Below are 83,088 nucleotides of genomic sequence, written 5' to 3'. Positions count from 1 at the left end.
ATACCCGCGGTCAGGGGCCTGCCGGTGCTGGGCGACATGTCCGTGCCGAGCGGCATCCCCGCACCCATGGACATGTCCGTGCCGAGCGGCATTCCCGCACCGAGGGACATGTCCGCGGTCAGGGGCATGCCGGTGCTGGGCGACATGTCCGTGCCGAGCGGCATCCCCGCGCCCATGGACATGTCCGCGCCGAGCGGCATCCCGGTACCGAGGGACATGTCCGGGCCGAGTGCGGCCGACCGCTGTCGCTGCCACTCCTCCGCGGCCTGGCGGCGAGCCTGATCCTCCGGGGCGGGCCAGACACTCTCGGCCGGACGTGACTCGATCGCCGCGGGCCCGGGGTTCCACCGTGCGGCGTGCTTGGACACCAGCTCACGGGCCAGCGCCAGTTTCCGCTGGATCTTCTCCTTGGACGTCTTCAACGAGGACTGGGCCGGCCCGGCGGCCAGCGCGGGCAGCAGGGCCGTGGCGGCCTCCTGCGCAGGTTGCGGCGCAGGCTCCGGCGCGGCCGGCAGCGCGGCGACGGCCCTGGCCGTCAACTCGGCCACGGGCCCGGCGGCCGCCTCGGCGGAGGGGCCTGCGGTCAACTCCAGAACGGGGCGGGCGGTCAACTCCCGGCCGCGGTTGGCGAGTCCGTCCTCCGGCCGCTTCGCCGGGCCGGTGGGCCGTGCCTCGACCGCGGGCTTCGGCATCCGGTCGGCCGGCAGCCTGGCCGGCGCGGAGGGACCCAGCTGCGTGCGCGCCGCGTCGAACCAGGTCTTGGTGATGTCGTCGAGTGCGGGGTCGCGGCGCCTGCGCGCGGTTTCCGGCGCCGGGTTGACGCGGCCTCGGCTCCCTGTGGCCATCGCGCGGGTTCCGTTGACGAACCCGACGGCGTTCTCGGCCTGGTCGTAGAGGGAGCTGATCCGCTGCTGCACCTCCTCGCGGCTCGGACCGTCCGCGCCACTGAGGGCGGCCGTCGCGCGTGCGGAGTCGGGCATGCCAGGGAGGCTGCCGCCTCCAGGGCGCGGGGTTCGTTCCGGCGCCATGGGAGCCGTACTCCTTCCGTGCTCCGCCTACCGGGTCGGCCGTCGGGTTCGGGCGGAAGATTCCGGAAGGCATGCCCTACGGCCCTTGCCCGGTTGGGCAGTTGGGCCGATTCACCCCAAGGTCGGTTGGGTCCCGGTTCCGGTTGCCACAGGGGCACCGGATTCGGCGGAGGTCGCGCGACCCGGCGAGGTTCGCCGGAGGGAGTCGTGCGGCCTGCCGCCAACTTAGCCAATTTGTGTGCCTGGTGTGAAGATTGGAGCGCGAACTGTCCGATATGTAATTGTGACCTTCGTCTACGTGTCCCGCCTGCGACCAGGATGTCGTACGACCGCCGTTCGCCCCATGGTCGCTGCGAGCGTGCGCAACCGGCGCCAGTCCAAGGGGGGTTGGGAATCGGGCACACCGGGTCGCTCCTTGGGGACGCGGACGCGCAGGGCGCCGGGTTCGACGCGGCAGTGCACCGGGGCGGGCAGGACCAGGGCCTCGCCGTCGATGCCGGCCTCGATCTCCGCGCGGTCGGCGTCGATGACCACCTCGCGGGCGGTCAGGACCGCGAGTCCGTCCGGCGCGGGGTCCAGTACGAGCGCGGCGGCCTCGGCCGCGCTGTCCACCGTGATGCCGAGGACACCGAGCAGCCCGGAGTCGAGCCGTTCGCGGCGGCCGAGACCGGCCGGATCGTTGGTGCGGTAGGGGTTGTTGCTCACCAGTACGGCCTGCGGGGCGTCGAGCGTCGTGTCCGCGGCGTGGGCGGTCAGCCGCGGCCCGCGCTGGCGGGTGAGCAGGTCGGGCAGGAGGTCCAGGATGGTGCCGATCTTGTCGTCGCGGTACGCGGGGCTCTGGACGACGGCCGCGTACGCGCCGAAGGAGGCGTTGTTGACGAACGGGTGGCCGCCGGCGAAGCCGAGGTCCACGCGGAGTTCGACGCCGTCGGTGAGGGCGTCGAGGCAGGTCGCCGGGTCGTCGCGGTCGAGGCCGAGGTCCATGGCGAAGTGATTGCGGGTGCCGGCGCAGACCACCAGGAACGGCAGACCGTGTTCGGCGGCGACGGCCGCGACCAGCGCCTGGGTACCGTCACCGCCGGCGACGCCCAGCAGATCCGCGCCGTCCGCGACGGCGGCCCGGGCCAGCGCGGTGACGTCCTGGTGCTTCTCCGGGTCGAGGAGCACGACCTGCGCGCCGAGCCGCTCCGCCTTCTCCCGCAGTCCGAACTTCGCCACCTTGCCGCCGCCGGAGTGCGGGTTCATGAGGAGGAAGGGGCGCCTCGGCGGCGGTGCCCTGCGTTCCTTCGGCCGCGGGGCGCGCGTCCGGTCGCTCCGCAGGGCGTACCGGCCGCTCCAGACGGCCACGGTCCACAGCGCCAGGGACACGGGGACGGCCCAGAGCAGGCGGGCCACGGCGAACAGGGTGATCACGGCGCCGGGCGCGACGGCGGCCAGCACGGCCGCCACCCAGCGGAGTGGCCCGCGCCGGGTCAGCGCCCACCACAGCGCCGCCGCCGTGACGGCCACGCCGAGGAGCGCGGCCAGGAGCAGCAGTACGCCGTCCACGCCTCCGTATCCGAGCGGCACCAGCACCGCCAGCGCCGCCGCGACCAGCGCGGCCCTGGCCGCCCACCGTTTCCCGTGGCCGACCTGCCCGCTTCCATCCACACCCATCGACACAGTCGTATGCAACCGCCGGGTCAGGCCCCGCGCAACCGCCACGCTCCGCGAGGGCACGCGCCAACCGGGGCCGGCCTGGGCGATTCACCGAACCCTTGGTCCACCCCTCGGGGCCGGGACCGTCGCGGCTGATGCACGATGGGCGGCGGCGAGCCCCGGCAGTGGCCGGGGCGTGGCGGGGAGGGACAGTGGTGATGAGTGGGCAGCGCGGCCGTGTCCTGGTCGTGGACGACGACGCGGCGATCCGCCGCTCGCTGGAGCGCGGACTGAGGCTCGGCGGATTTACCGTGGACCTGGCCGACGGGGGCCGGCCGGCCCTGGCGGTGGCCCGGCGGACGCCACCCGATGTGGTCGTGCTGGACATCTCGATGCCCGACCTCAGCGGCATCGAGGTGTGCAGGACCCTGCGGGACGAGGACAACGACGTACCCGTGCTGATGCTCTCCGCGCTCGACGAGACCGCCGACCGGATCGCGGGCCTGCAGGCGGGCGGCGACGACTACCTCGTCAAGCCCTTCGCCCTGCAGGAGCTGGTCCTGCGCCTGGAGGCACTGCTGCGGCGCAGGCCGCCACGGGACAGCGGCACCGTACGGGCCGGCGGGCTGCTCCTGGATGCCGCCGCCCGCAGGGTGAGCCTCGACGGGCGGCCGGTGGACCTGACCCGACGCGAGTTCGAACTCCTCCACGTCCTCGCCCGCAACGCAGGCATCGTGCTCAGCCGCGACCAGCTCCTCGATCGCGTATGGGGCTACGACTTCGAGGTGCGCACCGACGCGGTGGACACCTTCGTCAGCTATCTGCGCCGCAAACTGGAGACGTCGGGGCGCTCCCGGATCATCCACACCGTACGAGGCGTGGGCTTCGTCCTGCGCGACGACGACGCGGGGGAGCGGCCGTGAGACTGTCCACGCGGATCGCCCTGGCCGTCGGCGCCACCGTGCCCGTACTGGTACTGGCCACCGGCTGGCTGCTGCTGCGGCTGGTCGCCGCGGATCTGCACGACCAGCAGGACGCGCATCTGCGTGAGCGCGCGGTGGCCGTAGCCACGGACGCCCGGGGGCTGCTGCGTGCGAGCGCCGCCGACCGGCCGGCGGCGGTGGAGCAGGCCCGCGAACGCCGGCTGTTCACCTCGGCCCTGGACGTGGGCGTACGGCTGATCGGCCCCGAGGGGACCTTCACGGGCGGCCCGCAACCGGCGGCCGACGTGGTGCTGCCCGCCAGGGCGCCCGTCCCGGTCACCCTCCGTGCCGACGGCAGGAGCTGGCGGATCCTGTCGACCCGGGTGACCGGGTCGCGCCCCGGTGTGCGCGGCACCCTGTGGCTGTTCGCGTCCGACACCGCCGCCGACACCCAGGTGCGCCTGGTCCGACGGCGCGCGGTGACCGTCGCCCTGCTCGCCGCACCGCTGTCCGGGCTGCTCGCCTGGGCCGTCGCCACCCGGGCGAGCACACCGCTGCGCCGGCTGCAACGCCGGGCGAGCGGCCTGGACCCCCGCTCCAGTCCCACCCGCCTGGACCACACTCCGACGCGGATCGCCGAGGTCGACGACCTCGCACACACCCTGCAGACCGTCCTGGCCCGCTACGACGAGCAGGCGGCCAGGACCGCCGAGGCACTGGCCACCGCCCGCTCCTTCGCCTCGGCGGCCTCGCACGAACTGCGCACCCCGCTGATGAGCATGCAGACCAATCTGGAGATCCTCACCGAGCATCCGGAACTCGCCGGATCCGACCGCGACGAAGTGCTGCACGACCTGAGCCGCGAACACGCACGCCTCCTCGGGGTCCTCGTCATGCTGCGCGACCTCGGCCGCGGAGACCTCGTCGAGGCGGACGCCTTCGGTCCGGTCGACCTCGCCGACCTCGTCGAAGCGAGCACGGAGGAACATCGGCGACGCCATCCGCACGCACGGGTGGCCGGCCACTGCGCACCGGGGCTGCGTGTGCACGGCTGGGAGGCGGGACTGCGGAGCCTGGTGGACAACCTGCTCGTCAACGCCCTGGTCCACGGACATACGGACGGGCAGCCCCCGCAGGTCGAGGTGACCTTGCGCGCGAGCGGTGCCGACGCGCTCCTCGTCGTCGACGACCGGGGTCCGGGCATCCCGCCCGCGCTGCGCACCGAGGTCTTCGAACGCTTCCGCCGCCGACCGGACAGCCCCGGCTCCGGCCTCGGACTGACCCTGGTCGCCCAGCAGATCGCCCTGCACCGGGGCGGGATCCGGGTACTGGACCGGCCCACGGGTCCGGGCACCCGCGTCGAGGTCACCCTGCCGCTGAGCGACGGCACGGCGGACGCGGGGGCCACGCTTCCGCTCCAGCGCAACTGGATGGTCACGACCGCCGACCGGCCACAAGAATTCCACAAAGACGGCTCCTAGCTTTCCCGGCGAGGGGGCAGCAGTCGCCCGTGAACGCGGAGGAGTTCGTCATGCCAAGCACCAGGAAGACCGTGATCTCGGTCGTCTCGTTGGTCGCCGCCGGGTCGCTGTTCGGCGCCGCCGGCGCCGCCACGGCCGACGCCGCGACCCCCGTGCCGTCCGGCACCCCCACGGGCGACGGCGCGGCGGCGCTCTGCAAGCGCGCACCGAAGATCGACCGGCGGATCGACCGGATCCTCACCCGGCTGCGCGCGGACGCTTCCCAGCGTGGCTCCATCGCCCGTCTCGAGCAGCGGGTGGCGAACGCCAAGTCCGCGGGACACACCCAGATCGAGACCTACCTGAACGACCGGCTCACCTTCCGGCGTTCCCTGGTCCCCACCCTGGAGACCCGCCAGAAGGACCTGGCCGACGTCCAGAAGTGGTGCGGCGCCCACGACAACGGTCGTACGAACTGATGCGCGCGCGCCACACCGTGCCGGCCGTACTGGCCGCCTTGCTGTTCTTGGCCGGCTGCGGCCATGGCGGGAACGCGCAGAGTGCACAGAGCACGCGGGGCACGCACGGCCCGCGGTCCGCACAGGGCATGCAGACCACTCGGCAGCCCCCGCCCACCTCCTCCGCTGACCTCGGTCACCTGCGGAAACTCGTCGACGACGCCGATTCCGCGGCGAGCGCGGCGGAGTCGGACATGGACCGGGAGTGAGGTCAGCGTTCCGCCGACGGGGGCGATCCGCTGGCGTGAAGCCGGTGGTGGCCGTCGACGGGATGGGCGGTGAAGTGCGGTCGATGCGGGTGGTGGGAGGCGGTGCGCTCGATGATCAGGAGGGCGGCGTCGTCGCCGGGGTGGTCGCCGACGTGTGCGAGGAGGTCGTCGTGGACGTGCCGCAGCAGGGCGTCGGGGCTGGAGACGGAAAAGGCGGCGACCCGCTCGGCGAGCGGGTAGAAGACGCCGGACGGTGAGCGGGCTTCGATGACGCCATCGGTGTAGAGCAGGAGGATGTCACCGGTTTCGAAGGTGAACGGGTCGGGGCGGTGGCTCGCGGCGGGCAGCTCGCACATGCCCAGCGGGGGGACGGGGTGGCGCGCGTACAGGACCGTGACCTCGCCGTCGCGCAGCAGGAGAGGCGGTGGATGACCACAGTTGATCATCCAGGCCTCCGGCCCCTCGTCGGGGAGGTCGAGCACGAGCGCTGTGGTGAAGTGCTCGCCCGGGTCGTGCTCGGTGTCGGCCACGTCCTCCAGGTCGCGGCACACGCTGACCTCCAGTGCCGCCGTGAGCTCGGGCAGGGTGGCGTACCGGTGAGCGCCCTCACGGAACGACCCCAGCACCACCGAGGCCTCGCCGATGGAGGCCAGTCCCTTGCCGCGTACGTCCCCGATGATCACCCGCGTGGAGGACTGGGCGGCGCGGGCGACCGCGAACAGGTCGCCGCCGATCTGCGTCTCGTCCTCGGCGGCCAGATACAGCCAGGCCACACGCAGGGGCCCGATCCGGCGGGGCGGCGGTCGAAGCAGGACCCGCTGCGCCGTCTCTGCCACCGACCGCGCCCGGCTCAGCTCTCGGGCACGCCGCTCGCGTACATGGCAGACGAAGACCACCAGCGCGGAGAGCACGGTCAGGGCGATGATCTGCGAGATGTGGTTGGCGGTCATCAGCCCGCCGTGGAAGACCGCGATGAAGACCTGGGCGGCCACGGCAAGCGCCCCGACCGCGGCGGTCAGCCGGGGCCCGGCCAGAGAGGCGGTGAGGGCGGGGGCGATGACCAGCAGCGGACCGAGGTGGACACTGGTCGGGGAGTGGAGGTCCACGATGGTGATCACTACGATCAGCGCGAACGGGATTGCCACCAGTCCGCGGCCCGACGGCTGCTCCACGAGGCGGTCCACTGACACACGCCGGACACCCACATGTCCCATTTTGCCCCCGATTATGAAGGCCGTGCTCCCTGGCGACCAGTCATAAGATCGGTTTATGAGGTCATAGATCCAGCCCGACTACTGACTAAGGTTTGCCTTAGTTTAGGCTTCCCGACGAGCCACCCTGCCGTCGTTCGAAGGGAACCTGATCATGCCTCGCCCTCTGCGGGTAGCCATTGTCGGAGCCGGCCCCGCCGGGATCTACGCTGCCGACGCGCTGCTGAAGTCCGCGGTTGCGGTCGAGCCCGGTGTGTCCATCGACCTCTTCGAACGGATGCCGGCCCCCTTCGGTCTGATCCGCTACGGCGTGGCCCCCGACCACCCTCGGATCAAGGGCATCATCACGGCTCTGCACCAGGTGCTCGACAAGCCTCAGATACGTCTCTTCGGCAATGTCGACTACCCGGGGGACATCAACCTCGACGACCTGCGCACCTTCTACGACGCCGTGATCTTCTCCACGGGGGCGACGGCCGACCGGGCCCTCGACATACCCGGCATCGGCCTCGACGGCTCGTACGGCGCCGCGGACTTCGTCTCCTGGTACGACGGCCACCCGGACGCGGCGCGGACCTGGCCGCTCGAAGCGGAGAAGGTCGCCGTCCTCGGCGTCGGCAACGTCGCGCTCGACGTCGCCCGCATCCTCGCCAAGACCGCCGACGAACTGCTGCCGACCGAGATCCCGCGGAACGTCCACGACGGCCTCAAGGCCAACAAGGCCCTGGAGGTCCACGTCTTCGGCCGCCGCGGTCCGGCGCAGGCGAAGTTCAGCCCGATGGAACTGCGGGAACTGGACCACTCCCCGAACATCGAGGTCATCGTCGACCCCGAGGACATCGACTACGACGAGGGCTCGATCGCGACCCGGCGCGGCAACAAGCAGGCCGACATGGTCGCCAAGACCTTGGAGAACTGGGCCATCCGCGACACCGGTGACCGCCCGCACAAGCTGTTCCTGCACTTCTTCGAGTCCCCGACCGAGATCCTCGGCGAGAACGGCCAGGTCGTCGGCCTGCGCACCGAGCGCACCGCCCTCGACGGCACCGGCAACGTCAAGGGAACCGGCGAGTACAAGGACTGGGACCTCGGTGCGGTCTACCGCGCCGTGGGCTACCTGTCCGACGAACTGCCCAAGCTCCCCTGGGACGCCGAGTCGGGCACGGTCCCGGACCAGGGCGGCCGGGTGATCGAGGAGACCGGCGAGCACCTGCAGTCGACGTACGTCACCGGCTGGATCCGACGCGGCCCCGTCGGTCTGATCGGCCACACCAAGGGCGACGCCAACGAGACCGTCGCGAGCCTGCTCGACGACCACGCGAACGGACGTCTGCACACGCCCGGCTCGCCCGACCCGGAGGCCGTGGACGCGTTCCTCGGCGAGCGGGACGTCCGCTTCACCACCTGGGAGGGCTGGTACCGCCTGGACGCCGCGGAGAAGGCGCTGGGCGAACCGCAGGGCCGGGAACGCGTGAAGATCGTCGAGCGCGAGGACATGCTCGACGCGAGCGGCGCATAGGCCCGGCAGCGTGTGGTCGCCCTCGACGGCGACCGCACGCTGCCGCGTCACGTCACGTCACGTCACGTCGGCGTCGGTCGTCAAGGGTCCGTCGACGTAGTCGGCGACCAGAGTCGCGAACTCGTCGGGGGTGACCAGCCGGATGCCGAGGTCCTCGGCCTTGGCGCGCTTGGATCCGGCGCCCTCGCCGGCGACGACCAGCGTGGTCCTCTTGGAGACGCTGGAGGAGGAGCGGCCGCCGGCGCGCTCGATGAGTTCGTTCATCTCGTTGCGGCTGAGCTTCTCCAGCGGCCCGGTCATGGCTCCGGTGACGACGACCGCCATCCCGGTCAGCGGCCCTCCCGCCGGCTCAGCGACCTGGGTGCCGGCGTCGGCGTCGGTGTCGTCGGCGATGACGGGCGGAGTGGCGCCCGGCTCGGTCATGTTGACCCCGGCCGCGGCGAGCTTGTCGATGAGCGGGGCGAGTTCGGCGACTTCGGCCACGATGGACGGGGCCTTCTCCGTGCCGATGCCCTCGACCCGCTGCATCGCTTCGGCGTCGGCGGCGCGGATGTGATCCATGGTGGCGAAGTACCGGGCGATCCGACGGGACATGGAGCGCCCCGTACCGCGGACGCCGAGCGCGCACAGCACCCGCGACAACGGCTGCCCCTTGGCCGCGCCGATCGCCGCGAGGAGATTGTCGGTGCTGGTCTCACCCATCCGTTCCAGGCCGAGGAGCTGGTCGCGGGTGAGGGCGAACACGTCGGCCAGATCGGTGACCAGACCGGCCTCCACGAGCTGGACGACACGGGTGTGGCCCAGGCCCTCGATGTCGAGCTGGTCGCGGCCGGCGGCGTACGAGAGGGCGGCGACCAGGTGACAGTTGCGGCCGTTCTCGCAGCGCCAGCGCTGCTCGCTGGTGTCGATGGCGGAGCCGCACCGCGGGCACGCCTCGGGGAAGACGATCGGCCGCTCCTCCCCGGTGCGCAGATGAGCGACGGGGGCCTCGACGCGGGGAATCACGTCCCCGGCGCGGTGGACCATCACATGGTCGCCCAGACGCAGGTCGCGACGGGTGATGTCGGCAGGGTTGTGGAGGGTGGCGTAGGTGATGGTGGAGCCGTCGATCTCGACCGGTTCGAGGACCGCGCGCGGAGCGATGATGCCGGTGCGGCCCACGTTCCACTCCACCTCCAGCAGCCGGGTGATCTTCTCCACGGCCGGCAGCTTGTAGGCGATCGCCCAGCGCGGTGCACGTGAACCGGACCCGGCGGCCTGCTGATCGGCGGCGAGGTCGGCCTTGATGACGATCCCGTCGATGCCGAACGGCAACTCCGCCCGCAGCGCGGCGATCTCCTTCACCCGGGCCAGGACCTGCTCGGCGGTCTCCGCCGTGGTCCCGGGCACGGCGGTGGCGGCGGTGGTGTTCACGCCGAGCTCGCCGCACCGCGCCATCAGCTCGCTGTGCGCGCCCTCACCCAGCCGCGCCGCGAGGGCCTCCTCGGTGCCGGGCAGCGGCAGCAGGGCGTAGCCGAAGAAGGTCATCGGCACGGTGTAGGCGCGGTCCTTGGCGCGCAGAGTGCCCGCCGCGGCGTTGCGCGGGTTCGCGAACGGCTGCCCGCCGTGCGCGGTGCGCACCTCGTTGGCGTGCTCGAACTGGGCGGTGGTCATCAGGACTTCGCCGCGCACCTCCACCGTGACCGGCTCGGCGAGTTCGGCCGGGAGGCCTTCGACGGTGCCGATGGCGTGTGAGACGTCCTCCCCGGCCGTCCCGTCGCCACGGGTGATCAGCCGGGTGAGGCGGCCATGGGTGTACCGGGCGGCGATCGCGAGCCCGTCGAGCTTCGGCTCGACACCGAACCGTGTGACGTCATGGCCGATCCGCCGGGCCAGCGACGCGGTCCAGGCGGTGAACTCCTCCGGCGAGAACACGTTGTCCAGGCTCAGCATGGGCACCGTGTGCGGGACATCGCCCTCTATGGCGCCACCGGCGACCTTTCCGGTCGGTGAGTCGGGCAGCACCTCGTCGGGATGAGCGGACTCCCACGCCGCGATGCCCCGCACGAGCCGGTCGTAGGTGTCGTCGTCCAGTACTGACGTGCCGCCCGCGTAGTAGGCGGCCGAAGCCTTCACGGCGTCCTCGACCGCCTGTGCGTAGGCGGCGGCATCCACGATCACTGCGGCTGGTGTTGTCATACCCGCCATCCTGCACGCCACCACTGACAACGCCCCGTCACGCGTCTGCCGCGCACCGGAAACCAGGTGACCGCGACGGCGGTGACCACTACGGTGAACTCGTTCAGGTGCGAAGGTTTCGGCTACTTCTCCTGTCAAGAGAGAGACGCGGGTTCGAATCCCGTCGCCCGCCCCGGCGGGTGTCGTCCAGCGGCCCAGGACACTTACGTCGCCGACACCGAACCAGATCTCTGAACACCACGGCACGAGCCGTCCGCCACGGGGGAGTACTCCGCCCGCCGGCCGCGGATCAGCTCACTCCGGCGGCGCGGCGCCCGGTGCGCCCACCCGTAGACCGTCCATCACGAGGTCCAGAAGGCGGGTGGCGCGCGGCTGCCAGTCGCCGTCCGCGTCGATCTGCCAGAGACCGGCGATGAAGAGGAAGAAGTCCTCGGGGGTCACGCCGGGGCGGATGCTGCCCGCCTTGTCGTTCGCGGCCAGGAGCAGCGCGGCGGCCGAGGACATCGCGCCCTGTCCCAGCCGGGTCAGGGTGCCGTGCGCGAGGGTGCTCGCGCGCAGGGCCTCGGCCAGGCCGACCTTGGTCATGGCGAACTGGGCGAGACGGTCCATCCACTCCCGCAGGGCCCGGTCCGGCGCACGCGTCTCGAGCAGCTGGGCCGCGGTGTCGGCGACCTGCTGCACCTCGTGGCGGTAGATCTCCAGGAGGAGCGCCTCGCGATTGGGGAAGTTGCGGTAGAACGTCCCCTGTCCGACCCCCGCCTTCTTGGCGATCGCGCTGAGCGGGGTGTCCGCCGACCGCGTCAGCTCGGCCAGGGCCACATCGAGGATGCGCTCGCGATTGCGTTGCGCGTCCGAGCGCAGCGGGGTGGCCTTCTTCTGCTGCACTCGGGCCTCCTTCGTCCCCCGCCCTGCCAGGCGAGTACCTTGCTAAGCGGACAGCTGTCCGATAGGTTCGGGATGAGCGGACAGCTGTCCGCTTAGGGGTTCACCATACCGCCGGATCCGGCCAGTGTGGACCATCGGTATTCCCTTTTCCCGGCCCTCTCGCGACTTCCTTTCCCCCATCAGACAGGCGAAAGAAGGCTGATCATGGCCCCCACGACGTCCGGCGCCACGACCTCGACGTCCAGCGCCGTCACCCTGCACGTCAACGGCGAGAAATACACGCTGTCCGTCGACCACCGCACCACCCTGCTCGACGCGCTGCGGGAGCGTCTCGACCTCACCGGTACCAAGAAGGGCTGTGATCAGGGCCAGTGCGGCGCGTGCACGGTGCTGCTCGACGGGCGCCGGGCCGTCTCCTGTCTGCAACTCGCGGTCGCCGCCGAGGGACGCGAGATCACCACCATCGAAGGGGTGGCGGACGGTGATCGGCTGCATCCCGTGCAACAGGCCTTCCTCGAACTCGACGGCTACCAGTGCGGCTACTGCACGCCCGGCCAGATCTGTTCGGCCCTCGCGGTGATCGAGGAGCACGCGGCGGGCTGGCCGAGCGCGGTGACCGCCGACGTGCGGCCCGAAGCGGGGGTTGCGCAGCTCACGCCCGAGGAGATCCGTGAGCGGATGAGCGGCAACCTGTGCCGGTGCGGCGCGTATGTGTCGATCGTCGAGGCCGTCGCGCGGGCGGCGCAGTCGTCCGATATGCGGTCGTCCGAGACCAAGGAGGCGGCGGCATGAAGGAGTTCGACTACGAGCGTGCCCACGACGTCACCGGCGCGGTCGCGCTGCTGGGTGCCGACCCAGACGCGCGCTTTCTCGGCGGTGGTACCAATCTCGTCGACCTGATGAAGTGCGGGGTGGAGCGGCCCGCCCGCCTCGTCGACGTGCGTGAACTCCCCCTCGACCGCGTCCGGTTCACAGAGAGCGGCGGTCTGCGGATCGGCGCGACCGTGACCAACAGCGATCTCGCCGCCCATCCCGACGTGCGGCGCCACTACCCGGCGCTGACCCAGGCCGTGCTGGCCGGGGCCTCCGGTCAGCTGCGCAACATGGCCACGGTCGGCGGAAACCTGCTCCAGCGCACCCGCTGCGGCTACTTCACCGACCTGGCGAAGCCCTGCAACAAGCGGGTCCCCGGCAGCGGCTGCCCGGCCGTCGAGGGCGAGCACCACAACCACGCCATCCTCGGCGCCTCCGCGCACTGCGTGGCCACGCACCCCTCGGACATGGCCGTGGCCCTCACCGCCTTCGACGCCGCCGTCTCATACGAAACGGCGGACGGGCCAGGGGAGTTGCCGCTCGCGGAGTTCTATCTGCCGGTGGGTGACACCCCGCATCTGGAGACCGCCCTGCCGCCCGGCGCGCTGATCACCGGCGTCACCCTGCCGGCCGCCCCGGTCGCCGCCCGCTCCCGCTACCGCAAGGTGCGCGAGCGCGCCTCGTACGCGTTCGCGATCGGCTCGATCGCCGCCGCGCTCGACGTCCACGACGGTGTCGTACGCGAAGTGCGCCTCGCCTTCGGGGCGGTGGCCTCCCGGCCGTGGCGGGCCCGGACGGCCGAGCGGGCGCTGACCGGGGGACCGGCGAACGCCGAGGCCTTCGCCGCCGCCGCGGACGCCGAACTCGCGGGCGCCCGGCCGCTGCCCCACAACGGATACAAGGTGCCCCTGATGCGCAACCTCGTCGTGGCGATGCTGACCGAACTCACCGAGGAGGCGGCCCGATGACCAGCACGACCGCGACCACGACCGCGACGTCGGCGGCGACCGCGACGTCCGGAGCCGTCGGCGCCGCGCACACCCGTATCGAGGGCGTGGCCAAGGTCACCGGGGCGGCGCGCTACGCGGGCGAGGTCCCGTATCCCGAACTCGCCCATGGATGGCTGGTGTTGTCCACCATTGCCCGTGGCCGGATCCGCGCGGTGGAGTCCGCGCCCGTCCTCGCGATGCCGGGCGTCGTCGCCGTCCTGCACCACGAGAACGCCCCGCGTCTCAACGGCGACTACACGAACGCCTTCGGGGCGCCCGACCCGATCGCCCAGATCTTCCAGCACGACCGGGTCCCGTTCGTCGGCTGGCCGGTGGCGCTGGTCGTCGCCGAGACGCCCGAGCAGGCCAGGGAGGCCGCCGAGTCCCTCGTCGTCGCGTACGACGAGGAGCCGCACGACGTCGTGTTCGCCGCCGGGCTGCCCGGGGTGTACGCGCCGGAGAGCGCCCCCGCCGCGCAAAAGGGCGACCTGGAGGCCGAACTCGCCGCGTCCGCCGTGGTCGTGGACGCCGAGTACAGCACTCCGGAGGAGCACCACAGCCCCATGGAGCCGCACGCGGCGATCGCGCGCTGGGACGGCGGGCGGCTCGAGGTCGTCGACTCCAACCAGGGCAGCAGGTTCGTGGCGGACGAGCTCGCGAAGCTGTTCTCGCTCGATCCCCAGTCGGTGCGGGTGCGCTCGGAACACGTCGGCGGCGGCTTCGGCTCCAAGAGCACCCGCCCGCACTCGGTCGCCGCCGCGATGGCCGCGACCGTGCTGCAGCGCCCCGTCCGCGTCGTACTGACCCGCCGTCAGATGTTCTCGCTCGTCGGCTACCGCAGCCCCACGGCCCAGCGGGTCAGGCTCGGCGCCGACGCGGACGGCCGGCTGCGCGCGTTCGACCACCGGGCCGAGTCCCTCACCTCGACTGTGTACGAGTTCGTCGAGCGGAGCGCCGAGTTCGGGCGTGCGATGTACGCCTGCGACGCGCACTACTCGCAGAGCCGTGTCGTCCCGCTCGACGTGCCGACCCCGAGCTGGATGCGGGCGCCGGGCGAGGCACCTGGCTCCTTCGCCCTGGAGTCCGCGATCGACGAACTCGCCGAGAAGTGCGGTCTCGACCCGATCGCGCTGCGCGCCCGTAACGAACCGGCCGTCGGCCCCGTCTCCGGGCTGCCGTTCAGCGGCCGCAACCTGCTCGCGTGTTTCGAGGAGGGGGCCCGCCGGTTCGGCTGGGCGGACCGTGACCCGCGTCCCGGTATCCGCCGCGAGGGCCGCTGGCTGCTCGGGACCGGCACGGCCGCGTCCACGTTCCCCGTGCTGTCCGCCCCGTCCACGGCGGCCGTGACGGCCGAGCCGGACGGCACCTTCACCGTACGGATCACCGCGTCCGACATCGGGACCGGGGCCCGGACCGCGCTCACCCTGATCGCCGCGGACGCGCTGGAGGTGGCGCCGGAGCGCATCCGGATGCGGATCGCGGACAGCGACTTCGGCTTCGCGATGATCGCCGGCGGCTCGATGGGCACCCGCTCCTGGGCCTGGGCGATCAGGGTCGCGGCGGACGAACTGCGCGAGCGGCTGGCCCTGGGCGGCGGCATTCCGCCGGAGGGGATCACCGCACGCTCGGACACCTCACAGGCGGTCGGCGCGCTGGAGCAGAAGGAACGGCACTCCTTCGGTGCCCAGTTCGCCGAGGTCGCCGTCGATGTCACCAGCGGGGAGGTGCGGGTGCGGCGGATGCTCGGCATCTTCGCGGCCGGCCGGATCGTCAACCCGCTGACCGCGCGCGGCCAGTTCGTCGGAGGCATGATCTGGGGCCTGTCCATGGCCCTGCACGAGGAGGCTCACCGGGACCGGGCCGGCGGCGGCCATGTCGGCGCCGACCTCGCCGGCTACCACTTCTCCGCGCACGCCGACGTACCCGACATCGAGGCGGACTGGGTGGACGACCCCGACCCCGGGGACCCGGTCGGCATCAAGGGCATCGGCGAGATCGGGGTCGTCGGCGCGGCGGCGGCGATCGCCAACGCGGTCTGGCACGCGACGGGTGTACGTCACCGGAATCTGCCGATCCGCCCGGACCGGGTACTGCTGGCCGGCGCGGGAGGGGACCGGGATGCTTGACATCGCCGACGAGCTGAACCGGTGGGCCGAGGAGGGCAGGGACTTCGCCGTCGCCACCGTCGTGAGCGTCGGCGGCAGTGCCCCGCGCGGTCCCGGCGCCGCCCTCGCGGTCGACAGCGACGGCACGGCCATCGGCTCGGTCTCCGGCGGCTGCGTGGAAGGCGCCGTGTACGACCTGTGCGTCCAGGCGCTCCAGGACGGCCGGACGGTGCTGGAGCGGTTCGGCTACAGCGACGAGGACGCCTTCGCGGTGGGTCTGACCTGCGGCGGGGTCATCGAGGTCCTGGTCACCCCGGTGCGCGCGGACGCGCCTGAGCGGCCGGTGTACGCGGCGGCGCTGGCGGCCGCGTCCCGGGGCGAGGCGGCGGCCGTGGCCCGGGTGGCCCGGGGACCGGTGGAACTGCTGGGGAGGGTGCTGCTCGTCCGCCCCGACGGCTCGTCCGACTCCCCCGGGGCGTCCACGTCGTACGCGGGAGGCCCGGGCGTCTCCCACGAGGGAAGCCTCGGCGGTCGTCCGGAGCTGGACCGCACGGCGGTGGCCGAGGCACGTGCCCAGCTGGCGGCGGGCCGCACCGGCACCCTCGAACTGTCGGAGGACGGCGCGCGCTGCCCGGGCGGCGTGACCCTGCTCGTCGAGTCGAGCGTGCCGCCGCCCCGAATGATCGTCTTCGGCGCCGTGGACTTCGCGACGGCGCTGGTACGGGTGGGCAAGTTCCTCGGCTACCACGTGACCGTGTGCGACGCCCGCCCGGTCTTCGCCACCCGGGTCCGCTTCCCCGACGCGGACGACATCGTGGTCGACTGGCCGCACCGCTATCTCCGGCGCACCGCGACCGACGACCGCACGGTCCTGTGCGTGCTCACCCACGACGCCAAGTTCGACGTACCGCTGCTGGAGGCGGCCCTGCGGATGCCGGTGGCGTTCGTCGGCGCCATGGGGTCGCGCCGCACCCACGAGGACCGTGCGCGTCGGCTGCGCGAAGTCGGCCTCGGCGAGGGGGAGTTGGCCCGCCTGAGATCCCCGATCGGGCTCGACCTCGGAGCCCGTACGCCCGAGGAGACCGCCCTGTCCATCGCAGCGGAGATCGTCGCGGCACGGGAGGGCGGGACGGGCGCTCCTCTCACCGGCTCCGGTACACCGATCCACCGCGACGGGGGCGGCCGGGGGACCGGTGCGGTGGGGGCGAGGGAGGCTGCCTGAGAAAGACGCGGGCGGTCGAACGACTCAAGCGCACGCGGTGCGCGGCCACCGCCGGGGCAAGATCGTGCCGCACGCCTCCTGAGCCGACGCCGGACATCGCACGTCATCGAGGCGTGGCCGCGGTTCAGGAAGACATCGCGAGGCGGCCCGCGACTCAGGAAGCCGAGGCCGAGCGCGTGAGCCAGTCGTACGCGGCCTGCGCGGTGAACTCGCCCTGACCGCCGCGCAGCAGCAGCCCCGCCGTGGCGAACGCCGGGTCGTCGGCCTGCGCGGCGACGTAAGGGATGGCGACGCAGCGCATCCCGGCCGCGTGCGCGGCGGCGGCGCCCGGAGCGGCGTCCTCCAGGACCACGCAGTCCGCCGGGCCGGCCCCCAGACGGCGCGCCGCTTCGAGGAAGACGTCCGGGGCGGGCTTGCCGTGCGCGACCTCGTCGGCCGAGACGACGGTCGTCAGCTGGGCGGCCAGACCGGTGCCCGTCAGGATCGCCTCGATGGCGGCGGGCGCGGAGCCCGAGGCCACGGCCATCGGAACGCCCTCGGCGGCCAGCAGTTCCACGAACTTCCGCATCTCCGGGTACACGTGCGTGGCGGCGCGGGCCAGTTCCAGATAGCGGCGGTTCATGTCGGCGAGCAGGGCGTCGAGCGGGGACCGCACGTCGTAGCGTTCCTTCCAGAGCGCCACCGTCTCCCGGGTGCTGATGCCGACGTACCGCTCGTGCTCGGCCCAGGTGAAGTCCGTGACGCCCTGCTCGGCGAGCGTCCGGCGGCCGGCCTCGAAATAGTTCGGCTCGCTGTCCACAAGTGTGCCGTCGAGATCGAAGATGACCGAAGTGCGGCCGAGAGTGCTCATGGGGTCCAGGATGCCAAGCGGGCCGAGCGCGGTCGATCACCCCTGGGCCACCGGTCAGCTTCTGGTGGCCCGCCCGATCGACTCCACCAGCGGCAGCACCCGGTGCGGAACCCGCTCGCGCAGTGCCACCTCGGTGCGGGTGCGCACGACGCCGGGCATGCTGATGAGCGCCTGGATCACGTCCTCCAGGTGGGCGTTGTCGCGCGCCACGACCCGGGTGAGCAGATCGCCGCCGCCCGTGATCGAGAACGCCTCGATGATCTCCGGTACGGCGGCCAGCGCGTCGCCGACCTCGTCGAGGTGGCCCTGCGTGACCTCGATGTGCACGAAGGCGAGGACGGGGTGGCCGAGCGCCGCGGGGGACAGCGAGGGGCCCGTGCCGGTGATCACCCCGTCCCGTTCCAGCCGGTCGAGGCGCGCCTGGAGCGTGCCGCGGGCGACACCGAGCATGCGGGCGTACTCGCGCACGCTGGTACGCGGCTGCTCGAGCAGTAGCCGCAGGATACGGGTGTCGAGTTCGTCCACGGCCATGATCCACCGGCCTCCCTGCCGCCTGGGGTGATCTTCGTCGACCGTACCAATGGCTCAGCCCGCCGTGAGCCCGGTGGGCCGGTGCACCCCTCCTGCTCACATGGTCCGCCGCGCCGCGTTTGCCGGTGCGGCGCCCACCGCGTTACCTGGAGGGGTGGCGCAAGGCTCGAGGAGCGGCGAGGAGCGACGATGATCACGCAAGAGCAGGTCGACCGAATTCTCCGGCTCGGCGGGAACGGGCTCCCGTTGGTCTCCCTCTACCTTCCGGTGGAACCGGACCAGCCCGGCCGTCGTGCCTACCGGACCCGGCTGGCCAGTCTGCTGGAGCGCATCGGACCGCTCGCGGACGACCACTCCCTGGAGCACGCCGTACGGCTCTCGCTGCGCGACGACATCGCGAAGATCGAGCAGAGGCTCGGCGAGGAACCCCAGCGGCCCGGGACCGTCGTCGTCTTCTCCTGCAGCGGCAACGGCGTCTACGAGGAGGTGTGGCTGCCGCGCGCCACCCACGAACGCGTCGTGGTGGACGCGGACCCCTACGTCCGTCCGATGCTCGCGGTGCTCGACGAGTACGACCGCACCTGCGCGGTCGTCGTGGACGAGGCCACCGCCCAGATCTGGGAGTACCACCTCGACGAGGTCCAGGAGCTGGAGGCGATCCGCGACCGAACGCTGCGGGGGGCCAGGCACGTCGCGGGGATCGACGAGGACCGGGTCCGCAACAAGGCCGACGAACTGAGCAAAAAGCACTATCGGCGGCTCATCGGCGAGCTCAAGCGCCTGTTCAAGGACGGGGGCTTCGATCTGCTGGCCGTCGGCGGGCATTCCCACCAGGTACCGGCCTTCATCGAGTTCCTCCCCCGTGACCTGCACGACCGGCTCGTCGGTCGCTTCACCGTCGACCGCGACACCGCGACCGCCGCCGACATCCGGGACAAGGTACGGGTCCTTGTCGCCGACCGCGCGCACCAGGAGCAGGAGCGGCTGGTCGGCGAGATCCTCGAGGCCGTCGCGACCAAGCATCACGCGACGGTCGGACTCGACGACACCCTGTGGGCGGGGTCGCTGGCCGCGATCCGGACGCTGGCCGTGGACACCGAGGCCGTGGCCCCAGGAGTCGTCTGCGACCGCGACGGGCTGCTCGCCCGCACGGGGGAGCAGTGCCCCTTCTGCGGAGACGCCCTGCGCGAGGTCCCCGACGTCGTCGAGGAACTGGTGAAGGCCGTCATCGAGGACGGCGGCGAGGTCCGCCACGTCGAGATGGAGACGGATCTGCGCACGCACCTGACCGGGGCCCTGCTGCGCTTCGAACTCCCCCCGCACCCGATCGACACGGAGTGATGCCAATGGCATCCACATGGCTCCCCTCTCCGCTCGGTGACTGTGCCATTGGCTCAGCGCTCCGGAGCCGACTTGAGCCAACAGTCCCGATGATGCTGTGATGGGCAGGTCGATGGCGCTGCGGGACCCTCCGCGGCGCCTTTTGCATGCCTGAAGTACAGGCTGAGCTCAAGGGGCGGGGAAACAGTGCTGAAGAGGGTGTTCGTGGCACCGGACCCGGGCCGGCTGCGGCTGCGCGGAGCCATCCGGGCCGTCCTCGGCATCGGCCTGGCCGTCGCCCTGTGCGGCGTCACCGGTTCCTCCCTCGCGGGCGCGGTCGCGGGAGGACTCGCTGCGCTGCTCGCCCTCTTCACGGTCACCGACGCCACGGTGCGCGGACAACTGACGACGACGGCGCTGCTGCCCGTGGTGGGCCTTCCGGTCCTGGCTCTCGCGGCCACCCTGCACGATCACCCGGCGGCGCGGGGCGCGGCCTTCCTCGCCGTCGTCGGCGCCGGTGTGTACGTCCGGCGCTGGGGCGCGCGCGGCCACGCCCTCGGCGTCTTCGGGTTCATGGCCTTCTTCATGGCGCAGTTCCTGCACACCGTGCCGGCGCGACTGCCCGAGCTGTACGTCGCCGTACTGCTGGCCCTCCTCGCGTCCTCGGCGGTCCGATTCGGACTGTGGTGCTACGAGCGCCGGATGCCACCCGCCGGCGCGCTCGCCCCTTCGGCCGGCCGGGGCCTCGCCCGTCCCACCACCCGGCAGGCGGTCCAGGCCGTCGTGGCCGCCGCCTTCGCCCTGGGCGTGGGAAGCCTGCTGTCCCAGGAGCGCTGGTACTGGGCCGTCGGCGCCGTCTGGTGGATCTTCGTCAACACCACCTCGCGCGGCGAGACCCTGATCCGCGGCTACCGCCGGATCCTCGGAACGGTGATCGGCATCGCCCTCGGCGCCTCGGCCGTCGTCCCGCTGCACGGGGCGCCCGTACCGACCGTGGCCCTGCTCGCCGTGTGCGTCTTCGTCATCTTCTACAGTGCCGCGGTCTCGTACACCTGGATGATGCTCGCGGTGACGGTGATGGCCGAACTGCTCTACGGGATGTTCGGCGTGCTGGACCAGCATCTGGTCGTCCTGCGTCTGGCGGAGACCGGCATCGGGGCGATCGGCGCCGCGCTGGCGGTGCTGCTCGTGCTGCCGATCACCACGCACGCCACGACGGACGCCTGGATCGTGCGGGCGATCCAGTGCGTCCACGCCTGCACGACCGAGGCCGCGGCACGTCTGAACGGCTCCGCCGCCGCCGACCCCGCGGCGCGCGTCGCGGAGCTGGAGACGGTGCTGAACAAGGTGCGGGTCTCGCTCACGCCGCTTCTGCACCCCCTCAATCCCCTGCGCGCCCGAGGCCGGAGGGCGCGCCAGGTACTCGCGGCGCTGAACACCTGCGCGCGGGAGGTACGAGGCCTCGCCGCCATCGCGTCGGACCCCGTGGCCTCCAGCGACGACCGCCTCACCGCCGCCTGCGAGCGCGTCGAGAAGGCCGTCGAGGCGCTCACCTCACCCGGACCGCGGCCGATCACGGTCCAGGCCGAAACACCTCCCGCGGAAGAGCCGGTACTCGCACACCTGCACGGGCTCGAGCGGGCGCTCGCCGAACTCGCCGCGCCCCTCCTGCACCCCCGGGCTTCGAGCCCCGTTCGCGTCTGACGCACGAGGCACGTGCACAGACCACGTAGAGGGTGGATCACCGCCCGGGCGGGGTAACCCCGCGGCTATCAGACGCACGGAACCCGCGGAGCGTGCGGGAGCGGCCCGCGGGCCAAGCCGCTTGGGGGTGGCACCATGCGGGACTTCCCGCGAGGAACGGGACGCGCAGAGCGCTTCGGCGACGACGGGAGCGCGCGGTACCCGACGCCGTGGGCCGAGGGGCCGGGCGGCTGGCTGGACCGTGTTCCGGCAGGTCGCGGGGCGCGTGGCGCGACCCCGACCGCACTGCCGTACGCCATCGGTTCCCGGCGGGCGGAGCTGTCCGTCCCGGGGCTCGCAGGACGCCTGATACCCGTGCCGGGCCGTCCCGCCGCCCCGACGTCGCACGACGACTCCCCGCCGTACGCACTCCTCCGCGCGGCCGCCGAGTTCCTCACCCTCCGCCACACCGAGGAGCGCCTCGGCGACCCGGCCCGGCGCATCGCCGCCGCGCGGGTCGAGATCGCGGAGACCGGCACGTACCGCCACACCACCGAGGAACTCGCCTTCGGTGCCCGCGTCGCCTGGCGCAACGCCAACCGCTGCATCGGGCGCCTGTACTGGCGCTCCCTGCGCGTCCGTGACCGCAGGGACGTGCGGACGGCCGAGGACGTCGCCGAGGCGTCGGCGGACCATCTGCGGGAGGCCGCCGGCGAGGGCCGGATCAGGGCGCTCATCACCGTCTTCGCGCCCGACCGGCCGGACCGCCCCGGGCCACGGATCTGGAACGAACAGCTCATCCGGTACGCCGGCTACGCCCGCCCGGACGGCGGCGTGACCGGCGACCCGCGCAACGCGGGCCTCACCACGCTGGCCCGGCGGCTCGGCTGGCCCGGCGGCCCCGGAACCCCGTTCGACGTCCTGCCGCTGGTGATCCAGGGCGCCGACGGCAAGCCCGACGACGAACCCCGCTGGTTCACGCTGCCGAAGGACGCGGTGCTCGAAGTGGAGCTCGACCACCCCGAGTACACCTGGTGGCGCTCGCTCGGACTGCGCTGGCACGCCGTGCCCGCGCTGGCCAACATGTGCCTGGAGATCGGCGGCATCTGCTATCCGGCGGCCCCGTTCAACGGCTGGTACATGGGCACCGAGATAGGCGCCCGCAACCTCGCCGACACCGACCGCTACGACCTCCTGCCGTCCGTCGCCGACCGCCTGGGCCTCGACACCCGCACCGACCGCTCGCTGTGGAAGGACCGCGCGCTCGTCGAACTCAACCGCTCCGTCCTGCACTCCTTCGACCGCGCGGGCGTCACCGTCACCGACCACCACACCGAGTCCCGGCGCTTCCTGACCCACCTCGGCCGCGAGGAGCGCAAGGGCCGCCGGGTCGGCGCGGACTGGTCGTGGATCGTGCCGCCCATCTCCGGCAGCGCCACACCCGTCTTCCACCGCACCTACGAGACCGTGGAACGGCACCCCGCGTACGTCCACCACCCGGAGGCGCGCCCACGGGCGCTCGGGGAGACAGGCGGGACCTTGGTCTAGACCGTTGGTCGTCGACTGCTACCGTCGGCCCCGGACAGCGCGGGACCGAAAGGGGAACGGCAGTGGCAGACGGCGGCACGCGGGAACAGCGGGCGTTCATCGGCTCGTTCACGGCGGCGGGAGGTCCCGGCGTCCTCACCGCGGCCGTGGACCGCGGCAGCGGCGCGCTGACGATCCTGAGCGCGGTGGACGGCGTACCCGATCCCTCGTACCTCGCCATGTCGCCCGTCCACGACATGCTCTACGCGGTCAGCGAGACGGCCGACGGCGCGGTGGCCACGTACCGCGTGGACGGCGACGAACCGAAGCCCGCCGGGCCATTGGTCTCCGTCGGAGGCAGCGGCCCCACACACCTCAGCGTGTTCGCGGGACACGTCCTGACCGCCAACTACGGCTCCGGCAGCGTCACCGCCCTGCCCGTGCGCGACGACGGAGCGCTCGTCGGCGCCGCCTCCAGCGTGCTCCAGCACCAGGGGCGCGGCCCGCACACCCCGCGCCAGCAGAGCCCGCACGCCCACCAGGTACAGCCCGACCCGAGCGGGCATTGGGCCGTCAGCGTCGATCTCGGCACGGACTCCGTGCGGGTGTGCGCGCTGGACGGCGGCCGGCTCACGCTGCACCGCGAGATCGCGCTGCGCCCCGGCTCCGGGCCCCGCCACCTGGCCTTCCACCCGCGCGGCGAACACGCGTACGTGCTCAACGAACTCGCGCCCACGGTCACCGTCTGCCGCTGGAGCGCCCTGGAAGGCTCTCTGCGGCCCGTCGGAGAGACGCCGGTGCTCTCGGGGGTCCCGGACGGTGACGCGTACCCCTCGGGCATCGTGGTGTCGCCCGACGGGCGCTTCGTGTGGACCGCCACCCGAGGCCAGGACGTCGTCTCCGTGCTCACTCCCGACGCGGTGGGCGAAGGGCTGCGGCTGGTCGCCACGGTGCCCTGCGGCGGCACCTGGCCGCGCGCGCTGGCCCTCGACCCCTCGGGGCGCTTCCTGTACGCCGCCAACGAGCGCTCGGGGGACGTGACGTGGTTCGCGGTCGACCCGGACACGGGGGTGCCGCGACGGGGCGGCTCGGTGGAGGTTCCGGCGGCCTCCTGCGTGGTCTTCGGCTGACCTGCCCGTTCGGTGGCCCGCCGCCGACGCGCGAGCCGCCGACGTACGAGAGAGCCGACGAGAGAAGGGCCCGCTCCGGTGAGAGGAGCGGGCCCTTCGGCGTGCGAGGGGTGGTGCCTGGGCGGTCAGCGGACCGGCGCGCCCTGCGGCTGCTGCGGGGCGATGCCCAGTGCCGTCGTGTACTTGGCCAGCGCGAGCTTGCCGATCGCCGGGTACGGGCCGAGCGCCTCGGCGGCGGAGCAGCCCGCCTCCTTGGCGGCCGCGTCCAGCAGGCCGGCGTCGATCTCCGGGCCGATCAGGTACGGAGCCAGGGCGAGCTGCTGGGAACCCGAGCCGCGCAGCTGCTCGGCCGTGGCCGCGATCGCGCCCTCCTCGTCCAGCGCCGCCGCCATCACCGGCACGGCGAGCCGCGCGGCGAGCAGCATGCCGGTGATCCCGGCCGCCTGCACGGCCTCCTCGCCGCCCACGGAGGCGAGGATGATGCCGTCGGCGGCCGTCGCCACGGTGAACAGCCGGGCACGGTCGGCGCGCGCCAGACCCGCCTCGGACAGACGCACGTGCAGCGCCTCCGCGAGCAGCGGGTGGGGGCCGAGAACGTCGGTCAGGTCGGCCGCGATCCGGCTCTCCATGACGGCCTGGCGGACCCGGCGCAGCAGCGCGTTGTCCGGGCCGGCGAGCAGGGGCACCACGACGGCGACGGGGCCGTCGGGCTCGGTCACGTCCGCACCGGCGGCACGGGCCTGCTCATAGCGGGCGGTGCGCTCCTCGGCGGCACGCGTGAGCACGGACTGCAGCGTGGGGAACTCGGCGTCGTCCCCGTCGAGGTACCCGATCCGGGCGTCGAGGCCGGGCAGCTCGGAGCGCGCGATGCTCACGACCTCCTCGGCGAGGCTGCGCGTGGCCGCGCTGGAGGTGCCCGGCACCGCGAGGACGAGCGCGGGCGCGCCCTCGGGAGCCGCCAGCGGCTCGGGTCGGCGGTGCCGCCCGGGCTGGCGAGGTCGCGGCATTCGTACTGGCAGGCCGGACGCGGGCCCAGTGGGGGAGCTCATGGCGACGCATGTTACTGGCTTCTTGGGCTCCCCTGTTCGGGGAGGGTGCAGGTGAGCGGTATCCGTCCGGTTTTGTCTGATGAGTTACGCGTGGATCAGAAATGATCGGTGTGGCTGGACTCGCCGGTGCTGTGGTGCTCCTGTGAAGACCGGTGCGGGAGTCAACTTCACTTGTCCGACAGGGCGGATGAATCCCCCTTTCGGGGTATGGATAGTCAGGTTGTGCCCTTTTCGGTCCTCACGTCCAGCATGTGTTCATCGCGGGGGAGCGTGAGCCGGTCGCTCGCCAGGTCGACGGCGATACGTACGGCGCCGTCCAGCGGGGTGCCCGCGGCCGCTACCTGCCGGGCGTGCGGCAACCGCTCCGTCAGCTCCGCGCGCAGCGGTACGAGCAGGGGGTCGCCCATCTCGAACAGGCCCCCGGTGAGGGCGACTCGGTCCTCGCCGGTGTCCGGGCAGACGGCGGCCGCGGAGTCGGCCAGGTGCCGGGCGGCGGCGCGCAGCACGTCGCGCGCGACGGGGTCGCCGACGGCGGACGCGGCGCACGCGGCCACTTCGGGCGCGAAGGAGGCGAGTACGGCGGGCCGGTCGGTGCGCGGATACAGCTTGCCCGGCAACCCGGCCACCGGTCCGAACATCTCTTCGGCCCGCGCCAGCAGTTCCGCCGATCCACCGGGGCGCCCGTCGAAGGCGCGTACGGCCGCCTCGAGCCCGGCGCGGCCGATCCACGCCCCACCGCCGCAGTCGCCGAGCAGGTGGCCCCAGCCGTCCGCCCTGCGCCAGCTCCCCAGATCGGTGCCGACCGCGATCATGCCGGTGCCCGCGGCGATCACCGCGCCCGGCCGGGGGCCGAGCGCGCCCACGTACGCGGTCACCGCGTCGGCGGCCAAAGCGAGCCGCCGTACGCCGAGTTCGTGCTCCAGCGCGGAGGGCAGCTCGGCGCGCAGTGCGTCGCCGAGGGTGGCGAGACCCGCCGCTCCGACGGCGACGGCCTCGAGTTCCCCCGTCCCGGTGGCGGTCATCAACTCCCGTGCCATCGGAAGCAGTTGCTCCAGCAGATGTCCGGCGTCGATGCCGCGCGGGCCCGTGCGGACCGGCTCCTTCGACGTCAGCGGAACGCCGACGACATGCCCGTGCACGGCCAGCGCCGCCCGCAGACCCGAGCCGCCCGAGTCCACCGCCAGCACACCGGCGGACGCGTTGGAGGGACGCAACAGGCTCCCCTCCTCTCTGCTGACCGGCCGGTTGGGCGATCGGTCGGGCGACCGGCTGGACCGGCTCGATGATCTCGGCGAGGAGGAAGACTAGCGTCGAGAGGCGGGTCCGCGCGCGCCGCTCGTCCGTATGAATGCGTCACGGCGTGTGCCAGTAGAGTGGCACGTCGTGGCACCACGACCCTTGCATGAACTCATCGAAGCAGGCTGGGCGAAGGCTCTGGAGCCTGCGGCCGAACGTATCGCCGCCATGGGGGACTTCCTCCGGGCCGAGATAGCGGCAGGCCGGACCTATCTCCCGGCCGGGGCAAATGTCCTGCGGGCCTTCCAGCAGCCTTTCGACGACGTCCGGGTGTTGATCGTCGGCCAGGATCCCTACCCCACGCCGGGGATGGCCATCGGGCTGAGTTTCGCCGTGTCGCCCGAGGTGCGTTCACTGCCGGGCAGTCTGGAGAACATCTTCCGGGAACTGCACACGGACCTGGGGCTGCCCAGGCCGTCCAACGGTGATCTGACGCCCTGGACCGAGCAGGGGGTGCTGCTGCTCAACAGGGCGCTGACGACGGCGCCCCGCAAGCCCGCGGCGCACCGGGGCAAGGGCTGGGAAGAGGTCACGGAGCAGGCGATCCGGGCGCTGGTCGCGCGGGAGAAGCCGCTGGTGTCGATTCTGTGGGGGCGTGACGCCCGCAATCTGCGGCCGCTGCTCGGGGACCTCCCGGCGATCGAGTCCGCGCACCCCTCACCGATGTCGGCCGATCGCGGCTTCTTCGGCTCGCGTCCGTTCAGCCGGGCCAACGAGCTGTTGGTGAGGCAGGGCGTGCAGCCGGTGGACTGGCGCCTGCCGTAGAGCGGTCATCGGACCTCGCGCCACCCGCGCGGCTTCCGGCGCGGGTACGGGTCCTGCAGGCGGGGCGGCCGCCGGCGCGGGGGTGGTGCGCGCCGGAAGGTGCGGGATTCGCCACCATCGTGGATGCCGAGCCCGATCCGATCGTCGCCGACGCGGCCGTGACGGAGTGTCAGCCGCGTCGCTCTGCGTCACCGCGACCCCGACCCGGCACCGGCGGCCGCCCGAACCCCCGTCGGAATTTCGGGCGGCGTCGCGCAACTCCGCCATCGCGCAACCCCGCCATCGCCGAGCGCGTCGACGTGCACGAGACTGTGCTCCGCGAGTGCATCCCGCAGCTCGTTCGCGCCGACCCGGGAGGGACCAACAGTATGATCATTTTTGGCACCAGGGGATACCTGTACCAGCTCGCGATACTGACGCTGGTGTGTGGCAGCTGCGGCAATCCCTCCGCGCACACGCTCCGGAAGCGTGTCACGAAGTTCACGCTGTTCTTCGTGCCGCTGTTCCCGATCTCGTCGAAGTACGCGACGCAGTGCACTTTCTGCGGAGTGGAGCAGAAGGCGACCAAGGAGCAGGCGGAGCAGCTGCAGGCGCAGGCCGCGAGCGCTCACGCGGCCCAGCAGTACGGCCAGCCGCAGCAGCCTCAGCAGCCGTACCAGGCCTGAGCCGGGGGCGGGGACCGGCGCGGCGCTACGTCGACGGCGCCGTGCTCCCCGCGGACGGCGCCGGTCCGCCGCCGACCCCTTCCGTATGAGTCGTCCAGGCTGCATTCCGTGCCGCATCGGTCGGAAATGGCCCTCACGGGGCAATGATGGACTACTTGGACATGGTGTCTCGACGGAAGGGAACCCTCTCATGGGTCTGATCGGATCGGTCGGCCTGATCCTGCATCCCCGGCGCAATCCGGGACCGGTCATCGAGTCGGCCGTGCAGTGGGCCCGCAAGAACGAGGCCGAGGTGCTGGGGCTGCCGGACGAGGTGGGCCGTATCGCCTGCAGTGCCGTGGCCGTACCGGCTCTGGACCTCGTCGCCCGGGCCGATCTGATCGTCAGTCTCGGCGGGGACGGGACCATGCTCCGTTCCATGAGGCTGCTGTCCGGAAGTGACACTCCGGTACTCGGCGTCAACCTGGGCCGGCTGGGCTTCCTCGCGGAGATCGATGTCGACGAGCTCCAGCCGGCGCTGGACCGGATCGACAGCGGCCAGTTCACCACCGAGGCCCGCATGGCCGTGCGAACGCGCCTCCCGGACGGGCGCGAGGTCCGTGCCTTCAACGACATCGCCCTCGTACGGGTACCCGGCAGCGGCATGGCCGCCATCGCGATCCGGCTCCAGGGCGAGGAGTTCATCCGCTACGCCGCCGACGCCGTCGTCGTCTCCACGTCGACCGGATCGACGGCGTACAGCTTCGCCGCGGGCGGCCCGATCCTCTCGCCCCGGGTGGAAGCCATCCTGGTCGTCCCCGCCAGCGCGCACTCGTCGTTCGACCGGGCGCTCGTCCTGCCCGCGGACGAGGACGTCACCCTCGAACTCCTCCCCACGACCGGGCGATTGGCGGTCGAGGTCGACGGCGAGGTGCTCGGCTACCTCGACGCGGGCGAGCGGGTCACCGTGACGGCGTGCCCCGCGGCGGCTCATGTCGTGCGCCTGGGCGGTACGACGTTCTACCAGCGAGCACGCAGAAAACTCGGCATCAAGGGAAGTATCGAAGCGGGCGGCCGAACCTCCCGGGACCCCGCCGACCCCTCGACGGGGCCCTGACGCGCGGCCGAGGAACGCGTCCTGTGCGCTACAGCGGCCGACCTGGGGGAGGCCGCCTTGGGTAGGGTGGGCCGCCGACGGAAGGGTCCATGTCATGACCGCACCGCAGACCCGGCGGCCGACGCTGATGGTCGTCCACGCGCATCCGGACGACGAGGCCAGTCAGACGGGCGGCACGCTCGCCCGCTACGCGGCCGCCGGGGTTCGTACGGTTCTCGTCACCTGCACCGACGGCGCGCAGGGCGACGGAGCCGGCAGCAGCAAGCCCGGCCACCGCGACCACGAGCCGGCGCAGGTCGCCGCACGGCGCTCCCGCGAGCTCGCCGAGTCGGGGGCCGCGCTCGGCATCAGTGACCTGGTCCGGCTGAACTACCCCGACTCCGGCGTGCCCGACTCGGCGGACGACATCGATCCGCACGCGTTCAGCAGGATGGAGGGCGAGCCGGTCGTCCGGCGGCTCGAGGCGCTCATACGGGAGTACCGGCCGGATGTGATCGTGACGTATCCGCCCAATGGGTTCTCGTACCATCCCGATCATGTCCGTGCGCACGAGCTGACCGTCGCCGCCTTCGAGCGGATCAGGCGGTCCGGCGGACTTCACCCCCACAACGATCGCAGCGATCGGAACGAGGAGGGCGGCCGGCACCCGCGGAGCCTGCCGAAGCTGTACTACATCGCCGTGTCGCTCTCGAGTCTGAAAGCGGTGCGGGCCCTGGCGGAGGCCGCCCTCGGACCCGACGCCTGGATTCCCCCGCTCGACGTCGCCGTCGACGACGACACCGTGACCGCCGCCGTGGATGTCACCGACTTCTGGCCGCACAAGCTGCGAGCCCTGGCAGCCCACTCCAGCCAGGCGGACGCCGCGGCCCTGCTGAGGCTCTTCAGCGTGCCCGGGGACGCGGGCCGGGTCGAGGAATACGTGCGGGCCCATCCGCCGTGGACCGGCGGCACACGGGAGAGCGACCTGTTCGAGGGCGCCCACGAGACGCCCTGAACCGTACGGCCTCGCCCTGACCCGGGCTCAGTCCTGTCGGCCGGCCCCTTGAAGCGCCGCCCGCTGCCGCGCGGCGCGCACCGCAGCCGACAGTGAGGCGATGTCGTAGGCGCCGTAGTGGCGGCGGCCGTTGACGAAGAACGTCGGGGTGCCCGAAACACCGCTGAGGTCGGCGGACTCCACGTCCGCCGCGACCCGGGCCGTCCCCGTGCCCTCGCGGAGATCCTTGCGGAAGCGTTCGGTGTCGAGGCCGATCTCCCCGGCGTAGCGGAGCAGGTCCTTCAGCCGCAGGTCACCCTGGTGCTCCATCAGCAGATCGTGCATCTCCCAGTACCCGTCCTGGTGGGCCGCGGCCTCGGCGGCCTCCGCCGCGAGCTGGGCGTTCGGATGGACGTCGGTCAGCGGCAGATGCCGCCACACGTAGCGCACGTCGCCGAAGCCGTCGAGCAGCTCGCGCACCACGGGCTCGGCCAGGCCGCAGTACGAACACTCGAAGTCCCCGTACTCGACGAGCGTCACGGGCGCCTCCAGCGGGCCGCGTACGTGATCGCGGTCCACGTCGACGGGGTCGCTGAGGTCGACGATGGTGGTGCCCGTGCCGAGGAGTGCCCGGATACGGGAACGCTTGGGAAGGGCGCGGATCACCGAGGTGACCAGCCAGGTGAGGAGGAACGAGCAGACCACGGCGGTGAGGATGCCGATCTTCGCCTCCGCCAGCTGGGTCCCGTCGAAGGCGAGGGTGGCGATCAGCAGGGACACGGTGAACCCCACTCCCGCCAGGGTGCCGCCCGCGGTGATGGCGCCCCAGCCGACCGGCGGGCGCAGACGCCCGCGGCTGGCGAGTGTCGTGAGCCAGGTGGCGCCGATGATGCCGAGCGGCTTGCCGAGCACGTAGCCGAGAAGGATACCGAGGGCGATCGGTGAGGTGAAGGCATCGGCCAACTGGCCGGCGCCGATGGTGATGCCGGCGTTGGCGAGGGCGAACAGCGGCACGATCACATAGCTCGTCCAGGGGTGGAACATGCGCGTGAGCCGGTCGTTGGGCGAGAGCGTCGAGGCGATCCCACGCCGTACCGAGCGTTCCAGTTCCGGCGTCGGCTGCTCGCGGAAGCGCCGGAACAGACGGCTGGCTCGCTCCAGGTCGACGCGCTCGGCCGGGTAGGCGTAGGTGAGCAGACCCATCGCGAGCCCGGTCACGACCGGGTCCACCCCCGACTTGAGCAGCGCGACCCACACCGCCGCGCCCAGCGCCGCGTACAGGGCGGGAGTCCGCACCCCGAGGGTGCGCCGCACCAGCACGACGGCCGCGAAGAGGCCGAGCGCCGTCAGCAGCGCGGGCAGGGCCAGGGCGCCGCTGTAGGCGACGGCGATCACGGCCAGCGCCAGGAAGTCGTCCACGACGGAGACGGTGAGGATGAAGACCCGAAGGCTGTCGGGCAGCCGTGCCCCGAAGAGGGCGAGCATGCCCAGGGCGAAGGCCGTGTCCGTCGACATGGCGGTGCCCCAGCCGTGCTGGGAGGCATGGGCCGCGTTCAGGGCCAGGTAGATCGCGATCGGCACGACCATGCCGCTGAGCCCGGCGAGCAGCGGCAGCGTCACCCTCCTGCGCTCCCGCAGCTCGCCCAGGTCGAACTCCCGGCGCGCCTCGAGTCCCACGACGAAGAAGAACAGCGTCATCAGCCCGCTGTTCACCCACTCCCGCAGGTTCAGGGCCACTTCGCCCGCCCCGAGGCGGACCGACAGCTCGGTGCGCCAGAATGCCTCGTACGTGCCCGGCCCCGTGTTGGCCCAGGCGAGGGCCACGAGGGTGGCGGCCAGCAGGACGGCGGCACTGCCGGTCTCGGTCTGCAGGAAGGAGCGCAGCGGACTGCGCGCGTCCTTGCCGCACACGGTCTGCCCCGACATGGGCGAGGTCTCAGCTGGCACAGTCACCCCCTGATTCTCGCCCCGCGCGTGGTCCGGCACGCGGCGAAACGGTGCTGGGGACGGTCGTGTGCCGCGGGTCGGGTGCCCAGGCGCGCCACCGCGCGGCGGCGTCGAAGCCGAGAGCCGCGCCCCGGTGCAGCTGGAGAACGGCCACGGGCATCCGCAGCCGGTTCCCGGCAGCACGGTCGGCCAGGTCGCGCTCGACCTCGACGCCGGCCGAGGCACGGTAGTCGGCCACGATGGAAGGGACGGCCGCGCGGGAAGCCGCAAGGTACGGCTGGACGGCGCCGGGACGCCGGGCCTGGAGCGGGGGCTTCTCCCGCTCGTCCTGCTGTGCCTGCGGGAGGAGCACAGGAAGCGTGGTCCGACGCCGATCCAGGGAATACCGATCGAGGGTCTACCGATCCAGAGTCGGTCGAGGTCGACCTGGGGGCGGACCGGGGCCCGTACCGCCCTTGGGCCACAGCCTTCGCCTTGCTGGCATCCGGTCGCCGGGCCGAGGCACGGACGGCACCGCGTGCGTTCCCTGAGCGCCCCGTCAAGGACCACCCCGCCGACATCACCACCGCGCTGCGGGCGTCTACGAGTCCAGTTCCGCCCAGATGATCTTTCCCTCGTGTGTGTACCGGGTGCCCCAGCGGTGGGCGAGCTGGGCGACGAGGAAGAGGCCGCGCCCCCCTTCGTCGGTGGTCCGGGCGTGCCGCAGCCGCGGGGAGCTGTTGCTGGTGTCGCTGACCTCGCAGATCAGACGGGATGCGCGCAGCAGCCGCAGTCGCACGGGGCCCGGGGCGTAGCGCACCGCGTTGGTGACCAACTCGCTGACGACGAGTTCGGTCTGCATGGCCAGCTCTTGCCACCCCCATTCGCGGAGTTGGCGGGTGGCGAGGGCGCGGGCCCCGGCCACGGCGGCGGGATCGGAGGCCACGTCCCACGAGGCGACGTGGTCGGCGCTCAGCGCGTGCGTGCGCGCCACGAGGAACGCGACATCGTCGGACTGCGGCGTGGAGGTCAGGCCCCGCACGTTGCCGCAGAGCGTCTCGAGCGGGAGATCGCAAGGGCTCAGGGCGTCCCCGAGGTGGGCCATCCCGACCTCGACGTCCCGCTCGTCGCCTTCGATGAGGCCGTCGGTGTAGAGGCCGATCAGACTGTTCTCGGCGAGCTCGATGTCTACTGCCTCGAACGGGAGTCCACCCAGCCCCAGTGGCGGACCGGCCGGCAGTTCCGGGAAGCTGACCCGGCCCTCCGGGGTGACGAGGACCGGCGGCGGATGGCCGGCCCGGGCCAGCGTGCAGTTCCGTGTGACCGGGTCATAGATGGCGTACAGGCAGGTGGCACCCATCACCGTGGTCCGGATCAGGTCGGCCGACGCGTCATGGGACTCCTCCTCGCTGAGGCGGAGCACCAGGTCGTCGAGGTGGGCCAGGAGCTCGTCGGGTGGCAGATCCATGTCGGCGAGCGTCTGCACCGCGGTACGCAGCCGGCCCATCGTGGCGGCCGCACTCAGGCCGTGGCCGACCACATCGCCCACGACGAGGCCGACCCGGGCTCCGGACAGCGGGATGACATCGAACCAGTCTCCGCCCACCCCGTCCTTGGCGTCCGCGGGCAGATACATGGAGGCCACGTCCACGGCCATGCCGCCCTCCAGCGTGTGGGGCAGAAGGCTGTGCTGGAGCGTCAGTGTGGCGTGGTGCTCCCGTGTGTAGCGGCGGGCGTTGTCGACGCAGACGGCCGCTCGTGCGACGAGTTCCCGGGCGAGCAGTACGTCGTCCGGAGTGAAGGGAGCCGGATTCTGCGAGCGGACGAAGGTGGTGAGGCCGAGGACGGTGTCCCGGGCCCGCATCGGCACGGAGATGAGTGAGTGCAGTCCGAACTCGCGCATGCTCGAGGTCCTGGTCGGCTGTTCGACGACCCATTGAGGGTTGTCGGGGTTAAGCACCGGTATGAGGACGGGCTCGCCGTTCACGAGAAGGCCGAGATCGTGCGGGGGAGGGATGAAGTCCACCGGATCGCCGACCTGGGCGACCGCCTCCGGGCACCCGGCCCGGACGGAACTCATGCCGGCCCGCCGCATCGTCGGCCCCGGCACCGCCGGGCCCGCGTCGGACAGCCAGGTTCCGTGCCCCTCGGTGCTGAGGACCGGCTCCAGCAGATCCACGATGGCGAAGTCGGCGAACCGGGGTACGGCGAAGTCGGCCAGTTCCTGGGCCGTCTCCATGACGTCCAGGGTGCTGCCCACACAGGCGCCGGCTTCATTGACCATGGAGATCAGTTTTCGGGCGTTCCACCGGTCGGTGACGTCGAGGACCATGTAGCAGATGCCCGTGACGGCGCCGTCGACGTCCACCAGGGGGAAGAACGACGTGGAGTAGGCGTGCTGCCGATGCGGGTCGGCCCAGCTCCAGCCCAGGTACTCGAAGTCGCTGACCGGCTCGCCGGTCCGCAGTACCTTGCGCATCACGTCCTCGATGGACTCCGCCTGGAGACCCGGGAACAGGTCGCTCAGGCGCCGGCCCAGACGCTGCTCACGGGGTATGCCGCCGATGCTCTCCAGGGTGTTGTTGAGCCAGACGCAGTGCAGGTTCATGTCCACGATGGCCATTCCCACGGGCGAACGGGTCAGGAACCCGTCCAGCACGGACTGCCCCATGGCCCAGCGCGTGATCCGTTTCCGTGCCGAGACGAGAAAGCACTCGCAGTCGCCGACCTGGAACGATGCGGAAACGCGCAGATTCACTTCGACACGGCGGCCGTCGCGATGCGACAGCGTGACCACTCCGCTCCAGGGCTGGCCCCCACGGCAGCGTTCCATGATCGCCGCTACGCGGCCGGGGTCTTCGGGCACGGCGATCAGACGGCCGACGGAGCCTCCGACGACCTCGCGGGCCGAACGGCCGAGGAGTTCTTCCGCGCTTCGGGTCCAGCCGATCACCGTGCCAACCAGGGTGACGATCGCCGCCGCGTCCGAGGCTGCTTCTTCCGTACCGATATAGGGCTCTTTGCCGGGATCTTTGCCTGATTCCGGAATCGCAGGCGTCACGTCTTCACCGCCATCCCCATACCTCCATGCTCGCGCCTCCCGCAGCGGCGCGCCAGCGGCGCAAGGGACCGTTCGACGCGGTGAATTCGCTACTGGCCGGGTCGGCACCACCACTGCGGGTGACCGACGCCGGATGTCGTCCGAGAAGGCGCCTCCCCGGCGTCAGCCGACGACCGCGGCGCGTACGCACAGCACGTCAGGCAGATGCGAGGCCAGTTGCCGCCAGCTGTCCCCGTCGTCCGCCGACGCGTACACCTCGCCGTTGCGATTGCCGAAGTAGACGCCCGCCGGGTCCGCGCCGTCCGTGCAGAGCGCGTCGCGAAGCACCGTGCCGTAGTGGTCCTCCGTGGGCAGCCCCGCGGTCAGCGGATCCCAGGTCTTGCCCGCGTCCTGCGTGCGGAAGACACGACAGCGCCGGTCGGCCGGGACGCGGTCCGCGTCCGCGTTGATCGGGAAGACGTACGCCGTGTCCCCGCGGTGCGGATGCGCGGCCACCGCGAACCCGAAGGTGGACGGCAGGTCCGCGCCGATGTCGGTCCACTCGCCGCCCGCGTCGTCGCTGCGGTACACACCCCAGTGGTTCTGGAGGTAGAGCCGGTCCGGGGTCGACGCGTCCTGTGCGATCTTGTGCACGCACTGACCGAACTCCGGGTGCGGATCCGGCAGGAACACCGCGGAGACACCGGAGTTGGACGGCTCCCAGCTCGCCCCGCCGTCGTGTGTACGGAACACCCCCGCCGTGGAGACGGCGACCGTGACGACCCCTGGGTCACGCTGGTCGGTGAGGACGGTGTGCAGCCCCTCGCCACCGCCGCCCGGCACCCACTGCGACCGGGTGGGGTGCTCCCACAGGGGGCGGACCAGCTCGAAGGACTCGCCTCTGTCCTCCGAGCGGTACAGCGCGGCCGGCTCCGTGCCCGCGTACACCACGTCCCGCTCGGCCGCCGCCGGGTGCAACTGCCACACCCGCTCCAGCGAAGCCCCGGTGTCCTTGGGGAACTTGACGGCCGGCTGAGCCGGTTCGGTCCACGTCCGCCCCAGGTCGTCGGAGTGGAAGACGGACGGACCCCAGTGCGCGCTGTCCCCTCCGGCCAGCAGCCGCGGTGTCTCGCCGCGGGTGTCGATCGCGACCGAGTACACGGCCTGCGCGTTGAAGTACGGACTCTCGTCGAACTCCCAGGCGGCGCCGCGCCGCCGCCCGATGAACAGCCCCTTGCGTGTACCGACGGTGAGCAGTACTTCGGCCATGCCGATCACCTCCGCGACGACGTCGTCTCAGACATCGGCCAGTCTGCACCCCGGCACTGACAGTCTCCGCTGTACGCCGTATTACCGCAGGTCAGCAGGGTGGCGTCGATCATCGGCGAGGTCTCGTCCCGGCCGACGCGTCCACGGGCGAGGGGTGGCCGGATTCCTGGAACGCACGGGGCGTGGGACTCGTTGTGAGCATCGGAGGGACCGATCCCGTATGGGAGGGCGATGTGGCATGTCCGTGCGGTCGTGAGGAGGATGCCATCGATGGCGGCATTCCGTGGTCCGAAGGTTCCGAAGGTGTGGCTGTGGCGATGGCGGCGCAATCCGCTGCGGCGTCGCAGTGACGTGCTGGAGGCCTGGATCGTGCTCGTCGCCTGGGCGCTCACCGCGCTCGGCGGGGTGTTCACCGGTCTGCTGGCGGCGCAGTCCGTGGAGAACGGCCTCGCCCGGCAGCGGGCCGAGTGGCACTCCGTTAGGGCGTTGCTCAACAAGGACCTGCCGAAGTCGACCGCGTCGGCGAACGACGCCGACATGGTCTGGGCGAAGGTCCACTGGACCACGGCGGACGGCTCGCCGCACGCCGGCCAGGCCCGGGTGTCCGTCGGCAGCCCCGCGGGCACCCCGGTGACCGTATGGACGGACGCCGACGGCCGCCTCGTCACCAAACCCCCCACGCCCTCCCAGGCCCGGCTGCGCGCCGCGCTGGTGGGCGTCCTGGTGGGGGTGAGTGGCGCGGGCGTGCCGTTCATCGGGGGACGGCTGGTACGCGGGCGAATGGAACGGCGGCGCATGGCGCAGTGGGACGAGGACTGGCAACGGGTCGGGCCCCTGTGGGGGTGGAAGACGGGCTGAGGAGACCCCCCGCGGTCAGGCCGGATCGCGCTCCCCCTCCGGTGTCCAGGCGGCCGTGAGGAGGGATGCCGTGGCGGCCGAGGCGTAGGTGGACGACGCGAGCCAGGCGCGTGCGTACGCGTCCGGGTCGGCCGGCCGCAGTCGGCCCAGCGCGTCATGGCGCCGGTCCGACGCGGTGTCCACCAGGGCCCGCGCGCACGCGGCCCCCGTGGTCAGACCCGCCGCAGCGAGCCGACGGGGGAGTTCGCCGTCGGACACGGTGGCCGTGACGGCGCGCCCACCCGCGACCGCGCGGTCCACGGCCCGCCGCAGGAGGTCGAGTTCCGTGGGAAGCGCGGGCGCCGGGGCGGACGGGATGACGGCCGTCCCGGTCCCGGGCAGGTGGGTGCGGTTGAGGCGGCGCAGGCCGAGGTCCGCGCGGACCGGGGCGCCGTCCGTGCCCTGCCAGGCCGCGGCGAGGGCGCGTACGCCGCTCGGCCGGTCCGCTGCGAGCCGCGCGACGAGGCGCAGGGGCAGACCGTGGGCCCCCGCCAGAAGCTGGAGATTCTCTATGTAGGGGAGTTCGGGACCCTCGTCCGGCGCCAGGAGGCGCACGGTGGGACCGCCGTCCACGGCGAACCCTCCGCCGGTGATCGTCCCGGTGAGGAAGAGCAGGTCACCACCCGCGTACCGCTCGTCGGCGGGCTCGGCCGACCAGCTCAGCGCGGCGGCCACCTGGTCGGCCGGGGAACGCCGCCAGAGCGTGTCGAGCGGCTCCTCGTGCCAACGGGCCCCCGACGCCCGTACGGAACGGACCGCGCCGCCGCCGCCGATCCGCCCGTCCGGTGAGACGGTCGGGTCGGTGAGGATCGCCCCGCCGTGGTCGCCCAGTTCCCGCAGGGTGAGGGCGCTGCCCCCGGGGACGGCGGAGCCCGCGGCCTGCCGAGCACGGTCGGCGTCGCCCGGCGCCACGTCGGACAGCGAGCGGAGCCGGCCGTCCTGCGCGAGCGCGTAGGTGACCGCCCCGGCGTACCCCGAAGCGGTCACCACCGGCTCGGTGAACAGACCGTGCAGCCGCAGCGAACCGTTCGCCACATAGGCGCGACGTGCGGTGCCGATCAGATCCGGGTCCGGTGCGCGGCCCAGCCCGTCCGCGACGGTCAGCAACTCCGTCATCTCCGAGGCCAGTTCGGGCAGCCGGAACGCGGGGTCCCCGGTGCCCGCCTCGGAGAGCCGTCGCGCCACCGCCACGGCCGCGGCCGTGGCACGGTGAAGTCCGGCGACACGCGCCGAGTGGGCGGCATGGAGGAGCGTGGCGCGGTGCACGGCACCGGAGCCGGTCACTCCGGCTGCCAGCACGGCGGTCGCGGCCGCCCGGAGGGCGTGCACCGCCACGGACTGCGGGGGAGTGAGGCGGAGGGCCCCGGTCTCCGGAGGGGCAGGGGCGGAGTCGCCGGCGTCCGACGGAACGACAGCCGTCTTTTCCGGGCCGTCCGTCTCCTCCGCCAGCGGTGCCAGCGTCAGGACCGCCGCGCGATGCAGACACGCGGGCGCGAGCAGACAACTGCACACGGCGTCTGCGGCGGACGTCACCACCCCGGCCGTGGTGGTGAGAGTGACCGCCGTCGCGTCGTCGACCCGCACCACGACCGTCGCGTCCGTAACGGCGACGGGCCAGTTGGCCGCCTTGGCCGCGGCCGAGTCGGCACGTTTGCGCAGACGGGTCGGCAGCAACTCCAGCGCGGCGCGGGCCACTTCGGACGTCACCGGGGGAAGCGTGGTCATCGGTGCGTACCTCCCATGCGTTCGCCCACCCAGCGGGCCAGTTCCAGCGGGCTGAGGGCCGCCACCGGCATGCCCGCGGCCACCAACTGCCCGGCCACACCGGCCGAGTAGCGCGGTCGGCCCGCGTCGTCCAGCGAGGCGCAGCCGAGGACATGGCAGCCCGAGTCGACGAGTGCCCGCACCTCGGACAGCAGCGGACCCACCGGACCCCCCTCCTCGAAGTCGCTGATCAGAACGACCAGCGTCCGGGAGGGAACCGTCACCAGGGAGCGCGCGTGCCGCAGGCCCCGGGCGATGCTCGTCCCGCCGCCGACCCGCACCTCGAGGAGCAGCCCGAGAGGATCGTCCACCTGGTCGGTGAGGTCCATGACCTCCGTCGAGAACGCCACGAAGTGCGTGCTCAGCGCCGGGACCCCGGCGACCACGGACGCGGTGAGCGCCGCCCAGATCGTCGACGCCTCCATGGACCCGGACACATCGACGACCAGCACGAGCCGCCAGTCCGCCGCCTTGCGGGCCCGGGTACGGAACACCGGCCGCTCCGGCAGCACCGTCACCGCTCCCGTCGCCGGATCGCGGCGCGCCGTCGCGAGATTCGCGCGCACGGTGCGGGCGAGATCCAGGGGGCCGCCCGGTCTGCGGGTGGGCCGCGGATGCGCGAGACCGGCGAGGGCGGGCCGCAGCCTTTGAGCGAGAGCGTCCGTGAGCTCCTTGACCAGCCGGGCCACCAGCGGTCGAAGTCGCGCGAGTTGCTGCTCGGGCATGCCTCCCGCGTACGAGAGGACCGTCCGCAGGAGCTCGACCGAGGGGCGGGCCGAGGCGGGGTCGAGTTCCTGCAGGGCGTCGACGCGTCCGGCGTCGGCGGCCGCGGCCAGCACCTCTTCCCGTACCCCGGGTCCGAAGAGCGCCGCGAGCTCCTCGGACCAGCTCCGCACATCCGGGAACGACGCCTCGCTCCCGCCGCCGGCACCGGCGTCGCCGGGCTCTGCGACCCCCTCGCCGCGCCCGCTCCCGTACAACTCGTCGAGTGCGCGTGCGATCCGGCCGGCCCGCCCCGTCAACCGCCGTGCCCTGCCCAGCAGGAGACGCCATCGATCGCCGGGGCCGAGACTGTGGGGCACGGCGAGACTGTCGGGCACGATAGGGCTGCTGCTGGGCATGGCAGGGCCGCTGGGCACGGCGGGGTCGTTGTGAAGGGCCTGATGCGAGGTCGGGGACGGCGCCGGCTCCGCGCCCAAGGGGTCCAACCCCGCCGTCGCCAAGGCCGTCCGCCCCGCCAGATCCGCCGCCGCCATCCGGGCCAGGAACCCCGGCTCCGCCACCGCGTCCGGCAAGTCGCCCACCGCGCGGCCGGTGCGGTCCTCCACCGCGGCGAGCATCCGGGACCGGGCCGCCGGCGCCAGGACGTCGAAGCCGGCGCGCAGGGCCGGCAGACGGTCGAGGAAGGCCCGGTCGGTGAGGGACTCGACGCGCTCCAGGAGCGGGTCCACGGCCTCGCCCGTCTCAAGCAGCGGACCGGCGGCGAGCAGTGTGCCGCGCAGGAACGCGGCGAGGTCGGAACGGAGTTCGGGAGTCACCGCACCGTCGACACGGGAGGCCAGCCGGGTGCCGAACTCCGTCGCCTCCCGCAGCCCCAGCAGCACCCGGGCGGCTCCCGCGGCGCCGCGGATCAGCGGCGTACCGTCCTCGTCCAGGCGGGCGAGGGCGTCCGCGAGCCGGAGTCCGCCGCCCGCGCCGTCCACCCGGGTGGCGAGGTCCACCAGAGCGTGGGCATCGGCGGTGTCGGTGGAACCGGCCAGCCCGTCGAGCGCGCGGACACCGGCGGCGCCCAGCGCCTCGTACGCCGCCTCGATCCGCTCCTTCTCCCAAGAGGCGGGCAGCCCCGGCACATGCCCCGCACCGATCCGGCTCAACAGGTCGAGCCCGCCGAGGAGTTCGGGCAGGGTGCCGGAGGCGGGCAGCAGTTCGGCGACTTCAGTGAGGCGCTCCGAGGCGAGTTCCGGGAGGGCGCAGCGGGCCGCGTCCTCGAGCCCGGCGAGCACCTGGGCCGCGATCGGACCGCCGTCGCGCCGCTCCGCCGCCCGTCGCCGCGCCAGGACGCCGCCGGCCGCCTGCTCCAGCGTCACTCCGTGAACGCCGGTCACATCCAGCATGGCGGCTGTCGAGGGCGTCCAGCTCACCGTCCACCGTGTGGTGAGCGCGGCGCCGTCGCCGACCCCCGCCACGCCGGCCTCCTCGCCGTAGGGAACACGGCAGACCGCCATCCTGCGCAGACAGATCTCGCGCCGGCGGTCGAGTTCGGAGCGCAGCGAGTCGAGCCGCAGCTCACGACGGGCGGGAGCGGTGGGGGACGGCAGTGAGAGTTCCGCGAGGAGGCCCTCGACCGCCGGGCCAAGGCCGGAGCGTGGCGTGCCGGGGGCGAGTCTCCCCTGCCGGTCACCGACGAGCACGCGCTCCATGGCCGCGGCCACGACCCGCCCCCGACCCAGCAACTGGCCCTGCGTGAGCACCGTCCGCACCGCCTCGACCAGCTCCCCGCGGCCCGCGGCGGGCAGCCCGCGCAGCGTGGCCAGGTCCCGCGCCACCCGCACCACCTCCCGGGCGTCGGCGGGGCCACTGGGATGCCCCGTCTCACGGACGGCGGCGCAGATCCGCACGGCCGTCGCCGTCAGCAACTCGTCGAGCCGCCCCGGCTCCCCGGCCGCCCGGAACACCCCTCGCTGCCACTCCGGATCACGGATGCCTGCCGGATACCCCGACCGCTCGTCGAGCAGCGGGTACGAGTAGGGCACGAGGGAGGTGATGACCGAGGGGACACTGTCCGCGGGACCGGCACCTGAATCCACCGGGCCGGCACCTGAACCCGCCGAGCTGGCACCCGAATCCACCGGACCGGCACCTGAACCCACCGGACCGGAACCCGCCCGCAGTAGCGCGGGCGCGTGAAACGCCCCGATCACCGCCGCCGTACGCCGCCCCGCGTACTCGGCCAGTCGTCCCCGCATATTGGCCTCGCGCCGCAGGTCGTACGGGTCCACGGCGTCCTCTCCCGTGTCCGCCCGCAACGCCCAGCCGACGAGCAGCGCGGCGCGCCGCAACTCCTCCGCCGCGGCGCCCGGCGCGCCCGACTCCACCAGCCGGGCCCACAGGTCGTCCTCCGTCCGGCCCCCGGCACGCGCCCGCAGGGCGGCCGCCAGCCGCCCACGCCCGCCACCCGCACGGCCCGCACCCGGCTCCTCCGTCACCTCCCGCGCCCTCTCGTCGGCGTCCCGCGCGGCCAGGGGCAGGTCGAACGGCACGACCGGCACCCCCGCCTCCCTCGCCCACCGAATCGCCGCGAGCTCCGGGGAGAACTCGGCGAAGGGCAGAAAGACCACCCCGCCGTGCTCCCGGCTTCCCGCCAGCGCCACCGGTGGCACCGTCGCCGGATCCCCCAGATGTTCCAGCCACGGCGCGAACTCCTCCGGAAGCTCGATGAGAAGCACCTCCGGCGCCGCCGCCGACAGCATCCCCGGCACGGCCGCCGCGAGCGCCGGCGAATGGTGCCGTACACCGATCAGGAACGGCTCCCGACACTCGGCCAGCGCCCCCAGGGCGGCCTCGGGCGACGCTGCCGAGTCGGCCGCCGCCTCACACGAGGTCATCGCGCAGCTCCCACAGCGTCCGCCACAGTGCGGCGCCCTGCTCCGCGCGCCGTCGCACCGGACCGTCCCAGTAGCCCAGCAGCCGCGCGTGATCGGCCGGGTCGTCCTTGCGCACCGTGCCGAGCAGATGGCCGGGCAGGGTGCGCACGACATCCCTGCCGTCCCCGAGATACGCGGCGCCCAGGCCCATGGACGTGGCGACCTGCACCGCCTCCGCCGTCGACATCACCGTGGTGGGCCGCTCGACCTCCCAGCCCTCCGCGCTGCGGCCCGAGCGCAGATCCCGGAAGGCCGTGACCAGTGCTTCCAGCACCGCGTCGTCCACGGGGAAACGGGCACCCGAGCGGGCGAGCGCCGCCGTGGCCTGGCCACGGACCAGCTCCGTCTCCGCGACGAGGTCGTCGATCGGCCCGACGGCCTCGAAGTTGAAGCGGCGCTTGAGGGCGGCCGACATCTCGGAGACACCGCGGTCACGGAGGTTGGCCGTCGCGATCAGCGTGAACCCCGGCACGGCGTGCACCGTACCGTCCCCGTCCGGGCCGCCGGCCAACTCCGGTACGGCGATGCGCCGTTCGGACAGCAGGGACACCAGCGCGTCCTGCACTTCGGGCAGACAGCGAGTGACCTCCTCGATCCGGGCGACGGCTCCCCGGGTCATCGCCGTGAGCACGGGTGAGGGCACCATGGCCGCGCGGCTCGGCCCCGTGGCGAGCAGCATCGCGTAGTTCCAGCCGTATCTGAGCTGGTCCTCCGTGGTGCCCGCGGTGCCCTGCACGGTGAGCGCGCTGGTGCCGCACACGGCGGCGGCCAGCAGTTCGGAGAGCATCGACTTGGCGGTGCCGGGCTCGCCGACCAGCAGAAGACCCCGCTCGCCCGCGAGCGTCACCACACACCGCTCGACGAGTCCCCGGTCGCCCACGAACTTCCGTGACACGACGAGCCGTCGCCCGTCCGCGCCGCTCAGCGTCTCGCCGTCCGAACCACACACGAACGTCACCACGGCACGCGGGGTCAGGTGCCAGCCCGGCGGTCGCGGCCCCTCGTCGTACGCCGCGAGAAACGTCAGCTCCTCGGCGTAACGGTCCTCGGGCAGCTCGATCTGCCGTGCGCCCGTCACGCTCGACCCGCCCGTCACACCCGTCATGCCCACCGCTTCCGTCACGTCCGTCCCAGTCGTCGCGCCCACTGCCGACATCCCGCTCGCCGCGGTCTGTCCGCCGCTCATGCCCTGCCTCCGCTTCGGCCACCTCTGCCGCCCCGGCCACCGCGCCCGGCGAACTCCTCGAACCCGGGCGCGTCACCCTCGACGACCCTCCGCCAGGCCCGCGTGAACAACTCCGGAACCGGGCAGTCCGGCACCACGAAACCGTGGGTCGTCTCCGGCAGCAGCGGGGTCTTCCAGCTCTCGACGGGCAACCGCGGCGCCTTGTGCTCCAGCCAGCCGCCGGGCAGGAACTGCGCTCGCCCGGCCCGGGACCGCTTCGCCTCCACCACCAGCCCGGAGGCGGCCAGTTCGGCCCGGACCCGCTTCAGCCGCGCGGGCTTCCAGCCCGTCCAGGCCGCCTGGTTGCGGTCCGTCGGGTCCGGGAGTGCGAGCAGCATCAGATAGAGCGCGGCCGCGTCCTCGGAGAGCCCGCACCTCCACGCCGCCTCGGCCACCAGCTCCGGCACGCTGTGAGCCGGGTGCTGTGCGGCTCCGGGAGGGCCGTCCGCCGTGATCAGGGCGGTGAACTCGTCGCTCAACAACGTGCGCAGTGAGTGCAGTTGCCCGCTGTCCCGGCTCAGCGCGGCGAGCAGTTTCAGGGCCGGGTGATCGGGTCCGCCCTCCTCGCCCGCCTGCGGCAGCACGGCCGACGGCCGCAGCCATACGGTGTCCCACTCCGAGCGGTGCCGCATCGGCGCCAGCACGATCGCCGGGCCCGCCCGCAGCAGGCCCTCCGCGTCCCCGCCCCCCTGGACGGGCAGCCCGAACGTCTCCCGTACCCGGGTCGACACCATGTAGCCGTCATGCCCCCAGCTCACCCCGAGGTCGAGCAGCAGCCCGGGGTCGGTGAGGCGCTCGCGCAGCATGCGCAGCGTCTCGGGCAGCGTCGCGCGCAGCGGATCGCCGTACGGCAGCCGATAGGCTAGCCAGCGCAGCATGCTGACGTACGCGGCCAGGGTGGAGCCGGTGAACAGGGCCTCAGCGTCCAGCGGTTCGAGTCCGTTGTCCCGCATCCGCTGCTCGGTGCGGCCGGTCAGCTCGGGGCGCGCCTGGGGGTTGAGGACGGCGTCGAGCATCCGGCCAGGACCGATCTCGCTCACCATCCGCGCGATCAGCTCGGGCGGCGCCGCCCGCCGCCGCCCCCGCCGCTCGATCCAGATCCGTACGACGGGCTCCAGGTCGAAACCGTCGGTCCACAGCCGCTCCATGCGTCCGGGATCCGTGGGGACCAGCGCGGTGGTGAACGACTGCCGCTCCACGACGGAGAGTTCACCGAGGGCGCTCCGGGCGGCCTGTGCCTCCGCGCTCTTCGCGCCCAGCGGCTGTAGTTGCTCCGCGGGCAGGAGCCCGTCCTTGCCGTAGGAGTTGAGCCCGGGCAGTCCGAGGAGGAGCAGCGCTCCGGCCACCGCGCTCACCCCGACCCGCTCGGCGAACTCCCGTGCCTGCTCCGGCCGGTAGGGCAGCGGTCCCCGCTCCCTCACGAGCGCCACCAACCGCCGTACGGCGGGCGCCATGGCCTCGTCCCCGGACATACCCCGGATGTCGGACTCCGCGAGCGCGAAGCCCTCCCAGGGGCCGAACTCGCCCGCCGGGTCGTACTCGACGGCGTTCCAGTACGCGTCGTCCGCGTCGACCCTCTGGCAGGACAGGACCAGCAGCCGCCGGTCGTCCGAGGCCAGCACCTCCCCGACGCGCTCCGGCCGCTCCGACCGGGAGGCCTTGAGCTGCACGACCCGCAGTCGTCCGCGGGGATCGACGAGCACGCCGTCGCCGACCGACAGGACGACGTCGAGGAACTCCAGCAGCCCGGCGCGCTGGTCCTCCGGCGTGGTGGGCGCGGCGGCGCGCAGGGCGGCCGCCGCCGTGCCGGGGCCGGTCAGCGAGAGCCAGGCGACTCCGGTGCCGACGAACGGGAACTTCGCGGGCGGTGTGCCCGGGACCAACAGCGCACGCAGCGCCCTGAGCTGGTCGACGGCCGTGGTGGCGTGCTGTTCGTTGCCGTAGTAACCGTAGAAGTGTCCGGGAGCGGTGAACTCCCGCAGCGCCTCGCGCAGGACGTGGTCGTACGCGTACCGGACTTCCTCCTCCTTGTCCTGCGGCGCGGCGACCGGCCGCTCGGCCCGCTCGGCGAGCGTCGTGATCCGCTTGGCGCAGCGGGCCGTCTCCTCGACCAACCCGGCCACCCCGAGGGCGAGCCGCTCGTCGGTGACGGCGGGCAGCAGCCGGGCCACGGCCTCCCGCGGGCTCTCGCCGTCCCGCACGGCGGCCAGCAGCGCGGTGGCGTCCGCGTCGGACACGGCCCGCAGCGCGGCCGAGCCGTGCTCGTCGCGAGGGCGCAGCGCGTGCCAGTACCACAGCGGCGGCAGAAAGCGGGTGCCCGCCGCATGTACGCCGCCGCGGTCGCCCAGCTGGACGCGGGCCACCGACAGGCCGTCCCTGTCGCACAGCTCGACGATCGTGCGGTTCCAGCCCGTCTGCACGGGGTGCAGGACGGCGCCGCCCGGCAGGCGCAGGGGCGGGGCGGGAACGCCCTTGGTGGTCGCCGGACCACGGCTCCCGTCGACGGAACAGGCCGTCCAGGCGCCGGAGTTCTGGTCGTGCGTCACCCACCAGCCGAGCAGGCCGTCCTTGCTGCCGAACGGTGAGCCCTCCAGACCCGGCTGGACAGGCAGCAACCGGCAGTCCGACTGCGTGAGGACGATGCCCGGGCGGGTGTCGGCGAGCGCCGAGTCGAAGAACGCCGGCACCGACGCCCGGCCGCGCTTGGCGGAGGCGGGGTCGTACTCGTGCCAGCGGTTCTCGTGCAGCACCCAGTACGAGATGCCGTCCGAGGCGATCTCACGGCGCTGCTCGGCGAACGTGGTGTCCCCGGCGTGCACGGGCCGGCCGCCGAAGCAGCGGCCGCCGTCGGGCAGCGCGAGCGACACCGGGTGGCCGCCGTACCAGCCGCCCGGCAGGCCCGTCGGCTTGAACACGTCGGCGGGGCGCCCGGACCAGACGGCCCGCTGCTCGTCCCCGTACCCCGACGCGATGAGCCACTGGCCCTCCACGTGACGCACCGTCGGCTCGCCGTACTGGCGTCCCTGGGACGGCAGGGTGAGCGTGCGCGCGTCGAGCAGCGCCTCGGGGCCGGCCAGCGCGACCTGGGTCTGCACACGGACGATCAGCGCGGGCCAGGCGTCCGCGTACTGGTACGACCGGCCGTGCTGGTGCTGCCACGGGTGCAGTCCACTCGCCGGAGGAGTGACCTTGCCGAGGGTGTCCAGGGCCTCTTCGAGGGCGGGCCAGCCCAGTTCGTCGAGGATGCCCGTGCGCAGGGTGCGGCCCAGGACCGGGGCGGGGTCGAAGCCGGCGATCCGGCGGACGGCCTCCGGTGCCGTCGCCAGTGCGGCGGGTGCCGAGAAGCGGGAGACCTTGGTCAGCAGCTCTTTGAGCCCCGGCAGGCCGACCGGCGCGGCCAGTTCGTCGGCACGGTCCCGAAGCCAGCCCGCCACGGCCGTGCGCAGAGCCGGATGGTCCGCGAGCCGCCGCACGCGGGCCGAAGGTCCGGACGCGGGTGCGTCCACGAGCGAGAGGCTCTCCACCGCCCTGCGCAACAGGGGAGCGAAGCGCGGGTCGGCTGCGACCGCGACCAGGTCCCGGCGGCCAGGGCGCTCGTCGTCCGTCCAGTAGCGCAGTTCCAGGCCCTCGGTCTCCGGTGAGGGGCCGGCGACCGGCACACCCGCCGCCAGGGCGGTGTCCAGCAGGTCGAGATCCACGTAGGAGTTCCAGCCCTGCTCGCGCAGCAGTCGCACCGGCTTGCCGTCGGCGATCAGCCGGGGCGCCAGCCGCTCCGCCAGGGCGAGTTCCTCGGCGAGCCGCTTGCGCTGCCGCCAGCCGCGCTGGCGGTGCCGGTCCCAGGAGCTCAGCCAGTCGGCCGCGTCGACCGTACCGTCGAGCAGCAGACCGATCGCCCCGCAGGTGTCGAGCAGCGCCAGCCACGCCGCGCCGAACTCCTCGCGCTGATCACCGGCCGTGGACGGCATCAGCGTCAACAGCCTCTCCCGTACCGCCGGATCCTCGTGCGCCAGCTCCGCCAGAGCGGGCAGCGCGGACTTCCAGAAGCTCCCGGCCGCGCGGTTCATGGCCCCCGAGGGGAGGATCTCGGCGAGCAGCGCACGCTCCTCGGCGCGCGGATCGAGCCCCGCCCCCTTCGCCAGCCGCCGCAGATCCTCCAGCATGCCCGCGTAAGGAGCGATCCCGGCCGCGCAGCGCTGCGACGACAGCGTCCTGAACTGCTCGTACGCTGCTGTCCCGGACAGTCGTGCCGCCAGCCCCTTGGCGTGGTCGCGCAGCGCCTTCCCGCTCAGCGCGCCCGCCCCGGCGAACTCCAGGAACACCTCCCGCAGCCGGTCCTCGTCCACGTCGAGAGCGTGCCGCTGCTCGGCCGCCCGGGCCTTGCCGAAGAACGACGCGGCGTGCTGGCGCGACTCCGCCGCCAGGAACAGCCGGGCCACCTGCTCGTAGTACGTCGGCAGGAAGTGCGGCACCGAGCGGTCCAGCCGGGTGCCGATCTCGTCGAAGCCGTCCTTGGCGTGGCCCGGCTTGCTCGGCACCATCCGGGTGAGCCGCTCCATCTCCTTGACCACGGCGAGCGCATGGTGCCCGTTCACCGGGTCGTTGACCAGGGCCCAGGCGGGGAAGCCAAGCGACTGGCGCCTCACCCGGCCCACCGGCGCCGATTCGGCGGTGCCGAAGCCCAGGTACTCCAGGGCGAGGTCCTCGGCGGCCCCGATCGCCTCGGGCACCAGCCGCACCACCGTGCGCCCCTCCAGTACGGGATGCCCGTACATCCGCGCCGTCAGCACATCGCCGGCACCCTCGCCCAGCGGCAGTACCGCTCCCGACTCCAGCAGCTGATCCCCGTTCACAGCTCCCCCTCCTCGTCCTCGCCGTTCACCACACGCCCCGCGTACACCAAAGCCGCCATCCGAACCCCCTCCGACCAGGCCACCGGCCCCACCTCCCGCAACGGCAGCCGGCGTCCGCCCGCGGACCGCCACTCCAGGCCGCCGGTGCGGGTCTCGGCCTCCGGGTAGTCGGCGCCGATCCAGTAGGCCGCCTCCACCGCGGCCCCGTTCTCGACCAGCGGGCACACCGCGTACCCGCCGCGCACCCGATAGCCGTACGAGCCCGCCCGCGCGGTCGCGTGCCGCAGTTCCTCGAACTTCCCGCCCGCGTAGGCGCTCCACTCGAAGGCGGCGCCGTCCCTCTCGTCCGGCCGCGGCCAGACCTCCCGGAACAACTGGCCCGCGCCCTGCTCGACACCGAGCTCCGCCGCGAACTCCCGCAGCTCCTCCAGGTCTTCGAGGAGCACCGGATGCGGTATCACCACCGTCCGCGCGGCGAGCCGGACCGAGTCGCCGTCCAGGTCGACCACGCCAAGACCCTGCTCCGGATCCGCGTCCCGCAGGAACCCGGCGCGCTCCAGCGCGACCGTGCCGTCCGTGTCCACCGGCGCCACCACCAGGTCCCGCAGCGCCGCCCGCCAGGCGGCGTCGGGCCACACCCGGGCCAGCAGGTTCGTCGGCACGGGCAGGGAACGGACGATCCAGGTGTCCACCTGGGAGCGGCACTCGCGCTCATGCCGCTCCAGCCACTCGGCCAACTGCCGCAGCCGGACGACCTCCACGTCGTCCCGCAGCTTCGCGGGCACCTGCTTCAGCGTGCGTCCCGCCGCGTTGCGGCACCGCACCTGCGCGCCGTCCAATGTGACGGCATACCCACTGGATGTCTCGATCCAACCCATGACAGGACCCCTCCCGAACCCACCTGCCGGCGATGGTGATCACAGTAGGGGAGGGGTCTGACAATGCCCCGACGAGCTGTGCTCAAGCGGCTTTGAGCTGCCGTTTCTACGCGGTGTCCAGGGCGGCGCGGCAGGCACGCAGCAGCTGTTCGTCCTCGGCGATGTCATGGCTGCCGTATCCGCCGGCGCGCGCCTGGCGCCGCCGTGGCGTGGCGAGTTCCGTACGGAGCAGATCGTGGGCGGGTGCTCCCGCGGGACCCATCCGGGTCAGACAGTCGGCGAGGACGGCGTGGGTGTCCGCGTTCTGCTCCCAGGCGGAGCGGAGCGCGGGGAGGACCGGCCCGGGATCCCCGGCGATGTCCCACAGGGCGGCCGCGGCGATCGCGCGCCGCCACACCTTCCCGGAGTCGGCCATGCGGCGCAGTTCCGGCAGGGCGGGTCGGGCCGCGGGCCCCAGTCGGCCCAGGGCCTCGGCCGCGTTGCGCGCGTGGACCGGTTCCTCCACCAATTCTCTTCGCAGCGTAGGCAGTACGGCCTCCGCGTCTCCCTCCACCGACCAGAGCGCGCCGGCCGCCGCCACGGCGGATCCCCCGTCCAGCAGGTTGCGCAGGGCCGGTATCGCCTCCCGCGCGTCCGGGCCGCATCTGCCGAGCGCGTCCGCGATCGCCCGCACGAGCCACACCCGGCTTCGCAGCCCCTCCGGCGCACCGTGCAGCAGCCGCAGCATCTCCGGTACCGCCGGCGCGTGTCCCAGCCTGCCGAGCGCGAACAGCAGCGGTTCGGCACGCTCGTACGTATCGAACGCGTCGAGGGGGACCTCGCCGAGCCGCTCGCGCAGCAGTGGAGCGAGCGGGGCCGCCGCCGGGCCCAAGTGCTGGACCTCGTGACCGGTCTCGGGCGGCACGACGGGACCGTCCAGCACCTCGGCGAGCGCCGCCACCGCGCGCGGGTCCCTGGCCCTGGCCAGCGCCTTGAGCGGGGCGCCGAGGGTGGGTACGCCGCGCTCCCACTGGCGTACGCGGTGCTCGGGGCCCATCGCCACCAGGGCGGCCAGATGGTCGCCGGCCGGGGCCGCCAGACGGAAGAGGGACTCCAGGACGGAGGCCGCGGCATCGCGCAAACGCTGATCCTCGGTGACGAGCTGCTTGCCGATCAACGCGACCAGCTCTTCGTACGAGCCCCGCCATTCACGGAGCAGCCCCGCTGCCATCCACACGCCGTTGCACCGGTCGGCCGGCTCGTCGCTGCTCAACTGCCCCTTGAGCAGGGCGATCCGGTCGGCGGTCCGGCCGCCTAGCGCGGTGTGCAGCGTCCGCAGGAGATGGCCCCCCTCCTCGTCGGCGGGGCGCAGGCGCCGCAGGTGGCCGATGAGGGTGTCGGTGTCGGGCCGCTCGGGCTGGTCCGGCATCCGGGGGCGCTGTGATCTTGCCCGGAGCAGCGCGACGACGGTGGGAACGAGGTCGGCGGGCAGGCGATCGGGTGCGCAGCCGGCGAGTTGGCCGAGGGCGGCGAGCCGCAGCCCGGGGTCGTGCGGAGCGGCACCGAGTTCGACCAGGTACTCCACCGCGGGAGCGGCGGACGCGGTGTGCAGGCGCGCGAACAGTCCCAGGGCCTCGGCCAGGGCCGGCCGGACCTGTTCCTCCTCTTCCTCCTCGAGTCTCCCCGTCAACAGCCCGAGGACGCGGTCCGGTTGGCCGAGGAACCGCACGAGCGCCGTCGGTGCCGCCCGGCGCACCTCCGGGTCCCGGTCCGCGAGCAGGCCGATGAAGGCCGCGGCGCCCGACCGTATGGCCGTCCGGGCCATGGCGTGGTTGCCCTCGGCGCCGTCCCCGTCTTCGAACGGACCGTCGTCGAAGGCGTCCCCACCGCCGATGCTGACGAGCAACTCCACGACGCCGCCCCGGTCGCGGAGTTCCGAGTGCCCGACGAGTTCGAACAGGAACGGGATGCACGCGAGCGTCGAGTCGTACACATCGCCCTGGTGGTGCACGGCCCCGTACATCCCGTCGAGCGCTCTCTCACGCTCCTCCGGGCAGGCGGAGGCCAGTCCCCGGAGCAACTCCGGGACGTCCTCGGCGCTGCCATAGGCATGTTCCATCGAGGCCCAGCCGACCTCGTCCATCCCCGTGAACACGGCATCCTCCCCAGGCGTACGACAACTCATCGTGAGTCTGCACCAAGGCACTGACAGTCACATGTGCCTTTTGGGGCGTGTTCCGGCGCCGGGGCCGACAAGGGCCCGCCGCCCGCGCCCAGGGGATTCGCATCGAGGCGGGGACGGCGGGGGACCGGTGGGACGCGTCAGACTCCGACGCCGAAGTCGGAGGCGATCCCGGACAGACCCGAGGCGTACCCCTGGCCCACCGCGCGGAACTTCCACTCCGCGCCGTTGCGGTACAACTCGCCGAAGATCATCGCGGTTTCGGACGCGGCGTCCTCCGACAGGTCGTAGCGCGCGAGTTCGGTGCCGCCGGCCTGGTTGACGACGCGGATGAACGCGTTGCGGACCTGGCCGAAGCTCTGTCCGCGCGCGTCGGCGTCGTGGATCGAGACCGGGAACACGATCTTGGCGACCTCGGCCGGTACGCCGGCCAGGTTCACCTTGATCGACTCGTCGTCGCCCTCGCCCTCACCGGTCAGGTTGTCGCCGGTGTGCTCGACCGAACCGTCCGGGCTCTTCAGGTTGTTGTAGAAGACGAAGTGCTGGTCCGAGAGGACCTTGCCCGACTCGTCGACCAGCAGCGCGGACGCGTCGAGGTCGTAGTCGGTGCCCGTCGTGGTCCGCACGTCCCAGCCCAGACCGACCAGGACCGCGGTCAGACCCGGCGCCTCCTTGCTGAGTGAGACATTGCCGCCTTTGGACAGGGAAACTCCCACGCTGCTCTCCTCCGTGCTGCCGTCGGCCGGGCGAGTGGACGCCCGGCACTGGATGGATCGACACCAAAAAACTACATCACTGTAGAAATTGAGCGGGAGTTGCCGGCCGAAACTTGTCCGTCCTAGGTGCTCCTGGCCACGGTGCCGGGCGTGACCAGGCCCGTTTCGTACGCGGTGAAGACCGCCTGGACGCGGTCGCGGAGGCCGAGTTCGGCGAGGATGCGGCCGACATGGGTCTTGACCGTCGCCTCGGCCAGTCGGAGGTGAGGTGGGCGGCGACTTCGGTGTTGCGCAGCCCTGGGCGAGCAGACGTCCTTGAGGGGGAACCCGCTGGCTCCGGCGGCCAGTGTCGCGTACACCAGGTCGCCGAGGTCGAAGGTCGTCAGGATGATCACGCGGGGCGGGTCGGACGCGCCGGTCAGGATGCGGCGGGTCGCCTCCAGGCCGTCCAGTTCCGGCATACGGAGGTCCATCGGCACCACGTCGGGGCGGGTGCGGCGGACCGCCTCCACGGCTCCGGCGCCGTCGGCCGCCTCCGCGACCACGCCGATGCGATCGGCCGTGAGAATCATCCGGAAGCCCGTACGGGCGAGCGTCCGGTCGTCGGCGACCACCCCGCGCAGCGGAGACGTCATCACGCCTTCAGAGGATCAGCATCACGCCTTCAGGGGGATCAGCGTGGTGACGCGGTAGCCGCAGGTCGGACGCCGCCCGGTGGTCAGGCTCCCCCCGTACACGGTCAGCCGTTCGCGCAGACCGAGCGGACCGCGGCCGTTTCCGGCGGTCGACGCGGACGCGTCCGACGTGCCCCCGGTGTCCTTGACGTCGACACGGAGTCGGTCGGCGCCGTACTCGACCGTCACCGTCGCTCCGCGCCGACCGCGTGCTTCATCGTGTGCGTCAACGCCTCCTGCACCGCCCGGCAGGCGGCTGCACCACCCGGTACGCGGCCGGATCGACCCCCGACGGCAGCGCACGAAGCGGCCCCGTGACCGTCGGTTCCACGGGTACACCCGATGCGCGCACCCGTCCGACCAGGGCCTCCAACCGGTCCTGCTCGCCCTCGGCGGACTGCTGATCGCCGTGCTGGGCGCGCTGCTGCCCGCGGGCTGGGCCGACCGGACCCGCAGCGCTGTCGTCGTCCTGCGCACGGAACAGCAGCGGAACAGGAGCGGAACAAGAACGGAAGGGGGACGGAAGGGGGAGCCGGGAGCCGTGCGTTCCGCCCCCATGGTTGTACTGTTGCGCAAAGCGGCAATCTTCAAGTGGGTGACGGCCAGTGGGGCGCGCCCTCGACCGAAGCGAAGAAAGGCGGGCGCGCGATGCTCCGCAACGGACTGGAACCCTGGCACCTGCTGATCGTGGCGATCGTGCTCATCGTGCTGTTCGGCTCGAAGAAGCTGCCGGACACCGCCCGTGCGCTGGGCAAGTCGATGCGCATCCTCAAGAGCGAGACCAAGGCGATGAAGGACGAGAACCCCGCGTCCGCCGCCACCGCCGAACAGGGCACGGCTGCGGTGACCCCCACGGCGATCGTCAAGAACTCCGCCGAGCAGGCCGCCCCGCGCGCGACGACGGACGCTCCGAGCGCCGCGCGCTGAGCCACGCGGTCCGTGTCCGGGGACGGCGCACACCGTCCCCGGACACGGACACGCCTGAGGACTCAGTCCTCTTCGCCGCCTTCGTCGTCGCCCTCGAAGAAGTCGCCCACCTCGTCGACGACTTCGGCCGCGACCAGCCCGCCGACCACCCCCACCGCGAGCCCCGCCGCGCCGGCCGCGACCGCGGTACCGAGGCCGGGCCCGGAGCGGTGGCCCTCATGACCGGACTCATGACCCGACCCGTGGCCGGACTCATGGCCCCACCCGTGGCCCGCCCCATGGGCCGAGTGATGCCCGTGTGCGCCTCCGGCGGCATAAGGATCGGCGTGGCCGTACGTGGCGTGGGAGCCGTACGACGCCCGGTGCTCGACCAACTGCCTGATCCAGCCGTCGACTTCGCTGTTCCAGTCGCGGGCCTCGACATCGTGATGGCTCACCGTGAAGCGGGTGAGGGCGTCCTGTCCGGACTCGAAGTGCCCGCCGCGCTTGTCGGCCTCCAGGACGATCTCCATGCCGGCCGGGGTGGCGAGGAAGGTCAGCTCGATCTCGTTCACCACGTGCGCGTACCGCGGCGCGGGCGTCAGCTCGATCTCCTGGTAGAAGGGCAACCGCTGCCCCGTACCCCCGATGTGGCCGTATTCGAGATCGGCCGACTTGAAGCCGAAGCCCAGCTGCCCCAGCGCCTCCAGGACCGCTTCCTGGACCGGCAGCGGACGCACCGCGAGCGGATCCAGGTCGCCCTTGTCCTTCGCACCGGCCACCGCGAGCTCGGTGCGCACGCCGAGGACGATGCCCAGCGGCTGCCCGTACAGCTCGCTGAGGGGTGTCTCCCACGGCAGGGAGACCCGGAACGGAACGCTGTACCGCTCCTCCTCGGCGAGACGGAAACCGCCGCCGACCGTGAACCGCTCGAAGACGACGGCGCCCTCGCTCTCCCCGTCCTCGTGCTCGGCCTCCACCCGGGCGATCAGCTCGAGCCCGATGTGCTCGATCTCCACGTCCGTGCTGCCACCCTGGAGATGGACCTGCCCGGACAGGATCCCGCCGGGCGCCACCGCGCCGCCGTCGAGAACCGTGTCCACCGAGGGGCCGCCTGCACCCATCGCCCCGAGCAGCCGTTTGAACACCATGTCGGTGTGGCTCCTTCACTGATCGCACTCATCGTTCCGAACCGGCTCGGAGCGAGCCCGAACCGGTGTGATCAGAACTGACGGCATCGGTAAAGAAGTTCCCAAGCCACCCGGACGGAGGCACCTTTCACGACTTCGTGGGCCAGGGCGGGCGGCGGGTGCGTGCCCTGGTGCCCGCCCGGCCCCCCTACGTCGAACAGGCCTGTCGGATCACCTGATTGACGAGGTGTCGGCCGAAGAACCGCGCTGCTGTCCGGGGACCTGCCCGCCGCCGTGCGGGGGTTGTGACCGTCGCCCCGGTGCCCGCAGGAGTGGGCGGCGGCCGAGCGCGGGCAGCGCGGGCGGGGTGAGGAAGCCCTCCGCGCGGGCGGCGGCGATCCCGATGCGGGGGAGGTCGCTGCTCTTCTCGAACAGGAGGTAACGGGGTTCCCAGACGGGCCGGTACTTGGCGTTGGCCCGGTAGAGGGACTCGAGTTGCCACCAGCGGGAGAGGAAGGTCAGCACGGAGCACCACAGACGCAGCACGGGTCCGGCGCCCAGCCGGGAGCCGCGCTCGAAGACGGAACGGAACATGGCGAAGTTCAGTGAGACCCGCTGCACCCCGATCTCCTCGGCGCGCAGCAGGAGTTCGATGACCATGAACTCCATGAGGCCGTTCTCGGAGTTGCGGTCCCGGCGCATCAGGTCGAGCGACAGCCCCTTGGCGCCCCACGGTACGAAGCTCAGCACGGCCCGTGGTTCGTCCTGGCTGTCGCGGCACTCCAGCATCACGCACCGGCCGTCGCCCGGGTCACCGAGCCGGCCGAGCGCCATGGAGAACCCACGCTCGGTCTCGCCGTCCCGCCAGTGGTCCGCCTTGTCGATGAGCGTGGCCATGTCGGCGCCGGGGATGTCCTCGTGGCGGCGGATGCCGACGGTGTACCCAGCCCGGCGGATGCGGTTGTGCGCCTGGCGCACTCCGCGCATCGCGCGCCCTTCGAGGGTGAATTCGGCACGGTCCACGATGGCTTCGTCGCCGAGTTCGAGGGCGTCGAGGCCGTGCCGGGCGTAGATGGTGCCGGCCTCCTCGCCGGCGCCCATCACGGCCGGCGTCCAGGCGTGCCGCCGCGCCTCGTGCAGCCATGCCTCGATCGCGCCGGGCCAGGCCTCGGGGTCGCCGATCGGGTCGCCGGAGGCCAGGGTCACTCCGCCGACCACCCGGTAGGCGATCGCCGCCTTGCCGCTCGGGGACCACGTGACGGCCTTGTCGCGGCGCAGCGCGAAGTAGCCCAGCGAGTCCCGTTCACCGTGCTTGGCGAGAAGGTCGCGCAGACGTCGCTCGTCGTCCTCGCCGAGGAGTTCCCGCCCGCGCGGCGCGCGGAAGCAGGCGTAGAGCACGAGCAGGAAGGACGCCGCGATCAGGATGTTGACGATCACGTCCACCCAGCGGGGCGCGACCACCGAGTCGAGGCGGTCGGCGAGCGGGCCGACGCTGACCCCGCGCAGCAGCGTGTACGCGATCCGGTCGCCCAGCGGCGCCCCGGAAACCTTGTTGGTGGCGCTCACCAGCAGCGTTCCGAGGGTGCCGCTGACCAGGAAGCCGCCGGCGCCGACGGCCAGCGCCAGCCGGGGGTTGGAGCGGTCCCCGACGGCCTGGAACTCCCTTCGCCCCACCAGCAGCGCGACGACGAAGAGTCCGGTGAACAGGGTCGAGAACCAGTTGAAGCCGTGCCGTCGGTAGTGCTCCTGCGTGAGAGCCAGGACGTACAGGCCGAAGAGCGGTCCCGCCAGCAGCATGTTGAAGATCCACGCGGCCCGTTTGCGGCGCCGCATCACCAGGGCCAGGAACAGCGCCAGCGCGGCCGAGACCAGCCCGGCGGTGGCCAGGTACGGGGTGAAGAACTCGCCTCCGTTGTGCTCGTGCACCTCTTCCCGGAACGGCAGCGATGTGACCGCCACCAGGTTGAGCAGCGCGAGCAGTCGCAGGTACCAGACGGTGGCCGCGGCCGCCCGTGGTCGCAGCCGGGCGCCGATGGCCGGCCGTCCGGCCGGGTCGGTCCGGCGGGACTTCGGGTTCCTCTGTTCCGGGACGAGTACTGGCTGTTGTGCAGACACCGTGGAGCATCACCTTGGGGAGAGGGCGGTGGGGAAGAGCTGCGGGAGCGGGGGACTCTGTGTGTTCCCTGAGAAGGGCAGAGCGGGGAAACCCTACATGCTGTAAGGAAAAGGTGAGTTGTGGTCGCGGTGAGGATTGCCGCCGAGGGTCTTAACGAGCGGCGGTCAGCGGTGTTGCGGGGAAAGACTGCCTGGTCCCGGCGGTGCCGCGAGGTAAGGGCCTGGTGAGAATCGAAGCACGGACAGAATGTCCGTGCCGGGGGTGCGACCGCGCCGCCGGGCCCTCGTCGTGCGCCCCGCGCATTGTCCCGGACAGCGGGGCTCTTGCCCTCCGCTCTCGCGTTACCGCAGCTCAGAGGCATGATGCCCGCCTTGCGCGGTCGCCGCGCCGACTGTTCGGCCGATCCGCCCTCGCTGCGTCCGACCCCGGCCCGGTGCGCGCTCCGCGTCCACTGTGTCGTGATTTGTGCGCCCTCTTGACCGTTAGTTAGGTATGCCTACACTAAGCCCCGCCCTTGGCCGTCCGGCCTGGTATTTGCTGCATCGGAGAGAGGCCCGAGGTGTGGGACGACGCGTTTCCCAGCTTTCTGATCGGTCTGCGTGAGGGGTTGGAAGCGGGACTGGTCGTCTCGGTACTGGTGGCCACCCTCGTACGGTCCGACCAGCGTGCCCGACTGCCCCATGTGTGGACGGGAGTTGCCGCCGCCATCGGGTTGTCGATGAGCTTCGGCGCGGTCCTGACGTTCACGGCGGCCAGTCTGCCCGGGAAGTCGCAGGAGGCGTTCGGCGGCACGCTCAGTCTGATCGCGGTCGTGTTCGTCACCGCCATGGTGTTCTGGATGCGGCGCTCGGCCCGTACCTTCTCCGGCGAGATCAAGCAGAAGGTCACCGCCGCGCTGGGCATGGGCGCGGGCGTACTGATCGCCACGTCGTTCCTCGCCGTCGGACGCGAGGGCCTGGAGACCGCGCTGTTCCTGTGGACCACCGCGCAGGCCGCGGGCAGTTCCTCGGGTCCGCTGGCCGGAGCGGCGGTCGGACTGCTGATCGCCGCGGCGCTGTGCTGGGGCCTGTACCGGCGCGTCCTGCACATCAACCTCACACGGTTCTTCGGTATCACCGGCGCCGTGCTCATCGCCATCGCCGCGGGCGTCCTCGGCTACGGCGTGCGCGACCTCCAGGAAGCCACGGTGATCCCGGGCGGCACGTCGTACGCCTTCGATCTGTCGGCGCATCTCGACCCGGCCTCCTGGTACGTCACCGTCGTCCAGGGCACGCTCAACCTCACCCCGCAGATGACCTGGCTCCAGGTCGGTGTCTACGTCACGTACCTGGCGATCGTGATGACGCTGTTCGTACGCGGCGTCCGCGGGGCGACCCCGGCGAAGCCGGTGCCGGTGCCTGTGGTGTCCGCCGCCGCGGTGGCCGCCGAGCCGACGGCCGGGGCGTCCGCACCCGCCGAGGGCACGAAGCCCGCGGTGCTCCCCGCGACGCTCGCCGCCCCACAGGCAGCCGGGACGCCCGCCGACCCCGGCACCGGGAGCGCCGTCGCGTCGACCGCCGTCGAGGCCGAGCGGTCCACCGTGCCCGCTCCGGCCGGGGGCGAGGCCGGGTCCGTTTCCTCCGGCGCCGACAAGGCCACCGCGGCGGCCGAGACCGAGACCGAGACCGAGACCGATACCGAGGCCGAGACCGAGACCGAGACAGAGACAGAGACAGAGACAGAGAACGAGACCGAGGCCGAGGTCGAGAAGCCCGCCACGCCCGCCTCCGAAGCCGAGAAGTCCGCCAAGTCGGCGTCCTCCGGTCCCGAGAAGCCGTCCGCTCCCGCCGAGGGCGCCGCGGCCAGGCCGTCCGCCCCCCGTCGCTTCCCCCGCTGGACCGTCCCCGCCGCTCTCGTCGCCGCGCCCGCGCTCATCGCGGGGATCGCCATCGCCGCCGGCAGCGGAAAGCCCGCGTCCGGGACGCCCGTCGTCGAGGTGTCCGCGGCCGACTGCGGCAAGGGCTTCACCGCACCCAAGCCGGGTCGGCAGACCTTCCAGGTGCGCAACACCGGCTCCCGTACCTCCGAGATCTATCTGATCGACCCGGTCAGCAACGCCGTCTACGGCGAGGTCGAGGGCATCGCCCCCGGCACCACCCGCGCCCTGATCGCCACCGTCGGGACGGGCTCGTACGCCTGGCGCTGTGTGCCCAACGGCGGGAAGGCCGTCACCTCGGCGGCCGTACGCGTCAGCGCGGGCGGTGACTCCGTCCAGGCCGTACTGCCGGTCTCCGAGAAGGACCTCGCCGCACCGCTGGCCGCCTACCGGACGTACGTCGACCAGGGTCTGGCCGACCTGCAGACCAGGGCGCGCACCCTCCAGAGCGACCTCGACGCCGACAGACTCGACCAGGCCCGCAGGGACTGGCTGTCCGCGCACACGCAGTACGCCTCGCTCGGCGCCGCCTACGGAACGTTCGCCGACTTCGACGCCAAGATCAACGGCCGTACGGCCGGACTCGCGGGCGGGGTCGAGGACCCGGCCTTCACCGGCTTCCACCGCATCGAGTACGGCCTGTGGCACGGTCAGTCCGCCGCCACCCTCGCGCCGTACGCCAAGCAACTCGCCGCCGATGTGGACGCCCTGCGCACGGACTTCCCGAAGCAGGACTTCGACCCGGCCGACCTCCCGCTGCGCACCCACGAGATCCTCGAGAACACCCTGCACCGCGAACTGAGCGGCGACGCCGACTACGGCAGCGGCAGCGAGCTCGCCACCACCGAGGCCAATCTCGAGGGCACCCGCGAACTGCTCACCCTGCTCCGCCCGCTGATCGACAAGCGCGACGCCAAGGTGATCCCGGCCGTCGACACGTGGATGCGGCGCACCGAGCAACTGGTGCTCGCCCAGCGGGCCGAGGACGGCACCTGGACGCCGCTGGACAAGCTGTCCGACAGCGACCGGCAGCGCCTCGACGGCACGGTCGGCCAGTTGCTGGAAGAGCTCGCCCCTATCCCGGACCTCCTGGAGATCCGCAAAGCCGCGTGAGCAGCCCGAAGCCCGCTTGAGCCAACGCCGCGTGAGCAGCCCGGCGGCGCCGGCCCGAGACCGTCGGCCCCACCCGCGCCGAACCACCGCCCCGCAGTACCGGGACCACGCGCCCACAGGAGAGGACCTCCCCCGATGACGACCCCGAGCCAGGACGACCAGGCCGCGCCGGGCGGCTGCCCCTTCGGCCGCCGTACGTTCACCAAGACCGCACTCGGCGTCGGCGCGGCCGGAGCCGCCCTGGCGGGCGCCGGGCTCGTCGGAGCCCAGGTGGCCGCGGGCAGCACTCCCGCCGCGGCGGCCGACTCGGGCGGCGGCAAGGTGTCCTTCCACGGCGCCCACCAGGCCGGCATCACCACCCCCGCGCCCAAGGCCGCCGTCTTCGTCTCCTTCGACGTCATCGCCGAGGACCGGACCGAACTGGCCGCCCTGCTGCGTACGATCACCGAACGGGCCCGCTTCCTGACCACCGGCGGCACCCCGGTCGACCTCGGCGTGGGCGCACCGCCCTCCGACAGCGGCCTGCTGGGACCGGACCTGCCCACGGACGACCTCACCGTCACCGTGGGCGTCGGCGCCTCGCTCTTCGACGACCGCTACGGCCTCGCCGACCGCATACCGCGCCACCTCAAGCCGATGCGAACCTTTCCCAACGACAACCTCGACGCCGCCGAGTGCCACGGCGACCTGTCCTTGCAGCTGTGCGCCGCCAGCTCCGACACGGTGTTGCACGCCCTGCGCGACATCACCCGGCACACGCGCGGCGCGATGCAGATCAAGTGGCGCGTCGACGGCTTCCAGAACCCGTCCCGTCCGACCGGCGCGCAGCGCAACTTCCTCGGGTTCAAGGACGGCATCGCCAACCCCGACACGACCTCGTCCCGCGAGATGGACAAGCTGGTCTGGGTCACCGCGGCCGACGGCGAACCGGCCTGGGCGGTCGGCGGCAGCTACCAGGTCATCCGGATCATCCGCATGCTGGTCGAGTTCTGGGACCGGGTCTCGCTCACCGAGCAGGAGAAGATGATCGGCCGCCGCCGTGACACCGGCGCACCGCTGGACGGCGCCCAGGAGACCGACCTCCCGCGCTACGCCAAGGACCCCAAGGGCGAGGCGATCCCGCTGGACGCCCACATCCGGCTGGCCAACCCCCGTACGGCGAAGACCGACACCACCCGGATCCTGCGCCGCGGCTACAACTACGACCGGGGCGTCGACAAGGCGGGCAACCTCGACATGGGTCTGGCCTTCTGCTCGTACCAGCAGGACGTGGTCCGTCAGTTCGAGGCGACCCAGACGCGTCTGATCGACGAGCCGCTCGTCGACTACATCAGCCCCACCGGGGGCGGCTACTTCTTCGCGCTGCCCGGGGTGAAGGACAAGTCCGACTGGCTGGGCCGCTCCCTCGTGGAGGGCTGAAGCGAAGGGTGAGGAGAGGGTTGGGCCGGGGCCGGTAGCGGCGCCGGGCCCGAGGCCGTCCCGTCCAGCGTGCCGAGCAGAAACGGCATCACTCCCCGCTCCAGCAGGGCCAGTTGCCACTCCTCATGGGCGCGCCTCACCTCGGGATCGCGGTCCTCCGAGGTGGGGCGGTCGCGCGTCGCCAGCGACCAGAGCAGGTCGCCCAGTGCCGCGCCCGCCGTCACCGCGGCCAGGATCACCACCACCATGATCAGCCCGTCGTTCAGATGCGGGCGTACGTCGAGGGCGTGCAGGTCGAACCCGCTCAGGACGTACACACCCGCGGCGACGACCCCGAGACTCGGCACGAGCAGGGCCGAGACGGACACGGAACCATCCCCCACGCGTACGGCGGCCTTTGGGGGCACGTCATGCCGTCGGGACGCCCGCAGCCGGAGGTACCGGTCGTACTCGACCGCGGCGGTCCGGGAGAGCGAGGGGCGCTCCTGAAGGGCTTCGGCGCGCAGGCGCTCGCGCGTGTCCGCCACGCCGACGCGCTCCATGGCTGCCATCATCTCGGGGGAGCGCAGAGCCCGGTCCAGGACCCGCTCGAAGGTGCCGTCACTCGGCGCCGCCGGACCGTCGTCACGTTCCTTCATTTGGGGGTCCCCCGAGACGTAAGAGGCTCACGATGACGCAAACCCTACAGTATGTAGGGTTTTCATTCGCCAACGTCGTCCTGCGCCGAGCGTCACGGCCTCCTGGTGGCCCGGTGCGCGAAGGCGGGCGGGAGGTTCGGCCACACCACGGGCGAGCGTTCCAACCGGTCGAAGCGGCACGCCAGTTCGGCGGTGAAGTGACGGGCGGACGGAGTCCGGGCCGCGTGCGGATACGCGACTGAACGGAGACGGGGACTGAGCGGCGACGGGGATCGGGCGGCGACGGGCATCCCGCCGTTCGGCGGGACTTCTCCGCCGTCTGGCGCTGCCTTGGGGCCCCGGGCGCGAGGCAGGATGGCAGCCAGTGGTCACAGGGACGTGGCCCGGACGCAGGGAGAGCCGATGACCACCAATCCTTCCGCCGAGGCGCAGGGCTCTCGGGTCGGGCCGCCCCCGCCGTTCGACCCGGAGCTCGCCGCCGCCCTCGAAGTCATCGGCGAACAGCTGCCGTCCTCGTTCGGCATCGAGATGATCCCGGCGCTGCGCGAGGGCATGGCACAGTCCGACGAGGCGGACCTCGATCCGACCCGGGACGGCGCCTTCGAGGTGGAGGAGCGCACGGTGCCCGGGCCGCAGGGCGCACCGGACATCTCCCTGCTGATCTGCCGGCCGACCCGGGCCGCCGCGGCCGTGCCCGTCGTCTACCACGTGCACGGCGGCGGCATGGTGATCGGCGACAACCGCACCGGCATCGGGGAAATGCTCGACTGGGCCCAGGAGCTGGGCACGGCCGTGGTGTCGGTGGAGTACCGCCTCGCGCCCGAACACCCGCATCCGGCCCTCGTCGAGGACTGCTACGCCGGACTGGAGTGGACGGCCGAGCACGCCGGGGAACTGGGGTTCGACCCCGAGCGGATCATCGTCGCGGGCGAGAGCGCCGGGGGCGGTCTGACCGCGGCGGTCGCCCTGCTCGCCCGGGACCGCGGCGCACCGGCGCTCCTGGGACAGGTGCTGCTGTGCCCGATGCTCGACGACCGCAACGACACCCCCTCCAGCCATCAGATGGCCGGTCTCGGCGTGTGGGACCGCGCGGCGAACCAGATGGGGTGGACGGCCCTGCTCGGTGACGCCCGCGGCGGCCCGGACGTCTCTCCCTACGCCGCCCCTGCCCGTGCCGAAGACCTCTCCGGACTGCCCCCGGCCTTCATCGACGTCGGCTCGGCCGAGACCTTCCGCGACGAGGCCGTCGCCTACGCGAGCGGGCTGTGGCAGGCGGGTGGCCGGGCCGAACTCCACGTGTGGCCCGGCGGCTTCCACGGATTCGACCTGATGGCGCCGCAGGCCGCCCTGTCCCAGGACGCCAGGGCCGCACGTCTGCGCTGGCTGCGCCGGCTCCTGGGGAACTGATCCCGTCCACCGGGGGTTCGTACCGATGACGGCTTGGCACCGGGCGCCGGGAATCGGAGCATGAGAGGGCGACGCTTTTCGGTGGGCCCGTGCGAGGTGAGTGAGTTCGGTGAAGGAGCTGGCGGGCAGGCTCGCGGCGCTCGACCCCGACGCGGGTGCCGCACTCCAGGTGATCTCCTACTTCGACCGGCTGATCGAGGGCCGGGCGGGTCTGGAGTCCCTGGTGCGCGGCGCGGCCGTGCTGTCCGGCTGCCCGGCCCGGCTCGTCGACGAGGAGCGCGGGGTCCGCGTCCGGGTCGAGGCCGACGGGATGCGCCGGGACGACGGCGGCCCCCTCGACCCGGCCTGGTCCTCGGCCCCATTGACGCCGGACGGACCGCCTGCCGTCTGGCTGGAGCGCACGGGAGTCTCCGACGGGGTCCACGCGATGGTCCTTGAGCGCGCCGCGGCCGCCGCCCGGGTGGTGCTCGACCGGACGCGCGGGCGGGCCCCGGCAAAGGCCCGCGAGGTCGACCCCGCCTCGGTCGAGGTGCTCCTGGACGCCTCCGCCACCGAGCACGCCCGGCGTCAGGCGGCCGTCCGGCTCGGCCTGCGGGACGTGGCCGCCGCCCGTGTGGTGGCGACCCCCGAGGACGGGCCGCTCGTCGAAGCGGTGCCCGCCACCGGCGACAGCACGCCCACCACCGGTGGCCGTCGCGCGGGCATCGGCCCCGCGGTGCCCGTACGGGACCTTCCGGCGTCGTGGGAAGCCGCACGTACCGCCCTGCGGTTCACCGCGGAGGGCACCGACCAGGACCCCGGCCCCCGCACGGTGTACGCGGACGAGCTGGGCGGCCTCGCGCTGCTCGCGGACACGGTCGGCCCGACGACGGAACCCGGCCCTGACGTCCGCGCCCTGGAACACGCCGTCGCGACGGCTCCCTGGGCGGCGAGCACGCTGAACGCGGTCGCCTTCAGCACGAGTCTGCGCGCCGCCGCGGTGGAGCTGAACGTGCACCACTCCACACTCCAGGGCCGCCTGGCCCAGGCCGAGCACTGGCTCGACTGGCCGGTCCACGACCCGCACGGCCGCCTCCGCCTCCAACTGGCGCTGATCCTGCGACGGTTGCACCGGAACGCGGCCCGTTAGGTCCTGTCGTCAAATGCGTGCTACACGGAGCGGTGGTACTGGTCGGGGACGTGGACGCGGACCTCCGCGCCCAGTTCACGGGCCGCCAGGCGTGCGAACGACGGGTTGCGCAGCAGCTCACGCCCCAGCAGGACGGCGTCGGCCTCGTCGTTGGCGAGGATCTTCGCGGCCTGCTCGGCGTCGGTGATGAGACCGACGGCGGCGACGGGCAGCGAGGTCTCCGCCTTGACCCGGGCGGCGAAGGGGACTTGGTAACCCGGCCCGACCGGAATGCGTGCCCCCGAGACGTTGCCGCCGGTGGAGACGTCCAGCAGGTCGATGCCGTGCGCGCGCAGCTCGCCCGCGAAGCGGACGGTGTCGTCGGCGCTCCAGCCGCCCTCCTCCAGCCAGTCGGTGGCCGAGATCCGGAAGAACAGCGGCTTGTCGTCGGGCCAGACCTCCCGTACGGCGTCCACGACATCGAGGGCGAAGCGGACACGGTTCTCGTACGAGCCGCCGTACGCGTCGGTGCGGCGGTTGGAGTGCGGGGAGAGGAACTCGTTGACGAGGTAGCCGTGGGCGCCGTGGATCTCGGCGATCTCGAAACCGGCGTCCAGGGCGCGCCGCGCCGCGTCCGCGAACTGGCTCACGATCTCCCGGATCCCGGCCACGGTCAGCTCGGTCGGCACCGGGTGCCGCTCGTCGAAGGCCAGCGCGCTCGGGGCGAGTGGCTGCCAGCCGTACGCGTCCTCGCCGACCGGCGCCCCGCCCTTCCAGGGACGGTCGGTGGAGGCCTTGCGGCCGCTGTGCACGAGCTGGATCGCGGGCACGGTGCCCTGACTCCTGAGGAAGCGGGTGATCCTGCGGAAGGCCTCGACCTGGGTGTCGTTCCAGATACCCAGGTCGTACGGGCTGATCCGGCCCTCGGGGGAGACGGCGGTGGCCTCGACGACGATCAGCCCCGTGCCGCCGGTGGCGCGGGCGGCGTAGTGAGCGAAGTGCCAGTCGTTCGGCGCGCCCGTCGAGGGTCCCTCCGGCGCGGCCGAGTACTGGCACATCGGGGGCATCCACACCCGGTTCGGGACGGTCACCTCGCGCAGGGTGAAGGGCTCGAAGAGCGTGCTCACGGAAGACTCCGTTCGTCGAGGGGGTCAAGCTGCGCCTCGTACGATAAGCATCGTAGTACGGGATGTGTCAAACTACGAGAGATGTCGAACAATCCTCGTACACTGAGGTTCCTGGACGAAAATGAGGTTCCTGGACGAAGTGGAGCCACCGTGACGCCCGCAGACCCCGCCGGCAGCAGTCGTGACCTGCCACACCCCGTGCGCGAGGAGATCCGCCTGGAGTCGGTGCTGCACGCGCTCTCCGACCCCATGCGGCTGCGGATCGTGCGAGAGCTCGCCGCCGTGGGCGACGAGCTCTCCTGTTCGCACTTCGACCTGCCGGTCACCAAGTCCACCACCACGCACCACTTCCGGGTGCTCCGCGAGAGCGGGGTGATCCGGCAGGTCTACCGGGGAACGGCCAAGCTGAACGCCCTGCGCGGAGCCGACCTGGACGCGCTGTTCCCCGGGCTCCTCGACAGCGTTCTCGCCGCGATCGAGCGGCAGGGCGAGCGGCTCGGCGAACCTCGGCGAACGGCTGGGTGACGGGCGGGGCGACCGGCGGGATCAGACTGAGGCGGCCTCCGGTTCGGCGCCGACCCCGGCCGAACCCCCCTTCCCCGGCAGGTGGTTGAAGAGCAGGTTCAGGACGATCGCCGTCAGGCACCCGGCGCTGATCCCGCTGTTCATCACCGTCTGGAACCAGTCGGGGAACTTCGCGTAGACCGTCGGCACACCGACGGGGAGCATGCCCACGGCGATCGAGACGGCCACCACCGTCAGGTTGTTGTTGCCCTTGAAGTCCACCCTGGCCAGCGTCCGCAGCCCGCTCGCGGCGACCGTCCCGAACATCACCAGACCCGCGCCGCCGAGCACTGGCGCCGGCACCGCCGCGACCACCGCGCCCAGCTTGGGCAGCAGACCGAGCAGGACGAGGATGCCGCCCGCGGTCGCCACCACCCAGCGGCTGCGCACCCGGGTCATGCCGACCAGACCCACGTTCTGCGCGAACGCCGTGTAAGGGAAGGTGTTGAACACACCGCCGAGCACCGTGGAGAGACCGTCGGCGCGCAGACCGTCGGCCAGCGTGCGCGGCTCGACCTTCCGGTCGGTCATCTCGCCGACCGCGATGAGGTCACCGGTCGTCTCCGTCATCGTCACCAGCGCCACGACCAGCATCGACACGATCGCGGAGGCGTGGAACGTCGGCGTGCCGAAGTGGAACGGCGTGCTGATCCCGACCCAGTCGGCGTCCCCGACCCCGCCGAAGTCCGTGAACCCGAACGGCACCGCCACGGCGAGGCCCACCGCGATGCCGACCAGCACCGCGATCCGGCTCAGGAAGGGCGGCGCGAACCGCTGCACACCCAGCACCACGGCCAGGACGAAGCCCGCGAGCGCCAGGTTCTTCGGTTCCCCGAAGTCCTTCACGCCCACGCCGCCGGCCGCCCAGTTGCCCGCCACCGGTAGCAGCGAGACCCCGATGATCAGGATGACGGTGCCCGTGACCAGCGGCGGGAAGAAGCGCAGCAGCTTGCCGAAGACCGGCGCCAGCAACATGATCGCGAGCCCCGCGACGATCACCGATCCGTAGATCGCGGGCAGTCCGCCGCCCGTCGTCCCGATCAGGACCATCGGCGAGACCGCAGCGAAGGTGCAGCCCTGCATGATCGGCAGTCGTACACCGAACCGCCAGAAGCCCACGCACTGGATGAGGGTCGCGATACCGCACACCAGCAGGTCCGCGGTGATCAGATACGCGAGGTCGGCGGGCGAGAGCTTCATCGCCCCGCCCACGATCAGCGGCACGGCCACCGCGCCCGCGTACATCGCGAGCACGTGCTGGAGCCCGAAGGCGGCCAGGTGGCGTACGGGTGGGACCTCGTCGACGGGATGCACGGGATGCGCGGATGCGGTGGTCGCCATGGGCACTCCAGGAGCGGCGGGTGGGGAAGGGGGCGGCGGCCGGGCGACGCGAGGAACGTCCGGACAGCACGAGACCGTAAAGGGCTTGAACAGTTTGTTGATGTCCGGCCCGTTGCCGCTATGTGTCATGCCCACCGAGTCGCGCCCGACCCCGCCGGAAACACCCCAGGGCGTCACATTCCCGTGCGCCCCGCGACGCCCTGCACGGACGAAGCCGCAGTCCGCGCCGCCGCCAGCAGTGACGTCCAGTCGGGCAGCTTGACCACACCCCGTCCGAGCGAGGCCCCGAGCTCCGCCTCCGCCCGCTCGATCGCCTCCCATCCGGCCCACGGAACCGGTGCCGCCCCGGCTGCCCGCAGCGCCGCGAGGGGGTCCTCGGCCAGATCCCGCCGCTTGAGTTCGGGGGCGTCCTCGACGAGCGAGGTCACCGTCTCCTTGGCGCACGGCCGGTTGGTGCCGATGACACCGGTCGGGCCCCGCTTGATCCAGCCCGCGACATACTCGCCCGGCGCGACCACGCCGTCCCGCAGCACCCGGCCCGCGCGGTGCGGCACCGTGCCGTGGTCCGTGTCGAAGGGCAGCCCTTCGAGGGGGACGCCCCGGTAGCCGACCGAGCGCAGCACCAACTGCGCCTCGATGTCCTCGTACCGTCCCGTCCCCGTGACTCCGCCGTGCCCGTCGGGCGCCGTGCGCTCGAAGCGCACCGCGCCCACCCGGGTGCCGTCGCCCTCGTCGGGAAGCAGCTCGACCGGGCGCAGGAAGAAGCGCAGCCGGATCCGGCGGGCCCGGTCCTGCGGCGGCGCGGCGGCCCACCCCCGCAGCACCTCCACGTTGCGGCGCTGCGCGGCGGGCAGGTCCGACGGGTCGGCGTACTGCGGATCCAGCGCCAACTCCTCGGGATCCACGACGACTTCGGTGTCCGGCAGCGAGCCGAGCTCGCGCAGCTCCTTGGTGGTGAACCGGGCCTGCGAGGGCCCGCGCCGCCCGATCATGCTGATCTCGGTCACCTTGCTCGCGGCCAGCGCGCTCAGCGCCGCCTGCGGCACGTCAGTGGGGCTCAGCTCGGACGCGCCGCGGGCCAGCATCCGGGTCACGTCGACGGCGACGTTCCCGACGCCGACGACCACCGCCGAGCGCGCGCCGAGCACGAAGCCGTCGGGGACGGAATCGGGGTGCGCGCTGTACCAGGACACGAACTCGGTCGCCGACCAGCTGCCCGACAGCTCCTCGCCCGGCACTCCGAGATGGCGGTCGGTGGCGGCGCCCACGCAGTAGACCACCGCGTGGTACAGCTCCCGCAGCCGGGTCACGGGCACCCCGCCCGGACCGACCTGGACACCGCCCAGGAACCGCACCCGCTCGTCCTCCAGGACCGTCCGCAGATTGTTCTGCAGCGACTTGATCTTCTCGTGGTCCGGCGCCACGCCGTAGCGCACCAGGCCGTACGGGCATGGCAGCCGGTCCAGGACATCCACCCGGACCTCGGACAGCCCGCTCTGGACGAGGCTCTGTGCGGTGTAGACCCCGCTGGGCCCTGAGCCGACGACGGCGACATACAACACGGCGGAACTCCCAATCCGAAAGCCGAACAGCCCGAGGAGTCGCTGATGGCTCCAGCATCGCACCACCGACGCTCCGCTGACAGGGGGCGGCGCGCGGCACACGTGTGCGTGTTCATCCGTACGGGAAGTCATGGCGTGCATACGTGCCGTGAGTGCTTGGGTGGTCGCCGACGGTGTCACCGACGGTTACCGAGCGTCACCGCATCTCGCGCATCCTGCTGATCTCGCTCGTCTGCTGGGCGATCACGTCGTCGGCCATCTCCTCGACCTGGATGTTGTTGCCCTGGGCCTTGACCTCCGTGGCCATGGAGATCGCCCCGTCGTGATGTGTGATCATCAGCTTCAGGAAGAGCGCGTCGAAGGCCTTGCCCCGCGCCGTGCGCAACTGCTTCAGCTGTGCCTCGGTCGCCATGCCGGGCATCGCCTCGTGCCGGTGTTCCGCGGCCCGCTTGTCGCCGTCGTGGGCCTTGAGCCAGCCCTCCATCGTGGAGATCTCGGGCCCCTGTGCGGCCGCGATCCGCGCGGCGAGCCGCTTCACCTGGCCCGACGCGGCCTGCTTCGGAGCGAGTCCGGTCATCTCCAGGGCCTGGGTGTGGTGTTCGATCATCATCCGGGCGTAGGCGAAGTCCGCCGCGTTGGGGGAGTCGTCCTCGCTGCGCTGTTTCGCGGCGTCCGCGGCGGAGAGGGTCTCGGCCGCCTCGCCCGGCTTGCCGGGGGCGATCACCGAAGGACCGCTCGTCCCGGCGGACCCGGGCGTGGAAGCCGGGCCGGAGTCGCAGCCCCCGAGCGCGAGCACGGCGACCGTCAGTGACGCCGCGCCCAGGAGCCCACGGCGTGTGCGGGGCGTACGTGTGCGGGGCGTACGGGACGCGGGGGACGTACGACGGAGCAACACATCGACCTCCAGGGGCACATGAATCGCCGGACACCTCACGGGTGTTTCATGACCGTCCTAGCACGCCGGTGAACGTTACTGATCAAAAACTTTCATTACGAGTGCGTTGCCATCTGTTGATCAGCGCATGGGGCGGACGATACTTCTGGGGTCCGTGAACCGTTCAACTGCGAACGGCTACAAGGGAGGACGCAGTGACCCTGTTGATCGATCCCCGAACGCGGCGCAGACGCCTGGGAGTTGCCGCGGTCGCGGCCGGACTCCTGGCCGCGCTGCTCACGGCCGGCCCGGCGGCCGCGACCCCCGATCCCGGGGACGGCCCCGCCGTGCCGGAGAAGGTGTCCCGCGACGACGCCGCCGAGACCAGGACGGCGATCGCGAACGGCGAGATACCCGGGCAGGACGAGATCGTCCACTCCGACAACATCGAGCACCTCACCAACATCCCTAAGGACGCGCTGCCCGGCTTCAATTCCGACCTCGCGTTCCAGGGCAAGTACGCCTTCGCCGGCAACTACGACGGCTTCCGCGTCTTCGACATCAGCAACCCGAAGGCGCCCAGGACGGTGGCGCAGGTGCTCTGCCCGGGCTCGCAGAACGACGTGTCCGTCTCCGGCAACCTGCTCTTCCTGTCCACCGACTCCTCGCGCAGCGACAACTCCTGCAACATCACCACGCAGCCCGCGACCGAGAAGTCCTCGTGGGAGGGCATGAAGGTCTTCGACATCACCGACAAGGCGAACCCGAAGTACGTCGCCGCCGTCGAGACCGCCTGCGGCTCGCACACCCACACGCTGGTGCCCGAGCGCAAGAACGTCTACATCTACGTCGCCTCGTACTCACCGAGCGCCACCTTCCCCGACTGCCAGCCGCCGCACGACGGCATCTCGGTCATCAAGGTGCCTCGGGGCGCCCCTGAGAAGGCGGCCGTGGTGAACTTCCCGGTGCTGTTCCCGGGCGAGGGACCGGACGGCGGCGGCAACCCGGGCGCGCCCACCAACCCGGGTGTCTCCAAGACCACCGGCTGCCACGACATCACGGTCCTGCCCTCCAAGGACCTGGCCGCCGGTGCCTGCATGGGCGACGGCATCCTGTTCTCCATCAAGGACCCGGAACACCCGAAGGTCATCGACCAGGTCGAGGACAACGTCAACTTCGCGTTCTGGCACTCGGCGACCTTCAACCAGAAGGCGAACAAGGTCGTGTTCACCGACGAGTTGGGCGGCGGTGGGGCGGCCACCTGCAACGCGGCCATCGGTCCGGACCGCGGCGCCGACGGCATCTACGACATCGTCGGCAAGGGCGACAAGCGCAAGCTCGTCTTCAAGAGCTACTTCAAGATCCCCCGCCATCAGGCCGACACCGAGAACTGCGTGGCCCACAACGGCTCGCTGATCCCCGTCAAGGGCAAGGACCTCATGGTCCAGGCCTGGTATCAGGGCGGCGTCTCCGTCTGGGACTTCACCGACTCCTCGAACCCGAAGGAGATCGCCTACTTCGAGCGCGGACCGCTGACCACCGACAAGCTCACGGTCGGCGGTTCCTGGTCGGCGTACTACTACAACGGCTACATCTACTCGAACGACATCGCCAAGGGCTTCGACGTCCTCAAGCTCAGCGACCGGCGCACCGACCCGGCCAAGCGGGTCCACCTGCGCGAGCTCAACGTCCAGACGCAGCCGGACTACTCGGACTGATCGTCAGGCGACTGATCGTCAGGCAGCTGCTCGTCCGGTCGCCGGCCGGTCGTGAAGAACCGTGACAGATCGCTCTCGCACGTCCCGCCGGGCACCTCGGTGTCCGGCGGGACACCCATCTCCCAGTCGAGGTGGTAGCGCTCGAACAGCTCGGCCCGCAGCCTCGGGACCGGCATCGGCACACCCGGCACCAGGGCCGCGTACACCGCACCCATGAGCACCGCCCGCAGCATCGGGTAGTCGGCGTCGGCGTCCTGGGAGCCGTACCCGGCGACGGTCTCCCGCAGCAGCTGCGCGAGGCGCTGCTGCTCCGGACACTGCACGAACCCCTCGCCCTGCAATATCCCCGCCATGTGCTGACGCATCAGCACGGGCCGGTCCCGCGCGAGGCCCAGAATCGCGTCGATGGCCCGCGCCAGCCGCTCCCGGCCGTCCTCGGTACGCGGCTCGCGCTCGAGCCCCTCCTCCAGAGTGCGGTGCATCATCCGGTGCACGGCGGACTGCAGGAGCTGGCGTTTGCCGGGGAAGTAGTACGACACCAGTCCGCGCGCCGATCCCGCGCGATCCGCGATGTCCCCGAGCGTCGTAGCCTCGTAGCCGCGCTCGTTCACCAGCTCCACCGCGGCCTGCAGCAGCCGCTCCCGGGAACGCCGCCGCAACTCTTCATTGACCGACGGGCTGCGCGGGGACATCCTGTAACTCCTGTGTTGACTGGCTGCCAGCCAACTATACTCAGAGCGTCCGGGCCATGACCCACCGCGGGGGAGGCTTCGGGCTGCCGTCCGCCTGGGGCGACGCGGGGGATCGTCTCAGGCGGACGGGCACAGGCCGAGCGGAATTCCCGGCCGTGCGGGATTCCCGAGCGAGTCGCACAGCCGCCGTGGCCTCCATAGAGTGGGCGGGAGTGCCGAGGAGGCGGGTGGAGATGGATCAAGAGCAGATCCTGGCCAAGATCACGGCGATGGTGGACGACGAGCGACGGCTGCGCGACGCCGTCACATCAGGGCAGATCGACAGCGCCACGGAACACGAACGGCTCGGACAGCTGGAGCGCGAGCTCGACCAGTGCTGGGACCTGCTGCGCCAACGGCGCGCGAAGTCCGAGTTCGGGGAGAACCCGGACGACGCGCGCGTACGGCCGTCTTCGCAGGTCGAGGGCTATCAGAGCTGAGAGTGCGGGGCCTCCCGGGGGGCCCGACGTCGACCGCTGTCGGGCCCAAGGGCGCTCCCGGGAAGCGGTGCGGGTCAGCCGACCAGGTCCAGCACCGGCCGCAGTCCCTCCGGGCGCCGCGCCGCGGGCAGGTGGTCCACGAAGTGCACCGCGCAGCCCAGCGCCGCCGCACCGCCGTCCGCGCGGCGGTCGTCCCCGACCATCAGTGTGTCCTCGGGGGCGACGCCCAGTGCGTCGCAGGCGGTCGCGAACAGCCGGGTGTCCGGCTTCTGGATGCCGTGCTCGTACGACAGCACGTACGCGCCGACGTACCGGTCGAGGCCGTGCTCACGGAAGACGGGCCGCAGATCCCAGCCGATGTTGCTGACCACCCCCACCGCGACCCCGCGCTCGCACAGGGCGTCGAGCACCTCGGCCGTGTCGGGGTAGGGCCCCCACGCCGCCGGGAGCATGTGACGGTCGTACAGCGCGTCGTGCAGCCGGGCATCGGGCAGTCGTACCTGGCGGGAGATCGCGGTGAACATGGCCCGGTGCCGCTCGGCGCTCTCGTCCCGCCTGTGCCACAAGTCCTCCGTGCCCTCCGGCAGCCGGGGCGCGACGCCACCGCCGGGCAGCGCGCCCACCGCCTTCAGGGCGTCCGCCGCCTCGGTCAACTCCCCTTCCGGCAGGGTGAGATCGGCACCCTTGAGCACCGCGCGTAGCCAGGACTCGGCCGGTTCGGCGCGGAACAGAGTTCCGGAGAAGTCGAAAAGGACGCCTTTGATCGTCATGAAGGAGATCCTTCGGGGCGCGGTCCGGGCCGGTCAAGCGCGCTTCGAGCCGAACCGGCGCTCGTGGGCCACCACCGTCAGGGCGACCACCAGCGCGCCGAGCAGCCAGCCGCCCAGGACGTCCGAGGGCCAGTGGACGCCCAGCCAGACACGGGTCAGCCCGACACCCAGGACCGAGGTCACGGCCAGCGCGAGTGCCGTACGCCGCAGCGCGCGCCCGGCGCCGTACAGCTGGAGCAGCCACAGCAGCAGCCCGCACACCACCGTCGCGGTCATGGCGTGGCCCGAGGGGAAGGCCGCGTAGTGCGCGGAGTCCACGGGGTCGGGCCAGACGGGGCGCGCCCGGCCGACCGCCGCCTTCAGTGACTGCTGCACCACCGTGCCCAGCACACCGGCGGCCGTCACCCACAGCGCCGGCCACCACGTCGAGCGCCGCCGCACCAGCCGGACCACGACCAGCGCACCCAGCGCGCGCATCGTCCACGGGTCCCACACCCAGTCCGTCAGAACGCGGACCGCATGGGTGACACCGGGTTCGTCGACCGCCCAGCGGTGCGTGGTGCGCGCGATGTCGCCGTCGAGGGCCAGCAGCGGTCGCCAGGAGAACGTGACCAGCAGGAGGAGCAGCACGGACGGAGGGGCGAGCACCGCCGCGGTGAGTGCCGCGGTCCCTGGGGTGGGGGTGCGGAGCGGTGGGTCGACGGGCGGGGAGCGCATACGGTGATCCTCGCCGACGTACGGCGCCGGAGGTCAACCCCGTGGCGCCGAACCGTCCTCGTTCCGGCTAGCCGAGCGCCCGCAGGCCCGGCACGAACGCCACCAGCAGGGGGATCACCGGCACCAGCGTGGCCGCCGCGGTCAGTCGCAGCCGCCGCGACGGCGTCAGCCGGTCCGGGGGAGTGAGCAGGCGGTGCACCCGCTGCGGGACGTGGGCCTGCGGAGTCGGACAGGGGCCGAACACGCCCCGGTCCTCGTTCAGTTCCACCAGCGCGAGGGCGATCGTGAGGCGGCCGAAGCGGCGGGAGGCCATGTCGTCGGCGGCGAGTTCGACCAGGCGGTGCATCTCGTCGCGGAACGCGGCGAACACGGGCACCTGCGGAAACCCGACGGCGAGCGCGGCCGAGCAGTGCAGCAGCCAGTCGTGCCGGGCCCGCGCGTGCCCCTGCTCATGGGCGAGCACGGCATCCAGCTGTCGCCCTTTGAGACGGCGCAACGCGGCTGTGGTGACGACCAGTTGGGGAGCGGTCCCGGGCAGCCACCAGGCGTCCGGACGTTCGCCCTCCAGCACCACCAGCCGGTCACTGCCCGGCTCCTCGCCGGGCAACAGCGGTGCGCGCAGGAGGAGTTCGTCACGGCTCTGCCGACGGTGGGCGCGGGCCCGCAGCACCTCGCGGACCAGCATCGCCGCGGTCCAGGCGCCGCCGCACGCGAGGGCCACGGCGGTCGTCGCGGCCCACGGGCTCCCCGTGCTCAACGCGTAGGCGTCCACGACGGAGTGCGGAGCGGGGGCGAAGACATGGCCGCGCACCGCCACCCATGCGGCGGCCGCGCTGAGCGTCATCGACAGGACGCAGCACAGCAGAACGGCCGCCACCACGCACTGCCACGCCCACAGGGCGACCACGGGTTCATGGTCCGGCCAGTCAGCCCGGGCGAGCAGTCGTGGAGCGACCACGGCGGCCAGGGCGCCGAGCAGCAACAGTGCCGCGGGGACCATCATGGGGTGAAGCCTATGAGCGGAGCGTCGCCGGGGGATACGGCCCGCCACGACAAAGTGACGTACGCCACGGTTTCACCCGGCTGGGGCCCGAGCGGTTCTCAGAGCGTGACCAGCATGGCCAGCATCGCGATCCCCATGGACAGACGGCACGCCTGTGACAGCTCGGGGCGGTCGCCCCAGCCGAGGGTCCGGGGGGTGCCGCCGAGCGTCCCCGAGTCGCCGGCCACCGCCGCGACCGGCAGCAGCCGGGCTCCGGAGCGCAGCACGTACCCGACGAAGTAGATCAGGAGCGCCCCCGTGACGAGGGGAATCCCGGAACCGCCGCCGTGCCCGTGGTGTCCGGGGGAGGCGGCCATCGCGGCGGCCATGTAGACCATGGCGCAGGCCCCGACCAGATGGTGCAGATGGTGCGGGCTGCTGCGGGCCGTCCACAGCGCGTGCAGGGCGGCGGCGCCGAACACCGCGGCGTACGCCAACCAGGTCCAGCGCGGCGGAGTGGCCGCGGCCGCGGGCACGGCCATCGCGGCCATGCCGAATCCCATGAGCGCCTCGGCGCCCGCGGTGCGGCGCTGTCCCTCGACGGGGCTGCGCATCCGCAACAGGCAGTAGGCCCCGCTCGCCGCGCACAGCGCTACGAGCAGCCAGCCGGGTGACGCCGGTCCGTGCACCGCGTACCTCCCCGCTCGACGGAGTCGGACAGTCGTTGATGTCGGACAGTCGGTCAGGGCATGCCCGGGCCGGGCGGTGCGCAAGCGAGCGCAAAGGTGTACACGGGGGAGCGTGCGGGAGCGCGTCGCAGGTGGGCGTGGGTGGGCGTGGGTGGGCGTGGGTGCGCGTGGGTGGGCGGTGAGGGGAGAATATATTTCACGAGTAAAACACCTGCTAATCTTGAAGGTATGAGTAGTGCGACCCCCCAGATCCCCCGCGTACGCCGCCGCCCCCATGGACGTCACCGCTCTCGTGGACGCCGTCTCCCGCTGGCCGGTGTGCTGCGGCTCGGTCGCCCCGCCGACATCTGGTTCAAGCCCGCGCTGAGCGTGGTCGCCTCGGTCGCCCCGCCGAATCTGACGCTTCTCGCGCTCGGCCGGCTGGACCTGGCGATGTACACCATGGCCGGGTCACTGTGCGCGCTCTATGCCCACAACCGTCCGTACGCCGCCCGCGCCCGCGCGCTGGCCTGGGTCGTCCTCGGCATGCTCGGCGGCCTCGCCGTCGCGCTGACCGCGGCCTCGCTCACGACGAACGCCGTCGTGCTGGTCACCGTCGGCGCGCTGCTGGCCGCCGTGCAGAAGGCGCTGTGCGACGCCACGCGCATCGGGCCGCCCGGTCACGTGGTCCTCGCCTTCATCAGCTCCGCGTCCCTGTTCGTACCGCAGACACTCGGCCAGGTTCCCGGGCATCTCGCGCTGGGCGCCGCCGCGGGCGCCTGGGCGTGGATCGTCGGCATGGCACCCGGGCTCGTCCGCCCCCACGGGCCCGAGCGCCGCGCGACGGCGCACGCGATGAACGCCGCGGCCACCTACGCCGAGACGGCGGGCAGCGGGGACGCGGCCGCCCGGGCCCGTGCCGCCGCGGCCGCCGCCGTGCACGGGGCCTGGCAGTCGCTGCTCTCCACCGGCGCCCGCAGCGCGCCCCGGCGCGCCCTGGAACGGCTCGTCGTGCGCGCCGAGGTGGCGATCACCGCGCCCGCCGACACGGAGCCCCAGCGGCTGCGGGCCTGGGCACGCGAGCTACGGGGCGCCGGGCCCGTACCTCGTCCGCACGACCTCGGGGAAGCCGCAGACGAACTCCTGGGCGTGGAAGCCGAACTCGCCGTCCGCCCAAGCCCCTTGTTCCGTCGCCTGGGCCCACTCGCCCCGATCGCCCTGCGCACCGGCCTCGGCTGTGCCCTCGCCGGATACGCCTCGCTCGCGCTCGGCGTCGGCCGCCCCTACTGGGCGCTGGTCACCGCCGCCTCGCTCTACCAGGCCAACGTCACCCTGACCTGGAGCCGGGGAGTGCAGCGCGTCGTCGGCAACCTGCTCGGCGTCCTCTTCTTCGCCGCGCTCGCCCCGCTGGCCCATCTCAGCCAGACGGTCCTCGTCCTGCTCTGCCTCGCCCTGAACTTCGGCGCCGAGGCCCTGATCGGCCGCAACTACTGGCTCGGCAGCATCTGCGTGACCCCCATGGCCCTGCTCATCACCGAGTTCGCCCGCGTCCAGCATCCCGGTGAGCTGATGACCGACCGGGTCGCGGACACCCTGGTGGGCGCGCTGGTCGGCTTCGCCGCGGCGGTCGCGGTCACCAACCGGCGGGCCGGCGACCGTATCGAGGACGCCCTCGACGCCGTCGAGCGGGCCCGCGCATGTGCCGTGGGCGTGCTCGACGCCGAGCGGCCCGAGCCAGGCGCCCTGGAGTCCGCCCGCCGCGCGCTGTCCGGCGCCGTCGTGGAGCTGCGCGCCACCGCCGACGCCGCCGCCGGCGAATGGTGGCAACGCGCCCTGCCGGAGGAGCGGGTGATGCGGGCCGAGCAGTCCGGACACCGTACGCTCGCGGCGACGGTACGACGGCAGGGACTGCACTCCTTGGAGGGCGCACAGGCATGACGGCAGCGGATGGGCGCGCGACGGACGCGGCACTCGGCCAGAGCGGCACACCGACCCCGGCGACACCTCGGCACGACGCGCCACACGGGCAGCCGAGTGGGATGAGCGCGCCTGCGCCTGGGGGGTCGGGTGCGGTGGGTGCCGTGGTCGGTGGTGCTGCCGGTGCGGACAGTCCGGCGGCCCGGGAGCCGGCGCCGGCGGACGCGCGCGCCGGTGGGCGCGGACCGTCAGGTGACCCGGCCGGACGGGGTCTCCCGGCGAGTGCTCCGCTCGGGGAGCCGGCGCCGGCGGACAACGGGGCCGGGGAAGCGGCCGGCGGGGGCACCCCGGCCGGGGGGTCCACGCCGGCGCATGCCGAGGCCGGTCGGCCGGCGTCGGCGGAGCCGGGCGCGGGGTCCGCACCGGCGGCCGGGGCGGGCGCGCCCGACGTTCGGCCCGGCCCCGCGACGGGCGCCGAGACCCCGCCCCAGGCCCCCTCGGGCACCCCGGCTCCCACTGCCACCCCGGCTCCCACTGTCACCCCGGCTCCCACTGTCACCCCGGCTCCCACTGTCACCCCGGCCCCCTCGGGCACCCCAGCCCCCTCTGGTAACCAGACCGCCTCGGGCACCCCGGCCCCCTCTGGTAACCAGACCGCCTCGGGCACCCCGGCCGCCTCAGGTACCCCCACCACGGCACCCCCCGGCACCCCGCCCCCGGTGGACACCATGGCCGCCGTGGTGCGGCAGTGGCAGGCCGTGCATCCCGGGATCGACACCGGGCCGATGGAGATCATCGGCCGGATCAACCGCTCGGCCGCGCTGCTCCAGCAGGCCGAGGACGCCCCGTTGCGCCGGGCCGGGCTCACCCGTCCGGAGTTCGACGTCCTCGGGACCCTGCGCCGCACCGGTCACGAGCTGACCCCCAGTGAGATCGCCCGCGAGACGTTCTCCTCCGGTGCCGCCGTCACCAAACGCCTGAAGCAACTGACCGAGCGCGGCCTGGTCGAGCGCCGCGGTGACACCCGCGACCGCCGGGTCGCGCACGTCCGGCTCACCGACGCGGGGCGCGACCTCGTCGACGGCATCCTGCCCCAGCAGCTCGCCTACGAGACGACGGCCCTGTCCGGGATCGACCTCGCCCGCCAACGCGAACTCGCGGACCTGCTCGGTGAGTTGCTCGGTCAGCTCGAAGGCCGTCTCGGGGTGCCACGCGTCTGAGCCGGGCCGGGGGCCCACATGCTGGGTGGTCACTCGCCGTTGACACGCGCCGCGCGGCGCTCCTACGTTCAAGCTCGCCCGGTTCGGGGTTCCGGCTGACGTGCGGGATGTCGAACAAACAGAGGGACCCGCGGAGGCGCAGTGGCAGCAGACACCGAGACGCTCACCATCGACCTCGGCACCGACACCGGCGCCTTCCACGGCGGGGCGAGCGGCACGCTCTACGGCCTGTACGGCGACGGAGTGCCCACCCGCAACGTGGTCGAGGGCATGTACGTCCGCACGGTGTCGACCAAGGCCCAGGACGGCGCCCAGCACCCCGGCGCCGACGCCCTCGAAGTCCTGACCTCCTTCGTGGACTGCGGCGGCAGGGACGTCTACCTCTACATGACCGACATCTACCGAGGCTTCCCCTACCAGTGGCCCGGCGCCACCGGCGAGGAACGCCTCGCCGACTACCGGGCCAGGGTGGAGAAGCAGGTCAGGCAGGTCCTGACGACGGGCGCCCGCAAGTCCCACATCGTCTACGTACCGTTCAACGAACCCGAAGGGAACATGTTCGGCACGGGGGAGTGGAGCTACGACAAGACCTCCTGGCACACCGACCCGCGGCACTACTTCGCCGCCTGGAAGGACCTGCACCACCTCATCAAGGGCCTCGACCCGCACGCGCGCATCGCGGGCCCGAACACCTGCGTCCTGTACGAGGAGGTGCGGGGCTTCCTGGAGTTCGCCAAGGCCCACGACGTCCTCCCGGACGTGGTGACCTGGCACGAGCTGTCGACGCCCGCCGCGATCCGTACGAACGTCGCCAAGTACCGTGACATGGAGCGGGAGTTGGGAATCGGCCCCCTCCCCGTCAACATCAACGAGTACGCGCACAACTACCACCAGTCCGTGCCCGGGCAGATGATCCAGTGGATCTCCGCCATCGAGGAGTCGAAGATCGACGCCGACATGGCGTACTGGAACATCGACGGCAACCTCAACGACTCGGCGGTCGAGGCGAACAAGGGCAACGGCCAGTGGTGGCTGTTCCACACCTACGGCCGGATGACCGGCCGCACGGTCCAGGTGCGGGCGCCGTACCCCAATGCCCAGTACACCCTCCAGGGTGTCGCCACGCTCGACCGGGACAAGCGCCAGGCCCGCGCCCTGTTCGGCGGCAGCGGCGGCGCGGCGGATCTCGTCTTCGAGAACGTCTCCACCGAGATCTTCGGCGACACGGTCCATGCCAGGCTCCACGAGATCCCGTGGACCGGCCAGGTCGGCCCCTCGGCACAGCCGTTGCGCATCAGGGACCTCGAACTGCCGGTCGGTGAAGGCAGGGTGGTCCTTCCTCTCGCCGACCTCGACGCGATGTCCGCCTACGAGGTCATCCTCTCGCCCGGTGGCGACGGGGTCCTCGCGCCGTCCTCGATCGGCTGGCGCGGGTCGTACCACGCGGAGAACGCGACCTGCACGGGCGAGGGTCACTCGAGGAGGGGGCCCGAGGGATCCCCCTCGGACGTCGACAAGTTCGCCACCTCGGGCACCTACCACGTCGGCGGACTACGCACCGGCTCCGACCTCGTCGTCGCCTTCTGCGTCGAGGTCCCCCAGGACGGGACGTACGACCTGAGCGTCTTCGCCAGCTCCCACAACCTCCACGAACTCGTGCAGGAGCAGGGCCCCACCAACGTCTTCCTGCGTGTCGACGGCGCGGACCCCCAGGAGCTGCGTCTCCCTCTCGGCTACAAGCCGGTCGTCTGGGGGCACACCGACACCCGGGTGGAGCTGACGGCGGGCGCGCACACGCTCACCCTGTCCGCGCGGGACCCCGACCTCGGCGCCACCAAGGGCGACGCGATCATCGACCGGATCGACCTCGCCCTGCGGGACACGCACGTGACCGCGCCCGCGCTGTACGAGGCCGAGCACGCGGGCCTCGGCGCCGGCGCCCGCGTGACGTACGCGCACCGTGGCGCCTCCGGGCCGGGTGCCGTACTGCTGCCGCGCGCAGGCACCGCCACGTTCTGGGTGCACGCCGCCACCGACGGTGAGGCGCTTGTGACGGTTGATCAACTTGACCCGGGCGAAGGGCTGTTGACGGTCAACGGAGTGGAAGTCGGGGGACTCGGCCGGGACGGGATCCCACTGTTCCTGGCCGGCGGCATCAACAAGCTGACGGTGACCGGCACTTCGGAGCGCCTCGTCCTCGACCGGCTGTGCGTCGGCCCGGGAACCGGACGCCTCAAGACCACCGTGTACCCAGCCGAGGAGGGCACGGTGACGGGCGAGGCCGAGGTGACGGGTGCCCACACCTTCGCCACCGGCGGGAAGGCGGTCGAGGGAATCGGCCGGGGACCGGACAACGCCCTTGCTCTGACCGTCACGGCGACGCGCACCGGACGTCACGCCGTGACCGTCCGCTACTCCAACGGCGAGCAGGCCCCGGCCACCCACTACAACCCCGACCCGGTCTGCCGCCACGCGGAGCTGTCCGTGAACGGGGCGCCGCCGCACCGGATCCTCTTCCCCACCACCTTCCACTTCAACAACTTCTGCGACCTCACCGTCCCCGTCACCCTGAACGAGGGCACCAACACCCTCACCTTCACCGCCGACGAACGGACCGACTTCGACGGCGACACCACCAACGCCCACCAACAGCGCTCCGCGTACGCGCCGGTCATCGACCAGGTGGCGGTGACACCCCTGGCATGAGCCCCGGTCGAGCGTCCGGCTAGCCCTCCTCGCCCGCCACATGAACCCCGAAGAACGCCCCCTGCGGGTCCCGCAGGACGGCGATCCGGGGGCCCTGCGGCACGGACGTGGGCTCCATCAGAATGCTGCCGCCCGCCCCGACGGTCGCGTTCGCGGTGGCGTCCACGTCCTCGACGGCGAAGTACGGCAGCCAGTGCGGCGGCACCGCGTGCGGGAAGTTGTCGTCCATCGCCACCATGCCGCCGAAGTCGGCTCCGCCGATGCCCCACTGCGTGTAGTGCTCGGAGGCGTTCACGGTCCAGCCGAACAGCGTGGTGTAGAACTCGACGGCCCGGTCCGGGGCGCGCGTCAGCAGTTCCACCCAGCCGAGCGCGCCCGGCGCGTTGAACAGCCCCGCGCCCGCGAAGGCCCGCGCCTGCCACAGCTGGAAGGCCGCACCGGTCGGGTCGAACGCCACCGCGAAACGCCCGGCATCGAACACGTCCATCGGGCCGAGGACGACCGTGCCGCCCGCGGCCTGCACCGCGTCCGCGGCGGTGTCCGCGTCGGCCACCGCGAACGACACGTTCCAGGCCACCGGCTGCGACTCCTGGTACAGCGGGGAGATCGCCGCGACCGGCGCGTCGCCGAGGTGCGCGACCGTGTAGCCGCCCGCCTCCTGGCGCGGGTCGGTCTGCGGGCGCCAGCCGAACAGCTCGGCGTAGAAGCGCTTGGCCGCCTCCAGATCACTGGTCCCGAGCTCGGTCCAGCACGGACCGCCGGTCACCGGCTTGTCGAGCTTCATGACGTTCCTCCGCCCTTCCGTCAGAAGGCCCCTCCAGCACGCTATGCCCGTGCCCGGGCCGTGGCCATCCGGCGCAGGGCGTCGTGCGCTCAGATTCCGGGGCGGTAGCGCAGCGGATGATCCGCCGGGATCTCCACGAGCACGATCTCGACACCGTCCGGATCCGCGATCCACATCTCGATCAGCCCCCACGGCTCCTTCACCGGCGGGCGCAGGATGTCGACCCCGGCCGCCGACAGCTCCTCGTGCGCCGCGTCGGCGTCGGCCACCTGGAGCCACAGTCTGAGCGCGGGCGAGGGCGGGGCCTCGGAGCGGCCCGAGACCTCCAGGAAGCCGCCGCCGAGGAAGTAGACCGTGCCGCGCTCGGGGCCCGTCCCGAACTCCCGGTGGACGGCGAGGCCCAGCCGCTCGCCGTAGAAGGCGCGGGAGCGCTCCGGGTCGGTGGGCCGCAGCAGGATCCGGCCGCTCAATACATGCACCATGCGCCCGGAGCCTAGTAGTGCTTCGTTAGGTTGTGGGCTGTCTGCGGCTGCTCCGAGGGCTGGGCAGGGGGCGTCCGCAGGTGGTGCAGGTACCGGTCCAGCACCT

60 protein-coding genes, 4 pseudogenes and 1 riboswitch are annotated in these 83,088 nt (G+C 72.4%); of the genes and pseudogenes, 28 read left to right on the top strand and 36 right to left on the bottom strand.

The features are described from left to right. Together ACIQTP_RS34410 and ACIQTP_RS34405 are read right to left on the bottom strand one after the other, a co-directional pair. A pseudogene (locus ACIQTP_RS34410) lies at window positions 1-980 on the bottom strand (hypothetical protein); the annotation flags it as partial. A 56-nt stretch (window positions 981-1,036) separates the two neighbouring features. Further along, window positions 1,037-1,207: riboswitch (cyclic di-AMP (ydaO/yuaA leader) on the bottom strand. A gap of 115 nt (window positions 1,208-1,322) precedes the next feature. After that, window positions 1,323-2,684: a diacylglycerol/lipid kinase family protein gene (locus ACIQTP_RS34405; protein WP_403407379.1), complete on the bottom strand. Its 1,362-nt coding sequence runs from the start codon at window positions 2,682-2,684 to the stop codon at window positions 1,323-1,325. A gap of 200 nt (window positions 2,685-2,884) precedes the next feature. On the opposite strand from ACIQTP_RS34405, the gene ACIQTP_RS34400 reads away from it, so the two are divergent. Genes ACIQTP_RS34400 through ACIQTP_RS34390 form a run of 3 tightly spaced genes read left to right on the top strand, consistent with a single transcriptional unit; the run spans window position 2,885 to window position 5,528 of the window. Further along, window positions 2,885-3,589: a response regulator transcription factor gene (locus ACIQTP_RS34400; protein ID WP_403407378.1), complete on the top strand. Its 705-nt coding sequence runs from the start codon at window positions 2,885-2,887 to the stop codon at window positions 3,587-3,589. Further along, window positions 3,586-5,070 (top strand): sensor histidine kinase, encoded by a 1,485-nt coding sequence (locus ACIQTP_RS34395; protein WP_403407376.1) that lies wholly within the window; start codon window positions 3,586-3,588, stop codon window positions 5,068-5,070. Before ACIQTP_RS34400 ends, ACIQTP_RS34395 begins: the two co-directional genes overlap by 4 nt. 50 nt (window positions 5,071-5,120) lie before the next feature. Then, window positions 5,121-5,528 carry a hypothetical protein gene (locus ACIQTP_RS34390; RefSeq protein ID WP_403407374.1) on the top strand — a complete coding sequence of 136 codons (408 nt, stop codon included), beginning with the start codon at window positions 5,121-5,123 and terminating at the stop codon, window positions 5,526-5,528. A gap of 250 nt (window positions 5,529-5,778) precedes the next feature. Here the strand turns inward: ACIQTP_RS34390 and ACIQTP_RS34385 are convergent, their stop codons facing one another. Beyond that, window positions 5,779-6,966 carry a PP2C family protein-serine/threonine phosphatase gene (locus ACIQTP_RS34385; protein ID WP_403407372.1) on the bottom strand — a complete coding sequence of 396 codons (1,188 nt, stop codon included), beginning with the start codon at window positions 6,964-6,966 and terminating at the stop codon, window positions 5,779-5,781. A 175-nt stretch (window positions 6,967-7,141) separates the two neighbouring features. Here ACIQTP_RS34385 and ACIQTP_RS34380 point away from each other — a divergent pair, with 175 nt between their 5' ends. Then, on the top strand, window positions 7,142-8,506 hold the full coding sequence (locus ACIQTP_RS34380; RefSeq protein WP_403407370.1) for an FAD-dependent oxidoreductase: 1,365 nt from the start codon (window positions 7,142-7,144) through the stop codon (window positions 8,504-8,506). 57 nt (window positions 8,507-8,563) lie between these two features. Here ACIQTP_RS34380 and ligA read toward each other — a convergent pair whose 3' ends face one another. Both ligA and ACIQTP_RS34370 read right to left on the bottom strand, forming a co-directional pair. Next, complete coding sequence (gene ligA, locus ACIQTP_RS34375; RefSeq protein ID WP_403407368.1) at window positions 8,564-10,693, bottom strand: NAD-dependent DNA ligase LigA; 2,130 nt, start codon at window positions 10,691-10,693, stop codon at window positions 8,564-8,566. A 285-nt stretch (window positions 10,694-10,978) separates the two neighbouring features. Next, window positions 10,979-11,569, bottom strand: coding sequence for a TetR/AcrR family transcriptional regulator (locus ACIQTP_RS34370; protein ID WP_403407366.1), 591 nt, complete (start codon window positions 11,567-11,569; stop codon window positions 10,979-10,981). Window positions 11,570-11,773: 204 nt separating this feature from the next. Between ACIQTP_RS34370 and ACIQTP_RS34365 the strand changes: the two genes are divergently transcribed. From ACIQTP_RS34365 to ACIQTP_RS34350, 4 genes are read left to right on the top strand one after another with little or no spacing between them, the layout of a single operon-like run. Next, window positions 11,774-12,361: a (2Fe-2S)-binding protein gene (locus ACIQTP_RS34365; RefSeq protein ID WP_403407364.1), complete on the top strand. Its 588-nt coding sequence runs from the start codon at window positions 11,774-11,776 to the stop codon at window positions 12,359-12,361. Further along, window positions 12,358-13,350: an FAD binding domain-containing protein gene (locus ACIQTP_RS34360; protein ID WP_403407363.1), complete on the top strand. Its 993-nt coding sequence runs from the start codon at window positions 12,358-12,360 to the stop codon at window positions 13,348-13,350. The genes ACIQTP_RS34365 and ACIQTP_RS34360 overlap by 4 nt, the downstream gene beginning before the upstream one ends. After that, complete coding sequence (locus tag ACIQTP_RS34355) at window positions 13,347-15,497, top strand: xanthine dehydrogenase family protein molybdopterin-binding subunit (RefSeq protein ID WP_403407361.1); 2,151 nt, start codon at window positions 13,347-13,349, stop codon at window positions 15,495-15,497. Before ACIQTP_RS34360 ends, ACIQTP_RS34355 begins: the two co-directional genes overlap by 4 nt. After that, the gene (locus ACIQTP_RS34350; protein WP_403407359.1) at window positions 15,490-16,698 is read left to right on the top strand and encodes an XdhC family protein; all 1,209 of its coding nucleotides are present in this window, start codon (window positions 15,490-15,492) and stop codon (window positions 16,696-16,698) included. Before ACIQTP_RS34355 ends, ACIQTP_RS34350 begins: the two co-directional genes overlap by 8 nt. A 154-nt stretch (window positions 16,699-16,852) precedes the next feature. On the opposite strand, the gene ACIQTP_RS34345 is transcribed toward ACIQTP_RS34350, so the two are convergent. Then, complete coding sequence (locus ACIQTP_RS34345) at window positions 16,853-17,548, bottom strand: HAD family hydrolase (protein WP_403407357.1); 696 nt, start codon at window positions 17,546-17,548, stop codon at window positions 16,853-16,855. 54 nt (window positions 17,549-17,602) lie between these two features. Further along, window positions 17,603-18,079, bottom strand: coding sequence for an Lrp/AsnC family transcriptional regulator (locus tag ACIQTP_RS34340; protein WP_351423299.1), 477 nt, complete (start codon window positions 18,077-18,079; stop codon window positions 17,603-17,605). A 189-nt stretch (window positions 18,080-18,268) separates the two neighbouring features. Between ACIQTP_RS34340 and ACIQTP_RS34335 the strand changes: the two genes are divergently transcribed. The 4 genes from ACIQTP_RS34335 (at window position 18,269) to ACIQTP_RS34320 (ending at window position 23,739) form a co-directional block, all read left to right on the top strand. Beyond that, window positions 18,269-19,420, top strand: coding sequence for a hypothetical protein (locus tag ACIQTP_RS34335; protein ID WP_403407355.1), 1,152 nt, complete (start codon window positions 18,269-18,271; stop codon window positions 19,418-19,420). 186 nt (window positions 19,421-19,606) lie between these two features. After that, window positions 19,607-21,103, top strand: coding sequence for an FUSC family protein (locus tag ACIQTP_RS34330; RefSeq protein ID WP_403407353.1), 1,497 nt, complete (start codon window positions 19,607-19,609; stop codon window positions 21,101-21,103). Between the two features lie 135 nt (window positions 21,104-21,238). After that, entirely contained in the window at window positions 21,239-22,630 is a 1,392-nt protein-coding gene (locus ACIQTP_RS34325) for a nitric oxide synthase oxygenase (RefSeq protein WP_403407351.1), read from the top strand. Between the two features lie 62 nt (window positions 22,631-22,692). After that, complete coding sequence (locus ACIQTP_RS34320) at window positions 22,693-23,739, top strand: lactonase family protein (protein WP_403407349.1); 1,047 nt, start codon at window positions 22,693-22,695, stop codon at window positions 23,737-23,739. A gap of 125 nt (window positions 23,740-23,864) precedes the next feature. Here the strand turns inward: ACIQTP_RS34320 and ACIQTP_RS34315 are convergent, their stop codons facing one another. After that, window positions 23,865-24,788 (bottom strand): sirohydrochlorin chelatase, encoded by a 924-nt coding sequence (locus ACIQTP_RS34315; RefSeq protein WP_095856132.1) that lies wholly within the window; start codon window positions 24,786-24,788, stop codon window positions 23,865-23,867. 215 nt (window positions 24,789-25,003) lie between these two features. After that, complete coding sequence (locus ACIQTP_RS34310; RefSeq protein ID WP_403407347.1) at window positions 25,004-26,002, bottom strand: N-acetylglucosamine kinase; 999 nt, start codon at window positions 26,000-26,002, stop codon at window positions 25,004-25,006. Window positions 26,003-26,171: 169 nt separating this feature from the next. Between ACIQTP_RS34310 and ACIQTP_RS34305 the strand changes: the two genes are divergently transcribed. The 4 genes from ACIQTP_RS34305 to ACIQTP_RS34290 all read left to right on the top strand — a co-directional run bounded on the left by ACIQTP_RS34305 (window position 26,172) and on the right by ACIQTP_RS34290 (window position 29,604). Then, window positions 26,172-26,849, top strand: a complete 678-nt coding sequence (locus tag ACIQTP_RS34305) for a uracil-DNA glycosylase (RefSeq protein WP_168489681.1) — start codon at window positions 26,172-26,174, stop codon at window positions 26,847-26,849. 368 nt (window positions 26,850-27,217) lie between these two features. After that, entirely contained in the window at window positions 27,218-27,514 is a 297-nt protein-coding gene (locus tag ACIQTP_RS34300) for a zinc-ribbon domain-containing protein (RefSeq protein WP_352050851.1), read from the top strand. Window positions 27,515-27,704: 190 nt separating this feature from the next. Then, window positions 27,705-28,610 carry an NAD(+)/NADH kinase gene (locus ACIQTP_RS34295; RefSeq protein ID WP_403407345.1) on the top strand — a complete coding sequence of 302 codons (906 nt, stop codon included), beginning with the start codon at window positions 27,705-27,707 and terminating at the stop codon, window positions 28,608-28,610. 94 nt (window positions 28,611-28,704) lie between these two features. After that, complete coding sequence (locus ACIQTP_RS34290) at window positions 28,705-29,604, top strand: PIG-L deacetylase family protein (RefSeq protein ID WP_403407343.1); 900 nt, start codon at window positions 28,705-28,707, stop codon at window positions 29,602-29,604. Window positions 29,605-29,631: 27 nt separating this feature from the next. On the opposite strand, the gene nhaA is transcribed toward ACIQTP_RS34290, so the two are convergent. The 4 genes and pseudogenes from nhaA to ACIQTP_RS34270 all read right to left on the bottom strand — a co-directional run bounded on the left by nhaA (window position 29,632) and on the right by ACIQTP_RS34270 (window position 35,818). Then, window positions 29,632-31,509, bottom strand: coding sequence for a Na+/H+ antiporter NhaA (nhaA, locus tag ACIQTP_RS34285; RefSeq protein ID WP_403407535.1), 1,878 nt, complete (start codon window positions 31,507-31,509; stop codon window positions 29,632-29,634). Between the two features lie 10 nt (window positions 31,510-31,519). Then, window positions 31,520-31,804: pseudogene (locus tag ACIQTP_RS34280) on the bottom strand (hypothetical protein); the annotation flags it as partial. A gap of 306 nt (window positions 31,805-32,110) precedes the next feature. Then, window positions 32,111-34,558, bottom strand: a complete 2,448-nt coding sequence (locus ACIQTP_RS34275) for a SpoIIE family protein phosphatase (protein ID WP_403407533.1) — start codon at window positions 34,556-34,558, stop codon at window positions 32,111-32,113. 174 nt (window positions 34,559-34,732) lie between these two features. Further along, window positions 34,733-35,818, bottom strand: coding sequence for a WD40/YVTN/BNR-like repeat-containing protein (locus ACIQTP_RS34270; protein ID WP_403407341.1), 1,086 nt, complete (start codon window positions 35,816-35,818; stop codon window positions 34,733-34,735). Between the two features lie 270 nt (window positions 35,819-36,088). Here ACIQTP_RS34270 and ACIQTP_RS34265 point away from each other — a divergent pair, with 270 nt between their 5' ends. Continuing rightward, window positions 36,089-36,676 (top strand): hypothetical protein, encoded by a 588-nt coding sequence (locus ACIQTP_RS34265; RefSeq protein WP_403407339.1) that lies wholly within the window; start codon window positions 36,089-36,091, stop codon window positions 36,674-36,676. A gap of 15 nt (window positions 36,677-36,691) precedes the next feature. On the opposite strand, the gene ACIQTP_RS34260 is transcribed toward ACIQTP_RS34265, so the two are convergent. The 9 genes and pseudogenes from ACIQTP_RS34260 to ACIQTP_RS34220 all read right to left on the bottom strand — a co-directional run. Beyond that, window positions 36,692-38,440, bottom strand: coding sequence for a hypothetical protein (locus ACIQTP_RS34260; protein WP_403407337.1), 1,749 nt, complete (start codon window positions 38,438-38,440; stop codon window positions 36,692-36,694). After that, window positions 38,437-42,084, bottom strand: coding sequence for a DUF5682 family protein (locus ACIQTP_RS34255; RefSeq protein WP_403407335.1), 3,648 nt, complete (start codon window positions 42,082-42,084; stop codon window positions 38,437-38,439). Before ACIQTP_RS34255 ends, ACIQTP_RS34260 begins: the two co-directional genes overlap by 4 nt. Further along, window positions 42,071-43,228: an AAA family ATPase gene (locus ACIQTP_RS34250; RefSeq protein WP_403407531.1), complete on the bottom strand. Its 1,158-nt coding sequence runs from the start codon at window positions 43,226-43,228 to the stop codon at window positions 42,071-42,073. The genes ACIQTP_RS34255 and ACIQTP_RS34250 overlap by 14 nt, the downstream gene beginning before the upstream one ends. Window positions 43,229-43,305: 77 nt before the next feature. After that, window positions 43,306-48,198: a hypothetical protein gene (locus ACIQTP_RS34245; RefSeq protein ID WP_403407334.1), complete on the bottom strand. Its 4,893-nt coding sequence runs from the start codon at window positions 48,196-48,198 to the stop codon at window positions 43,306-43,308. Further along, entirely contained in the window at window positions 48,195-49,076 is an 882-nt protein-coding gene (locus ACIQTP_RS34240) for a DUF4132 domain-containing protein (RefSeq protein WP_403407332.1), read from the bottom strand. The genes ACIQTP_RS34245 and ACIQTP_RS34240 overlap by 4 nt, the downstream gene beginning before the upstream one ends. A gap of 106 nt (window positions 49,077-49,182) precedes the next feature. Further along, window positions 49,183-51,210, bottom strand: a complete 2,028-nt coding sequence (locus ACIQTP_RS34235; protein WP_403407330.1) for a HEAT repeat domain-containing protein — start codon at window positions 51,208-51,210, stop codon at window positions 49,183-49,185. A 167-nt stretch (window positions 51,211-51,377) separates the two neighbouring features. Next, on the bottom strand, window positions 51,378-51,953 hold the full coding sequence (locus tag ACIQTP_RS34230) for a TerD family protein (protein WP_075025505.1): 576 nt from the start codon (window positions 51,951-51,953) through the stop codon (window positions 51,378-51,380). A 314-nt stretch (window positions 51,954-52,267) separates the two neighbouring features. After that, window positions 52,268-52,588: pseudogene (locus tag ACIQTP_RS34225) on the bottom strand (response regulator transcription factor); the annotation flags it as partial. A gap of 21 nt (window positions 52,589-52,609) precedes the next feature. Continuing rightward, window positions 52,610-53,006: pseudogene (locus ACIQTP_RS34220) on the bottom strand (sensor histidine kinase); the annotation flags it as partial. 269 nt (window positions 53,007-53,275) lie between these two features. Between ACIQTP_RS34220 and tatA the strand changes: the two are divergent. Further along, window positions 53,276-53,554 (top strand): Sec-independent protein translocase subunit TatA, encoded by a 279-nt coding sequence (gene tatA / locus ACIQTP_RS34215; protein ID WP_403407328.1) that lies wholly within the window; start codon window positions 53,276-53,278, stop codon window positions 53,552-53,554. A gap of 62 nt (window positions 53,555-53,616) precedes the next feature. Here the strand turns inward: tatA and ACIQTP_RS34210 are convergent, their stop codons facing one another. Both ACIQTP_RS34210 and ACIQTP_RS34205 read right to left on the bottom strand, forming a co-directional pair. Then, a complete protein-coding gene (locus ACIQTP_RS34210; protein ID WP_403407327.1) occupies window positions 53,617-54,684 on the bottom strand; it encodes a sporulation protein in 1,068 nt (355 codons plus the stop codon). 210 nt (window positions 54,685-54,894) lie between these two features. After that, complete coding sequence (locus tag ACIQTP_RS34205; RefSeq protein ID WP_403407325.1) at window positions 54,895-56,778, bottom strand: phosphatidylglycerol lysyltransferase domain-containing protein; 1,884 nt, start codon at window positions 56,776-56,778, stop codon at window positions 54,895-54,897. 560 nt (window positions 56,779-57,338) lie between these two features. Between ACIQTP_RS34205 and efeU the strand changes: the two genes are divergently transcribed. Both efeU and efeB read left to right on the top strand, forming a co-directional pair. Then, complete coding sequence (gene efeU, locus ACIQTP_RS34200) at window positions 57,339-59,807, top strand: iron uptake transporter permease EfeU (RefSeq protein ID WP_403407323.1); 2,469 nt, start codon at window positions 57,339-57,341, stop codon at window positions 59,805-59,807. A 135-nt stretch (window positions 59,808-59,942) separates the two neighbouring features. Further along, entirely contained in the window at window positions 59,943-61,226 is a 1,284-nt protein-coding gene (gene efeB, locus ACIQTP_RS34195) for an iron uptake transporter deferrochelatase/peroxidase subunit (RefSeq protein ID WP_403407321.1), read from the top strand. Here efeB and ACIQTP_RS34190 read toward each other — a convergent pair. After that, a complete protein-coding gene (locus ACIQTP_RS34190) occupies window positions 61,157-61,864 on the bottom strand; it encodes a hypothetical protein (protein WP_403407320.1) in 708 nt (235 codons plus the stop codon). The two genes, efeB and ACIQTP_RS34190, sit on opposite strands and share 70 nt — an antisense overlap. 402 nt (window positions 61,865-62,266) lie before the next feature. Here ACIQTP_RS34190 and ACIQTP_RS34185 point away from each other — a divergent pair, with 402 nt between their 5' ends. Then, on the top strand, window positions 62,267-63,271 hold the full coding sequence (locus ACIQTP_RS34185; RefSeq protein ID WP_403407318.1) for an alpha/beta hydrolase: 1,005 nt from the start codon (window positions 62,267-62,269) through the stop codon (window positions 63,269-63,271). Between the two features lie 109 nt (window positions 63,272-63,380). Then, window positions 63,381-64,400 carry a helix-turn-helix domain-containing protein gene (locus ACIQTP_RS34180; RefSeq protein WP_403407316.1) on the top strand — a complete coding sequence of 340 codons (1,020 nt, stop codon included), beginning with the start codon at window positions 63,381-63,383 and terminating at the stop codon, window positions 64,398-64,400. Between the two features lie 20 nt (window positions 64,401-64,420). Here the strand turns inward: ACIQTP_RS34180 and ACIQTP_RS34175 are convergent, their stop codons facing one another. Beyond that, window positions 64,421-65,506 (bottom strand): NADH:flavin oxidoreductase/NADH oxidase, encoded by a 1,086-nt coding sequence (locus tag ACIQTP_RS34175; protein ID WP_403407314.1) that lies wholly within the window; start codon window positions 65,504-65,506, stop codon window positions 64,421-64,423. A 150-nt stretch (window positions 65,507-65,656) separates the two neighbouring features. On the opposite strand from ACIQTP_RS34175, the gene ACIQTP_RS34170 reads away from it, so the two are divergent. Continuing rightward, window positions 65,657-66,031, top strand: coding sequence for an ArsR/SmtB family transcription factor (locus tag ACIQTP_RS34170; protein WP_402039572.1), 375 nt, complete (start codon window positions 65,657-65,659; stop codon window positions 66,029-66,031). Window positions 66,032-66,052: 21 nt separating this feature from the next. Here the strand turns inward: ACIQTP_RS34170 and ACIQTP_RS34165 are convergent, their stop codons facing one another. From ACIQTP_RS34165 to ACIQTP_RS34155, 3 genes are all read right to left on the bottom strand, one after another. Beyond that, window positions 66,053-67,411, bottom strand: a complete 1,359-nt coding sequence (locus tag ACIQTP_RS34165; RefSeq protein ID WP_403407312.1) for a nucleobase:cation symporter-2 family protein — start codon at window positions 67,409-67,411, stop codon at window positions 66,053-66,055. A 173-nt stretch (window positions 67,412-67,584) separates the two neighbouring features. Then, window positions 67,585-68,973 carry an FAD-dependent oxidoreductase gene (locus ACIQTP_RS34160; protein ID WP_403407310.1) on the bottom strand — a complete coding sequence of 463 codons (1,389 nt, stop codon included), beginning with the start codon at window positions 68,971-68,973 and terminating at the stop codon, window positions 67,585-67,587. A 196-nt stretch (window positions 68,974-69,169) separates the two neighbouring features. Next, window positions 69,170-69,865 carry a DUF305 domain-containing protein gene (locus ACIQTP_RS34155; RefSeq protein WP_403407529.1) on the bottom strand — a complete coding sequence of 232 codons (696 nt, stop codon included), beginning with the start codon at window positions 69,863-69,865 and terminating at the stop codon, window positions 69,170-69,172. Window positions 69,866-70,062: 197 nt separating this feature from the next. On the opposite strand from ACIQTP_RS34155, the gene ACIQTP_RS34150 reads away from it, so the two are divergent. Beyond that, complete coding sequence (locus tag ACIQTP_RS34150) at window positions 70,063-71,565, top strand: LVIVD repeat-containing protein (RefSeq protein ID WP_403407308.1); 1,503 nt, start codon at window positions 70,063-70,065, stop codon at window positions 71,563-71,565. On the opposite strand, the gene ACIQTP_RS34145 is transcribed toward ACIQTP_RS34150, so the two are convergent. After that, complete coding sequence (locus tag ACIQTP_RS34145; RefSeq protein WP_403407306.1) at window positions 71,553-72,257, bottom strand: TetR/AcrR family transcriptional regulator; 705 nt, start codon at window positions 72,255-72,257, stop codon at window positions 71,553-71,555. The genes ACIQTP_RS34150 and ACIQTP_RS34145 overlap by 13 nt on opposite strands. Before the next feature lie 233 nt (window positions 72,258-72,490). On the opposite strand from ACIQTP_RS34145, the gene ACIQTP_RS34140 reads away from it, so the two are divergent. Then, a complete protein-coding gene (locus ACIQTP_RS34140) occupies window positions 72,491-72,736 on the top strand; it encodes a DUF2630 family protein (protein WP_403407304.1) in 246 nt (81 codons plus the stop codon). A 74-nt stretch (window positions 72,737-72,810) separates the two neighbouring features. Here the strand turns inward: ACIQTP_RS34140 and ACIQTP_RS34135 are convergent, their stop codons facing one another. The 4 genes from ACIQTP_RS34135 to ACIQTP_RS34120 all read right to left on the bottom strand — a co-directional run bounded on the left by ACIQTP_RS34135 (window position 72,811) and on the right by ACIQTP_RS34120 (window position 75,894). Beyond that, entirely contained in the window at window positions 72,811-73,506 is a 696-nt protein-coding gene (locus tag ACIQTP_RS34135) for an HAD family hydrolase (protein ID WP_403407302.1), read from the bottom strand. Between the two features lie 33 nt (window positions 73,507-73,539). Continuing rightward, the gene (locus tag ACIQTP_RS34130) at window positions 73,540-74,223 is read right to left on the bottom strand and encodes a phosphatase PAP2 family protein (RefSeq protein WP_403407300.1); all 684 of its coding nucleotides are present in this window, start codon (window positions 74,221-74,223) and stop codon (window positions 73,540-73,542) included. Between the two features lie 67 nt (window positions 74,224-74,290). Further along, the gene (locus ACIQTP_RS34125; protein ID WP_403407298.1) at window positions 74,291-75,226 is read right to left on the bottom strand and encodes a M56 family metallopeptidase; all 936 of its coding nucleotides are present in this window, start codon (window positions 75,224-75,226) and stop codon (window positions 74,291-74,293) included. Window positions 75,227-75,324: 98 nt separating this feature from the next. After that, the gene (locus ACIQTP_RS34120) at window positions 75,325-75,894 is read right to left on the bottom strand and encodes a DUF5134 domain-containing protein (protein ID WP_403407296.1); all 570 of its coding nucleotides are present in this window, start codon (window positions 75,892-75,894) and stop codon (window positions 75,325-75,327) included. 228 nt (window positions 75,895-76,122) lie between these two features. Between ACIQTP_RS34120 and ACIQTP_RS34115 the strand changes: the two genes are divergently transcribed. The 3 genes from ACIQTP_RS34115 to ACIQTP_RS34105 all read left to right on the top strand — a co-directional run bounded on the left by ACIQTP_RS34115 (window position 76,123) and on the right by ACIQTP_RS34105 (window position 81,716). Continuing rightward, window positions 76,123-77,811: an FUSC family protein gene (locus tag ACIQTP_RS34115; RefSeq protein WP_403407294.1), complete on the top strand. Its 1,689-nt coding sequence runs from the start codon at window positions 76,123-76,125 to the stop codon at window positions 77,809-77,811. 707 nt (window positions 77,812-78,518) lie between these two features. After that, a complete protein-coding gene (locus ACIQTP_RS34110) occupies window positions 78,519-79,010 on the top strand; it encodes a MarR family winged helix-turn-helix transcriptional regulator (protein WP_095856167.1) in 492 nt (163 codons plus the stop codon). A gap of 141 nt (window positions 79,011-79,151) precedes the next feature. After that, window positions 79,152-81,716, top strand: a complete 2,565-nt coding sequence (locus tag ACIQTP_RS34105; protein ID WP_403407292.1) for a cellulosome protein — start codon at window positions 79,152-79,154, stop codon at window positions 81,714-81,716. 19 nt (window positions 81,717-81,735) lie between these two features. Here the strand turns inward: ACIQTP_RS34105 and ACIQTP_RS34100 are convergent, their stop codons facing one another. Continuing rightward, a complete protein-coding gene (locus ACIQTP_RS34100; RefSeq protein ID WP_403407290.1) occupies window positions 81,736-82,500 on the bottom strand; it encodes a VOC family protein in 765 nt (254 codons plus the stop codon). A gap of 89 nt (window positions 82,501-82,589) precedes the next feature. Further along, entirely contained in the window at window positions 82,590-82,982 is a 393-nt protein-coding gene (locus ACIQTP_RS34095) for a VOC family protein (RefSeq protein WP_403407288.1), read from the bottom strand. Window positions 82,983-83,088: the final 106 nt, after the last annotated feature.

This window comes from Streptomyces sp. NPDC090798 (assembly GCF_044768965.1).
In the GTDB taxonomy this organism is placed as follows: domain Bacteria; phylum Actinomycetota; class Actinomycetes; order Streptomycetales; family Streptomycetaceae; genus Streptomyces.
This window is presented reverse-complemented; position numbering and strand designations above follow the sequence as displayed.

Coding starts and splice junctions, on each gene's coding strand:
- ACIQTP_RS34335 (WP_403407355.1), top strand. CDS start 18,269: ATGATCACGCAAGAGCAGGTCGACCGAATTCTCCGGCTCGGCGGGAAC.
- ACIQTP_RS34210 (WP_403407327.1), bottom strand. CDS start 54,684: ATGGTGTTCAAACGGCTGCTCGGGGCGATGGGTGCAGGCGGCCCCTCG.
- nhaA (WP_403407535.1), bottom strand. CDS start 31,509: ATGTCGGGGCAGACCGTGTGCGGCAAGGACGCGCGCAGTCCGCTGCGC.
- ACIQTP_RS34255 (WP_403407335.1), bottom strand. CDS start 42,084: ATGACCTCGTGTGAGGCGGCGGCCGACTCGGCAGCGTCGCCCGAGGCC.
- ACIQTP_RS34140 (WP_403407304.1), top strand. CDS start 72,491: ATGGATCAAGAGCAGATCCTGGCCAAGATCACGGCGATGGTGGACGAC.
- ACIQTP_RS34115 (WP_403407294.1), top strand. CDS start 76,123: ATGAGTAGTGCGACCCCCCAGATCCCCCGCGTACGCCGCCGCCCCCAT.
- ACIQTP_RS34390 (WP_403407374.1), top strand. CDS start 5,121: ATGCCAAGCACCAGGAAGACCGTGATCTCGGTCGTCTCGTTGGTCGCC.
- ACIQTP_RS34110 (WP_095856167.1), top strand. CDS start 78,519: ATGGCCGCCGTGGTGCGGCAGTGGCAGGCCGTGCATCCCGGGATCGAC.
- ACIQTP_RS34165 (WP_403407312.1), bottom strand. CDS start 67,411: ATGGCGACCACCGCATCCGCGCATCCCGTGCATCCCGTCGACGAGGTC.
- ACIQTP_RS34125 (WP_403407298.1), bottom strand. CDS start 75,226: ATGATGGTCCCCGCGGCACTGTTGCTGCTCGGCGCCCTGGCCGCCGTG.
- ACIQTP_RS34365 (WP_403407364.1), top strand. CDS start 11,774: ATGGCCCCCACGACGTCCGGCGCCACGACCTCGACGTCCAGCGCCGTC.
- tatA (WP_403407328.1), top strand. CDS start 53,276: ATGCTCCGCAACGGACTGGAACCCTGGCACCTGCTGATCGTGGCGATC.
- ACIQTP_RS34135 (WP_403407302.1), bottom strand. CDS start 73,506: ATGACGATCAAAGGCGTCCTTTTCGACTTCTCCGGAACTCTGTTCCGC.
- ACIQTP_RS34405 (WP_403407379.1), bottom strand. CDS start 2,684: ATGGGTGTGGATGGAAGCGGGCAGGTCGGCCACGGGAAACGGTGGGCG.
- ACIQTP_RS34340 (WP_351423299.1), bottom strand. CDS start 18,079: ATGGCCGTGGACGAACTCGACACCCGTATCCTGCGGCTACTGCTCGAG.
- ACIQTP_RS34380 (WP_403407370.1), top strand. CDS start 7,142: ATGCCTCGCCCTCTGCGGGTAGCCATTGTCGGAGCCGGCCCCGCCGGG.
- ACIQTP_RS34250 (WP_403407531.1), bottom strand. CDS start 43,228: ATGACGGGTGTGACGGGCGGGTCGAGCGTGACGGGCGCACGGCAGATC.
- ACIQTP_RS34240 (WP_403407332.1), bottom strand. CDS start 49,076: ATGGGTTGGATCGAGACATCCAGTGGGTATGCCGTCACATTGGACGGC.
- ACIQTP_RS34145 (WP_403407306.1), bottom strand. CDS start 72,257: ATGTCCCCGCGCAGCCCGTCGGTCAATGAAGAGTTGCGGCGGCGTTCC.
- ACIQTP_RS34190 (WP_403407320.1), bottom strand. CDS start 61,864: ATGAAGGAACGTGACGACGGTCCGGCGGCGCCGAGTGACGGCACCTTC.
- ACIQTP_RS34400 (WP_403407378.1), top strand. CDS start 2,885: ATGAGTGGGCAGCGCGGCCGTGTCCTGGTCGTGGACGACGACGCGGCG.
- ACIQTP_RS34300 (WP_352050851.1), top strand. CDS start 27,218: ATGATCATTTTTGGCACCAGGGGATACCTGTACCAGCTCGCGATACTG.
- efeB (WP_403407321.1), top strand. CDS start 59,943: ATGACGACCCCGAGCCAGGACGACCAGGCCGCGCCGGGCGGCTGCCCC.
- ACIQTP_RS34185 (WP_403407318.1), top strand. CDS start 62,267: ATGACCACCAATCCTTCCGCCGAGGCGCAGGGCTCTCGGGTCGGGCCG.
- ACIQTP_RS34350 (WP_403407359.1), top strand. CDS start 15,490: ATGCTTGACATCGCCGACGAGCTGAACCGGTGGGCCGAGGAGGGCAGG.
- ACIQTP_RS34100 (WP_403407290.1), bottom strand. CDS start 82,500: ATGAAGCTCGACAAGCCGGTGACCGGCGGTCCGTGCTGGACCGAGCTC.
- ACIQTP_RS34315 (WP_095856132.1), bottom strand. CDS start 24,788: ATGAGCTCCCCCACTGGGCCCGCGTCCGGCCTGCCAGTACGAATGCCG.
- ACIQTP_RS34325 (WP_403407351.1), top strand. CDS start 21,239: ATGCGGGACTTCCCGCGAGGAACGGGACGCGCAGAGCGCTTCGGCGAC.
- ACIQTP_RS34265 (WP_403407339.1), top strand. CDS start 36,089: ATGGCGGCATTCCGTGGTCCGAAGGTTCCGAAGGTGTGGCTGTGGCGA.
- ACIQTP_RS34095 (WP_403407288.1), bottom strand. CDS start 82,982: ATGGTGCATGTATTGAGCGGCCGGATCCTGCTGCGGCCCACCGACCCG.
- ligA (WP_403407368.1), bottom strand. CDS start 10,693: ATGGCGGGTATGACAACACCAGCCGCAGTGATCGTGGATGCCGCCGCC.
- ACIQTP_RS34345 (WP_403407357.1), bottom strand. CDS start 17,548: ATGAGCACTCTCGGCCGCACTTCGGTCATCTTCGATCTCGACGGCACA.
- ACIQTP_RS34270 (WP_403407341.1), bottom strand. CDS start 35,818: ATGGCCGAAGTACTGCTCACCGTCGGTACACGCAAGGGGCTGTTCATC.
- ACIQTP_RS34290 (WP_403407343.1), top strand. CDS start 28,705: ATGACCGCACCGCAGACCCGGCGGCCGACGCTGATGGTCGTCCACGCG.
- ACIQTP_RS34360 (WP_403407363.1), top strand. CDS start 12,358: ATGAAGGAGTTCGACTACGAGCGTGCCCACGACGTCACCGGCGCGGTC.
- ACIQTP_RS34130 (WP_403407300.1), bottom strand. CDS start 74,223: ATGCGCTCCCCGCCCGTCGACCCACCGCTCCGCACCCCCACCCCAGGG.
- ACIQTP_RS34295 (WP_403407345.1), top strand. CDS start 27,705: ATGGGTCTGATCGGATCGGTCGGCCTGATCCTGCATCCCCGGCGCAAT.
- ACIQTP_RS34355 (WP_403407361.1), top strand. CDS start 13,347: ATGACCAGCACGACCGCGACCACGACCGCGACGTCGGCGGCGACCGCG.
- ACIQTP_RS34260 (WP_403407337.1), bottom strand. CDS start 38,440: ATGACCACGCTTCCCCCGGTGACGTCCGAAGTGGCCCGCGCCGCGCTG.